The organism is Luteolibacter flavescens (genome assembly GCF_025950085.1).
Classification (GTDB): Bacteria; Verrucomicrobiota; Verrucomicrobiia; order Verrucomicrobiales; family Akkermansiaceae; genus Haloferula; species Haloferula flavescens.
Window position 1 is genome coordinate 401,215 of the sequence record NZ_JAPDDS010000001.1, and the last position, 115,343, is coordinate 516,557.

Here is a 115,343-nt window from a genome sequence, read left to right on the forward strand (position 1 = left end):
AGAAGTGCTCCGGCCTCAGGCAGAAGTCGGCACGCTTGCAGGATTCGTGGGCCAGGCGGATCTGCGCGGCCCGGATGCTTTGGCGAAAGGTATCGATCATGTTCCCGCGGGCCATGAAGTTCAGGTTGCTGTTGAGCGCGATGCCGAGGCGCTTCCACAGGCGGATGTCGGCGGTCTCCTCCGCGCGGCACAGTCCTTCGTCCACGTCTTGGAAAGTCGGGATGGTCGAGACGGCGAGGATGCGATCTACATCGGAGTAGCGTTGCAACGCACCGACAGGGACCGGGTCGATCACACCACCATCGACGCAGCGATGGCCATCAAGCATGACCGGCGCGATGATGCCGGGCATAGCGCAGGAGGCGTGGACTGCATCGGCGATTTTCCCGGAGCGGCGGATGAGGCGCTCCTTGGTGTCGATGTCGAGCGTCACGACCAAGAGCTGTCGCTTCAAGTCTTCAAAGCACACGTCACCGAGGGAACGCTCCAGATGCGCTCGCGCCTTGAGACCGTGGAAAAGTCCCTTCATTGGCGGGAACATCGGGTCCGCGAGCTTCCATAGCTGGCGGCGGTCCTGCATTTCCTCGGCTAGTTCTTCCAGCGCCTTGCCGGAGAAGCCGACCGCCCACAGGGCACCAATATAGGCTCCCATGCTCGACCCTGAGATGGCGTGCACCTCGATGTTGTTTTCCTCCAGCACCTGCAGGACTCCGACATGGGCGAGACCGCGTGCGCCTCCCGAGGAAAGGGCTAGCCCCAGCTTCAGCACCGGCGCATCTTCAAGCGGTCGCTCCCGGCGGGCCGGGCGCGGCTTGCTGCGGAAAAAGCGCAGGATGTTGCCGAGCATGGGTTGGGTTCCTTTCCATCAATCGGACCGGCTTCTTTACCGATCCTCCTAACAGTAGGCCCAATGCAGCAAAGATCAAATGACCTCTGCCCGGTGCTCGAAAATCAAAGCGTGATCTGTGCGCCAAGCTCGACCACGCGACCGGGTGGCAGGCGGAAGTAAGCCGTTGCCGGAGAAGCGTTCCGGGCCATCACGGCGAAGAGCGCGAGACGCAGGCGATCCAGGGCACTCGCATTTTTACCCACACCGTAGGTTTCGCGTCCGAGGACATAGGTCGCCTTGCCAGGATGGAACTTCACTTCCGCCGGCAAGCCGGCCTTGAGGGCGACCGGCACGTCTGGCGTATCGGCGAATCCGAAGCTGAGGTTCACGCGGTGAAGTCCCTCGCCAAGGTCGGTGTGAGCCACCGCGGTCTCCGGGTCGGCGTGAGGTTGATCGAGGGTGTCAACGTGCAGCAGCACGACGCGTTCGTGGAGCACCTGGTTGTGCTTCAAATTGTGAAGCAAGGCGGTCGGCACCGTGTCGCCGCGTCCGCTCATGTAAACGGCAGTGCCGGAGACGCGGTGGATCTGGCCGCGTTTCAAATCTCCCAGCAAGGCATCGATAGGCAAGGCCTCGCGCGACAGTCGCTTGTAGAGACGGGCGCGTCCCCACAGCCACGTCAGCATGAGACCCATCGCCGAGCCGGCGACCACAAGCGGGAGCCAACCGCCGTGGATGACTTTCAGGGTATTCGCGGCGAGGAAGGGTATCTCGAGGATGAGGAACAAGGAAGTCACCGTGGCCGCCTTCGCCGTGGACCAGCCCCATGCGGCACGTGCCGCCGAGTAGAAGAGAATCGAGGTGATCGTCATCGTGAGGACGATGGCGATGCCGTAGGCTCCGGCCAGGGCGGCCGAGCTCTTGAAAGTGATCACCAACACGATGCACGCGACCAGAAGGAAGCGGTTCACGAAGGGCACGTAGACTTGGCCGACGGAGTGCTCGGAAGTGTGGCGGACCTTCACGCGCGGTAGGCATCCGAGCTGGACCGCCTGGGTGGTGAGGGAGAAGGCTCCGGAGATCAGTGCCTGGCTGGCGATGGCCGCGGCGGCCGTGGCCAGGATTGTGAGCGGCAGGCGCAGGTAATCGGGAGCCAGAAGGAAGAAGGGGGCTTCCAGAGCCTTGGGATCATGACTCAGCAGGGCGGCCTGGCCCAAGTAGTTCAGGACCAGTCCGGGGAGCACGACGCTGAACCAACCGACGCGGATCGGCCTGGTGCCGAAGTGCCCGAGGTCCGCGTAGAGAGCCTCGCCACCGGTGACGGCCAGGAAGACCGCAGCGAGCAGGGGGAAGGCATGATGCCACTCGTGAATCAGGAACATGATCCCCGAGGCGGGGCTCAGGGCGCTCAGAACCTCCGGATGCTGGATGATCCCGCGAAGTCCCAGCAGCCCCAATGTGACGAACCAGCACAGCACGACGGGTCCGAAAAGGATGCCGACCTTTCCAGTGCCGTGGCGCTGGATGCTGAACATCAGAATGAGAATGCACACGGCGACGGGCACCACATACTTCGAAAACTCCGGGGAAATGACGGTCAGACCTTCCACCGCGCTGAGCACGGAGATGGACGGGGTGATCATGCCGTCAGCGTAGATCAGCGAGGAGCCGGCGAGTCCGAGCAGCAGCACGGCCTTCGGGTCCTTGCCCCCCAGTCGCCGGGCGGCCGAGCGGATCAGGGCGGAGAGCGCGAGGATCCCGCCTTCGCCCCGGTTATCCAGCCTCAGGATGATCAGGACGTATTTGATCGAGACCACCAGGATCAGCGCCCAGACGATCAGCGAGGCGGCACCGACCAGATTGGTCGGTGTCATCGGGGTCGGATCAATCCCGTGCGATGCAAAGCACTCGCGGAAGGCGTAGAGCGGACTCGTGCCGATGTCGCCGAAGACAATGCCGAGCGCGGCAAGGGTGGCGGCGGGCAGGGCGGGCTGGCGGACGGAGTGACCGTCGGAGGAGCTGTTCATCGTTGCGGAACAGGTCGCCCGCGCCACGCTTCCAATCACCCCGGCCGCTCCGTGACCAGCGAAAACGCGCCAGGGTGGAAACACAGAAAGTGCTTGATTTCCCAATGATCTGAGCATCCCCGGCCACCCGGATTTCTTTCGACGAAAGCGTGCAGAATCCCCGCTGGACGCTGGGGCGTCAGGCCGTTAAACGCGGCCCGTCATGGCCAAGAAACCGGTGGTGCTCATCATTCGCGACGGCTGGGGTGTGAACCCCGGGGGTAAAAAGACGGCGAAAAAGGACGGCAATGCGACGTTGCTCGCCAAGACCCCGTTTCATGACGTGGCGCTGGAGCAATATCCCAAGGGCTTCCTCAGCGCCTCCGGCCTCGATGTGGGCCTGCCCGAGGGCCAGATGGGCAACTCGGAAGTCGGTCACCTGAATCTCGGCGCGGGCCGGATCGTTTATCAGGATCTTACCCGTATTAACAAGGCGATCGAGGAAGGCACGCTGGCCAAGAACAAGACCTTCAAGAAGGCGCTCGCCGCGGCGAAGGGGAAGCGCCTGCATTTCCTCGGCCTGCTTTCAGACGGTGGCGTCCACTCGCATCAGGATCACCTTTGCGCGATGGTCGCCATGGCAAAGGAAGCCGGGGTCGATGACATCTACGTCCACGCTATCACCGATGGCCGCGACACCTCGCCGACCGGCGGTGCCGGGTATCTTTCCAAGGTCGAGGACGAAATCGCGAAGTACGGTGCCCGCATCGCCACCGTGACCGGCCGCTACTACGCGATGGACCGCGACAAGCGCTGGGAGCGCACGAAGCTCGCCTGGGACGCCATCGTCCACGGCATCGGCGAGGCAAAGGACGTGCTCGCCTCCGAGGCGGTCGCCGAGAAATACGGTGACGAGAAGACGGACGAATTCCTGCTGCCGATGGTTTTCGTCACGCCGGGCAAGAAGCTCGTGCGCGACGGGGATGTCGTGCTGTTCTTCAACTTCCGCGCCGACCGCGTCCGCCAGATCTCCGAGGCATTCCTCACCGAGGGCACCTTCAAGCCTTTCAAGGCAGGCCGTCGCCCGAAGGTCAACTACGTGACCCTCACCCAGTACGACGCGAACTATAAGTGCGACGTCATCTTCGGCCCCGACAAGCTCAAGATGGGCCTCGGCGAAGTGGTCGCGAAGGAGAAGAAGACCCAGATGCGCATCGCGGAAACGGAAAAGTATCCGCACGTCACCTACTTCTTCAACGGCGGCATCGAAAAGCCGAACAAGGGCGAGGACCGCTACATCATCCCGTCGCCGAAGGACGTGGCCACCTACGACCTGAAACCGGAGATGAGCGCGAGCAAGGTGACCGGCACCGTGCTGGAGCAACTGAAGAACTACGACCTCGTCATCCTGAACTTCGCCAACCCCGACATGGTCGGCCACACCGGCGTGGTGGAGGCGGCCATCAAGGCCTGCGAAACCATCGACGCCGATGTGCAGGCCATCGTCGATGAGACCCTCAAGCTCGGCGGCAAGCTCCTGCTCACCGCCGACCACGGCAACTGCGAATTCATGATCAACGCGGACGGCTCGCCGAATACCGCGCACACGACGAACCTCGTCCACCTGATCTACGTCGCGGAAGATGCCGACAAATTCGAGGTGAAGGACGGCATCCTCGCCGACGTCGCACCGACACTCCTGGAAATGCTCGGCCTGCCGAAGCCGAAGGAAATGACGGGTGAGTCTCTGCTGGTGAAGAAGTAATCCGCAGCGGCAAACGGCAGCCACGATAGGAGGCCTCGGCGGGGTTAACTGTTCTATTGAACATTTTAAAATTCCCCACTAGGCTTCCTTCATGGCTGCCGCCGTGATCGAGCAATTGCGCAAGCAACTGCGGGAGAAATTCCCGCAGGCTCATGCGGCTTCTCCACTGGTTGGCGGGGAGACTGCGTCCGAGCAGCCTTTCGATCCGGCTTACTTTCCCGAGGGGGCGATCTCGGAGGTCATCGGCTCCGGCCTCGGCCTTTTGGTGACGGGGCTGTTGGGCGAGCCCCGGGAGGTCTCGCCGCTTCCGGATTTCATTCTCGTGGATGGCGGGGATCAATTCGATCCCGCTTCATTCACCCCCGAGGCCTGCTCCCGGCTGGTATGGGTCCGGTGCGGCACTGCCGCGGAAATGCTGAAGGCGACGGACCTGTTGGTCCGGGACGCGAATGTCCCGTTCATCCTGCTGGATACCTGTGGGATCGCCCGCCGGGACTTGAGCGGCATCCCGGCTTCGGCGTGGTGGCGGCTGAAGCTGGCGGCCGCCACGGGAAATTGCAGGCTCGTCGTCATGTCGCCCGTGGCGCAGGTGCCCTGTGCCGCGGTGAGGGTCGCCCTGAATGCACGGCTGGGCTTGGAAGATCTGGAGCTTCCCCGCCGCGAGTTGGTCGCACGGCTGCGGGTGGTGCCGGAGCGGATGAAACGTGTGAAGGGATGACGTGTCATGTTCGCTGCGCTCCATTTCCCCGATCTCACCGTCATGGCGGCATTGCGGGCTTCACCCGGTTCGCACGGCCAGCCCTGCGCGGTGCTGGAGGCGGATGTCGATCCCGGGGCGATCTTGGAAAAGGTCACGCTCGCCTTGCAGGCCGTGAACGACGCGGCCCGGATGACGGGCATTTCCGCAGGCTGGCCGCTCAACCGCGCGCTGGTCCGCTGCCCGGATCTGAAGGTGCTCGCGCCGGATCCGGCGGGGGAGGCGGATCTCTTGCGGCAGTTGGTAGAAGCCGCGGAAGGCATCACTCCCGACATCGAGGTCACGGCAAAGGACACGCTGCTACTGGACCTGTCCCGCACGTCATCCCGGCATGCAGCCCGGCTCGCGGATCTGGAAGTGGCGGATGCGTGGCCGCTCCACGTGCGTGCCGCCACGCCGGATCTGGCACGTCTCGCCGTGCGGCACGAGAGCTGCCATGGCCGCACGGTAACGCCGCGGAAGATCGCCGCGCTGCCGGTGGCGCTCCTGAATTTCCTGCCGGATGGCGCGGCGCTCCTGCCGCTCTTGAAAGACTGGGGACTCGCGACCCTCGGCGATTTCATGCGGCTGCCGAGGCAGGACCTCACCTCCCGGCTAGGCCCGCAGGCCGGCTCGTGGCACGACCTGCTGCATGGGAAAACCTGCCGTCTGCTACGGCTCCATCGGCCGCCGGAAAGCATGGCGCAGTCCATGGACTTCGAGGAGCCGCTGTCCGGCACCGAGCCGCTGGTGTTTGCCTTCAAGCGACTGCTCCATGCCCTCTGCGCGCGGCTGGCCGCGAGGTATGTCGCGGTGAAGGCATTGAAGATCGTCTTTCATCTGGAGCGGGGAGCTTCGTTTGCCCGCGAGATCCGTCTGCCGGAGCCCCGGGTGGAGGAAGGGGAATTGCTCCGGCCGATCCAGGTGCTGCTGGATTCCCTGAAGACCGGCAGCAGCGCAACCGGACTCTCGCTCGATGTGGAAACCACGCTGCCCACCGCCGCGCAGCGCGATTGGTTCATCCGCCAACTCCCTCAGCCGGAGCGCTGGTCGGATACCTTGGCGCAGTTGGAGGCATTGCTGGGTCCAGGCAAGGTCGGCATCCCGGTGCCACCGCTTTCCCATCGACCGGACGATTTCAAGCTCCTCCCGGCGGACGGGCATTCACCGGCAGACCGGGCAGGGTTCTTTCCTGCGAATTCGCTGCCTCTCCGTCGCTTCCGCCCGGTCGCGCCGGTGATGGTGGCCGCCGATGCTCATCCCCGTCAGCCGCGTCCCTTGGCTTTGCTCACGGGGCCGTGCCGCGGACAGATCATGGAAACGCGGGGGCCGTTCCGCCATTCCGGACACTGGTGGGATCCCGGAACCGCGTGGCAGAGGATCGAGTGGGACGTCCGCCTGGCGAATGACCAACTCCTGCGGCTCGCCTTCACGCCGCCGGACCAGTGGGTGATCGATGGACTCTACCAGTGAGCGATGAAGCCATGGCAGATCGCGGATCCAGCACGCTCTCGAAAGGATGAAAGCCAGCCTTCCATTCCATGAGTTCCATGCCCGCTCGGCATTCTCCTTCCTGCGGGGGGCGAGCGATCCGGAGCTTCTCATGGAGCAGGCGGCGCGGGTCGGCCTGAGCACGATCGCCCTCACGGATCACGAGGGATTCTACGGTTCCGCGCGTGCCTATCATGAAGCGGGGAAGCGTGGCATCCGTGCCATTACCGGGGCGACCTTGGAGCTGGATGGCGCGCATGTGCCGGTGATCTGCACCACGCGGAAGGGCTACCGCATTCTCTCCCGTCATCTCACGAACCGTCATTTGAAGGAGATCGTGGAGCACGATGAAATGAATGGCGGCGACTTGGTAGCCCTGACCGGTGACCGCGAAGGGCCGGTGATGCGACACCTGCTCCGCGACGACCGGGACGCTGCACTCCAGGCAGCGCGTGGCCTGGTCCAATTGTTCGGCCAGGGGAATGTGTATGTGGAGCTTCTCCGCCATGGCCTGCGCGACGATGCGAAGCTCAACCGCGCCCTCGTCGATCTGGCGCGCCACCTGCGCCTGCCGCTGCTGGCCAGCAATGCCCCGCTGTATACGATGCGCGAGGACCGGTTGCTCGCAGATGCCTTCACCTGCCTGCGCCATCACACCGCGCTGGATGCCGCGGGCAGGCTGCTGGAGCCAAATGGGGAACGTCACCTGAAGTCGCCCGCCGAGATGGCGAGCCTCTTCGCCGATATCCCGGAAGCCTTGGAAAACACGCGTGAACTCGCGGAGCGAGCCACCTTCACCTTGGAGAAGCTAGGCTACGAATTTCCCTGCCATGAAGACGAGACAGGGCGGCTCATGTCATTGGACGAGCAGACCAAGCGCCTGATCGAAGAATGCGATGACGGTGTGAAGTGGCGCTACGGCAAGATCACTCCGAAGATCAAAGGACAACTGGAGAAGGAAATCACACTGATCGGTCGGCTGCAGCTTTCGGGCTACTTCCTTATCGTGCAGGACATCGTGAGATACGCCCGCAGCCAGAAGATCCTCTGCCAAGGGCGAGGCTCCGCAGCGAACTCGGTCGTCTGCTATGTGCTCGGCATCACCAGTGTCGATGCCGTGGCGAACGATCTTGTCTTCGAGCGCTTCCTCTCGGAAGGTCCCAGCAAGAGCGAATACAAGTCCTGGCCGGACATCGACATCGACTTTCCCTCCGGAGATCAGCGCGAGAAAGTCATCCAGTATGTCTTCCGCAAGTATGGCGCGCGCGGTGCGGCGATGACGGCGAATGTGATCACCTATCGCGGGCGCTCCGCCTTCCGCGAGATGTCAAAAGTCCTGGGATTTCCGCCGTCGATTGCCGACCGGTATTCAGCGCTCGGCAGCACGCCTCATCACTGGGCGGAGTCCGATGACAAGAACCCAAAGACAGCGGCAGAGTTGGAAGCGGAGCGGAAGGAAGCCTTCGAAGCCAGGATGGCCAACCTCTTGCCACCCTCGCATCCGCGGTTGGCGGCCTTGGAAAAACTCTACCATGCCGTACTCGGGCTTCCGAGGCACCTGGGCCAGCACTCCGGCGGCATCGTGATCTGCAACCAGGGTCTCGATGAAGTCGTGCCCATCCAGCCCGCGAGCATGCCGGGCCGCACCATCGTCCAGTGGGACAAGGATGACTGCGAGGATCTCGGCCTCGTGAAGATCGACCTGCTGGGGCTCGGCATGCTGGCTGCGATGGAAGAAATGATCGAGGTCCGCCGGCGGAAGGAACCGGACTTCGATCTGGCAGGCATCGATCTCGATGACCGCCGGGTTTACGACATGCTCCATCGCTCCGATACGGTGGGCACCTTCCAAGTGGAGTCACGCGCGCAGATGGCAACGCTGTCGATCCTGCTGCCGAATAAATTCTACGAGGTCGCAATCCAGGTCGCGATCGTGAGACCGGGGCCGATCGTGGGGAAGCTGTTGCACCCCTATTTAAAAAGGAGGAGGGGTGATGAGAAGCCCGATTGGATCACTCCTGAGTTTGAGCCGATCTTGGATAGGACATTGGGCGTTCCGCTGTTCCAAGAGCAGGTCTTGAAGATGGCCGAGAAGATCGCCGGCTTCACCGGTAATGAGGCGGCGGAACTCCGTCGGGCGATGTCCTTCAACCGCTCGGACAAGCGGATGAGAGAAGTCACCGCAAAACTCAGAGAACGCATGGCCGAGCGGAATGTCGTCGAAGAGGTGCAGGAGAAGGTGATCCACGCCATCGGGAATTTCTCGCTCTACGGCTTTCCGGAAAGCCACGCCCTGTCCTTCGCTTCCATCGCCTACTGGTCGTGCTGGTTCAAGGTTCACGAGCCCGCCGCCTTCTACTCAGGGCTGCTCAACAACCAGCCGATGGGATTTTACTCGGCGCATTCACTCATCCAGGACGCGAAGCATCACGGGATGAGGATACTCCCCGTCTCGTGCCTGCATAGCGCGGTGATGACGGAGGTGGTGGATGATTCGACCATCCGCTTGGGGCTGCATCGCTTGCGCGGTGTTTCAAAAGAGACGCAGGATAAAATCGAGAGGGAGAGACAGCGGGAGCCATTCGATTCCTTGGAGGATTTCCTCAGGCGTGTGGCACCGAATGCCAAGGAGCGGAGGATTCTCGCGAAGTCGGGAGCCTTGAACGATCTCCCGGAACTCGGGCACCGCCGCAAGGCGATGTGGCAGGTCGAGTTGCCGCTTTTCGAGGATCTGTTAGATCCTGTCGGCCGGAAAACCGGGGAGGGGAGCGAGGTGCTGGCTCCCATGAGCATGCCCGAGAGGCTCGCATCGGACCTGGCGATCCAGGGAGCCTCCACCGGCCCGCATCCCATGAAGCTATGGCGGCGGAGCCACACGGAGCTGAAGCTGGCGAATGCTGCGGAACTCCAGACCCTGCCACACGGCATGCCCGTGAGGGTGGGCGGGCTGGTGATCTGCCGTCAGCGTCCGGGCACGGCGAAGGGGCACTGCTTCATCTCCCTGGAAGACGAGACCGGCATCTCGAATCTCTTCGTCAAGAAGGAGACCTTCCAGCGGTTGCGATTGGTCATCGTCAGCGAATCCTTCCTGATGGCAGCCGGGCGGGTGCAGATCTCGGAAGGCGGGCAAAGGACGGTCTATGTCGAAGACGTCCTACCCCTGCCCGGCGCGGAGCCCCACCACGCCGCGGAGTCGCACGACTTCCACTGAAGATGCGTTCTCGCCCGTCAATAATTGCCTCTCCGGTGATTTTTCAAGTGCGGGGGACCCGGGGGCGGATTATCCCGTGCGCATGCTTCTCGGCGTCAATATCGACCACGTGGCCACGCTGCGGCAGGCGCGCTATGCCTTGCTCCCGGACTCGCCGAATGCCGAGCCGTCGCCCTTGCAGGCGGCGCTCGATGCCCGGGAGGGTGGGGCGGACTCGATCACCATCCATGTCCGCGCCGACCGCCGGCACATGCAGGATCGCGATGCCTTCGAGGTCCGCAAGGGCTGCCCGCTGCCGGTGAACCTGGAAATGGGCGTGACCGCCGAGATGACGAAGCTCGCCCTGGATCTCAAGCCGGAGTTCGCGTGCCTGGTGCCCGAGACCCGCGAGGAGGTGACCACGGAGGGCGGCCTCGATGTCGCCGGGCGTCTCACCGAGGTGAAGGCCTGCGTGAAGATCCTTCAGGACCACGGCATCCGCGTGTCGCTCTTCATTGATCCGGATCTCCATCAGATCGAGGCAGCCTCGCAATGCGGTGCGGAGATGATCGAACTGCACACCGGTTGCTTCGCCAATGCTATCGACGCTGAACTGGAGCGCGAGATCAGCCGCCTGATCGAGAGTGCGAAGGCCGGTCACGCCGCGGGCATCCAGGTGAATGCGGGGCACGGCATCAATTACACGAATATCTTCCGCCTCTTCGCGGTGCCTCACCTCACCGAGTTGAATATCGGGCACACCATCGTCTCGCGCGCGATGCGCGTCGGCTTCGCGACGGCCGTGCGGGAAATGAAAGAACTCATGGCGGGATACCCGGAAGCATGAAGCTCTTTGGCATCGGCATCGACGTGGTGGAGGTCGAGCGCATCGAGTCCTCGATGGCGGAATTCGGCGAGCGCTTTGCCATCAAGATTTTCACCGAGGGCGAGCGTGCCTACTGTAGTTCGCAGAAGCGCCCGGCGATCCATTACGCGGCCCGCTTTGCTGCGAAGGAAGCCGTGGCGAAGGCCTTCGGCACCGGCATCGGCAAGGACCTCGGCTGGCTCGACATGGAAATCGTCCGGAAGGACAGCGGTGAACCGGAACTTGTTCTGAGCGGTGTGGGGATGGCCTATGCCAAGCAGAAGGGTATCGCCGAGGTGAAGATCAGCCTGACCCACGCCCAGCACTACGCCGCAGCGAATGCGGTGGCACTCGGCGAGTGAGTGACCGGCCCGCTCAGAGCGCGCGCAGCATTTCCAGGGCTTCGTGGAGCTTCTGCTTCGTGTCCGTGGAGGTGAGGCGCGGGAAGCGGCGGCCTTCCAGCATGATGTAGTCGCCACCGCGCTGGAGCATCAGGCGCTGGCCCTTGATCTCCACGGAGGCCACGCCCTTGCCAGCGGCGACGAGGCGGATGCGTCCGACGGTGATCAGGTTTTCGGCGGGCTCCGGGAGTCGTCCGAAGCGGTCCCGCCAGCGTGATTCCATCTGGTCGAGGTCCTTCTCCACCATGCTCTCCGCGAGCTCGCGGTAGGCGCTCACGCGGAGCTGGGTTTCATCCAGCCAGCCGCTCGGCAGATACGCGGGCAACAGCGGCCCGTCCCCGGATCCGCGGGCAAATTCCGCTTCGGAGAATGCCACGAAGTCGCTGCGGAAGGTCGCTTCCACGCGGGCCTTCGGCGTCTTGCCCTGCAGGCGGTCCACCGATTGGCGGAGGAGTTGGCAGTAGAGATCGAAGCCCACCGCCGCGATGTGGCCGCTTTGCTTCGTGCCTAACAGATTGCCCGCTCCCCGGATCTCGAGGTCGCGCATGGCGATCTTGAAGCCGGAGCCGAGGGCGGTGTATTGCTTGATGGCGTGGATGCGTTTCCGCGCGTCGCCCGCGGTGATGAAGTCTCGCGGCAGCAGGAGGATGGCGTAGGCTTTTTCACCTGCACGGCCCACGCGGCCGCGGAGCTGGTAGAGATCCGCGAGGCCGAAGCGGTCGGCGCGATCGATCAGGATCGTGTTCGCATTCGGGATATCGATGCCGGTCTCGATGATGGTGGTCGCGAGCAGGATGTCGGCTTCGCCGTGGACGAAGTTCCGCATCACCACTTCCAGCTCGTCCTTATCCATCTGGCCGTGGCCGACGAGGATGCGGGCCTCGGGGACGAGTTCCTGGAGCTTCTTCCGCATCATCTCGATGCTCTTCACCCGGTTGTGCAGGAAGAAAACCTGCCCGCCGCGCTTCATTTCCCGCAGGATCGCATCGCGGATGATGCGCTCGTCATACTGCACCACGCTGGTGTGGACGGGCACGCGGTTCGGCGGCGGCGTATCGATGGTGGACATGTCGCGCGCGCCCATCAGCGCCATGTAGAGCGTGCGGGGGATGGGCGTGGCCGACAGCGTCATCACGTCGATGCTGCGGAAGAGTTCCTTGAACTTCTCCTTGTGCTTCACGCCGAAGCGCTGCTCCTCATCGACGATCGCGAGGCCGAGATTCTTGAAATGCACGTCCCCGGAAATGAGGCGGTGCGTGCCGATGACGATGTCCACCGAGCCATCCGAGAGACCTTGGATCGTCTGCCTCACCTGCGCCGGCGTGCGGAAGCGATTCAGTAGGTCAACGCGGATCGGATAGTCGCTCATGCGCTCGCGGAAGGTCCGCCAGTGCTGCTCGGCGAGCACGGTGGTGGGCACCAGCAGCGCCACCTGCATGCCACCGGTAGCTGCCTTGAATGCCGCGCGGATCGCCACCTCGGTCTTGCCGAAGCCGACGTCTCCGCAGATCAGTCGATCCATCGGCTTGGCCGATTCCATGTCGCGCTTCGATTGCTCGATCGCGCGGCGCTGGTCGGGCGTCTCGGTGTAGTGGAAGGAGTTTTCGAATTCCCACATCCACCGCGAGTCGGGCGGGTGAGGGGTGCCGGGCTCGGCCTGCCGCTCCGCCTGGATGCGCAAGAGCTGGGCGGCGTAGTCGAGGATGGATTTCTCGGCGCTCTTGCGGATGTTTTTCCATGCCGCTCCGCCGAGCTTGTTCAGCTCCGGGGTCTTGCCACCGAGGCCGACGTATTTCGCGACGAGGTGTGCCTGATCGATGGGGACGGAAAGCAGGCCGCCATCCTTGTACTCGATGCTGATCTCCTCGCCGCTCTCACCGGGAGCGATGCCGCGGAAGCGCCCGATGCCGTATTCGTAGTGAACGACCAGATCGCCCTCCTCGATGTCATCGAGCGAGGCGCGGGCCGTCAGGATGCGTTTCGTCTCCTGACGGCTGCGCTTGATCGTGCCAGGAGTGCGGTAGCGGCCGAAGAGCTCGCTGGAAGAAAGCACCGCCATCCGCACGGACTGCACGGTGAAGCCCTGGATCAGCTCGCCACGCAGGCGGATGACGTGGGCCACGGCCTCATGTCCTGCCAGCTCCAGGAAGCGGTCTTCCTCGCCCTTGTTAGAGAAAACCATCCCGACCCGCCAGCCGAGCGCGCGCCACTCATCGATCTGGTCGAAGAATCGCTGGCGACGGCTTTGCTCCAGCACGAAGTCTCCCGCCTCGAAGGTGCCGAGCGGGCTGCCGTAGCATGCGATGGAGAAATCTTCCTCGCCGCAGCCTTCCGGGGCACCCGAGATGATCCTCACCCCGGCCTCGACATCGGCATCCTCGAAGGCGATCCGGACGTCGCCCTTTCTAACATAATCCGCGACCGTTGCCTCGAGTTCAGGCTCCGCGAGCAGCAGTTCGGCCTGTGGCAGTTTTCCGATCGAAGCCTGTGTATCGACATCGAACTCCCGCAGGGAATCCACCTCGTCGCCGAAGAATTCGATGCGCAGCGGTCGGCCACCTTGCCATGGGAAAACATCGAGGATGCCGCCGCGGACCGCGAATTGCCCGCGCCCTTGCACGGTGGTCACGCGGTCGTAGCCGTGAGCGGAAAGCTTCGCCGCGAGATCCAGCGGATCCGCCCCGGCACCCTGCTTCACCACGATGCGGCTGCCCGCCAGTTCGGTGGGTGAGGGGGCTCCTTGGGAAAATGCCTCCGCGCCACAGAGAATGACGAAAGCGTCGCGCTGTGATGCCGTATCCAGCACTTCGAGCCGCAGTGCCGCCGACTCGGGATCGGAGAGCTGCCCGCCCTCAAGCTCCACCGGCATCTCGGGAAGGTCCGCCGCATCGATGCCCCACATCTCCAGTTCCGCGGCCAGTCGCTCCCGCTGCCGGGGCGCATCGCAGACCAGCCACAGCCGCTTCTTCCCGGACGTCGTCAGGTGCTTGCAGATGACGGCGGCGAGCCATGCGTGGGCGGCCTCGTCGATGTGGTCGAACACGACGATTCCCTCGCCCGAGACCGCATGGGTCAGGCGCTGCGCGAAATCCGGCTGCTCGATCGCCCGCTGCAGCCAGTCATCCTGGTCGTCCGCCTTGCGGGGCACGCGTTCTCCGTAGCCTGCATTTGCCGCGGGCCAAGCCCGAAACCGCGGATTTTCAACACATGTGTCATTTTCGACACGGAAATCCACGCAAGTGCCATCCGGGGGACATGCTACACCCACGGTGAGGATTGTTTGAAACTCCTGACTATCCATCCATGAGAATCGATATCGTCACCGATACCTTTGCCCCGGACGTGAATGGCGTGGCCATGACCCTTGGTCGGCTTTGCGATGGCCTGCGCCGCCGCGGCCACCTCGTCCATGTCATCCGCACCGGCGAGGGCGGGGGACGCGGCGAAACCATCGCCCCCTCGGTATCACTCCCCGGCTACAAGGAAGTGCGAGTCGGCCTGCCCGGCTCCTTCAAGCTCCGCAAGCGCTGGATGAAGCGCCGCCCGGATGCGATCTACGTGGCAACGGAAAGCCCGCTCGGCATCTCAGCGATCAAGACGGCGAATGCCCTGGAGATCCCGGTGGCCACGGGATTCCACACGAATTTCCACCAATACATGGAGCAGTATCGCCTCGGGGGCCTCCAGCCCGCGGCGATGGCCTATCTCAAGAAAGTCCACAGCCGCGCGAATCTCACCATGGCACCTACCCGCGATGTGGTGGACATGCTACTGCGCGAGGGATTCCAGAATGTCCGCCTGCTCGGCCGCGGCGTGGATACCGAGCTTTTTCATCCTGCCAAGCGCGACGCCGAACTGCGCGCCTCATGGGGCGCACGCGATGGCTCGCCGGTCGCGATCATCGTGGGCCGCGTGGCCGCGGAGAAGAATCTGGCGTTTGCCATGGAGTGCTTCCGGAAGATGCGCGAGCGCATGCCGGACCTCGCCTGCGTGGTCGTGGGCGACGGGCCGATCCGTGAGAAGCTCCAGGCGGAGCACACCTTCGTTCACTTCGCCGGGGTGCAGACCGGCGAGAATCTCGCCCGCCACTATGCCTCGGCGGACATCCTGCTTTTCCCAAGCGAGACGGAGACCTTTGGCAATGTCCTCCTCGAAGGAATGGCAAGCGGACTGGTAACGGTGAGCCATGACTACGCTGCCTCCGGTCGCCACGTGATCCACGGCGGCAATGGCCTCAAGGCACCGAAGGGGGATCGCGAGGCGTACCTGGCCGAGTGCTTCACCGCGCTGGACCGCTGGCGTGACAGTGCCTTCCGCGACGAGGCGCGCGCAACCACCGACAGCCTCGGCTGGGATCAAGTGGTGGAGTCCTTCGAAAATCACCTGCAGGAAGCCTGCGAGGCCCGCGGCCCGGTGACGCTCACGCTGAAGGAAAAGAGCAAGCGCCCCAAGCGGAACTTCCGCACCATCTTCATCTCGGACGTCCACCTCGGCACCGAGGATGCGAAGGTCCACGAGGTGATCGATTTCCTGAAGCACACGCGCTGCGAGAAGCTGGTGCTGAATGGCGATATCATCGACGGCTGGGCCCTCAAGCGCGGTGCGAAGTGGCGCAAGCGCCACAGCCGCTTCATCCGCACGGTGCTGAAGAAGATGGAGAAGGACGACACCGAGGTCATCTACCTGCGCGGCAATCACGATGACATCCTCGACCGCTTCCTTCCGCTTGCCTTTGGCAAGATGCAGTTCGTGAAAGAGCACATCCACGTCGGCGTCGATGCGAAGCGCTACCTCGTGGTCCACGGCGATGGCTTCGACAGCGTCTCGACCAATCACAAGTGGGTCGCAGTGATCGGCGCGGTGGGCTACGACCTGCTGCTGAAGGTGAACCGCGTCTATAACAAGTATCGCGCTTGGCGCGGGAAGGAATACTACTCCGTCAGCAAGGCGATCAAAGCGAAGGTGAAGTCCGCCGTGAGCTTCGTCGGCGAATACGAGCAGCAGCTCCAGGAACTGGCCCGGACGAAGAACTGCGACGGCATCATTTGCGGGCACATCCACACGCCCGAGGACAAGCAGGTCGGCGAGATCCGCTATCTGAATTCCGGAGACTGGGTGGAAAGCCTGACCGCCATCGTGGAGCACCACGACGGACGCCTCGAACTCATCCGCCACGCCGAATTCATGGCCGAGCTTGCCTCGGAAGTCCGGCCCGCCCGCGGGGCAGCCGCCAATGTCATCGAGATGGAGCTTTCGGCCTGAATCCAGCCGCCAGCCGACTGCGTGCTTGTCGCGTCTACGGGTGACCTGTAGCAAACTCCACTGATGGAGTTGTCGCCTGCTACCCGGTTTTCGTTTTACCACCGCCTGCTCCTGGCGGTGGTGTCCGGCGGGCTCTATGCCCTGGCGTATCCGCCGCTCGGGTGGAGGTGGCTGGTGGTGCCGGGATTGGTCGGCTTGCTGGTTGCCCTCCACGATCAGAAGGGATCGCGGGCACGGGTGCTGGGCCTGCTTCACGGCATGATGGTCTTCGCCGTCGGCTTGTCGTGGCTCTATCAGCTCTTTTCCCTTTATGCGATCGTCCTGTGGATCATTCTCGCGGTCTTCACCGCGGCATTTGCGCATTTCCAGGGCCTCGCCACGGCTCGTGGCTTGAAAGGATGGCACCTTGCCGTCTTCACCGCATTCAATTGGGGCGGCTGGGAGTTCATCCGTTCGGAGCTCTTTCCGCTCAAGTTCCCATGGTTCAGCGCGGGCCTGTCCATCGGGCCGAATGCCCTGCTGCCATGGATCGGCGTCTATGGGGTGGGGGTGATCGTCATCCTCGCGGCAGCGCTTCTTTCGCGGAAGCATTGGAAAGGCGCGGCATCCGTGTTCGCACTTCTGCTCGCGGCGTGCTTGCTTCCCTCGCGGCATCAGACACCCGGCGCGGAAGATCCCGCCGCAGTGAAGGTCGGCGGTGTGCAGTTGGAAAACGTCACGATCCATGACTTCATCCCGGCAACGGAATCACTCCCTGGGGACGTACGTTTCGTGGCGTGGCCGGAATACGCGCTGCCCTATGACGTGCAGGCCTACCCGCCGGACTGGAAGCTCCTCCAGCAATTCTGCCGCGACCGCGACATCACCCTGACCCTCGGCACCCAGCGTCGCGAACCGGACGGCGTGACATGGCGGAATATCGCCCTGACCCTCGATCCCGACGGCCCGCGCGGTGAGCACACCAAGGCCCACCCGGTGCATTTCTTCGACGACGGGATCGCCGGGAAATCAGCCATGCCGATCGACACGCGCCATGGCAAGGTCGGCACGCCGGTGTGCTTTGATTGCGATTACGAGGGTGTGACCCGCCGCATGACCGCCGCGGGCGCTGAAATGTTTGTCGTCCCGGTGATGGATGCGAAAGCCTGGACTGCCCGCCAGCATGACCAGCATGCGGAATTGATGCGTATCCGGGCCTGCGAGAATGGCCGGTGGATGTTCATCTGCGCGACTTCCGGGGTCTCCCAGGTCATCGACCCGCATGGCCACATCCACGGACGCCTTGGCGCGATGGAGGAGGGGACCCTCACCGGCACGCTGCGCAGGGAGTCGGGGCTCACCTTCTACACCCGCCTCGGCTGGCTGACCCCGTGGATCGTCCTCGGCATCGCCGCCGTTTCCTGGATTTCGCTGATCTGGACAAAGCGCCGCGGCAAGGTCGCGGAGACTGCACCCGCCTGACCAGAATTCAGCCGGGTGAAGGAAGCTGTCACCCATCCCCATTCCCGCACTGGACGGCCACCGGGCGGGATGTCATGTAGCGGGCATGTCCGACGTGCTCTTGATCCGCCAGGTCCGTGTGGTTTCCGAAGATTCGCCCGCCTTTGTCGAAGCCGACGTGCGGGTGGAAAAGGGGATCATCACCGCCGTGGCGGCAGGACTCCCCGTGCCGGAGGGTGCCAGGGTCATCGAGGGCAAGGGCCGCCTGCTGATGCCGGCGATGTTTGACGCCCACGTGCATTTCCGCGAGCCGGGGTTCGAGGCGAAGGAAGATATCGCCAGCGGCACCGAGGCCGCGATCAATGGCGGCATCACCGGCGTGGTGATGATGCCGAATACCTCGCCCGCCATCGACTCGGCCGCAGTGGTAAAGATGCTCTACGACAAGGCAAAGGCCGTCTCCCGCATCCCGGTCTACACCTCCGGCTGCATCACGAAGGGCCGCCAGGGGAAGGAACTCGCCGCCATCGATGGCATGCGCGCGCTCGGCGTGAAGATGCTCACCGACGACGGCGATGGCGTGGGCGATCCCGCCGTGCTCTACCGCGCCATGCAGTATGCCAGCGAGTTTGGCATGTTTTTCGCCAGCCACTGCGAGGTCCACGAGCTTGCCGGCCCGCGCGCGCTGAATGACGGCCCCATGGCCTACAAGCTCGGCATCAAGGGCAGCCCGGCCTGCGCCGAGGAAATCATGATCGACCGCGATATCCGCCTGGCCCACGCCACCGGAGCGCACATCCACATCCAGCACGTCTCCAGCAAGCTCGGCATGGAGACCATCCGCTGGTGGAAGGAGCGCGGCGACGTGAAGGTCACCGCCGAGGTCGCCCCGCATCACCTGATGTTCCGCGACGAGGACATCGGGAACTACGACACCCACTACAAGATGAACCCGCCGCTGCGCACGGCGGAGGACAATGCGGCCCTGCTCGAGGGGCTGAAGACCGGCGTCTTCGACCTGCTGGCCACGGACCACGCTCCGCACACGCCTTTCGAAAAGGCGCAGGATTTCACCAGCGCGCCGAATGGCATCACCGGCCTGGAAACGGCGCTCGTCTCGATGTTCGACCGCTACATTACCACCGGGGCACTGACTTGGGACGTGCTGGTGAAGCGCTACTCCTCCGAGCCACGACGCCTCATGGGCCTGGAGCCCGTGCCGGTGGCGGAAGGAAAGCCGGCCGATTTCATCCTCTTCGACCCCGAGGGCAGCACGACCTTCTCGGTCGAATTCATGAAGTCGAAGAGCCGCAACACGCCCTTCCTCGACAAGACGCTCAAGGGCAGCATCGATCTCGTCGTGCTCGGCAGCGAGGTCCTGCTGGAGCGCTGACCGGTCCGCAGCGGAGACGGTTTTGTTCAGCGGGACGGGCCGCTGAACGTGATGGCGGTGCCGAATCGCACCACGATGAAAACCGTGGCGACGATGAAGGCATGCGGCCAGCGCAGGTAGCAGAACTGCCGCACCGCCCACGCCGCCAGCCCGAAGCCGACGAGTAGCGCCAGGATTCCCAGGAAGTAGGACGAGAATGCCGTGATGATCGTCACGCCAAAGGCGATCAGGAAGGTGCGGACCAGCGACGTGTCCGCCTCATGACGGGCGATGAGCCACATCGTGAATGACATGACCAGGGCGGAGATGAGGGCTGAGATCATGAAATCGGGAGGGAAGGAGGCGAGGGGAGTCTCCGGTCACTCGCCCTTGCTTGTCGATGCCTCGACGAATGCCTTCAGCAGTCGCGCCTGACGGCCGTCGGTGGGCAGCATCTTTTCCGGGTGCCACTGGACGCCGATGAGGAAGCGCCCGGGATCGGTGGTTTCCGTCGCCTCGATCACGCCGTCCGCCCCGCGGGCCACCACACGCAGGCCCTTGCCCACGGCATCGACCGACTGGTGATGCCAGGAATTCACCTCGAAGGAGGCGTCGCCATAGATCCCGAGGAGCTTCGAGCCCGGCTCCAGCGTCACCTCGTGGGTCGTCCCGCGATGATTGCCGCCTTTCTCGGACGGGATGTCCTGCACCAGCGAACCGCCGTGGAGGACATTGATCCACTGGCTGCCCAGGCAGATGCCGAGCAGGGGCTTCTTGCTCTTCTCGATCCACGCCTTGCCCAGCGCCTTCTCGAAGTGGAAGCGTTTGTCATCCAGCACCTCGACCGTCTCGTGCTGTTCCTCGCCATATTCCGACGGCGGGATATCTGCACCGCCCGGCAACAACAGCCCGTCCAGCTTCCGTAAATAGCCTGCGATCAAAACGGGATCCGCCTCATGATTCGGCAAGATCACCGGAATCCCACCCGCATCCCGCACCGCCTTCACATACGCCTCACCATTCACACTCGCGATCCCGATCAACGGCGCATCCGGGGACAACGGGGGAACTTCCTCGGCACGAACTCCGAGGAAGAAGGGAATTGTAACAAGTAGGGAAAGGCATGCGCTGCGAGTCATGGGGGGAGATCACAATGAATAATCGGGGAGAGATCCAGCGACGAAACCGTAGCAAAGCTGGCGAACCGGCAGCTACTCACTAACTTCGCCTTTATAGGGATCTTCCGAATTTTTCGTTACACTGCCCCAGCGGCTTCGGAATTGAGCATTGAGTTCTTGAAGGATATGCCCGATCCGAGTGCCTACCAAAATATGAGATTTTTCGTGATGTTCGGTAATGATTGCAGCGAGGCGAGGACACCCGTGTTCGTCCGTGGCGAATATAGCCCCGCCACTGGTGCCGTTCATAAGACAGATTTCTCTGCGGTGGCCAGTTTGAGAATCGACAAATCCCTTTCTTCGATTGAACGCCACGAAGAGATGGCTGTTCGTTGAATAAGCTCCCTTCAGGCGGCGACTCTCGCTGACCACAGACGCCTTAACCGAAAGGGTTTCATTTTCAACACCGGGCCCTGACAATCGACCTTTCTTCGCTGGATATCCTTCGACAAAGACCTCTGTTCCTTCTGGATATGTTTCAACATCGTGCAGATCGAGTGGGCTTAGAAATGTGAATGCTCCTTCGACTGAGCTCGCAGATTCTGAATCGAGAATGAACCCTCCGAAGTCGTAAGTGTCTTTTCCTATTTCTCCTTCGCTAGGATTCCGCCAAAACGCGACGCCATTAGGTCTGAACAGCCCACGGCTTCCGGGAATCATGGGAACGTAGAGCTTCGTGAAAAACGCCATCACATGAGCAGCGGTGAGGAGGACATGCTCAAATTGGTCGGCAATCAGAACACCGCTCCCGATCTGGATAGGACGCTTTGAGTCTGGGGGAAGTGCCCATATCGGAACGATGCAGTTGGATCTGAAGGCCATTTGGGTTCCTCGAAACGGGGCGAGTGGGCTGAGATCAGCTCAAGCGAGCAGGAATGTCAAGATTTTTAATTCCGCATTACATACATTGTAACAAGTAATTAATGGGGTTGCTCGGAACGCTCAGACTGCGCGCGGGCTTTGCTGAGTGGTGCCTTTCGAGGGCCCGTCACCGAAGCAGTCCCTCCAGATCTCCACTCGTCCAGTTGGTTGGCGGGTTATCTTCGGTATCGCCGGTGGTGGCGTCAATGAGGGCTCGTTTCTTGTCCTGCATGCGGCGGACGCGTTCCTCGACGGTGTCGCGGGTCATGAGTCGGTAAACAGTCACGGGCCGGGTCTGGCCGATCCGGTGGGCTCGGTCGGTGGCTTGGGCTTCGACGGCCGGGTTCCACCACGGGTCCAGATGGACGACGGTGTCCGCAGCGGTCAGGTTCAGGCCGAAGCCGCCGGCCTTGAGGCTGATCAGGAAGACCGCCGGACCGGCCTCGGACTGGAATGCATCCACCAGCGATTGCCGGTTCCGGGTGCTGCCGTCGAGGCAAAGCACCTTCCCGTAGCCGGATTTCAATCGCTCCTCAATCCTTCGTAAATTCTTGGCGAATTGACTGAATACCAGCGTTTTTCCTGAGTTGTCAGAGCGCTCGCCGAGCAACTCAAGCAAACGATCGATTTTAACAGCGCTTGACTCCTTCCGCCCCGGCAGCTCCAGCAGCCCTGGATCCACGCAAGTCTGCCGCAACCGTAGCAGCAGCGTCAGTAAATGCATACGTCCAGCGCCCTCGCCTTGCTGGTCGCGGATGCGCTCCAGCTCGTCCAAGCCCGACCTCGCGAGGCTCGCATAGAGAGCTGCTTGGTCGTCGGCCAAGGTCAACCACTCGTCGATCTCGATCTTGTCAGGCAGATCCTTGGCGACCTGCTCCTTGGTCCGCCGCAGGACATACGGCGAGATCCGCAGTCGCAGCCGCTCCATCAGCCCCGCGGAAGCCTTAGGGTCGGTCGAGGTGTCGTCGTAGCGCTCCTTAAAATCCTTTCGGTCGCCCAGATAGCCGGGCGCAATGAACCGGAAGATAGCCCAGAGATCCTGGACCCGGTTCTCGATCGGCGTGCCGGTCAGAGCGATTCGTCCGCCAGCCTGAATCTTCGCGAGAGCCTTGCTTGTCTCCGCATCCGGGTTTCGCAGCAGGCTCGCCTCGTCCGCCACCAGCACGCTGTATTCCCTCTGGAGGTGGAACGCCAGATCCCGGACCAAGGTTCCATAACTTGTGACAACAATATCCGCCCCCGGAACCTGCTCGCGCAACCGGTCCCGGCCGGAGCCATGGAATTCGAGGCATTTCAAACCCGGCGCGAACTTCTCGAACTCCGCCCGCCAGTTCCCCAAGAGCGACGTAGGCGCCACCACGAGAGCCGGAGTCTTCGGGGGGCTCTCCAGTCGCTTCAAGTGGTTGATGGAAGCGATTGTTTGCAGAGTCTTCCCTAGTCCCATCTCATCAGCAAGGAGCGCACCTCCAAGGCGTTTCAAGCGATCCGCGAGCCATGAAGATCCGAGTGTTTGATACGGACGCAATTCAGCTCGAATCCCTTCGTTTGAAATTTGATCAATTTCGGAAGATTGATCACTTGTAATTCGCGATTTACTTAGTTTTTCACGTAAATTCTGGAATAGGATTCCAGCCGCCCCGGAAAGCCGGATTTCTTCATCCGGTCGGCCAATTCCCAGCTCTGAAACCAACGGTTGCACCAGTTCCTCGCAGTCACGGCTGAAGACCAGCTCGGCACCGCTCTTCAGGGTGGCCCGGCGCTTCCCGCTGCCCAGCAGGCGCCGCATTTCCGGCCCTGGAATCTTCTGCCCCCCGGTGGTCTGGAACGACAATTCAAACGCCAGCGAAGAACCGAAGTCGGCTTTCTGCTCGATCTCCGGGCGGACGACATGGACCCGCTTGAGCACCTCGGCAAGCCGATCCCCTTCCCTCACCGTCCATCGCTGGCGGAGTCCGGGGAGATCATCGGCGACGAAGGCGAGGATGGCATCGCGTCCCCGCATCTGGAACCGGGCGCGGCGCTGCCCGGGATCGAATCCGGCGACGATCAGCAGGTGTCGGGCGGCTTCCTCCGAGTCGAGTTGGCGGGTCTGCAGGTGACCATCCGGCGCAATGGCGGGCAGGCCGGGCAGATCGTCTCCGGGGTCCGGAAGAGCCCGGGGCGAGAGACCCGGGTAGCGGACGGAGAGCGTGGCATCGAGCGAATCCAGCGATCCATCCAGATCCAGCACGAAGTCCGGTGCGGCGCTGGCGAAGCGCAAGTCGCCGAGCCACCCCAAATGAGGCGCTTCAAACAAGTCGAGCCAAGCATCCAGATCCGCAAGAAATTCGGTGGCGAGAAGCCGGAGTTTTCCCTGGCCAGCCAACGCACCCACCCGCTCCAGCCAACCCGATCGTCCCGAAGCAGCGGGCAACCGGACCGCGGCAGACCGGGTGACGAAGGCGGGACTCGCCCCCCAGCGGACAAGCTTCCGGCGGGTTTCGCTGGGATCGAGTGACAAGAAAACCTGTGAGCCCTCCAGCCGGCTATCGCCAAGGCGGAGAGGCGGACCGGGGTCCGGATCCAGCCGGAAAGGGCCGGGCCGCCCCTCGATCTCGATCCGGGGGTGCCCGGCGATACGGTCGAGCAACGCCGCGGCATCGTCCCCGGCCAAGCGAAGTGCGAGCACTCCACCCTCGGCGGACTGACCCCGATCGGCCAACCAGGCGGTCAGCGCGATGTCCGACGGGGTGACAATATCGCCGCTCGCCGGGACAAGCCGGACCGAGAGCTTGCCCTCCAGCCACTCGGACTCCAGGCGCGGGGAAAGCCGGATTTGCCAGGCGACAGGAGTGATCGGCGCGGCGGGTTTTGCAGGAGTCGTTGCAGGCCCGGATGCTTTCTTAGTGGCGATGGACGATAGGAGGACAGCCACCGCATGCGCGCAGACACCGCCTGTGGCCCGATATTCCGGACAGCCGCACTGCACGCCGACATCGCTCGGCCCGTTGATTTTGACGATGGGACGGAGCGATAACTTGCCCTCCCGCATCGTGCCTTGGATGAGATTTCCATCGGCGGAACGCTTGAGACCGGCGACCAGATTTTGATCGGACATGGTTTTCCCTTCCTTGAACGGCTTCCAGCCGGTCAATCCCCTCACCCAGTCTTCCGTGATTTCCATGTGGCCCGGAGACGTAACAACGGGTTCGGGTTTTGGGCGAGGGAAAAGATAGTATGAGGTGAAATTGAGGGGTGGATATTTTATTTTTCTAATGAGGTGGTTATTTAGTTGCGACGCTCAAGCAATGATACAACCTATAACATAAGCCGCCGCTGTTGGTTTTTATTAAATGTGCGATCACCCGTAAAAGATTTCGATCATTGGGTAATTTTATCGCATTGCCAGCCATCAACCCGATCACTCATATCTATTATTTTTTGGGCGAGGCTTGTTGGTTTGAGTGACCCCTAATTAGGGAAACGTAATGCATGACAGTATTTGCAATGGGATAATTTTAAACAGGATGGCTATACTGGTAATCATGAGGACCGGAAGAGGTCTTCTGATTTGGGGTTATATCCAGATTTATCGGATTGTCGGAATCAAGTTGTTCGAGGCCATTGTCTAATTACCGGGCCACAGGGCCTACTATCCAAGCGGGCCAGTGGCCGCGCGCTCCCAGCGATATTGATCCCAGCGACACCCATTTCTAACCGCTCTTATTCTTTGGGCGATTGTGGGTATGCCTCCGCGGCGAGCTGCACGGAGTCCGAGACGGCCACTTTTTTGAATTGCGCGGGCGGACGGGCGTGCCTCCTTTGCGGCACGCAATGTCGTCGCTGAACATCCCCGAAGTCTGTGGCGTGATGCTGCTGCCCGATTGCACGCTTTTCCCACACGGGGGGCTGCCGCTGCACACCTTCGAGTCCCGCTACCGGATGATGCTGGCGGATGCGCTCCAGGGATCGTGCTTCTTCGCGGTGACGCGTCTTCTTGGAAAAGAGACCGATGACCTCTCGCGCTGCGCCTCGCCGGTCGGAACCATGGGTCTGGTGCGGGCATCGCGGGAACTGGATGACGGCACCTCAAACCTGCTCCTGCACGGGGTGATCCGGGTGAAATTCATGGACTGGCTGGACTCCCCCTACCCGAAGGCGCGGATCATTCCGGTGCCGTCCATTTTCGAGCCGGAGTCGCAGGCTCCCGGTGCCTTGTCCGCTCTGCACGAGGCCGCCGGTCATGTGACGCGCGGACTGCCGACCGAGGTGCGCGAGGCGCTGGTGAACATGACCGACCAGATCGACGATCCTTCGATTCTGGCGGACGTGATGGCGCAGCAATTCCTGCACGACCCGGACGAGCGGCAGGATCTGCTGGAGATGGAGTCCGCAGCCGCGCGCGTGGCGTGGATCTGCCGGAAATTTGAGGCGCTGTCGTGAATGCGTCCCGCAGCGGTGTGGCGAGCGCGGTGACCGCCTTTTTCCTATGGGGCGTGCTGCCGGTATTTTGGAAGGGCCTCGGCTTTCTACCGCCGCTTTCCATCATCGCGCACCGCACCGTGTGGTCGCTGGTACTGCTGGCGATGCTGCTCGGTTGGCGTCGCCAACTCGGCGAGGTTTTCCGCGGCCTATCCACGTGGCGAGGCGCGGGCTGGCATCTGCTCTCGGGCGGACTGCTGGCGTCAAACTGGTTGCTCTATGTGTGGGCCACGCTGAATGGCCGCATTCTGGAGGGCGCGCTCGGGTATTACCTGAATCCCTTCCTAAACATGCTCTTCGGCGCATGGTTCTTCGGCGAACGGCAGAATCGCCGGCAATTGCTCGCGGTGGGGATCGCCGTCGCCGGGGCGGCTTGCCAATTCCTCGCGGTAAAGGGAGTGCCATGGGTGGCGCTCGTGCTGGCCATCACCTTCGCGCTCTACGCCGTCGTGCGAAAGAAAGCTCCGCTCGGAGCGCTGTCCGGACTGGCTGCGGAGACGGCCTTGATGGCGCCCATCGCGGTCGGTTGGCTGGCCTGGCAGGCGTGGAGCGGCGAGGCGTGGTTTGGAGAAGGGAGCACGCAGGCGCTGCTGATCATCGGCACGGGTCTGGCCACGGCCACGCCGCTGCTGTGCTTCGGCCATGCGACGCGGACGATCTCGCTGACCACGCTCGGCATCCTCCAATTCATCGGGCCGACCCTGCAGTTCCTGATCGGCTGGCAGATCTACGGCGAGCCGATGACATCGCTGCGCCTGCTTTCCTTCGCGTTGATCTGGACCGCCGTGGCGATCTACGCGGCCGATGCTTGGCAGACGGGACGAGAGAAGGCGGCGGGCTCCGAGGTTTGATCTTGTCCCGATCTGTTGGAGTCGCTTGCCTCACAGGGTCATGAGTCAGGATACGCAGTGGTTTGTCTCGCAGGAGGACCAGCAGTTAGGCCCCTACACCGGGGATCAGATGCTTTCATTCGCCCAAGGAGGAAATATCACCCGCGAATCCCTCGTCTGGGCAGAGGGCATGGCGGAGTGGCTGCCAGCCGGGCGGATCGACGGGCTTTTCCCCGCCGCCGTGAAAGTCGCAGCCGCTACCGCCAAGCCGGTCCCCGCCGCGCGCGTGGCCACGGCGCAACCGTCCGGGCCCATGCGTGCTGGCGCTACGACTCCGGGCCGTGCCACCCAGCCAGCGGCGCGGTCCGGTCAGGCCACTGCTGCCGCGGCGACCCAGACTGCCCAGGCACAGGGTGGGAATGCGGTCTTCCCGCGTCCGCCGGTGCCACTAGCCTCATTCGGACTGTATGCAGGCACGGTCGCTGCCGCGGTGGTCCTGGCATTGGTCGGCGGTCTCACCATTTTCATGGCGGCCCGGCATCCGGAGTCGATCCAGCCGGACCCGGCGCTCGGGATCATCACGCTCGTTTGCTTCTCTCTGGCCGGCCTGTGCCTGATCGCCGCCCAGGTCTTCGCGCTGATGAACTTGTATCGCGCGTGGTTCTGCCTCTCGCGGGCCGGGGCCACGGTCACGCCGGGCATGGCGGTCGGCCTGCTTTTCGTGCCGCTTTTCAATGTCTACTGGCTCTTCCGTGCCTACTACGGCTTCGCTCAGGAGTGGAACCGCATCACCCATTTCTTCGAAGACACCCGGCGGGGGCCGAAGATGTCCGAGGGCGTCTTCCTCGCCTTCTGCATCTGCTCGCTGATCCTGCCGCCGCTGGCATTCATCCTCGCCTTCCCGGTGATGGCCGGGCTTTGCAACGCGATCAATTTCATCGCCCGCCGCCCGCTCCAGGCACGCGCGCCAATGCGAACCCGCTGACTAAGATGGGCACGAAAAAGGGCGGGGCACCTCAGCGTCCCGCCCTTTTTGAAGATTCGTAGTCGGGAAAATCCTGGATCAGCCGATCTCGGTGCGGCCGGAAAGCTGGGCACCACCTTCCATCGAGAAGTTCTTGGCCTTGATGTCGCCGTCGAGGCGGGACTTGGCCTTCAGCTCGCAGTGCTCGGAGGTGATCTTGCCTTCGATCTTGCCGAAGACCTTCACGTCGCCGGCGGTTACGTTGCCCTTCACGACGGCGTTTTCGCCGATGGTCACGCGGCCCTTCTCGGAGATGATCTCACCCTCGATCTTGCCGTCGATGATCATGTCATTCGAGAAGCGGATGGATCCGGTGATCTCGATGCCGCTGGAAAGGACGTTGGTTGCGTTCGCCATGGGTCCGAAATTCAGCAGAGGGACCGCGGGTTGGCAACCGGATTTCCCGGCTAAATCGTGTGGCGTGCGGCTTCCCATTTTCCCCTCCACCCCCCACCATCCCGCCCCGCCGATGCTGCTTGATCCCGCCCGTGTCTCCGATCCGACCTCGAATGACGAGGTGCTCAGTGCCTTCCTCGACTACCTGATCGAGACGAATGTGGAGCCCTACGATCATCAGGAACAGGCCATCCTGGAGCTCTACGCGGGCAACAATGTCATTCTGAACACGCCGACAGGCTCGGGGAAATCCCTGGTGGCCCTGGCGCTGCACTACAAGGCGATCTGCCAGAACCGGCGCTCGTACTACACGGTGCCGATCAAGGCGCTGGCGAATGAGAAATTCCTCTCGCTGTGCCATCTCTTCGGCCCGGACAAGGTGGGCATGATCACCGGGGATGCGACGGTGAATCCAGGCGCACCGGTCATCTGCTGCACCGCCGAGATCCTGGCAAATCTGGCGCTACGCGAGGGACGGCACGCGCAGGTGGACGATGTGATCATGGACGAGTTCCACTATTACTCGGACTCGTCCCGCGGCTTTGCCTGGCAGGTTCCCCTGCTGACTTTGCCACAGGCACGCTTTCTCCTGATGTCCGCGACGCTCGGGGAGACGGCGTTCTTTGAAGAAGGAATCACGAAGCTGACAGGGACGCCGACGGTGCTGGTGAAGTCCGACCAGAGGCCAGTCCCCTTGGAATTCGACTACAGCGAGACCCCGTTGGAGGAGATGGTCGCAGAGCTGGTGGAGAAAAAGAAGGCACCCGTCTATCTCGTCCACTTCACCCAGCTCGCTTGTGCAGGCACAGCCCAGAGCCTCCTGAGCTGGAACTTCTGCACGAAGGAGGAGAAGCAGCAGATCGCCGAGACGCTGCACGACGCGAACTTCCGCAGCCCCTACGGCAAGGAGGTCTCGAAGCTGCTGCGGCACGGCATCGGCATCCACCACGCGGGGCTGCTGCCGAAATACCGCATTCTTGTGGAGAAGCTGGCTCAGCGCGGGTTGCTGAAGGTGATCTGCGGGACCGATACGCTCGGCGTGGGCGTGAACGTGCCGATCCGCACGGTGCTCTTCACTCAGCTCTTCAAGTACGATGGAAGCAGTACGAAGACGCTGGCGGTCCGCGATTTCAAGCAGATCGCCGGGCGTGCCGGCAGACGTGGATTCGACACCAGCGGCACCGTGGTGTGTCAGGCGCCCGAGCATGTCATCGAGAACCTGCGGTTGGAGCAGAAAGCGGCGAAGAGCGGCAAGAAGAGCTTCGTGAAACGCAAGCCGCCGGAGAAGGGCTTTGTGAACTGGGACGAGAAGAGCTACCGCCGCCTGATCGACGCACCGCCGGAGAAGCTGGTTTCCAGCTTCAATGTCACCCACTCGATGCTCCTCAATGTATTGGGCCGAGAGCACGAGGACGGCTGTGTCGCACTGCGGACGCTCATCAATGACAGCCACGAGCCGCCTTCGAAGAAAAAGGCCCACCGTCGCCGTGCCTTCCAGATTTTCCGCGGCATGGTCGAGGGTCGCATCCTGACCATCATCCCGAAGAACGATCGAAGCGGTCCTGCGAAAGTCCGCCTCAATGTTCAGCTTCAGGAGGACTTCTCCATGAACCAGGCACTCGGGCTGTGGCTGCTGGAAGCGATCCCGTTGCTAGACCGCGAGTCGCCGGACTACCCGCTTGATGTGATCTCGCTGGTCGAGGCCATCTTGGAAAACCCCGACGTCATCCTGCGCCGGCAGGTGGACATGCTGAAGGGCGAACTGATCGCCCGGCTGAAGGATGAAGGCGTGGGCTACGAGGAGCGGATGGAGATGCTCGAGGAAGTCGAGTGGCCGAAGCCCGGGAAGGAATTCATCTACCACACCTACAATGCCTTCGTCGCCGAGAGACCGTGGATGAAGGAGGCAGCCGTCCGGCCGAAGAGCATCGCCCGCGAGATGTTCGAGCACTGGCAGTCCTTTGAGGACTACGTGAAGACCTACGGGCTGGAGAAGAGCGAGGCCGTGCTGCTGCGCCATCTTTCGGAGGTTTACAAGGTGCTCTCGCAGACCGTCCCCCCGATGTCGAAGACCGAGGAACTGGTGGAAGCCGAGGACTACTTCGGCGACCTGCTGCGCACCGTGGACTCGAGCTTGCTCGACGAATGGGAGAAGCTGCGGAACCCGGACTACGTGCCGGAGCTTGAACTTGAGAAGCCTGCCGACGAGCGGAAGACCGTCGCCTTCACACGCAATCGTCCCGCATTCACCCGCGCGGCAAGGAATGCGGTCTTCACGCTGCTGAAGGCATTTGCCGAGGAAAACACGCAGGCCATCCTCGCGCAGATCGAGCCGAATGACGGCGAAGGGACACCCTGGACCGCGGCAAGGATCGAAGGTCTGTTAGATGGCTACTATGCGGATCATGAACGCATTCGGCTCGATCCGGAAGCCCGGGCGACGAAGCACATGCGGATATCCGACGACGAGCCGCGGCGCTGGACCATCGAGCAGACACTGGTTGATCCGGACGAGGCGAACGACTGGGTTCTCAGATTGGTGGTCGATCTGGATCGCAGCGATGCAGAGGAGCGACCGGTGCTCATGCTCACAGCAATGGAGGCCATCGCGTGAAGTATCTTGCCACTGGGAGCGCGGAATTTATTCCGCTGCACAACCCCGGCGAACCTACCTTTCGAGCGGAATAAATTCCGCGCTCCCAGTAGGGGGATCACTCGCCTTTCTCCCTTTCCGCCAATTGCCGGAAGTAGTCCATTCGCTCCTTGATCCGCTTCTCCATCCCGTTCTCGCCGGGATGGTAGTAGACCCGGCCCTCCGGCAGGTAGGCCTGCGGAACGTAGCCCCCCTCGTAGTCGTGGGCGTAGAGGTAGCGCATCTTTTCCTCATCTGTCCCGCTGGCGACGGCGAGCTTCTTGCGAGTCTTTGTCCGCAAGTGCTCGGGCACGGCGAGGGTGCGACCCTTCTCGACATCCGCCATCGCGGCCCCGATCGCGGCGTAGGCGGTGCTCGATTTCGGCGCGGTGGCGAGATAGACGGTGGCATGGGCGAGCGGGATTCGCCCCTCCGGCATGCCGACGAATTCAAAGGCCTGCTGCGCCGCCATCGCCACCCGCAGCGCATTCGAGTCGGCGAGCCCGATGTCCTCGCTGGCGGAGATCACCAGACGCCGCGCGATGAATCGCGGATCCTCCCCCGCGTGCAGCATCTTCGCCAGCCAGTAGAGGGCTGCGTCCGGATCGGAACCGCGGATCGATTTGATGAAGGCGGACGCCGTGTCGTAATGCGCGTCGCCATCGGCATCATAGACGATCGCCTTCCGCTGGATGGACTCCTCGGCAACGGCGAGCGTGAGCCGGATCGAGCCGTCCGTCTCGGGCGGCGTTGTCAGGACGGCGAGTTCCAACGACGTGAGCGCCTTCCGCACGTCACCGTCCGACATCGTTGCGAGATGCTGGAGAGCATCGGCGTCTACCTGAATATCCAGCGCTCCAAATCCACGCTCCTCGTTCGCGAGCGCGCGCTGAAGCACCGGCAGCAGGTCGTCCGTCGAGACCGACTCCAACTGGAAAATCTGGGACCGAGAAACGAGCGGCGAATTGACGTAGAAGTAGGGATTGTGGGTCGTGGCCCCGATGAAGCGCACCGTCCCACGCTCGATGTGCGGCAGCAGCACGTCCTGCTGGGCCTTGTTGAAGCGGTGGATCTCGTCAATGAATAGGATCGTCGTCTCGCCCCGAAGATCGCGCCAGGTGCGGGCCTGATCGATCTTCGCGCGGATCTCGGCCACATTCGACTCCACGCCATTCAGCGCCTCGAAACGCGATCCGGTGCTGCGGGCGATCACGCTTGCAAGCGTGGTCTTCCCTGTTCCCGGTGGCCCGTAGAAGATCAGCGATGCGAAGCGGTCCGCCTCGATGGCGCGGCGCAGCAGCTTCCCCTCGCCCAGGATGTGCTTTTGCCCCGCGATCTCGTCGAGCGTCCTCGGCCGCATGCGGGAAGCAAGCGGCTCACCGCTGACATCGCCATCCGGGCGCGGAGCACCGGAGGCTGAGACGTCGAAGAGATCGGGCACGCGGCTAGTTTAGATCCTGCGGTGAGCCGGACAAGCGGAAGCTCGGGAGGACTCACGGCTCCCCCATTTTCAGGACTGCTTCCAACGTCGTGATGGACGGGCTGGATCGCTGGCGCTCGCCGAGCGTCCAATCGACCGCGTGGCAAGTGTTCCCAGCGCTCCCGGCTTTGCCGAAGATCAGGCGACCTTGCCGGTCGTTGCGACCTTTGCCCAGTCGGCGGCGTCGAGGCAGCAGGGGTCGGCGGCGACCCAGTGGCCGGGTTCCAGTTCACGGAGCGAGAGGTCGGCACCGACGGTCTCCGGATAACGCGGATGCTTGATGCGATGACCGAAGGCGCTGCCTTTCGGCGGATCGATCGGCGAGGGCACATCCCCTTCGAGAAGAATACGGTTCTTCTCAAGGGTGGGATCCGGCTCGGGGATGGCGGAGAGCAGCGCCTTGGTATAGGCGTGCTTGGGCCGCTGGTAGATGACCTCGGCATCCGCCATTTCAACGATCTTGCCGAGATACATGACGGCCACGCGGTCGGAGATGTGTTTAACGACGGCGAGGTCGTGGGCGATGAAGAGGTAGGACAGGCCTAGGTCCTTTTGGAGCTCCAACAGCAGGTTCAGCACCTGCGATTGGACGGAAACGTCGAGTGCTGACACGGGCTCGTCGCAGACGATGAGCTTCGGCTTCAGGGCGATGGCGCGGGCGATGCCGATGCGCTGGCGCTGGCCGCCGGAGAACTCAAAGGGATAGCGATCCGCCGATGCGGACGGCAGGCCCACGCGCTCCAGCAGCTCGTCCACGCGCTTCCATCGGTCCGCCCTGGAGCCGTGACCGTGGATGATGAGAGGCTCCTCCAGGATCTCCCGCACGCTGTGGCGGGCATTGAGCGACTCGACCGGGTCTTGGAAAATCATCTGCAGGTCGCTGCGGATGGGCCGCATGGCACCGCGGCCGAGGCCGGTGATGTCGCGACCGTCGAAGTGGATGCTGCCATGGTTCGCGTCATTCAGGCGGACGATCGCCTTGCCGAGCGTGGACTTGCCGCAACCGGACTCGCCGACCAGGCCGAGCGTTTCACCGGGAGCGATGTCAAAGGAGACACCGTCCACGGCACGGACTGCCCCGATCTGGCGCATGAGCAGACCTCCCGTCACCGGGAAGTGCACCTTGAGATCGCGAACGGAAAGGATCGGGGTCATGCGTCGGTCGAGGCGTAGCAGATCGGACAGGCCTCGACCCAGTGTCCGGGCGAGACTTCGATGAAGGGCGGGCGTTCGCGCAGGGTCACGCCCTGGCGATCCATGCGCTGGCAGAAGCGGCAGCCGGGTACGAAGTCCCGCAGCGACGCGACCATGCCCGGGATGACGGGCAGGATGGATTTCCGCGGTGTCTCCATCCGCGGGATCGAGGCGAGCAGTCCGCGCGTGTAGGCGTGAAGCGGGCGGGCGAAAAGCTGCTTCACCGGGGCTCGCTCCACCACCCGGCCACCATACATCACCACCACCTCGTCACACGTCTCGGCGATGACGCCGAGGTCGTGAGTTATGAGCACCACGGACATGCCCATCTCGGCCTGGAGGCGCTTCATCAGATCGAGGATCTGCGCCTGCACGGTCACGTCGAGGGCGGTGGTCGGCTCGTCCGCGATGATCAGGTCTGGCTTCAGCGCGAGCGCCATGGCGATGACCACACGCTGGCGCATGCCGCCGGAAAGCTGGTGCGGGTAGTCCCCCGCCCTCAGCTCGGGCGCGGGAATTTTCACGAGGCGCAGCATCTCGATGGCGCGCTCCCATGCTTCCTTCTTGCTGACTTTCTTGTGGATCAGGAAACACTCGGCGAGTTGCTTGCCGATGCGGTGCACCGGATTCAGCGCCGTCATCGGCTCCTGGAAGATCACGCCGATCTCGTTCCCGCGGACCTTGCGGATTTCCTCCGGCTTCAGGCGGGTGAGGTCGCGGCCCTTGAAGAGCACCTCGCCCTGCAGGATCTTGCCTGCAGGCTGCGGGAGCAGGCGCACGAGCGACATGGCAGTGACGCTTTTGCCGCAGCCGGACTCGCCCACGATGCCCAGCGTCTTGCCGCGGGCGATGTCGAATGAAACGTGGTCAACGGCGCGGATCAGGCCGCCATCGGTATCGAAGGCGGTGATCAGATCGCGGACCTGGAGCAGGGGTTCGGACATGGTCACTCGGTATCGCCGCGCGACGAGCGGTATTGATCGTAAACGTTGTTCTGTTCCGGGAAGGTCCGGCCTTCCTTCATCGCCTTCAGCGTGTCCTTCTTGATGTCGTCATCCACCCAGAGGACGTGATTCATCTCCGGGTCATTGCCGAGGCGGACATTGAAGCCCTCCGGCCAGCGGATCCAGCGCCAGTAGCCCACGCGGTAGAAGGGGCTCTGGAAGGCAGGGACCCATACGGCGCGGTCGTGCAGGATTTCCTCCAGCTTGTAGCTGGTGTCGCGGATGATCTCCAGGCTGCGGGCAGCGCGGTTTGCCTCGAGCAGTTTGTCCACTTCCGGGTCGGCGAAGACGGTGATGTTGTTCGTCATCGGGCGCGGCTTGTTCGTGCCGGGCTCATAGGCGTCCTTCGAGTGGAAGCCCTGATAGTAGTCCGGGATGGGCGGCTGGCTCTGCCACCCGGCGAAGGCGATCTCGTGCTCCTTCTTTGTCACCTTCTGGAAGGAGGCGACCGGGTCCATGCCGTCGAGCTTGTATTCCACGCCGGAACGGCGTGCCTCTTCCTTGATGCGGAGGAGAATGGGGTCCCAGATCGGGTGCTTCGGGTAGGTAATGGTGAAGGACAGGCGCTTGCCCTCCGCATTTTTCAAGATGCCGTCGCTGTCGCGCTCGGTGAAGCCGGCCTTCGCGAAGTGCTCGCGCGCCTTCTCCACCGAGAAAGGCCGCGTCCGCAGCGTCGGGTGGGAAAACTCGCCGTAGCCCGCATTCAGCAGGTGGAGGCGCTCGGCATCTCCCCGCCTATCAAGCTCTATCACCTTATCCCAGTTCGTTGCGTGCTGGAGGCCAATGCGCACGTCCAGATTCCGCAGCGATTGCTGGTGGATATTGAAATACAGGCCGCGGGATACGGCGGGGTACTGGTTGTAGAAGGTCGCCTTTTCGATGTAGCCGTTGAAGACTTGAGGGACCTCGGTCTTCTCATACCACTTCAGCGAGTCCGCCAGCAGATAGACGTCGATGTCCCCGCGCAGGAACATCTGGAAGATCTTCTCGTCGTCGCGGATCTGGAGGTACTCGATGCGGTCGGGATTGAAACGATGCTTGTAGTACTTCTTGTCCCGGGCCCACCAGTCCTGCACGCGGGTCAGCGCGATCGAGCGGCCCTTCAGGATGTCTTCAGAGCGGATGCGGTAGGCGCCGGTGGTCGGGCGCGGGCGCCAGTTGTAGCGGGACTCGAAGTCCGGGCCGAATTCCTTGTAGAAGTCCTCCTGGAAGGGAATCAGCCCGGCGAAGCCCTCGGCCATCGGCTTCGGTGTGGCGAGGCGGATGCAGACGTAGTCGTCCCCGTAGGTGGCGATGCCCCAGTACTGCTCGCCGTAGTAGGCGCGGTAGAAGGCCTCCGTGAGATAGGGAGAGAGGTAGATGTAGAAGGACATCAGCCAGTCGCCAGCCTTCACCTCCTTGCCGTCCGACCAGCGGGCGTCATCGTCGATGTGGAAATAAACGGTCTGCCCGTCCGCCGCCACCGCCCACTTGTCCGCGAGCGCCGGGATCGGCTTGCCCGTGCCGGGGTGGAAAAGGGTGAGCGCCATCTCCACGTCGTCCCAGTGGAAGCTGCGGAAGGAATTGTTCCCCTCGCGCCCGAGAGGACGGATGGTCGGCGGGTAGGAGCCGCCGGGGATGAAGGAATGGACGGTGCCGCCCTTCTTTGCGTCCGGTGAGCCCAGCTCGGGCTCCTCCATATTGGTCGTCCAGGTCAGGTCCTTCGGCAGGTCGGACTCGGTGAGAATCTCGAAGAACTTCGGCCGGTCCAGTCGCCGCTGCAGCGTCTCGGACTCCGCCAGCTTCTCGGTGCGGGCGGTCTCGTCGAGTTCACCGGCGAGATCCTTTTCCAGCGCCGCCTTCCGCGTGGTCAGCGTCTCCAGCACCTGGTCATTGTAGCGCTGGTAGAATTTCGTCCGCTCCTCCGAATTGTCGTAGGCGGGGAATGTCCTGCCCTGCCCGCTGCCCGGGACGGGCAACAAGCCGATGGCTGCGACCAGGATGGTAAGTGCGCGCCTCATTGGTAGGTGGTGAATTTCTTGGGATCGAATGCCTCGCGGATCGCCTCGCCGATGAAGGTGATGACCAGCAGCACGGAGACCATCACGGTGAAGACTGAGGCCACGATCCACGGTGAAGAGAGATTTTGCGTGCCGTTTTCCAGCACCCGGCCCCAGCTAGGATAGGAGTCCGGCAGGCCGAAGCCGAGGAAGTCCATCGCCGTGAGCGAGGTGGTCAGGCCCGCGACGCTGAAGGGCAGGAGGGTAACGATGGTGGAGATCGCGTTTGGCAGGATGTGGCGGAAGATCACCCGCGAGGTGCCCGCGCCCTGGACCCGTGCAGCCGCCACGTAGTCGCGCGCCTTTTCCCGGAAGGTGGAGGTGCGCAGGTAGGTGGCGACGGTAATCCAAGAGAAGATGCAGTAGATCAGCAGGATATTCATCAGCACCACGTTCTCGCGGCCCAGGTTCACCGTGATAATGATGACCACCAGCAGGAAGGGCACGTTGCTAAGGACCTCGATGAGGCGTTGCATCAACAGGTCGAACCACCCGCCGAAGTATCCCATGACGCAGCCGAGCGTGATGCCGATGCCATAGGTGAGCACCAGATAGAAAATGGACGACTTGAAGATGACCTGCAGGCCGCCGTAGAGCTGGGCTGCGATGTCCCAGCCCTTCGAGTCCGTGCCGAGGAAATGCCGCTCCTTCAACGATGGAGGCGCGGGCGGGTAGAGCAGCTCTACCCAGCCGGTGGTGGTGGCGGCGAGCACGTCTTCCGGGGCCTTCGACTCGACCAGTTCGCCCGCCTTCCACGTTTGGCGTCCGGCGAATTCGCCCTTGGTATCGTAGATCGAGGTGAGGCCGTCTCGCTTGCCCTTGCGGAAGCGTGCGGCGAGACGCTGGACGTCGGGATTGTCCTCGCTGAATTGGACGGCCTGACCGTTGAACGGCTCCTTCTCCCCCGGCCGGTGGATGATGCCTTCATTCGAGACGAGCGGGCGCTTCAGCACCTCGTCGGAGTCGAAGGTGGGGTCCCACGGGATGGGCGGCATGATCACCCGATCGCCGTTCTTCTCCGCGGCGAAGCGCTCCTTCAAGCGGCGGTAGTTCACCTCCTGGTCCTGCGTGCCGCCGAAGTCGTTTTCGTAATAGATCTTTTGCTGGAAGGCGGGGAAGATCCACTGGTCGCCGTGCTTCACGGCCAGCGCGCGCTTGCCCACCAGGAGCTGGTCCAGCATCGCCACCAGCAGGAGCAGCAGGAGCATTCGAAAGGCGAGCCAACCGCGACCGATCGAACGAAAGCGCGTGAACTTGCGAACCGTCAGAGGGTTCCACTGGAATTTCCCGCCGGTCGCGAGCAACACCAGTCCGGCCACGCCCATCACAACGCAGAAGCCGTAGCCCACCATGTTGCCCTGAGCCTCCAGCCGCTGGCGCTGGGAAAAGCCATACCACTCCTTCACGGTCGCCGCGTCCTGAATCTGCTGCGGCGTGGCGTCGAAGGAGAAGAACCAGCGGAGCGATGGCAGGGACAACTCCTTCCAGTGCCCCCATGCCGCGATGGCGGCCACCAGGAGCAGGATCAATCCGACTTTGCGGGGAAAGGTCATATCACTTGTAGCTCACCCGCGGATCCACCAAGGCCACGCAGAGGTCGGAGAGGATGTTGCCGATCAGCATCAGCAGCGCGGAGAAGAACAGGACCCCCATGATCAAGGGCTGGTCGCGCTCGAAGATCGCATTGAACTGCAGGAGGCCGAAGCCGTTGATGTCGAAGATCCGCTCGATGAGCATCGACCCCGCCACCAGCAGCGAGATGTTGTTTCCGAAGGTGGTCGCGATCGGGATGATGGAATTGCGGAAGGCGTGCTTGAAGACGGCTCGAGGGAAAGACACGCCCTTCGCCGCGGCAGTGCGGACGTAGTCGGCGGCGAGATTGTCCATGAGATTGTTCTTCATCATCATGGTCATGAAGGCGAAGCTGCCGATGAGGTAGCAGATCAGCGGCATGACCGTGTGGTGTGCCAGATCCTTCACCTTGCCCATGGCGGATAGCGTCTCGAAGTCATCCCCCGTGAGGCCCCGCAGCGGAAACCAGCCGAGTTTCGCACCGAGGAAGACGACCATCAGCGAGCCCAGCGCATAGCCCGGGATGGCGTAGCCCGCGAAGACAGCCGCCGAAGTGGCATTGTCCATGAAGCTGCGGTGCTTGATCGCCTTCACGATGCCCAGCGGCAGGCAGACCCCGTAGATGACAATCATGCTCAGCACGCCGAAATAGACGGATACCGGCATGCGCTCCAAGATCATCGACCACACGCTGTCCTGGTACTTCTTGGAGTTCCCCAGGCTGCCCTGCAGCAGGCCGTCCCGCTCCGGCATGAAGAGCACCGCGCGCGGCTCGGGCATCTTGGTGAGTTCCACGCCCTTGATCCACTTCGCCCAGCGGGCCGCCTGCTCCTGCGGTGAACGCAGGCGCACGTCCCACGCGGAAAGGTCCACGCCTTCCGGTCCGGAAAGCTTGCCATCCCGCGTGACGGTCACGATGTGGACGGTTCCGGGGAGGATCATTTCCACCGTGTTCTGGTCCGGCTTGAATTCCGCGCCGGCCTTCATCATGTCCCGCGGCATCACGCCCAGCCACTCGAGGTAGGCGCGGGAGACGCTCTTGTCCTCGTCCTCCTTTTCCTCCTCCTCGATGACCTGCGACATCGTCAGCGAGAAGGAAGCCTCGGCACGCGAGCGCTTTTCACCGCCCACGAGCTGGGCCAAGCGTTGCTCCACCGGACCGCCAGGCGCGAGCTTGATGGTGGAGAAGACCAGCGCCGTGATCCCGAGCAAGGTGAGCGGGATCAGAAGAATGCGGCGAAGGAAATAGGCTTTCAAATGACGGCGATACTAACGGTTTCGGTGGTTCTAGCGATCCTCCCCTCCCTTGCAAGTCCCCGGGAACACAAAGCCCCCTCTTTGACAGAAACTCTCACGAAATCCGCAAAACCGGACAAACCCGGTGAACTATTGCAAATTTTCCCTGCAATCCCGGCCCGCTAACCGCTAGACACACGCCCGACTCATGAGACGACTCTCCTTTTTCCTGCTCCCTGCCCTGCTATGCCTCACCGGCTGCCAGGAAGAAACCCAGGTCGAAAAGGCAAACCGGGAGGGCATCCTGATCATCGGCAACGCGAACGAGCCGAAGGGCCTGGACTCGCAGATCGTGACCGGCGTGCTGGAGAGCAATATTATGCGCGCGCTCTTCGAGGGTCTGGTCTCCGACCACCCCACCGAGGACGCGACCGCCATGCCCGCGGGAGCGGAAGTGCTGGAGCCGGACGCCACCGCCACCGTGTGGACCGCCAAGCTCCGCCAGAACGCGAAATGGTCGGACGGCACCCCGGTCACCGCCCACGACTACGCCTTCGCCTACCAGCGCATCCTGGAGCCGGAATTCGCCGCGAAGTATGCGGAGATGCTTTACTTCCTGAAAAATGCGGACCGCTTCAACCAAAGCAAAAAGGGAGAGATCCTATTCGTGGTAAATCAGGATCCGGTCGTTCCCTCGGATCTCGTCGCGAAGATCAATTTCGGAGGCGACTCTAAAGTAGATCTGGAGCCGCTGGGCGAAGAACCGCAATGGGAGACACTGGCTGACGACTCCCAACGATCCCTTTTCCTGAAGCACAAGGGGCTGGACAAGTTTTCCAAGGAACAACTGGAATGGATCTCCCAAGACTTGGAGCGATTCGAGTGGCCAGCAGAGGCAGTCGATGGAATGGCCAAGCATATCGTTGAAAGGCTGATCCAGATTTCAGGGACGCACCTGTGGGAAATGTCGAAAGTCGGAGTGGAAGTGATCGATGACTTCACCCTCAAGCTCACGCTTCGCGGTCCCACACCTTATTTCCAGCAGATCCTCAAGCACTACACCTGGAATCCCGTGCCGCGTCACGTGGTGTTGAAGCACGGCACCATGACCCAGAAGGGCAATCCGTGGTCGAAGCTCGGCAACATCGTCTCCAACGGCCCCTACCAGCTCAAGTCGTGGCGTCGTACCGACCATCTCGAGGTGGAGCGCAACCCCCACTACTGGAATGCTTCCCAGGTCACCCTGAACGGCGTCCGCTTCCTGCCGATCAACAACTCCTACACGGAGGCCCGCATGTTCCGCGACGGGCAGATGCACATCACCTACACCGCGCCGCCGGAGATCGTGGACCTGATGCAGAAGGAAAACCCGAAGGTGCTGCGCCAGGAGCCCTACGTCGGCACCATCTTCATCCGCTGCAATACCAAGCGCGAGGTGCTGAAGGACGTGCGCGTCCGCCGCGCGCTGAACCTCTCCTTCAACCAGCAGGAGATCTGCGACAAGATCATGCGCGGCTACAAGCCCGCCTACGGGATGACCCCGCCGATGGCCGGGTATGACACCCCGCACGCCGTCGCTTACAATCCGGAGGAGGCCCGCAGGCTGCTCGCCGAGGCCGGCTACCCCGGCGGCAAGGGATTCCCCCGCCTCAAGTATCTCCTGGCCAGCCGCGAGACCTCCGCGACCGTCGCCCAGGCCATCCAGGCCATGTGGCGCAAGGAACTCGGCATCGAGATCGAGATCGAAAACAAGGAGTGGACCGCCTACCTCGCCGCGATGCAGGACTTCAACTACGATCTCGCCTTCTCCGGCTGGATCGGCGACTACCTCGACCCTCTCACCTTCCTCGAAATGTGGACGGACGGGAACGGCAACAACCTGACCGGCTGGTCCAATCCGAAATTCGAGGACTTCCTCAAGCAGTCCCACCAGGAGGCGGACGCCGCCAAACGCTACGCTCTCCTGCGTGAAGCGGAGTCGGTGATGACCGCCGAGGCCCCCACCCTGCTTCTCGCGTGGTATGCGCGGAACTACCTGATGGATCCCGCCGTCGAAGGATGGCACCCGCTCCTGCTAGACAACCACCCCTACGACGTCCTCCGCTTGCGCACCACGAAGTGACCCGCCGCCATGGCCCGTATCATCCTTAGCCGACTGTTCCAGGGACTGCTCACGCTGTTCGTCCTGGTCACCATCACCTTCTTCCTGGTGCGCATGATGCCAGGCAGCCCCTACACCGACGAAAAGGCGCTGCCCGCTCACATCCTGGAGCAACTCAAGATCCAGATGGGTCTCGATAAGCCCCTGCCCGTGCAGTATGGGATCTACTTCAAGAACCTGATCTTCCAACAGGAACTCGGCCCTCTGATCCGCAAGGACGGCGTCTATGTCGGCGAGATCATCGCCGAGTCCTTCCCGGTGTCCGCCTTGCTGGGCGTGTTCTCCATCGGCATCGCGCTCATCATCGGCATCCCCGCCGGCATCATCGCCGCGGTGAAGAAGAATGGCCCGCTCGACTACGCCTGCCTCGCCGCCGCGATGACCGGCATCTGCTTGCCCAGCTTCGTCATCGGGCCGCTTCTGGCGGTCTTCGCCGGCCTCGGGCTGAAGTCGCTCAATGTCGCAGGCTGGAATTCGCCTGCCGACTGGATCCTGCCCGCCGTGACCCTCGGCATGGTGAATGCCGCCTACCTCGCGCGACTCACCCGCGGTGGCATGCTTGACGTGCTGAATCAGGACTACATCCGCACCGCGAAGGCCAAGGGCGTGCCCGGCTTCCAGATCGTGGTGAAGCATGCCCTGCGCGGCGGCCTCATCCCTGCCGTGGCCTACGTCGGCCCGGCCTTCGCCGGGATGATCTCCGGATCATTCGTCATCGAGACCATCTTCCAGGTGCCCGGCATGGGCCAGCACTTCGTGAATGCCACCACGGACCGCGAGTACTTCCTGATCCAGGGCCTCGTCCTCTTCTACGGCTTCCTCATCGTCGGCGCGAACCTCCTCTCCGACCTCGCCCAGATCGCTCTCAACCCGCGCCTCCGCGCCGCCGCCTGATCCAGTCCATGTCGTCCGATCCCGTCGAAAAAGGAAGCTCCCTCTGGCAAGACGCCTGGCATCGCCTGGCGCGGAACAAGGCCGCGATGATCAGCCTGTGGTTCCTCGTGGTGATGCTTCTGCTCTGCTTCATCGGGCCTTTGATGCCCTTCGTCAAAAGCCCCACCGCCATCGATCTCGAACTGATGGGCGCCGATCCTGACGGTGTCCACTGGTTCGGCACCGACCAGCTTGGCCGTGATCTCTTCGCCCGCGTCCTCTATGGCGGGCAGGTCTCGCTGCTCGTCGGCGTGGTCGCCACCGCCGTCGCCGTATGCATCGGCCTCGTCTATGGCGCGATATCCGGCTACCTCGGCGGCAAGATCGACGACTTCATGATGCGGGTCGTCGATATCCTCTTCGCCCTGCCCTTCCTGGTGCTAGTGATCCTCTTCTCGCTGGTGGTGAAGGAGCCCTCGGACAACTTCACCGAGTGGGTCATCAAGACCACCGGCTGGAACCGTGACCGCATCGCACCGATCACCACGCTCATCCCGCTTTTCATCGCCATCGGCTCGATCGGCTGGCTGACCATCGCCCGCATCGTCCGCGCGCAGGTGATGACCTTCAAGCACCAGGAATTCGTGGAAGCAGCCCGCTCGCTCGGCCTCGGCCACGCGCGCATCCTCTTCCGCCACATCCTGCCAAACGTGATCGGGCCGATCATCGTTTACACCACCCTCGCCGTCCCGGGCATCATGCTCTTGGAAAGCGTGCTGTCTTTCCTCGGCCTCGGCGTCCAGCCGCCGAACAGCTCCTGGGGTATCCTCATCAAGGAAGGCTCGGACCGCATGGAGACGAACAAGTGGCTGCTCGTTTTCCCGGCACTTTTCTTCTCCAGCACGCTCTTCGCGCTGAACTTCCTCGGGGACGGCCTGCGCGACGCGCTGGATCCCCGCTCGTCCAAGGACTAGGCGGCAACACTCACGGTTGGCGGGGAAGAATTTCCTCGCCAAGCCCGCGTCTTAAGGTGTTCATTTGATCATGGATCTACGGATCACTGATCTCCCCCTCGACCAGCGCCCTCGCGAGAAGCTGGCCCACTTCGGGCCGAATGCCCTGGATAACGCCGAGCTGCTGGCGATCTTCCTGCGAACCGGCGTGAAGGGCCGCAGCGCCATCCAGATCGGCCGCGACCTGCTGGAGTATTACGGATCAATCGGCGCGCTCGGCAGCGCCGGCATCAAGGAACTCTCCCGCCAGACCGGTCTTGGCCTGGCGAAGGCGTGCCAGCTTGTTGCCGCCTTCGAAATGGGAGCCCGGGCCGCGCGCGAGCAGATCTCCCAGCAGCCGCTCGACACCCCGGAAGTCATTTACAAGGCCTTCGCGCCCCGGCTCGCCTGGATACGCCATGAGCAACTTCTCGTTGCGCTGGTGGACACCCGCCTGCGGCACGATGGGACGGTGGAAGTCAGCACGGGCACGCTCACCGAGACCGCAGCCCACCCTCGCGAGATCCTGCGCCCGGTCATCACCCGCGGGGCCTACGGCTTCGTGCTCGTCCACAATCACCCGTCGGGCGACCCGACACCGAGTGCGGCCGATGACCGCTTCACCCGCCGTCTGGTCGAGGCCGCGGAGCTGCTTCAGCTCAAGTTCCTCGACCACATCATCATCGGCAGGCCGGATGGCGGGCGGCGGCCTTATTTCTCCTTCCGGGAAGCGGGAGTCATCACCGCGATGTGACCGTGATCATCTCCGGCCCGGGAAAGCACGGGCCGGAGCAATGCAAAAAGGCAGCCCGCAGGCTGCCTTTGCTGAACTGGGAAATCCCCGTGGTGGAGATTACTTCACGCCCTGCTTCGAGAGGCGGGTACCCTTGGTGGCACCTTGGCGGGCCTTGAACTTCGGGTTGCTCTTGCAGATGACGTAGAGGGTGCCCTTGCGCTTCACGACCTGGCAGTCGGCATGGCGGCGCTTGGCGGAAGAGAGCGAGGAAAGAACTTTCATGGGAAAATCGCGCGGTTCGGTTCGGTGCGGGCCGCGGAATCTAGGGACAGAAGGAGGCATGTAAAGCCGATTCTCGTGCAAAAGTGCCCATACCTTTTACTTTTCTTAACAATTGTCCGTCGCCCCCGATTTCCGGCCCTTGCCGGGCCACCGTATCGTCCACGCGAGGATTCCACTTTCCCGCCCCAAGTCGAGCGGCTAACAAGGCCGCCCCATGAGCGATCTCGCCGCCCGCATCCCCGAAGACATCAAGACCGCCATGAAGGCAAAGGACGCCGTGTCCCTGAACACGCTGCGCGCGCTCAAAACGGCGATGAGCAATGCCTCCATCGAGAAGGGCCACCTCACCGCGACCCTCGACGACACCGAGATCAGCGCGCTGATCCGCAAGCAGATCAAGCAGCGCCAGGACTCCATCGAGCAATTCACCAAGGCAGGCCGCGAAGAACTGGCCGCCAGCGAGAAGGCGGAAATCGCCGTGCTGGAGAAGTATCTGCCCGCCGCCATGACTACGGAGGAAATCGTCGCGCTGGTGGAGGCCGCCGTCGCCGAGAGCGGTGCGACTTCCAAGGCCGACATGGGCAAGGTGATGAAGTTCGCCCAGGAAAAGGCCGCGGGCCGCGCCGACGGGAAGACACTCTCGCAGGAAGTCGCCAAACGCCTTTCCTGATTTCACCCATGGCCTGCGCCGCCGTCATCGTGGCCTCCGGCACCAGCCGGAGGATGGGCTTCGACAAGCTTGCCGCGGAACTCCACGGCAAGCCGGTGCTGGTCCACACGGTCGCGGCATTCATGCGGGCGGGCAGCATTTCCCGGGTGATCGTCGTCTGCCCGGAAGATCGCTTCGAGCTGCTGGCTGGCGAGGATTTTCCCAAGCCGCTGGCGCGTGTGGACGGTGGTGATCACCGCCATGAGTCCGTGGCAAATGGCCTCGCCCTGCTCGGTGATGAGGAGACCCTCGTCGCGGTGCACGATGGCGCGCGCCCCCTGGTTCAGCCCGAGGCGATCGACCAATGCATTGAGGCCGCCCGCATCCACGGGGCCGCCGCACTCGCCCACGCGGTTGCGGACACCCTGAAGAAAGCCGACACCGAAGGCTTCTCCCGCGAGCCGGTGGATCGCACCAATCTCTGGGCCATGGAGACGCCGCAGGCATTCCAGACCGCCCTGCTCCGCGAGGCCTATACTGCCGTCCTTGAGCGTCAGATCATCCCCACCGACGAGGTCTCCGTGATGGAAGCCATGGGTATTCCAACGAAGCTGGTCACCTCCCCTTTCCCGAACCCGAAGATCACGGTGCCCGCCGATATCGTGCTGGCCACCGCCCTGATGCGATGAGCCGAGCGCGCTACGAGATGGTGGAGATGCCCGGCGGATTCCGCCTGGCCGTGGCCACTTTGCCGGATTCGGAGTGCGCCGCGCTCTCCCTGCACGTGCCCGCAGGCAGCCGGGACGATCCGGCGGGGAAAGCGGGTCTCGCGCACTTCGTGGAGCACATGGTTTTCAAGGGCACCGCACGCCGCGACGCGCGCGCGATCAGCTTGGAGACCGAAGACGTGGGTGCCTCGCTGAATGCATTCACCACGGAGGACGAGGTGACCTACGAGGCACGCGGCGAGGCCGAGACGCTGCCGCTGCTGGCAGACATCCTCTCCGACATGGTCTGGAACGCGGCCTTCCCGGAGGCGGAGATCAAGCTGGAGCGCGAGGTTATCGGCGAGGAAATCGTGATGTATCGCGAGAGCCCGTCCGACCACATCGGCGATCTCATTTCCGCGGCCCTCTGGTCCCCTCACCCGCTCGGCGAGTCGATCGCCGGGACGGAGAAAAGCATCGCGAAGATCAACCGGAAGGCCCTCGCGGAGTTCCGTGACCGCCATCATTTCCGCCGGGACGTGGTCATCGCGGTCGCCGGTCCCTTCAGCGTGGAGGAAGCGCGCAGGCACCTGCTGCCGCATCTCCCCGAGTCGCGTGCGCTGCCGGAGGGAATCGTGCTCGATCCCTCGCTGCTCCCGGCCCCGCGCCACCTGCGGGAGACGCGGGATACCGAGCAACTCCAACTCGCGCTCGGCTTCCGCACGCTGGGCCGCCGCGATCCGCGCCGACATGCGCTGCGCCTGCTGGGGATGATCCTCGGCGAAAGTGCCAGTTCGCGGCTTTTCCAGGAGCTCCGCGAAAAGCGCGGCCTCTGCTACCAGATCTCCTGCGACGTGAATCTCTTCGACGAGGCTGGATCGCTGGAGGTCCACGCCGGCCTCGCCCCCGACTCGCGCGAGGAATCGCTCGAGTGCATCTTCCGCGAAATCGAGGACCTGCGCACGAACGGCCCGCGCGCCGATGAACTCGCCCGCGCCAAACGCCTCGCCGTGAGCCAGACGAAGATGGCCATGGAAAGCACCGCCGCCCATGCCTCGTGGATCGGCGATTGCCTGCTGCAGTATGACCGACTCGTCACGCCGGAGGAAGTGCGCGCCGAGTGGGACAAGGTCACCGCTGCCGAGGTGCGTGACATTGCCGCGGAGATGCTCGATGTCTCCCGCCACGCGCTCGCGGAGATCCTGCCGGAGTGATCCGGCTGGTGGCTGCGAACAAGCTGCCGGGTTGCGTCCCGCGCGAGTGCCGCTAGTTTGGCCAATCATGCGCCTCACTCTCATCGCCGCCACGGCCATCACCGTCACCACCCTCGCATTCGTCACCTTGTCTCCCGCCGAGGCGAAGCCCAGGGTGGAAACGGTGGCGACCGGCTTCGAGCGCCCGCTCTGGGTCGGCGCTCCGTCGCACGTGAAGGACCGTCTGTGGGTGATCGAGCAGGTCGGGCGCATCTGGGTCATCGACGCGAAGACCGGCGAAAAGCAGAAGGAGCCGTTCCTCGACATCTCTTCGCAGGTGCGCCGGAAGGGCAACGAGGAGGGCCTGCTGGGGCTGGCATTCGCCGCGGACTTCCAGAAGAGCGGCCGCTTCTACCTGAACTTCACGGACCGCGACCAGAATACCCGCATCGTGAGGATGACCTCCAAGGGCCCGGACTTCAACACCGCCGATCCGAATTCCATGGAGATCCTGATGTCCTACAAGCAGGACTTCGAGAACCACAACGGCGGCTGGATCGGCTTCGGCCCGGACGGCATGCTCTACATCGGCAATGGCGACGGCGGCTCGGCCAACGACCCAAAGCAACGCGCCCAGGCCATGGACACCTACCTCGGCAAGATGCTGCGCATCGATGTCTCGCCGGACGAAGGCTACACCGTGCCGAAGGACAATCCCTTCGTCGGCAAGGACGGGGTGAAGCCGGAGATCTGGGCGCTGGGCCTGCGGAATCCCTGGCGCTGCTCCTTTGACCGCGAGACTGGCGACTTCTGGATCGCAGACGTGGGGCAGAATAAATGGGAGGAGATCAACTTCCTCGCGAAAGGCAAAGGCGCGGGCGGGAACTTCGGGTGGCGTCTCCGCGAGGGCGACCAGGAGACACCACAGAATGGCGTCGGCGGCCGGGCGCCGAAGGGCGCGATCGAGCCCGTTTACGTCTATGAACACGGCGCAGGTCCAAAGGACGGACTCTCCGTGACGGGCGGCTATGTGTATCGCGGGCCGATCAAGGAACTGCAGGGCCGCTACTTCTTCGGCGACTACAACAACCGCCGCGTCTGGTCCTACGTTCCGAAGAACGGCCGCCCGACCAAGTTCGAGGACCACACAGATGACTTCCAGCCCGAGAAGGGCAAGCTGGGCCTGATCTCGTCATTCGGCGAAGACTCCGAGGGGAATCTCTACATCGTCGATCACGGCGGGGCGATCCTGCGAGTGGTGGACAAGTGAAGCAGCCCGTGGCGTCCGGGAGATCGTTTCTCCCAGACTTCCGTTGATCTAGCCGCCGCCCAAGGCACGATACAAATTCACCGAAGCTTGGAACTCCCGCATGCGGATCTCGATCTTCTCCAGATCCGCTTCCAGTGCTGACTGCCGCGCGGTCAGCACCTCCAGATACTCACCCCGTCCCGAGTGGAAGAGTTCTCCGGCGGTCGCTGCGGAGGAATTCAGCAACTCGCTTTCCTCTGCCTTTGCCTGCTTCATCTTGTCGAGCCACCGCAAGTTTGCCATCTGGTGGTGGGCCTCCACGTAGCCATCCAGCAGCGCCTGGTGATAGCCGTGCAGCGCTTCCAACTGTGCCGCATTCGCTTCGGCATACTCCGCCTTCAATGCCCCGCGATTGATCAGAGGTGCCACGATGCCTCCTCCGATCGAACTCGCCGTTGATCTGGAGTCGATCAGCTTGCTCGCGCGGAAAGCTTGCAAGCCTAGCATCCCGTCGATCGTCACCGTGGGATAGAAAGCCGTCTTTGCCGCATGTGCGTCCGCCTTTGCCGCCTCGAGTTCATGGGCGGCAGCCATCACATCGGGCCGGTTTTCCACGCGGTCTGATGACACCTGCCACGCGACCCGCGGCAACTTTGCATCCTCGATCGCCACTTTGCTGCGCTTCACCGTTCCAGGTCCTTCACCACACAGCAGCCGCAGGATTCCCTCCTGCTCCACCATCATCCTCGAGGTCTCCAGCTTCCTCGCTTCGATATTCTTCAGTTGCGCTTCGAACTGCTGCACCGCCAGCACGGTCACCTTGCCGGCCTCCAGTTGCGCCCTTGCCGACGCCACCGCCTCCTCCTGCAACTTCGCGGTTCGGGCCAGGACTGCATGAGTGGAGTCGAGAGCCTTCAGCTCGTAGTAGGCACCGGCCACCTCCGCCACCAGCGTGGACCTCACCAAGCGCTCCGCCTCCTGGCTCGCCAGCAGACGATGCAGCGCCGCACCTTTCTCGCTGCGGATCTTTCCCCACAGATCCAGCTCCCACGCGGCCTGGAATCCGGCGTTCCAATTCTTCCCCGTGTCGGAGTAGTCATCGTCAATGAGTCGGCCGGACCTGCTCTTCACGACGCCACCCGCCGCCTCCACGGTCGGCAGCGCCGCTCCAGCAGCAGCCCTGGCGCGCGCCTTCGCGGCATCAATCCTGGCCATCGCCGATTTCAGCTCCGTGTTGTTTGATAGCGCAGTGCCGATCAGTGCCCTCAGCTCGCTGTCCTCAATGAAGGTCCGCCATTGATCGCGCGGAGCCTCCACCCCTCTCAGCGATGTCTCGCTGCGGTCCAAGGTGATCTCGCCGCGGGGACTGTTCACACAGCTTCCAAGCAATAGAACCGCGGGCACCCATCCGATGATTGAAGTCGGTCTCATGATTCAGAATTCTTCCGAAAGCGGCGTCTCCTCCGGTTGATGGAACTTTCGCGAAAGGCTCGAGAAGATCACATAAAGCCCGGGCACCATGATCAGCCCGAAGAACGTCCCGAAGAGCATGCCGCCCACCGCCGTCGATCCGATCGTCCGGTTCCCTACCGCTCCCACACCGCTCGCCAGCATCAGGGGAATCACGCCCGCGACGAATGCCATCGAGGTCATCAGGATCGGTCGCAGCCGCTGACCCGCTCCTTCCACGGCCGCATCCAAGGCGCTCCGGCCTTCCCTCTGCCTCATGATCGCATACTCCACGATCAGGATGCCGTTCTTCCCTAACAGGCCGACCAGCATTACCATGGCGATCTGGGCGTAGATGTTGTTCTCCAAGCCTGCCAGGTGCAGGAAAAGGAATCCACCGAAAAGCCCCGCGGGCAATGACAGGAGCACCGGCATCGGCAACAGGAAGCTCTCGTACTGCGCGGACAGTAGCAGATAGACAAAGATCAGGCTGATCCCCAGGATCACCGCGGTCTGGTTTCCCGCAGCCACCTGGTCGTAGGTGATGCCAGCCCACTCGATCCCGTATCCGCGCGGCAGCTTCTCACGCGCTGTCTCCTCAATCGCGCGGATCGCTTCCCCGCTGCTGTAGCCCGCCGCGGGCTCGCCATTCAGCTCCGCGGAGTTGAAGAGATTGTAACGGGTGATCTGGTCCACGCCCATGCTCTTCTCCAGCGTGATGAAGGTGGAGAGCTCGACCATCTCGTCGCGATCATTCTTCACCGTCAGCTTCAGCAGTTCGTCCGGGTTCTCGCGGTATTCCGGCAGTGCCTGCACCATCACCTTGTACATCATCCCGAAGCGGATGAAATTCGTCGCATACTCGCTGCCCAGCATCGTCTGCAGCATGCTCATCGCGTTCGAGACGGTTACCCCCATCTTCGCCGCCTTGTCGTGGTCCACCCGCAGGACATACTCCAGGAAGCTGACATCGAAGATTGTGAATGCGCTGTCGATCTCGGGCCGCGCTTTCAGATCCTCCAAGAATTGCTGCACCACCGGTTCCATCGCCTTGAGGTCTCCCTTGCCGGTCTTGTCCAGCAGCCTCATTTCGAAGCCGCTCGCATTCCCGTATCCCGGCACCACCGGCGGGGGGAACATCTCGATGCTCGCGTCCTTGATGTGCGCGATCCGCCGCCCCACCTCCTCGATCACTTCCCTCACGCTCTCCTTCCGGTTCCCCCAGTCCTGCAGGTTGACGAGGCAGGTTCCATAGGTCGCCCCGGTTCCGTCCGACAGGATGTTCGTGCCGGCCAGCGTCGAGATCGACTTGATCGCGGGGATATCCCTACAGCTTCTCTCGATCTCATCCACCACCGCCTTCGTCCGCTCCAGCGTCGCACCAGAGGGCGTGGTCGCGCTGATGTAAAAGGTTCCCTGATCCTCATTCGGGATGAACCCGGTCGGCAGCCTTCCACCCATGAGCGCCATCCCGCCGCAGAGCAACAACAGCAGCCCAAACGTCACCACCCGTCTCGGTGCCACCCACGAAATCAGGCGCCGGTATCTGCCGGAGAGCCGATCATACCCGCCATTGAATCCCCGGAAGAACCACCCCATGGGTCCCCGGTCTGGCTTCGCCGCGCCGTGTCCGGGCTTCAGGAAAACCGAGCACAGGGCCGGCGTCAGCGTCAGTGCCACCACCCCCGAAAGGACGATTGCGACTGCCATCGTCAGCGAGAACTCCCGGAAAAATACCCCTGCCGGACCGGAAAGAAACGCCACCGGCACGAACACCGCCGCCATCACCATCGTGATCGCGATGATCGCCCCGCTGATCTCCTTCATCGCCATCTCCGTCGCGACCCGCGGCGATGCGATCCCCTCGTGCATCTTTGCATGCACCGCCTCCACCACTACGATCGCATCGTCCACCACGATCCCGATCGCCAGCACCAATGCGAAGAGAGTGATCAGATTCAGCGAGAACCCGAGGAAGTGAACGAAGAGGAAGGCCCCGATCAGTGAGACGGGCACTGCAAGCACCGGGATCAGCGTGGATCTCCAGTCCTGGAGGAAAATGAATGTCACCAACGAAACCAGCAGGAATGCCTCCACCAGCGTCTTCACCACCGCGTGCACCGAGGCATCCAGGAAGCGCGAGACATCGTAGCTCACCTCGTAATCCATCCCGTCCAGGAATGACTCCGCCTTGATCTCGTCCATCCGCTCTTTCACCCGCGCGATCACTTCACGCGCATTCGACCCCGGCAGTTGCTTCAGCAGGATCGCCGCGGAGGGACGACCGTTGTACTTCGCCTCGACATCGAAGTAGCTGGTGCCGAATTCCACATCCGCCACGTCCCGGATCTTGAGTATCTCCCCATCGTCCCCGACGCGGAGCGGGATCGCACCGAACTCTTCCTCGCTCTGGAACTTCCCGGTGTAGCGCACCACATACTGCAGGCTCGGATTCCTCTTGTCCGCGCTCTCGCCGATCTTGCCCGGTGCCGCCTCCACGTTCTGCTCCTGCAATGCCCCGATCACCTCGTCCGCGGACACACCGTAGGCCAGCATCTTGTCCGGCTTCAGCCAGACCCGCATCGCATACTCCTTCGCACCGAGGATGTCAGCGAAGCCGACACCCTTCACCCTCATCAGCTCCGCCAGCACATGGATATCGGCGAAGTTGTAGATGAATTTCTCATCCACCTCCGGGTCCGTGCTGCTGATGTTGATGTACATCAGCATGGCATTCTCCTCCTTCGAGATCTGCACGCCATTTCTGACCACCTCCTCCGGCAGCTCGCCCATCACCGCGGATACCCGGTTCTGCACGTTCACCGCCGCCATGTCCGCGTCCGTGCCGGTCTCGAAGAAAACCTGCACGTTTCCCACCCCGTCGTTCCCCACGTCGGCGGCGATGTATTTCATGCCGGGCACCCCGTTGATCGCCCTCTCCAGCGGCAGGATCGCCGACCGCATCACCACCTCCGCGTTTGCCCCCGTATACTCCACCGAGACGCTCACCTTGGGCGGCGCGATATTCGGGAATTGCGACATGGGAAGCCGCTTCAGCGCGATCAGACCCACCAGCACCAGCAGGATGGAAATGACGATCGACAGGATCGGACGTCGGATGAATTGCGTGGTCATCAGATTGAAAAATACAGCATCGAATATCCACCCGGGCGCATCGGCGCCCCGGCAGACGGCATCGTTCGGGAATGCCTGTTAGAACGCCTCGACCCGGCCCGGCTCCCGGACTTCCGCCATGGCCGCATCTCCTTCCCGCACCAGTTGGATTCCCTCGAAGACCACCCGGTCTCCCGTTCCCAAGCCGCCCCGGATCACGAAACAGTTCCCCTGTCTGAACGACGGCTCCACCGGTCTCAGCCTCACGATCCCGTCTTCACCCAGCACGTAAACGCAAAGCTTGTGCTGGATCTCGAAGGTCGATTTCTGAGGGATCACGAGGGCATCAGGCACCATCGCCGTGAGGGTGATCCGACAGGTGCCCCCGTGCTTCAAGATCCCTTCCGGATTCTCAAATGCCACGCGGTAGGAAACACTCCCCGTCCCAGCAGCCACCACCGGATCGCTCGCATCGATTCTACCCTTCAGAGGATACTCGCTGCCATCCGCCAGGATCAATTTCGCGGCACCATCTTGGAAGAGGCCAGGGGTCCGCGACATCTCCAGTGCGTCCCACTCGCTGGCGTGAAAGTAGGCGTGCATCACCCCGTCCCCGCAGAATGCCGTGAGATCATCTCCCTCATCCACGCGGCTGCCCGCCTTGTTAGGAATCCGGCCGATCACTCCGTCCGCCGGTGCCGAGACCTTGGCGTAGTCCAGTCCGAGCTTCCCCGCTGCCACCGCAGCTTCGGACTCCGCCACCCGGGCCAGCACGGCGGCATGCTTCGCTTCGGCAAGATCCAGCTCCGCTTTCGAAACGATGCCCTTCGCGTGCAGCGAACGCGTGTTTTCCACCTCGAGTTCCTCCACCTTTGCTTCCGCAATGTTCCCTTTCAGCTCCGCCTCGCTTTTCGCCAGTTCCGCCGCCAGCACACGGCTGCCCACGGTGAAGAGGTGCTGACCCGCGGTGACCCGCGCCCCTTCCTCGACCAGCACTTCCTCGACCAAGCCAGTCACCCGCGACTTCAGCTCGATGAATCCCGCGCCTCTCAAGCTGGCCACGAAACTCTGCTCATGGGCGACTTCCTCGATCCACGGCGACACGACCGGAACCGTCGGGATATCCCCGTGTCGCACCGTATCCTCAGCCCCGGCCTTGCGGCAGGAGTTCAGGATCGGACACAGCGCCATCGCCGCCACCGGCCACAGCCACTTCCAAGTACGACGGGGAATGAGGATCACTTGCATGCCGCGGACCTTCTCAAACTCCCCGGCAACCGTCATGTCAGGCTGGTGCTGCTTCCCATGTAGGACCCCGCCTGACACCACGTGCCTAACAGAATCTAGCAGCCTCCCATTTTTCTCTATCAAGGAGCGAGCTCACCCCGGGCCTCCGCTCTCCTTCCACCTCATCGCCTCACGCAGCAGTTCCGTGTGATTTGCCAGCGCCAGCTTCTCCTTCACCCTCGCGCAATACACCTGCACCGTCTTGATGCTGATCTTGAGCGAATCCCCGATCTCACGTGTCGATCTCCCGTCCCCTAGCATCTGGAAGACCAGCAGCTCCCGGTCGCTCAGCAGCCCGATATTCCCTGCCGGCCTTCCGCCCGCCAGCTTCTCGGTCAGCAGATCCGTCATCTCCTCGCTCAGATAGATCTTTCCCGCGATCACCCGCCGGATCGCCTCGATGATGTAGCGGGTGGAGTCCCGCTTGCTCACATACCCGCGCGCGCCAGCCCGCAGCGCCCGCTCCGCATACGTCCGCTCGTCATGCATGCTGAGCACCAGCGACCATGTCCCCGGTGACGACTTCCGGATATCCTTCACCAGCTCCAGTCCCGACCCGTCCACCAGGGTGATGTCCACGATCGCCACCGTCGGCTTCAGCCCGATGATCGCCTCCAGCGCCGCGGGAGCCGTGTCGGCTTCACCACACACGATCAGGTCCTCCTGCTGATTGATCAGATTCGTCAGCCACTCCCTGACCAGAGGATGGTCATCCACGAGAAAAATCCGGTGCCGCTCGTTCATGAAATCTCAGCCTTCGGTGGAACCATCACCATTACCCGATAGACGCCGCCCTTCTCGCCAGCCTCCAGCTCCGCGCCGATCATCGACGCCCGGTAGCGCATGATGTGAAGGCCGATCCCTCCGCCAGCATCCGTCGCCGGTCGAGCCTTACCATCTGGTTTCCCGCATTCATTCCGGATCTCCATTCCCACACCTCCGCCATCCGTCTTCTCCAGTCGCACGGAAATTTCCACCCCGTCACCATGCGACACCGCATTTCTCACCGCCTCCTGGCAGATGCGGAAGAGCTGCGTCGTCACTGCAGGCTCCAGCCCGGGCAACTGCACCGGGGTCTCCAGCGCGCACATCACGCCCCGTTCCTCGGTCTGCCTCACCAGCTCCCGGAGGCCGGTCATCAGTCCGTCGCCATCCAGTTCCACCGGGGCCAATCCACGCGCCAGCTTCCGGGAAAGATCGATCCCGTCCCCGATCATCGCCACCAGATGATCCGCGTCCTTCGCCAATCCATTGCCTTGGCCCGACAGCGAGCCCGACAGCACCTGGGCCGCGAACGCCGTTCCCGTCAGGTGCTGGCACAGGCTGTCGTGCAACTCGTGCCCGATCCGCTGCTGCTCCCGCTCGCTGACCTCCAGCAAGGACTGCTCCAGTACCTTCCGCGTCTCGATTTCCTCCTGCAGATCCGCCGTTCTCTCCCTCACCCTTACCTCGAGCTTCTGCTGGATGGATCGCAGCTTCATCACCACCACCATCGTACACAGGTAGAAGGAAAGGAAGATCCCCATGTTCCACCACGGCACCAGCGCACTGCTGTAACGCGCCCCGCTGGCCAGATCCCCGATGAGCGAAAACACCACGCTCACGATCGAAAGCACCAGCCCGAAGGCCCACCCGTAATGCCAGGTCGCGATCAGAACCGCGCTCAAATAGAATACCGTGAACGACAGCTCGAAGCCCGTCCAGTAGTCGGCCAAGGTCACTCCGACGAAAATCCCCACCGCGAGACAGGCCCAAAACCAGCGGCGATCTCGGGAGGGATTCAGCGGATCGGACATGATTCAAGCCACGTCCTCCGGGGACGCAGCGGGAATATGCGCGGACGACTCATGAACACAAGGTCCCACCTCCGGGACTGCCCCAAATCTATCCCGAACGCCGAAAATCTCCAGCATCAGCCACCCAACGTCTCAAATCACCCGCTTTCGACCCGCCGGAAAAGCAAACTTCCGCCAAAAATCCCAATTTTCGACCAATACATCTTCCTCAATCGGCAAATTTGCCCGTAAAATCGCAATTTTCGCATTGCCAGCACCCCGTATCCGCATATTCTCCGAACCCCAACCCGATTTGCCATGAGCAAGGAGAAACTAGACGGCGCACAGGCCCTGATCAAAACGCTCGATGACCTCGGCATCGAATACATCTTTGGCTACTCCGGCGGAGCAGCGATCCCGATCTTCGACGCGCTCGAGACGGTCAAGACGAAGATGAAGTTCATCCTCGTCCGCCACGAGCAAGGTGCCGTTCACATGGCCGACGGTTATGCCCGCGCCACCGGCAAGCCCGCCTGCGTGCTCGTCACCTCCGGCCCCGGTGCCGGCAACACCGTGACCGGCCTGATGACCGCGATGATGGACTCCGTCCCGATGATCGTGCTCTCCGGCCAGACCGTCACCTGGATGCTGGGCAAGGACGCTTTCCAAGAAGCGGACATCTTCGGCATCACGATGCCGGTGGTGAAGCACAACTACCTGGTGAAGGAGACGAACTCCCTCCCCCGGATCGCCCGCGAGGCCTACCACATCGCCACCACTGGTCGCCCCGGCCCGGTGCTGATCGACATCCCGAAGGACATCTCTTCCGGTGCATTCACCGGCGCGATGAATCCGCCCTTCAACCTGCCAGGCTACGATGTCAGCGGATCCTTCAAGATCGACCGCGAAAAGGTGAAGGAAGCCGCCGCGCTGATCGCAAAAGCGAAGCGCCCGGTGATCCTCGCCGGTCAGGGCACGATGATCGCCCGTGCCGACAAGGAGCTGCGCCACCTCGCCGAGACGCTGAATGCCCCCGTGACCAGCACGCTGCTGGGCAAGGGCGTCTTCCCGGAGACCCACCCGCTTTCGCTCGGTATGCTCGGCATGCACGGCACCGCCTATGCGAACAAGGCGATGATCGAGTGCGACCTGCTGATCAACATCGGCTCGCGCTTCGACGACCGCATCATCGGCAATCCCGCGAAGTTCTGCAAGGACGCCAAGATCATCCACATCGACATCGATCCGGCCGAGGCCAACAAGATGATCCAGCCCGACGTGATGATCGTGGGCGACGCGAAAGCCGTGCTCTCCGAGATCAACGAGAAGGTCGGCAAGCAGGACAACTCCGAGTGGCTCGCCAAGCTCGACGGCTACAAGAAGAAGTATCCCCTCACCTACAAGAAGCAGGGAGGCCTGCGCATGCAGCAGGTGATCGACGAGCTCTATGAACTCACCGAAGGCAAGGCCATCGTCTCCACCGACGTGGGCCAGCACCAGATGTGGGCCGCTCAGTTTTACAAGAACAGCGAGAGCTTCCACTGGCTGTCCTCCGGCGGTGCCGGCACCATGGGCTTCGGCTTCCCGGCGGCGATCGGCGCGCAGCTCGCGCATCCTGAAAAGACCGTCATCTCCATCTCCGGCGACGGCGGCTTCCAGATGACCCTCTTCGAACTTTCGACCGCGGCCATCCACAAGCTGCCGATCAAGATCGTGGTGCTGAACAACCACTACCTCGGCATGGTGCGCCAGTGGCAGGAGCTCTTCTTCGAAAACCGCGAGAGCGGCGTGGACCTCGTGGGCAACCCCGACTTCTGCAAGCTCGCCGCGGCCTACGGCATCCCGAGCGTCTTCATCAAGCGCCCGGCCGATGTGACCAAGCAGCTTGAGAAGGCCCTCGCCTACAACGACGGCCCCATCCTCATCCACGCCGAGTGCGTGAAGACCGACAACGTCTTCCCGATGATCCCGGCCGGTGCCGCGCTCGAGGACATGATCACCGAGCCGCCGAAGACCCAGATGGCGAAGCCAGTGGGGTCCACGTGATCCACGCTCTCCCGATCCGGCTGCATGGCTCCATGTCCTGCAGCCGGATCCTCGTGATCGATCCATACGACCACTGCCATGCTCATCTGGAAAGGACTCGGCATCCTGATCGTTCCCTTGCTCGGGCTCAGCCTGATCGCGGGCCTCGTCATCGGTGGCTTCGCATTTGACAATCCCGCGGCAGGACTCGCTCCGGGTCTCATCATCGCGGCATTGCTGAATTGGGTGCTGTGGAAAGTGGCCAGCCCGAAGCCCCTGCCAGCAGGCGGGCCACCACCCCTGCGTCCGCCGCGCCGAGACAGCCTCTTCTTCATCCCGGCACGGGTCTGGACCTGGATCTTCGTGATCCTGGTGCTGCCAGCATTCCTCTTCGTCCGCTCCGCGGAGAATCACGAAAAGGAGTTGGCGAAGATTCCGGGCTACACGGCCTTCAAGGAGGCGGACAAGATGATCGCCAGTGCCGGTGATGGGCCGACAGCCCATGGCAATACGCCAAAAGCGACCGAGACTGCGGCTGGCTTCGCCCGCGCCTTCAAGGCGATGCGCGAGGTGGCCTTCACCGAGGGAAGCAAGAGCCCGCTCCTGACGAAGGGCGAGTTCCTCACCTACTGCCATCACGGAAGAGATACCGTCGTCATCCTGTGCCACGTCCCTGACTTCCGCAAATACGCGGACGACACGCGCGGAAGCCTCGAAGACATCGCATGGACCCTTGCCAGACATCAGGCCGCCGGTCTCGCGGACGGAGGAAATCCACGCCTTATCGTCGGCCTCCGCGGCGCCACCACCTATGGCGATCTGCTCCACGGCTCCGCCAAGGATGAAGAGCCGGCGCGCGCCAACTACTACGACCAGAAGACCATTCTCTACACCCCTTTCGCTGACGCGACCTCCGGGCCCGCCCCGGTAACCCAATCCGCACCTTCGCCATGAACCAATCCATCGTCACCACAGAAGAGCCCGGCACCGGATTCATCCCGCGCCGCGGAGCCGTCCACACGCTGTCCATCCTCGTGAACAACGAGCCGGGCGTGCTGATGCGCATCTGCCAGGTCTTCTCCCGCCGTGGCTTCAATATCGACTCGCTCGTCGTTTCCGAAGGCCGCAACGCGAACTTCTCTCGCATGACCATCGGCATCAGCGGCGATCCGGAAGGTCTCGACCAGATCATCAAGCAGGTCTCCAAGCTCATCGACGTGATCCACTGCTTCGAGCACACATCGGCGGACTCGGTGACCAAGGAGATGATCCTCATCAAGATCAAGTGCTCCCCGGCGGATCGCTCGCAGGCGCTCCAGATCACCGAGCACTTCGGCGGCAAGACCGTGGATCTCACCCCGACCTCCATGGTCGTCATGATCACCGGCGACAGCCCGAAGGTGGACGCAGCCGTCGGCATGTTCTCGCAATTCGAGATCATCGAGACCGTGCGCACCGGCAAGGTGGTCATGGCCCGCGGCGAGCAGGCGACCTGATTCTCCCGCCGCTACACGGCCGGAGATTTCCCATTTCCCCGAAGCCTCTCGCCTCACGGTGAGGGGCTTTTTTCATGGATGCGCGACTAAGCCCATCCCCTCGCCCGCGCGTCGGCCATCGGGATCGGCTTGGCGTCACAGACCTCTTGCCAGCCGGGGAAGTTCCACTTGTTAGGAAAGCCGCGGCACTGCTCGGGCTTCACCGCGTGGATCCGGCAGCCGCCTTCCTCCAGCATGATGCACTCGTGGTTCTCCCTCTCGATCAGGGATAGACCGTTGCGATTCGTGCGCAGGCGCGTGTAGCGGTCGAGGAAGTCATCCTCGCTCATCCCGAGGTGGCTGGAGATCGGGCCGATCTCGTCTTCCTCGATGCGCACGTCGCCCGGCCACTTGCAGCAGGCGGTGCAGCGCTGGCAGACGTAGAAGTGATCGGGATCGAGCAACACGTCCCGGTTGCCCGGGCTGCCATTCGATGGCGGGCGGGTCGGCACGGTCATCGAGCCACGTAGTTGTGCTGGTAGGCGCGCTTGTAGTGATAGTCCACGCGGCTGAGGAACCAGCGCCACTTCGTTCCGGGGCGGCCATTATCTAGCAGGAAGTGCGGGCAATTCTTGTTCGGCGGGGTCTTCCCGCGCCGCGGCCAGTGGTAGTGGGGCACCACGCGGCTGAGCGGGATGCCCTGCTCGCGCATCAGCTTCGCGGTGAGCTTGGCCGTGCGCTCGATGGTCACGCTGCGGTTGCTGCCGCGGTGTTCGCACATCTCGATGCCGATCGAAAGGCGGTTGCCAGGACCGTCGAAGTCCGCGTGCTCCCCTTGCTCGGAGACGGGCATGTGCTGGATGGCCACCTTGTCATCCACGGTGAAGTGCCAGATCATGTAGCCGATGCGGTTCCCGCCCTTGCGCTTCGGCGAGCGCAGCGCACCGCGCTTGAGCGCGAGCGAGTGCCGCGATGCATCTGCGGAGTAGTTCTGCGTGGAGTGGATCGTGATGTAGCGCGGCTTCATCGGCCTCACCACCTTCCGCCCATGGGTGCCGCGGGCGACCATGTCCACCTTCAGGTTGATCTCCCTAGCCAAGCCGGACGCGGAAACGCTGCTCGCCGGTGCGGACACCGGAGTCCGCGGGGCCGATCCCGGCGCTGGGATGCCAAATGATCCGACGATCTCATCGCTGCCATTCAGCGGCTCAACCTGGCTGCAATGGAAGCACACCGCCGACAGGGCCAGCATCGCCACGACAAACGGATATTTCATGGCAAGGCATTAGCACGGACTCCATGCGCCGGAAAGCCCGAAGAATCAGGCTATCCAAAGCAATTCGCGCAATCGCCTCACTCCGGACGCCACTCTCCCAGCCAGTGAAGCACCGGCTTCTCCCCCTCGAAGCCGATGGGAAGCCACACGTAGCGGGAGTCGGGCAGGTTGTCCTTGTTCCAGCGATCCGCCATGAAGATCAGCTTGTCCGACTTCCCTCCTACCGGCAGCACGTAGGTCCCTTGGGACTGGAAGGTGATGTCCGCCTTGTCTCCCTGGCAGGGATTTCCCAGTTCCTTCCACGGACCCCAGATCGAGTCAGCCACCGCGGAGCGCGCGGCATTCGGCGCCCATGCGGTGCAACCGGAAGCGATGAGGTAATATCTGCCGCCACGCTTGAAGACCGCCGGGGCTTCCATCTCCCGGCCCGGGAAGACGCGCACATACTTGCCCGTCGTCTTCAGGTAATCGTCAGTGAGCTCCGAAATGTGGAGCGTCGCATTGTCCTCGGATGCGGCGAAGAGGTAGCCCTTGCCATCGTCATCCACGAAGACGGTGAGATCGCGCGCCATCTGACCGCGCTCGAGATCGCGGGCGAGCGCCGCTTTCGGGTCCTTCTTGTCCGCCTCGGTCACGTTCACCGGCCACACTCCCTTGTTGGGCCGGAAGCTGCCGAGATACTTAAAGGGCCCGGTCGGCGTGTCCGATACCGCCACACCACAAGCCGCCGCGGCGTAGTCCAAGGTGTCCGCGTGGAACCACATCACGAATTTCTTCGTCTTCGCATTGTAGATCACCTTAGGCCGTTCGAGGACCTTGCCCGGGTGCAGGTCACTTGCGGGATCGTCCTTCACCGGAGGCAGCACGTTGCCCTCCTTCTTCCAATTCATCAGGTCGGTGGAAGAGTAGCAGGAGACGCCGGTGACATCGACACGCGTGCCGCCCCAGGACTTGTTCACCTCCGGCAAGTAGGTCTCTCCCTGCTTCATCTCGCCATACCAGTAGTAGGTGCCCTCATGGAAAAGGACGCCGCCACCGTGGGCATTGATCATCTCGCCGTCCGTATCCTGCCACACCTCCCCGGATCGGATGGAAGTCATCGGCTCCGCGGCATGCAAGGAGGCAACGAGCGCAGCGAGCGTCAGCAAACGCCGACCAATCGAAAAAAGACCAAGGAGAGGATTCATTGATTAATTAAACTGGGAAGCAACATTCCCCGCTCCATCCCTGACGTCGATCTTGCACCGCCCGCATCCCACAAATGTGGGATGCAATTCTCACCATGTGACCCAGTTTGCGTAGTTCGCACTCGTCAAAGTCCCCGTCGAGATAACCTGCGCGGATTCTCCCGCAGGGATCGACAAGGTGGTGGCGTCATCAATCCTCTGGAAGGCAGTCCCATTCGAACTGGTCGCCAGGGTGATCCTTCCGGATGTCTTGTTGAGGATCACATACTGCCGTCCCGCAGGTGCCAGATCATTACCTGAAAAGGAGAGCGGAAGCGTGATCGTCCATCCTCCGGTGCCGGTGCAGATGATCGTGTGATCCGTCGCGCCCAGGGTGAATCCACCTGTTCTGGTTTGCACGGATACTGCCAGGCCAGCAGTGGTGACACCGCCATATCGCCGGGTGGAGTCACCGAGCATCGATGCCGGGACACCGCCCGGCATGGTGGTCACTCCCGGCCTGAGGGTGGCCCCGTAGAATTGCTGGGTTACATTTTCCCCACCGGGGCCCGACCAAGTGAAGAAGTGCCCGATCGAACTCCCGGTGCTGCGGAATCCGATGCCTTCGGACTCATCGTTACCAAGCGTGGCGCGGAACTGGTTCGCCTTGATGTTCCCCATCGATGGCACGTTGCCATCATTGTAATTGTAAACCGCCAGCGCCGGCGCGGCCTGATAGAGCCGTGTCGCGGAGAGAAGCATGTCACCGACGCGAATCGCGGTGGCCCCGAAATAGCGACCCAGATTGGTCTGCTCGATGACCGCATTGGAATTGAAAAGCTTCCCGGTGGCACTGAGATGGACTCCGTCCTCAATGACGACCACGGGGACGCCGCCATAGGTGCCATTCGCGCCGGTCACCGTGAAACGCAGGACCGTGGGGCTGATCGCCGTCATCATCCATCGACCGTTGGGATTCGTGCCGGTGCTCCCGCTGATCCCCGAGATCGTCGCATTCCTCGACTCCCCCACCGCGATCTGATGAGCGCTGGCGAAGGTGACGGACACCACGTTTCCGCTGCGGGAGATACCTGTCACCTGTGGCGACCACGACGCATACAATCCGGCGCTTACGGCCTCCTCATAGCTGGGGAAAAGGCTGTAGGAATCGAAGAATCCTTCCCCCTTCCGCAAGGCCCAGGCGCGCGCCACCTCGGCCCCGTCTTTCACGCGGGCATCCGTCCTGTTGCCGATGCCCAGTGCATTGAAAAGCGGATCGATGATCTCGTCGGGAGCATCGGACAATGCCGGATCCACGGGATGGGCTCCCACGACCAGCCAATCGATCAGCCCATTGGCCACGCGGCTCCATGTCCTCAGATTGTTGATCGGACCGCCATCCACCCATGAAGCAGTCCCCTTCGGATATGCGCCTGCAATCGATGTGAACCGGTGATCGGCGAAGGTGCTCATCACCAGGTCCGCCGAATAGCCCTTGATCATCTCCTGCCAGATCGCTTGCGACACACTCGCCGTCTGGCCGATGTCCTGGCCATTGAGCGAGAAATTCATGATCCGCAGCCCGGGTCCCTGATGGCTCATGCCCAGCCAGCCATTGACCACTCCCCCGCTCGCCACGAGGCGCAGCCTGTAGTCCGGGCGAAAGGCGGGCAGCGCCAAATTGCTGATCTGCACTGTCGTGATCGCGGACGTGTTGATGGGCACACCCAGATTCGTCCAGTCCGTGGTCGCGCCGTGGCGGTATTGGATCTGCGCCATGCCCGTGCCGGGGAAGAGAGTGACGTGCGCGGTATCTGCCGGGCCATCCTTGCCGGTCTGCAAATAACCGCACGTCATGTTTCCCCCGCTGGTGATGGCCCAATATTTGCCATCCGGTGATCTGATGTAGTCGTCTCCGACCATGGTGACCCCGCTGTCGCCGCCGTCGGTCACCTGTCCGCAGCGATAGGATCCGCGGGGAATGGTAAGCTTCTCAAGTCCGTTGAAGAGGCCGAGATTGAAGCTATCACCGATCATGATGACATCCGTCTGGAGATTCCCATCGGCGAGTTGGATCAGATTACGCAGGCCCCGCAGCGAGGCATTGTCATTGCGGCTCTGGAGATCCAGCGCATCGCGCAGCGCACCCGCCTGAGACGGGTCCATCGCCAGCAGCGCCGCCAAGGCATTCTCCGCGGTCACGCTGGCGTCGCTGCCCGGCAGACCGACGGGTGCCGTATTCGCCGGGTTGCCATCGTCACGCAGACGGAAGAATGCGCTCGGCAGGCTACGGGTCCGGGCAAGCACGGAGACCTGGCCGCCGGTACCCTTCACCGAGTAGCCCTCATTGTCCCAAGTCGCCATGTCGGCGCTGATCTGGATCTGGTAGTATTTGCCCACCTCGGAAGGAAAGACCAGCTCCACGGCACCGTGGATCCCCGGGGTGAAACCAAGCACCTGACCGACCGAAATCGGGTCAGCCTTGGCCATTCCCAAGGACGCGAGAAGACATAGCGACAAGCGCCAGAGTGAAGTGATCATCTTCATCATGGTGAGCAGGCGGGGAGCAGAGGAAATGACCGGGCTGATATCGAGGACAAATCCCACTTTCATCCCACCCCTCCTTGCTTGAAACACCAGTCCATCTCCGACACGTCACCGACGTTTCAGCCCGCAAAATGCACGTCCTCGAAGGAGTGCTCCCGCCGGGAATCGAACCCAGATCTAGAGTTTAGGAAACCCTTGTTCTATCCGTTGAACTACGGGAGCAACTTCTTACCTGCGAGCGATCGGCCGGATTCCTGACGACCACCCGCTTGGAGTTTGACCGCCAGGCTTTGACCACCTGTCGGACGCGATCGGGAAACCGGCTTCTGTTAGGAGGTGTCCTTGGCGGCGGGAGATTGATGGCCCGCGAGGCCCGGTGCAAGGCAAACCAACGATGCCGGTGTCAGTCCATTCGAGGCGCGGTTCACGGGCGCTTCCGCCACCAGCAGGCACGCCACATGGAGCGGCGGACTTGCTTGCGGGTGACCTTCACCTTTGCTCCACCGGCGGGGAAGGTGGGGTCGGCCTTGAGCAGGGTAACGGTATCTTCCCCGATCAGCGCGGGAAGCACGGAGGCGGCCCGGACGCGCCATTGGTTCAGCCTTGTGCCGTAGCGGCGGCCGGATTCCAGCCAGACGGCAGCGTGGTCCAGCCACTCGTTGCGCAGCCTGGCCATTTCCTCGCGATCTCCGGGATCCGCAGCAGGCAGATAGCAGCGGCCATTGGCGAGGTCTTCGGGAAGATCGCGGAGGATGTTCACGAGCTGCAGTCCCATGCCGTAGCGCACGCCTAGATCGCGGAGATCATCGGGATCGGAGTTTGAAAAATCGCAGCCCATCGTGAGCAAGCCGATGCGTGTCCAAAAGGCACCCACGCAGCCCGCGACGCGGTAGCAATAATCCTCCAGCTCGGCTTCGCTTTTCAGCGCCACCGGGCGCTCGCGGCTGGCTTCTTCAAAGCGAATCAGGTCGAGACGCTGCCCGCTGACGATGGTGGCCAGCACTTCCCGCACGGCATCCGCCTGCAGGCGGTCGAGCTCCGAGAGAGCCGCGAAGCAATCGTCGAGTCGCTCCAGCAGGACCTGCTCGCCCGGGTGCGTCTGCTTCTCGGCAAACGACCGCAGCTTCCGGTCCCGCCAGGCCGTGCCCTTCCCTTCCAGCTCGGCAGCGAAGCCATCGAGCAGGTCAAGCCGTTCGTCCACCGGGACGTCCGCCGTATCGGCCAGCGTGTCACTGGCTCGCGCGAGCAGGTACCCGGTGGAGGTCGCCGGGCGCATCGGCTGCGGGAGCAATCTCAAGCTCAGGTAAAAGGAGCGCGAGACGCTTTGTAAAACGTGACGGTCGAGTCGGGACACCGCGCCGAGAGAGCCCGCACCGGAGCTGGCCATCAAGCGCGAAGTGGGCACTTTTTGTCCGATTTCACCCCTCTCGCTTCCGAGATCACTCACAGCTCCTTGAGCCGTTGCTGGCACCACGCCAGGCCTTCTTCGTACTCTTCATTCTGCGGACGCTCGCGATTGAGCTGGGTCCACACGGCGACGGCCTCGCCGAAGGCTGCCTGCGCGAGTTCCGGCTTGTCGGCCAATTGCGCGGCATGCCCGAGATCCCCGAGGATGTAGCCAAAGGAACGCCGGACCTGCTCGGCACGCAGCACGCCGGAGTCGTCGCTCGCGAGGAGCTTCCGCACGATGTCCGCCGCACGGGTTTCCAGCTCGATCTCTTGGGCCCGGGCGCCATCGGCCCCGACCATACGACCCTTTTGCCAGAGCAGCCAGGCGAGACGATACTTCGCTGTAGGGTCTGATGACTCGCTCACCGCGATTTGCTCCACGAGGAGAATTCCGTCGTCGAGATGCTTCCGCGCCGCCTTCGTTTCGCCGCGGTCCCGCAGAATCCCCGCCATCAGACCATACTGCCCGGCGAGCATCGAGCGGGTCTCGGACCGGTCCGGTTGCTGCGCCATCAGCTCTTCCAGAAGCTTCACCGCGGCACCCGACATCGAGCTGGCCGAGCCCATGTCGCCGGAGAGGTAGGCTGCCTCTGCCATGCCGCCGTAGCAGCCGGCGAGTTCTTGCCGGAGATCCAGATTCCCGGGTTCCTTTTTGAGCAAGTCCAGCAGCTCTTCCGATGCCTGCGCGCGGACCTCACGAGCACTGCCCATCTCGCCGATGGCATCGAGGATGGTGGCCGAGTCCAGGAAACAACTCGCGAGCTCCGATCTCAGCACCGTGGCGTCCGGCCGCTGCTCGGACAACTTGGACAGCGACTGGGTGGCGCGGTGGAGTTGGTTCAGCGCGGCGTCGTCCTTTCCTTCCGCGGCAAGCAACTTCGACTCGTGGAAATCCAGCACGGCGAGCAATTGCTGCACGCGGTCCGCATCAACCGAGGCCTGCGGCACCGCTTCCAGAGACTGGCGGGCGGTCACAAAAGCCGCGTCGGCCTCGGGATCATTGCGGTCTTGCAAAAGCAGTGCGAGCAGCAGTCGGTCAGTGGCCAGGCGCAGATCCAGATCCGGTCCCGCAGGCAGGTCGGAGGATGAGGCGAGCGCTTCCTTCAGCCGCTCGGCAGCCACCTTCGGATCTCCCCTGCCAAGCGACACCTCGGCGAGTTGGAGGCGGACACGCGCACGCTCCTCCTTCAGCGATTCCACACCTTCGGTCCGGCTGATGAATTCCTCGAAATAGCTTTCGAGCCGCTTCAGGCGGTGCTCCCGGCCATCGAGCGGTGGCAGCTTCCGTTGCCCCTTCTCCATCGCCCAGGTGAAGAGGTGGTCGCCGGTCGCGCGTGACGCTTCGAGCCGGGCTAGCCAAAGGTCCTTCTGGTATTGCAGTTCCTTGCGCTCGCGATCCAGCACGCCATCGGAGTCGGATCGCATCGTCTCCGCGACCTTCCGCTCGGATTCGAGGCGGGCGATGTCATTGCGGCGTCCCCTTTCCTCGGCGTCTAGCTCCTTCGTCTTGATGGTCCACATCAGGGAGAAGACCAGCGCGACACCGGCCATCACTCCGCCAACGACATGGGCGCGCCAAGCACTGCGGCGGGCACGGCGATGCTGGTCGAGCAGCGATTCCCTCAGTTGCTCCTCGGAGATCGCCTTCTCATCCGCCTCGAACAAACGCAGCACCGCTCCCGCATTCGCAGGCCGCAGAGCGGGATTGAACGAGAGACAACGCTCGATGTGCTCTCTGTAGGCGCTCTCCAAGGGATTGGCAGGAGCATCCGGCCACGTGATCTCCGGCTTGCCCTCGATCATCTTGGCGATGCTCTTGAGATTCGCGGCAATGCCCTCTCGGCGGGTGACGCCAGGTGCAGGTGCCACCTCGTCAAAGGTCTCCGTGCATCGCGGGAAAGCCCCGGTGATCAACCGGTAGGCGAGCACCCCAAAGGCGAAGACATCCCAGCGGTAGCCCTTTTCCCGCACATAGCCGGAGGGATCGCGGAGCTGTTCCGGCGGCTGATAGAGGATCGCGTCGGTGTATTCGAGCGTCTGGACGCCCGGCATGTTTCCGAGGGCCCAATCGGTGAGCACCACCTTCCCGTCATCGTCGAAGAAGACATTGCCGGGCTTCAGGTTGCCGTGCGCCACTTGGCGATCGTGCATTGCAGCCAGCGCGCGCAGGATCTCCAGCACCACCGGCCAGGAATCATCACCGGGGAAACGGGCAAGACGATGCTGCAAGGATCGCGGCACCGACTCGCCATCCACATCATCGGCGAGGAAGCGGGTGATCCTCAGCAGTTGCTTGCCATGGTAGTCGGCACCCAGTTCTTCCAGCACCCCGGACGGCCAACCGCCCTCCTCGAAGCGTCGGGCGGTTTCCTCCAGGAGGGCCGGGTTCACCGCAGACGGGTTGAGGATCTTCACCGCAAGCTCCCGTCCGCTCTCGTCGCGGGCGCGAAACATCCGCCCACAAGCCCCGGTTCCCGCGGGACCCACGACCTGCAAGCGATTCACGTCCGGAGATGGCATGACGAGATCATGCAAGATCCGGACGCCTTCGCCAATCCCTCAATTCGTTCGTGTGCAAGCGCGGGAAAAGCCTGGGATGAAGCAAATCTAAATCGTCAGCCCGTAAACGGATCTCCCTCAACTTGCAGTTCGAAGTTCATCCGCTCGTGGAGAATGCGGCCAACCTCGATTCCATGCGGTGATGAGCGATAGACGATGTAATGATGCTCCACCCGGAAGAACCGGCACCCCTGCATCAAATCGTCGCGCGCCTTGCTGCCTCTCGCGAGCGGGGTCCGGGCCAAGGATTCCAATGCCAAGGTCATAGCCTTGCGATAGCGATCGAACTGCTCTTCACCCCAGTTTGCCAAGGTGTATTCAAGGATACCCTCCAGATCCGCGACCGCCAGAGGAGAAAGGAAGTATGCCGCCACGGGAAATCAATGCTTTGAAGCCTTCTTCAAAACCTTCGCCGCGATCTCGTCGACGGAAGGCGAGGATTTCCTGGCGTCTTTAAAGCTGTCGAATCCCTTCGCCACCTCTTCCTGCAGCCTTGAATACTTGAACTCAAGCAACTCCCGGTAATCCGCATCTGAAGTAACCACGACGGAGGGACGACCATGGCGCGTGATCGAAACCGGCTCTTGAAGAGCCAACTCGATCACCTCTCCGAATTTCTGCTTCGCGTCGTTTGAGGTAAAAGTGTTCATGCAATTTCGTCCATTTCATCCAAAATGGACGAAATTGCCGTAATGTCAACGCTACACCACTTCCTGCAAAAAGGACATCAGCAACCCTCAGCCGACTGCTGCCATCACCCAAATGGGAAAAGCTCCGCTGAAAATGATCAGGACGAGCACAAGAAGGATAATCCAGATCCACACTGGGCTCCGACCCCGGATATGGGGCGTCTGAACGACAATATCCGCATAGGCAGGGGAGAGCACCATCCTGCCCTTCGTGCAGAAGATCAGGTAGAGGATGCAGATGCCGATCAGCGTGCCGATGGGAGCATAGACAAAGCTGATTGCCGCTATGACCGCAGCCGGGATCTTCGACCACGGCCTCAGTCTCCGAAGTCCTATGCCTGCAGTAAAACAAATGATGGCGAGTGTCACAAACGCACCGGCAAGCGGCCAATACGTTGATGCATTTTCCCGAGCTGCGAGCGTTTCATTTCCGGCAAGCAGGACAACCAAGAAGAAGACGTTCATCAAGGCACCGATCAGGTAAAGATAACCTACCGCCCTGATCGAAGCCTCATGCTTGATGTGAGCGACACGGATTACCTCCAAGCCAGCCGACGGCACTGCCAGTGCTGAGATATCCTCGACGACCGGAGCCTGATACGGATTGTCGGACACGCGAGCAATCCTCCCCATCACACCGGGAAATGCCAAGACGCATCTCCCGGTGTTCAGGGAAGGCGTGTTGCCTCATAAAAACGGACACCGACGGTCGGGCTTCCCGGTGCGCGAACTGACCCCATTGCCTCACAATTGAGGACACCATGGCGCAAGCCATGGAAATGAGCCAATCCACGACCCGCGAATACACCGAAAAGATGCGCGGCCGCTATGCCCGCATGACCGGCAAGACGGCCCGCAGCCGCTTGCTCGACGAGTATGTGGTCGTGACCGGATTCGAGCGGAAATACGCCATCAAGGTCCTTGGCGGGAGCCGGCGCGTGTCCGGGACGAACCGTCGCCGCGGAGCGCCGAAGCGCTACGACGGGGAGGTTGTCGGACGGTTGCGGGAGCTCTGGCTGGTGATGGAGCAGCCCTGCGGCAAGCGGATGAAGGACATGCTGCCCTTGTGGCTCGGCCACTGCGCGGACAAGCCCGGCCTCAAAAAACGACTGCTGTCGATGGGTGCGGCGACCATCGACCGGTGCCTTGCCGCGTCAAAGGTCGCCGGGCCGAAGAAACGCCTGCCACCGCGCAGCGACGCGGCGATCAAGGCGCTGGTGGAGATCCGCGCCGGGAGCTGGGAGGTCGGCGAGGCGGGCTGGACGGAGGTCGACACCGTGGCGCACTGCGGCGGGGACATGGGCGGGAGCTTCATCTGGAGCCTCACGAGCGTGGAAATCCTCAGCGGCTGGACGGAGGTGCGGGCGATCTGGAACCGTGGCCAGCACGCGACCTTGGAGGGAATGAAAGCCATCGAGGCGGCCCAACCGTTCGATCTGAAGGGCGTGGACAGCGATAACGGCGGGGAGTTTCTCAACCACCACCTGCACGGCTGGCTGAAGGGCCGGGGGATCAAGCAGACCCGGTCCCGCCCGTATCGGAAGAACGACCAGGCGCACGTCGAGCAGAAGAACCACACCCACGTGCGACAATTGCTCGGTCACGATCGCCTGGGGCACGAGGAACTGGTGGATCCGCTCAACGAACTGCTGTCGCTGTGGTGCCTGTGGAAGAATCTCTACAGCGTGACGATGGAGCAGGTGAGCAAGAGGCGCGAAGGCAGCAAGGAGATCCGCCGCCACGCGAAGAAGAGCCGGACCCCGGCGGAGCGTCTGGTATCGTGCGGCAAGATCGCTCTGGAAAGGAAGATCTGGTTGGCCGCGCAGCGGAGGATGAACAATCCGTTTGAAATGAAAGCCGGGATCGAGCGGATGTTGGCGGCGATCTGGGAGTTGAAGGAGCGTCTGGATGGGGAGGAAGACGGGTGCTTCCCCTTGCGGGTGCCGGGGTTCCTGCGCTACGCTCCGTCACCCCTTGCCCCCGCAAGGGGAAGCACCCTGAACCAAGCCGCCACGGTGTCCGCTTAATGAGGCAATGGGCCCGCACAGAACCGACCGCTTCGGTGTCCTGATTCAATGAGGCAACAGGGAAGGTCGATACGGTGACCTATCAAGGCTTCACCAGTTCCGGCGCAGGGCGCTTCTTCGGCTCGGGCTCCTTGCCCTTCTTCGTGCCGAGCCAGGCGACGATGTCGCGCAGTTCGGAGGCACTGAGAAGTCCGCCCATCGGAGGCATGGCGGAGACCGGCGGGGTCATGCTCTCGATGTCGCTGCGGAGGACGCGGAGGACCTTGCCATTGCTGTCGATGTCCACGTGTACCTTCTCATCGGCAAGCAGCAGGCCGGCCACCGACTTGCCGCCCTTCAGGGTGACACTCGATATGCCGAATCCAATGGCCACCTTCGCGCCCGGATTCACCATGGACTCCAGCAGGAACTTCGCATCGCCCCGCTTGCCCACGGCTTCGAGGTTCGGACCGGCATCGCCGCCGCCATGACCGCCACCCGCGGCGTGGCAGCGCATGCACTGACCGGCTGGCTGCGATTCGAAGAGCTGCTCGCCCTTCTTCGCATCACCGCCCTGCAGGGAGCCGAGGTATGGCGCGAGCGGATCGGTGGACGCGGCGATGGCGGCCTTGTAGCCATCCAACGCGGTCTTCACGGCCGGCTCGGTGCGCTTCACCGCGGCATCGAGCAGCTCCAGTGTCGAAGGCGTGGCACCGGACTTTTCCTTCAGCTTTTCCAAGGCAGCCACGAACAGCGACTCGGTACCCGGCGCGGAGAGATCCCCCGCTGCCTTCCATGCTTCCTGCTGGCGATGCGCGCTGCGGTGCGAGGTGGCCGCCTTCAACGACTCCAGCGCGGCGGCAGGATCGGAAGCGATGAGCCTCTTGATGGCCCCGATCGCGAGGTCGTCATTCTGACCCTTGGCGAGTTCGCCGAGGAGTTGATCAAAGCCCGCGGGCTTGCGGGAAGCATACAGCTCCAGCGCCTCGGAACGCGCCGTGCCAGGCAGGCGCTGGTTCATGACCAGGCCACGGATCGTGGCGTCATCCACCGAGGAAAGATCGAGCTTGTACTTCGACACCAGCGCGAGCGCGGGCTCGGCCAGCTTGCCTTGGAGCTGCAGTAGCTTGGCGAGATCCGGCGTGAGAACCTTGCTGACCAGCGCGGCATCGCGCTCCGGCAGCGGGGCCATGTGGCCGAGCGACTGGTCCACCGGATGCGGCTTGCTCCAGAGGCCGACCAGACGGAGGGCTTCGGCGCGGGCTGCTTCCGGGGCCTTCTCATCCAGCACCACGGCTACCACGCGCTGGAGATTTTTCTCATCACCCAGACGCAGGGCGCTGTGGAGCACGCGGCGCCAGTCCATGACGGTGAGCCAAGCTGGCGGCGCATCGAGCAAGTCCGCCACCGATGGACGGGCATCCTCGATGCCCACATCATGGATTGCCTGAAGCGCCTCGTGCGAGACCTTCGGATCTCCATCGCGCAGGAATGCGGCGACCGCCGGGTCCTTCAGGCGACGCAGGGCGACCACGGCAGCGACGCGGACGCGGACCGACTCGTGTTGATTGAGCGCGGCAAGCTGGCGGGCATTGCAGAGCTTCGAGAGCGCGAAGGCCCCGGCGTGACGCAGGACCGGATCCTCCGTCTGGGCCAGCAATTCATAGATCTGGGAAAGCGTTCCAGTCTGGCCGAGGCGACCGGCTGCGATGGTCGCAAACGAGCGCACACGCGGCGATTCGTCGGCGATGAGCGCCATCAGCGGGAGATTCGCACCATTCAGGCCGGACTCGCCGAGCACCTTGATGACCTGCGCGCGGATCTCCGCGTCCTTGTCGGACAGCAGCGGCACGAGTTCGGCGCGTGCCTTGTCGCGCTGCCCTTGGTCCGGGACTTTTCCGAAGCCATCCCCTGCCCCGACCACGAGCGCGGCGGAACCACGGCGGGCGACGATGCCGAGTCCCCAGATGCCGTGCAGGCGGGTCAGGCGATCTTTCCCGGACTTCGCGGCATTTGCGAGCACGTCGAAGCCTCCATCCTTACGCGTCAGCTCGATCTGCGCGCGCAGGCGGATGCGCATATCCGGATGGGTCAGCATCTTCTCCAGTGCTGGCACCGGACGCTTGTCAAAGCCGGCCTCAATGAGTTCTGCGGCATGCTCGGCATCATCAGCGAGGAAGGGCTTCTCGGCAGCCAGCGAATAGACGCGACCGTTTTCATGCGACTGCCAGCCGGTGATGAAGTCGGTCACGACCACCTTGCCATCCCAGGAATACTCCACGTCGGTAACGGCTGCTCCCCAGTTGAACTGGCGGGAGTCCGCCAGCTTCATGTTCGCGCCGGAGGGCTCCAGCTTGAAGGACCAGATACCGGAATTCGCAGCACCGCCGCGATAGTCGCAGATGAGGAAGCGGCCGACCTCTTCCTCCAGGAAGCCAGCGCCCGGGTGATAGGTCAGGCCGGATGGGCCGGAGGTGAGATTTGCCACCGGAGGCAGGATGTAGGCGGGCTGCTTGTCATTCGGCGGCGCCCACATCAGCTCTTCCATCCAGCGGTTCGGCGGACGATCTTCCATGCCGATCTGGCGGTGGAAGCTGTGCAGCGCCTGGTGCTCCATGGTCCACCCGGAGTCGGCACCATCCACGATGTAGACGATGCGCGCCTGGTCGCCCTGGTCGGAGTTGTTGTCCACCGAGATGCCATTGCCATACTCGTCGAAGGCGATCTCCTTCGGATTCCGCAGGCCGGTGTGGATGACTTCGAAATTCGAGCCATCGGGGTCGAAGCGGAAGACGCAGCCTTGGTCGGGATACTCGTAGTGCTTGCCCTCCCGTGTGGTCAGATTCATCCCGCGGTCGCCGAGCGTGCCGTAGATGCGGCCATCGGGTCCGAGGGCGAAGCCATTCAGGTCGTGGCCGGAGAATGAGATGCGAACGCCGAAGCCCTCGAAGAGCTTCTGCCGCTCGTCCGGCTTGTCGATCTTGCCATCGCCGTCCTTGTCCCGCAGCGCCCAGATATCCGGGATACAGGCCATGTAAACGGTGCCATCGAGCTCGAAGACACCGGCAGCCGGGCCATCGAGCAGATCATTGAAGCCGTCCGCGAAAAGGTTGCCAGTGGCCGACTTGCCGTCCGCGCCGGGCGTGGAGAGCACGCGAATGCGATCGGACTTCTCGGTGAGGAACTTGATCGAGGTCTTCTCTTCCTTGTCCTTCCACTTCTCGTGCAGCTTGCGGCGATCCTCGGTGGTGCGGGCGGAGATGTCGTCCAGATACCAGTAGAGGTGATCGCGATTGTCCGGCACGCCATGGCGGAAGCGCGTGGTCTCGGTCACGTAGATCTCTCCCTTCTCGCCGAAGGCCAGTGCCGTTGGGGAAGTGACGCCGCCATTCTTGTAGTCCGCCACGATAGCGGCCTTGCTGCCCTCCGGGATGGTCATGCCGGGAATCACATTGGTGGCGATCAGGCCCACCGCGTGCGCCTTGCCGTTCTTCGTGGTCGGCGGGAACTTGTAGTTCGCATAGTCCGTCATGACGAACTGGTCCGCGGCAATGATGCCCCACTGGCCGCTCTCGTCGTCGATGAGGCGGATGCGGGCGGTCTTGCCCTTGAATTCGGTCACGTCCCAGACAGCGGTCTTGCACTGCAGGGTGTTCTCGCCGGTGGCCTCGCGGACCACCTTGCCATCGATGAGGAGCTGCACGGCGGTCTTGCCCGGGTGCTTGCCGCCGGCGACGAGGAAGCAGATGTAATTTTCTGCAATCCGGATCTCAGGCGAAGTCAAGGTGCCCTTCGCAACATCGCCACCGTGGGCGGAGCAGGCCAGCGAATCCTGGGAGTAGCCGCTCAGCTCGGCCGTGAGTCCGTCCATCTTGCCGGGGACCGGAGCGAGGCCGAATGCCGTGCCCTCCGTTTTCCAGTCGCCATAGCCGTCGCCCTCAAAGGCTTGGAGCACTTTCGTGGCCGCCATCGAGGAGCCGGTCGCAAACAGCAGGGTGGAAGCCCAAAGGAAACGCGCTTTCATCGCTGGCGACGCTAACGACGGGCGACGGCTTGGCAATGGCTCAGAAGAGTGAGGACAAAGTCTGTCTGACATCCCGGGCGGGGACGATGGCGGGAGACCGCATCTTTCAGGATTCCTCAAGAGAAGGCGATGCTGACAAAGTGCAGGCCGGATCACGAATGGCCGCGCTCGAGAATCCCGGTTTCAGCTCCTTCAGCGGGCGAACTCAGCCGCATCCTCCACCCTTTTCGCCGAGCTTCACAGCGGAGTTCCCAAATTCGGACACCATTGTGAATAACTTGGTGAATGTTGGGAATTTCGCCTGAAACTCCTTAACGCAAAAAGCAAGCCGCACACCAAGCCACCTGTTTTAATCATCTCCGCCTAAAAATGCTAATTCGTGACGAAGCGGCGGGTTTCGACCTCTTGTTCACGACGGCAAAACAGGCCGAATGCGATCAGACGCCACACAACCAACTGATCTACAGATGATTGAAAAGTTACAAATCCGTTACCAACGGATTACCCACAAGTTATTCACAATTTCCCGTCTCCGGGAGACCGGCGTGACAAGCGGGCGCTAACGCATCGTGCATTCCACCCTCCGGGCTGCCAAAACCGCGGGATTTCCAGCGCCCGCGATTGTGAACAACTTGGGAATTTCTCCACAACCGACCGTCAGCCGCGTCTGGACAACGAGGTGCCGCCTCCACCCATGCCTTGGCTTCCGCCACCACCTGTCCCGAGAAGGAAGCGCAGTACACCGCCGATGATCTTGAAAACGATCACAACGGCAGCGACTACCACACCCACGGTCAAGGCTATCGCCAAGGCCACGATGCCGAGCAGCACCCACAACGGCCACCAGCGGCGGTCGAGCTTGATCACGCGGCCACGCATCGCCTGCCACGGGTCATCGCGGCGGGTCGGCTCGGGTTCACGCTGCGGAGGCGGCGGCTGCTTGCCGTCGATCTCCAGCACCTCGGCTTCAATGGTGTCAGGCACGGACGCCAGTTTCGCCGGTATCAGCGCCGGGGCAATTCGAAGTTTGGGCCTTCGTTGGAACCGGCGCGGAGAGAAGTTCCAAGGAAAGACGTCGGCAAAGGGCCGCTGAGGCTATCCCGCCGCGACCTCAGATCTCCTCCATCGCATGAATGCTGATGGAGTGCTCCTGGCAAAGGCGGAAGACGGAATCCCGTTCCAGCAGGAGCGTCTTGTTCGCCTCGATGGTGATCGCTCCCACTCCTGAGCTGGCGCAGGTCTCGATGGTCTGCGGGCCGACGACGGGGACATCGAAGCGGAAGTCCTGATTCGGCTTCGAGACCTTCACCAGCATCACGTCCTTGCCTCGGCCGAGTTCGCCGCCGCGCTTGATGCAGGCATTCGTGCCTTCGAAGGCCTCGACCGCGAGGACGGTGCCGTGGCGGACCACGACCGTCTGGCCGATGTCCAGCCGGCTGGTTTCCTTCGCGATCTTGAAGCCAAAGGAGGCATCCTCCAGTTGCCGCTTTTTCATCACCGGGCCGCAGACGTGGCCGGTGCCGGGCAGGTGGTCCTCCAGGAAGGTTGTCGCCGGCAGCAGGTGGATATGGTCCTTCTGCAACTCATCGGCAATGCCGCCGAAAAGCGACTCGGCATTCCGCTCCTTCAGCCGTGCGAGCAGCATCAGCGTGCGCAGGTCAGGCCGCAGGTCGAAGAGGTTCTTCGGCGCGATCTGGCCGACCATGATCGCTTCCGTCGCTTTCTGGGACTTGAAGAATTTGATCAGCTTGCCGAGTTGCCCGACCTTGAACCAGCCGGAGGCATCGACCAGATCGAGAAACTCCGGCTTTGTCTCGCCTTCAAAAGCGGCAGCCACGAGCCGGATATCCGGGCACTTCGCGCGTGCGGCGCGGACGAAAGTTTCCGGGTAAACTCCATTACCCGCAATGATACCGATAGTCCGTGTCTCCGCCATACCTCATGTAAAGTCCCGGAGAACACCCGTAGCGGCTGTGGGACTCGAACCCACACTCGTTAGAACTCGATTTTGAGTCGAGCGCGTCTACCAATTCCGCCAAGCCGCCCTTCGGTGTGGGGGCGAGGTAAGCGTGCCCGCCGCCCCGGCGCAAGCGGCAATTGCGGCGGTCAGGTCAGGCCGCGGAGGCCGTCTTTCGCGTCACCGAGTTCGTCGGCTTTGACCCCGGCGGTCTCGAGCATGTTGATCCAGAGCCCGCAGAGCGGGGTGCCGGGATCGTAGGTGACGTGCTTGCCCGTTTTCAGGCCGGCCTTGCCGCCACCCGCGATGACGATGGGGACGTTCTTCGGGTCGTGGGCATTGCCATCGCGGATCGGCGAGCCAAAGGCGACCATCGAGCGGTCGAGCAGGTTGCCCTCCCCTTCCTTGATCTCCTTCATGCGGTCCAGCATGTAGCCGTATTGCTCCACGTGCCAGCGGTTGATCTTCTCATACTGGTCCAGCTTCGTGCCGTCGTTGCTGTGGTGGGAGAGGTCGTGGTGGCCGCCATTGACGCCTTCCAGGAAGGAGAAGTTCCGGCCGGTGACGTCATTGCCGAACATGAAGGACGAGACGCGCGTCGAGTCCGACCAGAAGGCGAGCACCATGAGGTCCATCATGATGCGGCAGTGTTCACCATGGTCAAAGCGGGCCATAGAGTTCAGCTCCTCCTCGCGGCTGGCCTTGCCCATGGCCTTCGAGATCCGCTTGTCGAGCTCGTCCATCTTTTTGAGAAGCTCGGGCGCGAGGTTTTCACCGGCACCGAGGGCGGCCGCTTCCGCCTCAATGCGGCGCTCCACTTCCCGGACTGATTCGAGATACTGGTCCAGCTTCGCCTTGTCGGACGAGCCGAGCTTCGACTGCAGGCGCTTCGCATCCTGGCTGACGAGATCGAGCACCGACTTGTCATCTGCGGCCTGCTTCTCCCCGCCCTTCGAGCGGGTGCGGAAGAGCCGGTCAAAGGCGACCCGTGGATTGATCTCGCAGGGCAGCGGGACGGTCGAGGTCTTCCACGAGATGTGCGATGCGTAGAGACGGGTGTAATTGACGTTTGTATCGATGCCCGTAGCGACCGGCTCGGTGCCGAGTTCCAGCGAGGGCAGCTTGGTGTTTCTCCCGAGTTGCTGGGCGGCGATCTGGTCCATCGAGATCCCGCCCGCGGCGATGTCGGAGCCGGTGGTCTTCGTGATGGTGGTTCCGGTGAGCCAGCCACCTGTCTTCACGTAGTGTCCGTCTCCGGTGAAGGATGCCTTGTTTTGCAATCCGGTCAGAACGAGCAATTCCTCGCGGTGCTTTTCCAGCGGCGAAAGGATGGGCGAGAGCTTGAACTTCGAGCCGTCTCCCTCCGGCGTCCACCGGTCCGGCCGCACCCCATTCGGCATGTAAAGCAGCGCAATGCGGATCGGCAGCGATCCCGAAGTGCCCGCCGCCATCAGGGGACGCATCGCATCGAGGAATGGCAAGGCGAGCGTGGCGCCCGCACCACGCAGGAAGCTGCGGCGAGGCATGAGCCATTTCTGGGATTGGAGATTGGCCATGATATCAGAGGGTATGATCCGGTGGACGCAGGACGAGATCTCTCATCCCTGCCCGGCGGCGGTAGTGAAATATGAATTGATACAGGATCGAGGCACCAAGGCTCACACACAAGAATGCGTCGAGGAGAAGAGCGAGCCAATCGATCTCAAGAAAGGGTCCGATCTTCCAATCCTTCGAGTAGATCCAGTAAGCCCACAGTCCGGTTAAGAGCACGCTTCCGACGATGGTCTTCCTCAACAGTAAGATCCCGCAGACGATCATGACTATGGGCAGGAGCAGCAAATCCCAAGCTGGTATCTTGAACCCGAGAACCAGAGGTAAGGCACCCGTCGTCAATCCTAGCAATAGGGTGAGGAAGCCCGGCCAGAAGAACTCGGGATACTCCAACGGCTCTCCGAATTTCTTGAGGAAAGCCTTCATCGCTTCGCGCTGCGGTTTTGGAATGGATGGGACTCGATCACGGAAAAGATCAGCGTTTGCATCTTCAGGTCGTCCTTGCGGAGCTTGGCGACGAGGTCGGTCACGACCGGTTCATCGTAATACTCCAGCGGACGTCCCAAGGCGTAGGCTAGCATCTTGCGGCTGAGATTGCGGAGGAAAAGTTCATCCGAGGAGAGAAGCAGTTGCTTCAGCTCGTTCGGCGTCGAAAAGGAGATATCGCCCGGCATCGTCGCCTTCGAGTCGATCGGGTTTCCATTCGCGTCGACGGTGCGCCAGCGGCCGATCGCGTCGAAGTTCTCCAGTCCGAATCCGAGCGGATCGATCTTCTCATGGCATCCGGCGCAGGAGGCCTTCGTGCGGTGGACTTCCAGTGTCTCGCGGAATGACAGGCCTTCGGTGGACTTGTCATCGCCCGGCAGCACGCCGGCATCCGGAGGAGGTGGAGGGGGTGGCGTGCCCAGGATGGTGTCGAGGATCCATTTACCACGCTTCACGGGACTCGTGCGCAGTGGCATCGAGGTCGTGGTCAGGATGGATGCCTGCCCGATCACCCCTCCCCGATTCGGGTCGGTCAGGGCGACGCGTTGGAAGTCGGGGCCCAATACGCCCGTGATGCCATAGTGCCCGGCCAGCTCCGCATTCACGAAGGCATAGTCGGCATTCAGGATCTCGCGTGCCGGACGGTTCTCCCGGATCAGGTGATTGAAGAACTCCACCGACTCGCGATACATCGCGACACGCAGGCTCTGGGTGAAGGTGGGAAAGCGCTCCGGATCCGGCGCGGCGACCTCGCGCAATTCTTCAAAGCCGAGCCACTGGCCGGCGAAGTGCCGGGAAAGCGTCTCCGCGCGCTTGTCTGCCAGCATCCGCGCCGCCTCCGCGCGAAGCACCGCAGGATCGGAGAACTTGCCCTCGTCCGCCAGTTTCAGGAGCCGCTTGTCCGGCATCGAGGCCCACAGGAAATACGACAGGCGGGTGGCGAGTTCGAAGTCGTCGATCTTCCACTCCGGCTTGTCGGACTGGTCCGCCTCAAAGCGGAAGAGGAAGGATGGATGAATGAGCAGCGCCTGAAGCGAGGGTCGCAGCGCTTCCTCATAGCCGTCTCCTGTGGAGATCTTCTTCTCGAAATTCGCCAGCAGCGGCGCGAGGTCTTCATCGGTGACGCGGCGGCGAAATGCGAGCGACGCGTGCGTGAGCAGGACGGTCCGCGCTGCATCCGCAGGGGCGGTCTTGTCACCGGGCCTCGCCACCATGATGCGGTCGAGGTGCTTCGGGTCGTCATAGATCGCGGCGACGACCTTCTTGGCGGCGACGAGATACTTTTCCATCAGCGCCGGCTGCACGAACATCGAGTCGCCTACATTGTCGAAGCCCTCGCCTCCCGCTCCATCGGCCGGGAAGTCCTTCCCCGGCTGGAAGTCGATGCCGAAGAGATCGCGGATGGTGTAGTTGTATTCGTTGCGATTGAGACGCCGGATCGTGGTGCGGCCAGGATTCCGCGGGAAGCCGCCAGTCTCCAGTTGCTTCAGCACACCGCGGATCTCGTCCACCAGCAGCTTCCGCTCCTCATCGGTCGGTAGCACGTCCTCGTCATCCGGCGGCATGTCCCCGGACTCGACCTGCTCAGCGATGGTTTCCAGGAACCGATGATTCCGGAATGCGGCGTCCGTCGAGATTAGGTGATGGGTCTCGATCCCGCCCTTCTGCCTCTTCTCGCCGTGGCAATCGAAGCAATACTTTGCGAGCAGCGGCGTCACCTTGTCCCCGAACTCGTCGGCGAATGCCGGAGAGCAGAGGGCAAAAAGCAAGGCGATGGGACGACGAAAGAGCATGAGGCAGTCCGACAACGTGGCCCATTCCTTCCGGCTTTCAAAAAAGCATCAGCTCGAGCTCGTCTTCACCAGCAGTCCCTTCTCCCGGGCCGTGCGCAGCACCGCGGCAAATGCCCATCCGGACAGGCCGAGATAGACGGCATTCAGCCCCAGCGCGATGAGGAATTGCCGCATGTCGAAGCCACCATGCTCGATCGCCCCGCGCATGCCCTCGAAGACGTGGGCGGGCGGAAAAGCCGAAGCGATGGCCTGCATCCAGCCGGGCAAGACGCTCATGGGGTAGAAGACACAGGCGAAGGGCTGGATCATGAATGGCAATGCCCATGCCAGCGACTCAGCCCCGTGGCCCCAGCGCAGGATGAGCGCGATGGACAGAATCCCGAGCGCCCAGCCGAAGATCATGAGATTCGCATAGTAGGCGATCAGCCCGATCTTGAACTGGAGCAGATTGAAGGAATACGCGACCGAGGCGACCACGATCAGCACGATGGCGGTGATGGCGACACGCAGCAGCCCCACGCCGAAGGTCGCAGCGATGTAGTCGGTCATCCTCACCGGCGCGGCGAAGATATTGAGGAGGTTCCGCGTCCACACGTCCTCCAGGAAGGAAATCGACACGCCCTGCTGCGCGCGGAAAAGCGCGTCCCACAAGATGATGCCACCGATGAGGAAGGTGATGTAGTTCGGGAAGGCCTTTCCACCTTCGCCCGCCGCTTGTCCCCCGCCCCCGGCCTGCTGTAGGTACATCGTGACGAAGCCCCACACCAACAACTGCACCAGCGGCCAGAAGAACAGCTCGAAGGCCCGCATCGGGTTCTTCGCATACAGGAGCACGTAGCGGGTCAGCAGGGCTCGGATGACGGACGGGCGGAACATCGGATCGGACGCAAAGTATCTGCACCGGGATCATATTGGGCGAGTGTTATCAGCAGAAGGACGCGATTGGATGCGGCACCGTTTTCATCTGTTTGGCATCAGCCGGGAAATTCCTCGCGACCCTTCGAACTCCCGGCTAGATCCCGGCGCAATCCTTCCTGATTGAATGAATCTCCCGAGAAGTCTCCGGCCTGCGTTGCTGTGTGGTGCATTCGCCCTGTCGCTCGTCTCTGCCGACCGAGCCTCCGCGGCAACGCTCCCGCCCGGATTCGAGGAGGTGGAAGTGGCGGGCGGGCTGAATCCCACGACGATGACCTTCGCTCCGGACAGGCGGCTTTTCCTCTGCGAGAAGCACGGGCTGCTGCGGGTGATCGATGGTCGGAAGATGCTGCCCGAGCCTACCCTCGACATCTCGGCCAAGGTGGATGCCTGGAATGAACGCGGGCTGCTGAGCGTTTGCTTCGATCCGGACTTCGCGCGCAACGGCTGGATCTACGTTTACTACACCCACAACCGCGAGCCCGGAAAGAAGGACCGCACCAACAGCAACAACCGCGTGAGCCGCTTCACGATGAAGGGCAATGTCGCCGATGCGCGGAGCGAGAAGGTGCTGCTGGAACTCAATGATCTCTCCAAGATCGGCTGGCACAACGGCGGCGGGCTCGCCTTTGGCAAGGACGGCAAGCTCTACGTCAGCACTGGCGAAAACTCCAAAGACTCGAATGCACAGGACGGCAGCAACCTGCTCGGCAAGCTCCTGCGGATCAACAAGGACGGCAGTATCCCCACGGACAATCCCCACTACAGGGATTTCAAGGGACAGAATCGGGCCATCGTCGCGCTCGGGCTGCGGAATCCATTCAGCATCGCCGTCCAGCGCACGACCGGCCTGCTCTATCTCAGCGAGGTCGGTGCGAACTACGAACAGATCGAAGGCTACGACAGTAGCATCCCGCCCGTGCCGGTGAACTACGGTTGGCCGGGCATCGACGGCCCGCCGAGGAACCAGAAGCAGCCGGAAAATTACCGGGCTCCTGTATATCCCTACGACCATGGCCGGGGTGAGGGACTGGCACTTTGCTCGGGTGATTTTTACAATCCTGCCAAACCGGGCGATGGTGCGTTCCCCGGAGAATACACGGGGCGCTTCTTCTTCAGCGACTACAAGGGCTGGATCAAATTCATCGACCCCGCGAAACCGGAAGTCCGCCATGATTTCGCTAGCGGCATCAATCGTCCCATCGACGTTGAGACCGCGCCGGATGGATCTCTCTGGTACATCGCGAGGGCCGGAATTCCCGGTGGATCTGACGAAGCGAACAGTGCGAGCACGAATGGCTCGCTCTGGCGCATCCACTGGGCAGGCGGCGGCCAGCCTGCCAAACTCGCCGTGATCCAACAGCCGACTGGAGCCAATGTCGGAGCGCCGATCGGTGACGTGAAGATCGCGATCCAGGACTCCACCGGCAAGACCGTGGATACGGCGAGCAACACGATCACGCTGACTCTCGATGGCAGCCCACCCGGAGCCACGCTTTCCGGCACCACGAGTGTGTCGGCGGTGAATGGAGTCGCCATGTTTTCCTCGCTGGCAATCGGCAAGCCTGGCCGCGGCTATGTCTTGCGCGCCAGCGGTGACGGTCTGGCATCAGCGAGCAGCAATGCCTTCGACATCACCGACCAGCTCGCACCTCCGTCTATCGTTCCGGGCGGTGGCAGCTTCACCGGACCGGTGTGGCTGCGCGTCTCGAATCCCGTGCCGGGCTCGGGCGCGACGATTCATTTCACGACGGACGGGAAGGAACCGGACGCCAATTCCCCCGCCTACACCGAGCCATTCAAGGTCGATGCCGACACGACGGTGAAAGCCATCGTCCGGCGTGGCGGCCTGACCGATAGCGCTGTCGCAACAGCTTCCATCAAGATCTCCGGCGATGTCCCATATGGCCTCGATGTGCGGCCACCGGTCAGCGGATTGAAGCTTCCTGCCACCGCTGAAGGCGAGATGCCTAAGACACTTTCGGCGACCGGGATTTTCACCGACAGGAATCTGACGCCAAAGGCGGGTGTGGTGCCCTACTCGTTGAATACACCCGCATGGGCGGATGGCGCAGAGGCGCGGCATTGGGTGATCCTGCCGGAGTCGGGGAGGATCGGATTTTCGCCCACCGGAGAATACAAGTGGCCCGGCGGAACGATCTTCGTGCAACACTTCGAGCTCATCACGGATCACACCGCGAACGAGCGCCGACGCATCGAGACCCGCGTGCTGGTGCTGGATGCCACCGGCAGCTTCGGCTACGGCGTGAACTACAAGTGGAGAGCGGACCACAGCGATGCGGACCTCGTCGATGCCGCCGGCCAAGAAGAAGTGCTGAAGATCACCGATGCCTCCGGAAAGTCCCGCGACCAAACGTGGACTTATCCCGGCAGCGGCCTGTGCTTTATGTGCCACACGCCGAATGCCGGCTTCGTGCTCGGACCGAAGACCCGCCAGCTCAACGGCAGCCACAGCTACGCCGCCGGTCGCACTGATAACCAGCTTCGCACTTGGAGCTACCTGCAGATGTTCACGGAGGCGCTGGATGAGAGCGCGATCGCAGGCCATCCACGCACCTGCCGCATCGATGACAAGACAGCATCGCTGGAGGATCGAGTGCGTTCTTACATCGATGCGAACTGCGCACACTGCCATCGCCCGAATGGCAGCGGAGCGCTCTGGGATGCCCGGTTTGACACGCCTCTCGCAAGTCAGGGCCTGCTGCATGGCGAGGTGCGGAACACCTTCGGAATCGATGGAGGCAAAGTCGTCGTCCCCGGAGATCCCGCGAAGTCATTGCTCCACCGCCGCATGGCCGCCACCACGCCGACCGAGCAGATGCCTCCGGTGACCCGCAACGTCCCGGATCAGGCGGCGCTGGATGCCATCGCCGAGTGGATCCGCGCACTGGATTCGAAATGAAGAAGGCCAGAATGCGAGTGTCATTGCCCCTTCTGGTTCGGGTAAGCCGGGCGGGGAGTTTGACAAGGGCCGGGATTTCCCGTGCGTAGTGGGGCATCCATGAGAGCCGCCTGTTTCTCGGTCCTGCCACTGGTCGTCCCGCTGATCGCGGCACCGGAGAGCTATCCTTGTCAGAATGGTCTCGTCCGCACTCTCGTCGCCCGCGAGCCCATGTTCACCAATCCCGTCTCCGTGGCAGTGGACACGGACGGCACGATCTACGTGACCGAAACCACACGGCGGAAGCAGGCGGACCTGGATATCCGCGAGGTGATGTGGTGGGTCACCGACGACCTATCCCACACGTCGGTCGAAGAGAAGCGGGACTTCTTCCGGAAGAACATCACCTCCGAGCGCTTCAGGAATCACCCGTCGTTGAAGGACCACGATGGAAACGGTCGGATCGATTGGCGGGACCTGACCGTTCATACGGAGAAGATCCATCGCCTGGTCGATACCGATGGGGATGGCATGGCAGATCGGCACACGCTATTCGCCGAGGGCTTCAATACCGAGGTCACGGGAATCGCCGCCGGGGTCTTCGCGCACCGCGGCGATGTCTATGCCACCATCGCGCCCGATGTATGGAAGCTCCGCGACACGGACGGCGACGGGAAAGCCGACGAACGCCAGTCCATCGCCCATGGCTTCGGCGTCCACATCAACTACGCCGGGCACGACATGCACGGGCTGACGCTCGGCCCGGATGGCAAGCTTTACTGGACCATCGGCGACAAGGGTCTAAACGTGGAAAGCGGCGGCAAACGCTGGGCCTATCCGCACGAGGGCGCCGTCCTGCGCTGCAATCCCGATGGCAGCGATTTCGAGGTATTTGCCCACGGTTTACGAAACGTGCAGGAGATCGCCTTCGATGAGTACGGCTACCTCTTCGGCGTCGATAATGACTCCGACCAAAAGGGCGAAAAGGAGCGCCTCGTTTACATCCCCGAGCGCTCGGATCACGGATGGCGCTGCTACTACCAGTATCGTAGTGGGAAATACAATCCATGGATGGACGAGCACATCGCCTTCCCCGACGGCGAAGGCAGGCCCGCATCGATCATCCCGCCGCTGGCGCTCTACCTCGATGGCCCCAGCGGTTTCGCTTACAATCCCGGCACCGCGTTGAATGAACGCTATCGCGGTCACTTCTTTCTCACGCAGTTTCCTGCGGGGAAGATCAATGCCTTCCAACTCGAAGCCGACGGTGCGTCGTTCAAGATGAAGGGCGACCACCTGATGGCGAGCGGTACGGCCTTCACCGGCTGCAATTTCGGCCCGGATGGCGCTCTCTACGTTGCCGACTGGCAAGGCGGCTACCCGCTGAAAGAAAAGGGAGCCGTCTGGAAAATCGATGATCCAAAGGAAGCAGGCAGTGCAATGAGAAAGGAAGTCGCGGCCATGCTGAAGGAAGGGCCATCCAACACCCCGGATGAAGCGTTGGCTATCAGGCTTGGCCATGCCGACCAGCGCGTGCGTCTGGACGCACAGTGGGAACTCGCGACGCGCAAGAAGTGGCAAATCTTGAAGGAGGTCGCGGCTTCGAAAAACGCACCTCAACTCGCCCGCATCCACGCCTTGTGGGGCCTGTCCCAAGGAGAGCAATTTGATGAGAAGCTGTTCTCCACACTGGCAGAAGATCAGGATCCTGAGCTTCGCGCGCAGGCGGCGAAGTGGGCGGGCGAGACCACGCAATCCCTCCCCTCCTCATTTACGGCACTGCTCGCGGACGATTCCGCGCGTGTCCGGTTTCAGGCAGCGATGGCGGTCGGAAAGTCAGGGGACAAGGCACATCTCGATCCGGTGATCGCCATGCTCGAGGCGAATGACAACAAGGACCCGTTCCTCCGTCACGCCGGCGCATTCGCCCTCAAGAGAAGCATCACGTCTGAATCCATCGCAACGGCGAGTGATCACCAGTCGCCCGCGGTGAGGCTTGCGGTCGTGGTCGCCGCCCGCGCGGCACTCTCCGACACATTCAGCGGCATTGATTTCAAGAAGCCGGACGAGGTCATGCATCAGGAAGCAAAAGCCGTGATCATGGCCGGATCCACAGTGCTTAATCACCTGCTCGAAGATACTGACTCCGCGGTGGTGTCGGAGGCGGCTTGGGCCCTGTACGACGTGCGCCCTCCGGCTGGATACTGTATTAATCTTGCGAAGCTGCTGGAGAAAAAACCTGCCGCCAGCGAACCGACTCTCCGCCGTTCCATCGCCGCCAACCGCCGCTCGGGAAGCCTGTTGCCGCTGGCCACGTTCGCGATGGACCCAGCCCAACCGGAGGCCCTTCGCATCGCTGCGCTGGAGGCACTGGCCAGTGCAAAGTCGGCTGAACCGCTCGACCTCGTCGATGGCCGCCATGCGCCTCTCGATCCACTCGACGTCTCTCCTGAACTCGCGTCGAAGCTCGCGAAAATCCTCTCGCCCCTCGCCGCCGAAGCGCGGCTTTCCTCCGCGGCAAATTCCGCGCTTGAAGCTCTCGGCGTGAAGCGGGATGCCGCCAGCCTGACCAAACGCGCACTCGATTCTTCGCTCGCCGCCGATCTCCGTATCGCGGCGCTTCGCCAATTGAAGGAAAGCGGTGACGCGAAGTGGTCCGACACCGCACTCGCCTTGTTGACGCAGGACTCCCCTGCCCTGCGGTCGGCTGCCGCAGGCCTGTTAGAGAAACAACACACCAAAGAGCTCGCCGGTTATCTGGAATCGAAAGGCCTCGGATCGACTGACACGTCCGAACGCCAGGCGGCGGTTCGCCTGTTAAGAACGAATAAGTCCGAAGCAACCCGCCGTCTCCTTGATGAAGAAGTGGCCCGCTTCACCCGCGGAGAATTCGACCCTTCAGCCCTGCTCGAACTGGATGAGGCCTATCGGGTTCATCACACCGAGGACCCCGACTTCATCCTGCGTTCGCTCGCCGAGCGCGGACCTCTCGGCAAGTGGAGCTACGCCCTTGCCGGGGGAAATACCGCGGCGGGTAAGAAGGTCTTCGAAGAAAACCTGAGCGCCAATTGCACCGCCTGCCACCGCATCGGCGAGCAGGGATCAAACGTCGGTCCGCCGCTCACGAAAATCGGAGAGAAGGACCGCAGCTACCTCCTCGAATCACTCGTCCATCCGCAGGCAAAGGTTGCCTCCGGCTACGGCATGATGAGCGCCACGAAGAAAGATGGCACCACGGTCGCGGGCGCTTTCGTCGAGGACAAGGACGGCAAGCTCGTCCTCGCCCAGGCCGACGGCACGAAGCTCGAGATCACCCTCGCTGACATCGCCGCGAAGACCGATCCGATCAGCACGATGCCACCCATGGACGCCATCCTCAAGCCGACGGAACTGCGCGACCTCGTCGAGTTCCTCGCCTCGCTCAAGTGAGCCGCTCAGCCCTGCGGCTCGCCATTTGGGAAGATCGCCTGGATCGAGGTCTCGACGTGATCATCGATCCATGAATCCAGCGCCGCCTTCATCGGTTCCAGCACCTCCGGGCGCCCGCTCGCGATGTCGCTGCGGCAGTCGGGATCCGAGTCCAGGTGGAAGAGCCCGTAGTGACGGTCGCCAGCCTTGGTTGGCGTCGCGACCACCTTCCAGTGGCGGGTGCGCAGGCAGCGTTGCTTTGAGGTGATCACTGCCTGCTCCCACTCGGGCTTCAGGACGAAGTGGTAGTTGTAGTCGCGGTCGATGGTCGTCATCTCGTCCATCGGCGAGATGTCCGGTCGCTCGACGCCGGGAACGCGGAAGAGGATGTAGGGAAAGCTGGTCTCGCCGTAGAAGGGCAGATCCTTCGGCTGCTCCGTGCCATCCACCCATCCGGCGAGGCTCTTGCCTTCCCACGAGGCCGGCTTCTCAATCCCGAGGAAGTCGAGCAGCGTCGGCGCGAGATCGATGGTGCGGACTTGTTCCGGCAGCGATTTCCCGGAGATGCCCGGCCCCGTGATCGCGAGCGGGATATGCGAGCAGTGGTCGGCACCGTTGAAGCCGAGCCCGTGGGTCAGTGTCACACCCGGCTCATACAGATCGTCCCCGTGGTCCGCGCACATCACCACGATGGTATTGTCCGCCAACCCTTCCTTCTCCAGCGCCGCCATGATGCGGCCGAAGCAATCGTCGAACTCCCGTGTACAGCCATCGTAGAGCCCGCGGATCTGGCGGACCTCGGCCTCGGAGAGCGCCTTCAGCTTGTCCTCCATGTTCGTCCCGCTGACGAATTCATTGATGTCGAAGGCCACGTAATCCTTGTTCGCGCCCCGGTAGGCAGGGTCAGTGAACATCTGCTTGTACTTCGTGGCGGCGCGATACGGCAGGTGGTTGCAGGAGTAGAAGACGTGCCAGAAGAAGGGCCTGCCCGTGGTCGCCTGCTTCGCCAGCTTGTCCTCCACCCGCTGCGTCACCACCTCCGGCGTCACGAATTGTGCGAAGGAGCCGAGCTGCGGGAAGAGCTTGTAGCCGACCGGATTGTCAAAATAGACCGGCACCACGAAGTGCGCGAGCAGCACGGCCTGGCTGACGTAGATGCGGAAGTTGTCGAAGCTGGACACCGAGATGTCGCGGAAGCCGAGAGGGATCTGGTTGTAGTAGTTCGCGCACCAGTCGCCGATGGCCACCGTGTCGTAGCCACGCTCGGAGAGCACGTCCGCCATCGTATCGATCTTCGCCTGCGTCGCCTCGATCTGCTCGCGCTGCGGGAACATGTGGCGCACGCCATGGGTGTGCGGCCAGGTGGAGGAAAACATGCTGATCGATGACTCCATCGTGGAGCCGATCGGCGAGTAGGCACGCTCGAAGCGCACGGCATCCTTCGCCCACTTGTCGATGTGCGGCGAGACGCCCTCTGCCGCCGGGCCGTCCTTCCGCGCGGGACGATAGCCGGAGTAGCCGATACGGTCGCCACGCAGCGAGTCGGACGCGATGATGATCACATTCGGCGGCTGCTTCCCCTGGATCTGGACCTTCTGTACCGGCGAGGCATCGCGGTTCAGAAACAGCACCGCCACCACGAGAACCGCCACCACGGCCACGATGCCACCACGGACCCGCGGTCCGAAACGCCGCAGCCACCAGATGGCAACGACCCACAGAGCCACCCACGGCAGGACGCCGAAGAGCGCGCCATTCACCCATGGCCGCCACGACTCCGGCGGCAGCTCCAGCAAGCGGTGATACCAGTGGCCGAACTGGTCATCATTCATGAAATACGGCCTCGCGTGCATCAATCGCACCACGAAGTAGCCATGGATCGCCAACGTGACGATCAGCGCAGGGAGAGCCACGGAACCCCGCCGCGAGGACGGGAAACGCTTCCGGAAAACAGCCACCACCGGCAGCACCAGGAAAACGGCGGCGAGCCAGAGCAGGAGATACCCCACCAGCACCCAGAGATTTTGTCCGATGAGATAGCTCAGGTGCTCGCTCTGCGCGACCTTGCTGAATTCGCTGTCCATCCCGCCCGTGGTATTCGCCAGTCGTTTCAGCGAGGCCACATACTGATAGGCGAGGAAGAGGCCCGTGCCTCCCACCGTGCCGGCGATCCAGCGCTGCCATCTCTCCGGGCCGGGTTGTTTTGTCGATTCCGTCACGCGAAGGGGACGCTTGCAGGGCGAGGCACCGGGATCAAGGGCGGTCCGCGGGAGCCTCCGTCACACGCTTCCCGTCCCCGGAGCGGGGATTCCCCGGATGCCGCCGAAAAGCGCAAATGCCGTTCGACGGCCCGCCCTGTCATGGCTTATGAAGCGGGCCGCCCACACCCGATGCCTGCCCGGATTCTCATTTGCACTGCCGCCTTCGGAGAAGGTCACAACAGCGCCGCCCGCAATCTGGCGCTGGCGCTGGAGGAAGCGGGTGCCGAGGCGCGGGTCACCGATCCCTGCCTGCTCGGCGCGCCGGTCAGCACCCGCTGGCTGTGCAATGGCTACCGCTTCATCACCACCCGCTTCCCCGGCATCTGGTACCGGGTCTACCTGCGGACGGCCGACGTGGATTTCTCGAAGCAGCGCATGCCCTTGATGCGCAAGCCGGAACGCAAGCTCGGCGAACTCGTGGAAACGTGGAAGCCGGACGCGATCGTCGCCACCTACCCTCTCTACCCGTATTTCTTGGAGCGCCTGCTGGAGGGGCACCCGAATCCGCCGAAGATCTTCACCGTCGTCACCGACTCCATCGAGATCAATGCCGCGTGGCTGAAATGCCCCACCGCGGAGTGGCTGGTCTCGGACGCGCACACCCGCGACACGATGATCCGCGGGGGCCTGCCGGCCGAGCGGGTGATCGACACCGGCTTCCCGGTGAATCCCGCCTTCTCCCGGCTCACGCCGGTGGCGGCGGATGATGCCTGCGAGCCCTTCCGCGTGCTGTTTTTCACCACTTCGCGGCGGCTCCAGGTCCGGCGCTTCGCAAAGGCGGTGCTGGAAGCGTCGCCCCGCACGGAGGTCACCATCGTGCTGGGCAAGAACGTCCGCCACCTCTGGAAAAAGGCGAAGGAAGTCCGCGATGCCTTCCCCGGCCGTGTGAAGATCAAGGGCTGGACCCGCAAGGTGCCCCAGCTTCTCAACAGCCACCACGTCGTCATCGGCAAGGCCGGCGGTGCCACGGTCCACGAGGCCATCGCCGCCCGATGCCCGATGCTGGTGCACCATCTGGTGCCCGGCCAAGAGGAAGGAAACCTGCGCCTGCTGGAGTCCATCGGCTCCGGACGACTCGCGGATTCCCCGGAATCCATGCGCGCCGCCGTCACCGACCTCCTCGCCGACAATGCCGCCCTGTGGCGGGCGATGAAGCGCCGCCTGTCCGTCCACGGCCGGAATGCCGGTGCCATCGCCTCGGCGACGCATGTGCTCACGCGACTGGCACGATAGCACATCCCCCATTCCCCCTGCTCCATGACCTTCCTCTTCGACATCGGCAAAGTGATCCTCGATTTCCATTTCGAGCCCTCGCTTGCCAAGCTACTGCCGCCGGGCACTGAAAACGGTCCCGAGCGCTTGTCCGTTTTGCTGGAGAAGAAAGACGATTTCGAAGGCGGGCGCATTTCCTTGGCCGAGTATGTCCCTTGGGCCATCGAGCGGCTTGGTTCGGCAGTGAGCGACGAAGACTTCGTCCATGCCTGGCGGAACATCTTCACGCCGAATCTGGCAATGTGGCGGGTGATCGAAAGCCTCGCTGCGGGCGGCCACCGGCTGATCCTGTTTTCGAATACGAACGGCATCCACTGCCCGTGGATCTTCGAGAACTACGAGATCTTCCGGCACTTCCCGGAGGCGGTGCTCTCCTACGAGGCCGGATCGATCAAGCCGGAGCCGGAGATCTATCACCACGCGATCGCCACCTACGGGCTCAAGCCCCAGGAGACTCGCTACATCGACGACCTCCCCGCAAACATCGAGACCGGCAGGACGCTCGGATTCCGGTCGTGGCAGTATGATCTGAATGACCACGCCGCCTTCGAGCGATGGCTCGCGGCGGAGATGATGCACGGCTGAGGCGCAGTCCCGGCCCCGCGGGCGGACTTTGACAAAAATCGACTCGGGACTTGCGTCGCGAAATTAGCCTAGGCTAATTTTTTCCGCGATGACTAATTCATTCACACGGACGCTGTCCCTGATCGCCATCTCAACCCCTCTCGCCGCAGTGGAACTCCGACCGCTCAGCACGGATCGGCCCGACACCACGGAGAGCCCCTACACGGTCGATGCGGGACACTTCCAATTCGAAATGGAGGTCGCGGCCTGGACCCGCGAAGGCTCCGCCGACAGCGTTTCACTCGGCGAGCTGAACGCGAAATTCGGCCTGAACACCTCGACCGACCTGCAGGTGGTGATTTCCTATTTCACCCATGAAGACAGTGGCGCAGAAGGCTTCGGCGACATCCAAGTCCGCCTGAAACACAATCTTTGGGGCAATGATGAAGGCTCCACCGCCTTGGCCGTGATGCCCTATCTGAAGCTGCCTACCGCGAACAGCGACCTCGGAAATGGCAAGCTGGAAGGCGGCATCATCGTTCCCTTCGCCTTCGACGGCCCGGGCGAATGGGGCTGCGCCGTCATGACCCAGCTCGATATCGCCGAGGACTCGGACGGCAGCGGCTATCACGCGGTCTCCGTCAATTCCGTCACCGCCAGCCACGCGATCACCGAGAATGCGGCCGTTTTCTTCGAACTGGTCGGAATTTTCAGCGCGGACTCCGACGATCACACCGAGGCGTATTTCAATACCGGCTGCACCTACGCGCTGGACGCGACCACCCAGCTCGACGGCGGCGTGAGACTCGGCCTCACCGATGCTTCGGCGGACGTGACCCCTTTCCTCGGCCTGAGCAAAAAGTTTTAATCTCAAATTTAGCCTAAACTAAGATTCTACGTTGCGATGAACCTCAACCGACTCCAAGATCCCGCCGTGTCCAATGGCATCCTGAAGCGCCGCGCCGTGCTCGCCCTCGCGATGGGGGCGGCCCTTTTCGCCGGCTGCAGTTCCCCGAAGTCGTCCGACTCGACCGGCAAGAAGAAGGTCGTCACCAGCTTCACCATCATCGCCGACATGGCCCGCGAGGTCGCCGGCGATGCCGCGGAGGTGGAATCCATCACGAAACCCGGATCCGAGATCCACGGCTACGAGCCGACTCCGAAGGACATCGTAAAGGCCCAGACCGCTGACCTCGTGCTGTGGAATGGCATGAATCTCGAGCTGTGGTTCGAGAAGTTCTTCGAGAACGTGAAGGACGTGCCAAGCGCCGTGGTCACCGAGGGCATCGAGCCCATGGGTATCAGCGAGGGCCCCTACACCGGGAAGCCGAATCCGCATGCATGGATGTCCCCGGCCAATGCTGTAATTTACGTGGAAAACATCCGCAAGGCATTGGTGCAGATGGACCCCGCCAACGAGGCGATCTATAACACGAACGCCGCTGCCTATGTGGAGAAGATCAAGGCCTTGGACGAACCGGTGCGCCAAAAGCTCGCCAGCATTCCGGAGGAGCAGCGCTGGCTGGTCAGCAGCGAGGGAGCATTCTCCTACCTCTGCGCGAATTACGGGCTGAAGCAGCTCTACCTCTGGCCGATCAATGCCGACGCGCAGGGCACCCCGCAGCAGGTGCAGAAGGTCATCGACAGCGTCCGCGAGAACAAGATCCCGGTGATCTTCTCCGAGAGCACCGTCAGCGACAAGCCCGCCCGGCAGGTCAGCAAGGAAACCGGCGCGCGCTACGGCGGCGTGCTCTATGTCGACTCGCTGACCGATGAGTCCGGGCCCGCGCCCAGCTACCTGAAGCTGCTGGAAGCGAATTCCGAGACCATCGTGAAGGGCTTCCAGCAATGATCTCACCGTGGCAGCGGCTTCCAGCCGCAAGCCCCACCAATCCCCGACCATGACTCCCCTCACCCTCGACGTGGAATCCGTGTCCGTGGCCTATTCCAATGGCCACCGGGCGCTCCATGATGCGACCTTTCACCTGAAGGGCGGCACCATCTGCGCCCTGGTGGGGGTCAATGGCAGCGGGAAATCAACGCTGTTCAAGAGCATCATGGGCTTCGTCCATCCGGATTGTGGCGCGGTCCGGATCAATGGCCGGCCGGTGCGCGTCGCCCTACGGGAAAATCTGGTCGCCTACGTCCCGCAGGCCGAGGAGGTCGATTGGCAATTCCCCGTGAATGTCACCGACGTGACGATGATGGGGCGCTATGGCTCGATGAATTTCCTCCGCATCCCTCGAGCCACCGACAAGGCCGCGGTGGAGGAAAGCCTGAAGCGGGTCTCCATGTGGGACTTCCGCGAACGGCAGATCGGCGAGCTCAGCGGAGGGCAAAAGAAGCGCGTCTTCCTCGCCCGCGCGCTTGCGCAGGGAGCGCGCATCATCCTGCTGGATGAGCCCTTCACCGGCGTGGATGTGAAGACCGAGGAGGCGATCATCGCGCTGCTCCGAGAACTGCGGGAAGCCGGGTGCATCATTCTCGTCTCCACCCACAATCTCGGCAGCGTGCCGGAATTCTGCGACCAGGTCGTGCTCATCAATCGCACCGTGCTCGCCTACGGGGATACGCATGACGTCTTCACCGAGCAGAACCTGACCAAGGCGTTCGGAGGGGTGCTCCGGCAATTCCACTTCGAGGAATCCACCATCCAGGACCACGACGGCCGCGCCGTCCGCGTCCTCTCCGACGACGAGCGCCCGCTGGTCTTTGGCAAGGACGGCCACCTCGAATACAAGGACCGCGAAGGCCGCGAACACATCGTCAAGCAGCGCGAGGAGGAAGAGGGATGATCTCCGATCTCCTCATACCCCTTCAGTATGACTACATGCTGCGTGCGATCTGGGTCAGCACCTTGATTGGCGGGGTTTGCGGTTTCCTGTCGTCCTTCGTCACGATGAAGGGTTGGTCGCTGATGGGTGACGCGCTTTCGCACGCGGTGGTCCCGGGGGTGGCGCTGGCCTATCTCTTCGGCCTGCCTTTCGCGCTCGGGGCATTCGTGGCGGGGCTGCTGGCGGCGGGCACCATGGCTTTCGTGAAAACCCAGAGCCGCCTCCGCGAGGACGCGACGATGGGCATCGTCTTCACCACCTACTTCGCCCTCGGTCTGCTGCTCATCTCCATTTTCCCCGCGGGGGTGGACCGCAAGACAATCATCTTTGGCAATATCCTGGGGATCTCCGACTCGGATATCCTTCAGGTGGTCGCGATCAGCGTCGTGGCGCTCGTGGTGCTGGGGCTGAAGTGGCGCGACCTGATGCTCTTCTGCTTCGATCCGAATCAGGCGCGCACGCTCGGGCTGCCGGTGCGGCGATTGCACCTGCTGCTGCTGGCCCTGCTCTCGGCCGTTACCGTCGCCGCGCTACAGGCGGTCGGCGCGGTGCTGGTGGTGGCCATGCTCATCACGCCCGGTGCCACGGCCTTCCTCCTCACGGACCGCTTCGGGAGGATGCTCTGGATCTCGTCCCTTTTGGGTGCCGTCACCTCGATGACCGGCGCCTACTCGAGCTACTACGTCAATGGCTCCACCGGCGGGTGCATCGTCACCCTCCAGACGCTGGTTTTCCTCGTCGCCTTCATCTTTGCCCCGAAACACGGCATGCTCGCGGCCAAGCGCCGCGCCCGCCAAACCGCCCAACTCGATGGACCTGTTTGAGCCACTTCGCTACCCCTTCATGCAGGACGCGCTGCTGGTCGGCTGCGTCATCGCGGCGATGTGCGCGGTGCTCTCGTGCTTTCTCATCCTGAAAGGCTGGTCGCTCATGGGCGACGCCATTTCACACGCAGTGCTGCCCGGCATCGTCATCGCCTACCTCGCCGGACTGCCGCTGGCGCTCGGCGCATTCGCCTCCGGCCTGACGTGCGCGATCGGCACCGGCTTCATCAAGCAACACAGCCGGATCAAGGAGGACACCGTGATGGGCGTCGTCTTCACCGGCATGTTTGCCTTCGGACTGGTGCTCTTCAGCCGCACCCACTCGGACCTCCATCTCGACCACATCCTTTTCGGCAACATCCTCGGCATCGCCCGCGAGCAGAGGATCGAAAGCTACCTGCTCGGCGGCGGCATCCTCGCCATCGTCGCGCTGCTGCGGAGGGATTTCCTGCTGATCTGCTTCGATCCCGCGCAGGCGCGCGTGCTCGGCATCCGGGAGAGATTCCTGAATTACCTCCTGCTTTCCCTTCTCTCGCTGGCCATCGTCGTCGCGCTCAAGGCTGTCGGCATCATCCTGGTGGTGGCAATGCTGATCGCGCCCGGCTGCATCGCGCACCTGTGGACCGACCGTTTCGACCGGATGCTGATGATCGCCACGGCTTCCGCCGTCGGGTCCACCGTCACGGGCATCTTCATCAGCTTCCATATCGAAGGCTCTACCGGAGCATGCATCGTCCTGACCCAGGCACTCGTTTTCACCGCGTCACTCCTGTTTGCGCCGAAATACGGGATCTACGGCGTGGCGCGTCGGAGGGGCGGGGCCTGAAACACCCCCGTCATCCCCTCTCATTCCGCTTGCCGGGGCGAGTCGTGGTGAAGAATCTCCCGGCGATGCAAACCGCTGCCTATTTCAAAGACCTGTTCGGCCTCGAGGGACAAACCGCCGTCGTCATCGGGGGCACCGGAGAGCTTTGCGGCTGCATGGCACAGGGTCTCGCCCGCGCCGGCGCGGAGGTCGTGCTGGTCGGCCGCATCCGCGAAAAGGCCGAGCGGAACCTCACCGAGATCGAGGACTTCGGCGGCAAGGGCTACTTCATGCCCGCCGACGTCACCTCCCGCGATTCCCTGCAGGAGCTGGTGCAGCACGTCGTCGAGCGCTCCGGCAAGGTGGACATCCTGATCAACGGAGCGGGCATCAATTCCCCCACCCCTTTCCTCGACATCCAGGAGGAGGAATTCCAGCGGATCATGGACACGAATGTCACGGCGGTCTTCCGCGCGTGCCAGGTCTTCGGGAAATACTTCATCGACGAAGGCATCGCCGCCTCGATCATCAATCTCGGCTCGATGTCCGCGCTGGTGCCGCTTTCCCGCGTCTTCACCTACTCCGCCAGCAAGGCGGCGGTGCACAATCTCTCCAAGAACCTCGCCCGCGAGTGGGCCGAGTATTCCATCCGCGTGAACACGCTGGTCCCCGGATTCTTCCCCGCGGAGCAAAACCGCAAGGTGCTGGATGAGAGCCGCGTGCTCGACATCCTCCGCCAGACGCCGATGAGCCGCTTCGGCTCGCCGGACGACCTGATTGGCGCAACGCTCCTCCTCGCCTCGAACAAGGCTGGCGGTTTCATCACCGGCACGGAAATGGTCGTGGACGGCGGATTCAATGCGATGAAGATCTGACCCGCAGCCGGAATCGTGGCGGGAGTAGGGCAAATCCCCGACAACCGCTACAATTCCGGGCGATCCCGGCCCGCCGTGCCGCTTGCACCCCGACGCTTCCGGGTGTATGGCGTGCGCCCCGGCAGCAACCCGGCTCCTTACCTTCCCTTCAAATGATCAAGTGGATCCTTCAGAAAATCGTCGGCTCGAAGAACCAGCGCGAATTGCGCCGGATCCGCCCGACCGTCGAGCGCATCAAGGAAATCGAGGAAGCCCTGCAGCGGGAGCCCGAGGAAAAGCTGCGTGAAATGACCACCATGTGGCAGGACCATCTGTCCCGCTACCACAGCCTGAAAGTGGCCACCAAGCCGCAGCTCCAGCGCATGGATGCCGAGGGATTGGCCGAGGCCGCCGCTTACATGAACGGCCGCCTGACGCTGCTGCGGGAAGATTTCCCGAACCTCTCGACCAAGGTCGAAGCCACCGCCGAATCGATCGAGGCCGCCAAGACCGCCTTCCACGAGGTCGAGAGCAACTTCATCAAGCTCCGCGCCGCCTACCTGGAGAAGATCCTGCCCGAGGCCTACGCCGTTGTGAAAAACGGCGCACGCCGAATGTGTGGCAGCACCATCACGGTCCGCGACCAGCCGCTGAAGTGGGAAATGGTCCACTTCGATACCCAGCTCGTCGGTGGCATCGCCCTGCACCGCGGGATGATCGCGGAAATGATGACGGGTGAAGGCAAGACCCTCGTCGCCACGCTGCCTGTCTACCTCAACGCGCTGACCGGCCTCGGCGTCCACGTCATCACGGTCAATGACTACCTCGCCGGTCGTGACTCGGACTGGATGGGATCCCTCTTCAAGTATCTCGGCCTCACCGTCGGATGCATCCAGAACCAGATGCCCCCGTGGGAGCGTCGCGAGCACTACGGCTGCGACATCACCTACGGAACGAATTCGGAATTCGGCTTCGACTACCTGCGCGACAATGGCATGGCGTCCACCAAGGACGAGCAGGTCCAGCACGGCCACTACTTCGCGATCATCGACGAAGTGGACTCGATCCTCATCGACGAGGCCCGGACGCCGCTCATCATCTCCGGCCCGTCCTCTGTCTCCAGCCACCAGTTCGACAAGTACAAGCCGCTGGTCGAACAGATTGTGAAGGCCCAGATCGTCCTCTGTAACGAGCTGATGGCAGAGGCCAAGAAGGCTCACGAAGCCGGTGACCTCGAGACCGCCGGGCGCGCGCTCTTCAAGGTGAAGCTCGGCCAGCCGCGCAACCGCCAGCTCATGCGCATGATGCAGGAGCCGGACCTGCGCCGCCTGATCGAGAAGACCGAGCTGTCCTTCTACCAGGACGCCCAGAAGAAGGAACTCTTCGCCGTCAAGGAAGAGCTCTACTTCACCATCGACGAGAAAAGCCACGACTCCGACCTCATGGAGAAGGGCCGCCAGTTCCTTTCCCCGGATGATCCGGAGGCATTCGTGCTCCCCGACATCGGCACTCTCTTCGCCGACATCGATACAAATACGTCCCTCACCGACGACGAGCGTGCCGCCCGGAAAGAAGCGGCCCAGCAGAAGCTGGATTCGCAGGCGGAGAAGATGCACAACATCTCCCAGCTCGTGAAGGCCTACTGCGTCTATGAAAAGGACGTCCAATACGTGGTCGAGGAAGGCAAGGTCGTCATCGTCGATGAAAACACCGGTCGCAAGATGGCCGGCCGCCGCTGGTCGGATGGCCTGCACCAGGCCGTCGAGGCCAAGGAAGGCGTTGCCATCGAGAAGGAGACGCAGACCTTCGCCACCATCACGATCCAGAACTACTTCCGCCTCTATGAGAAGCTGGCGGGCATGACGGGCACCGCGGAAACGGAAGCCGCCGAGTTCTCCGACATCTACAAGCTCGACGTGCTGCCCATCCCGGCCAACCGGCCGAACCGCCGCAAGGACGAGAACGACCAGGTCTTCAAGACCCGCCGCGAGAAGTACAACGCGGTGATCAAGAAGATCGAGGACGCCCATGCCAAGGGCCAGCCGGTCCTTGTCGGCACGGCATCCGTCGATGCTTCCGAGACGGTCTCGCGCATGCTGAAGCGCAGCAAGATCCCGCACACGGTGCTGAACGCCAAGTTCCACATGCAGGAGGCGGAGATCGTCGCCAATGCCGGCCAGCGCGGCGCGGTGACCATCTCGACCAACATGGCGGGCCGCGGCACCGACATCAAGCTGGGCGAAGGCGTCTCCGAGCTGGGCGGCCTCTTCGTCATGGGCACGGAGCGCTACGAGTCCCGCCGTGTGGACCGCCAGCTCCGCGGTCGCTGCGCTCGTCAGGGTGACCCGGGCCTGAGCCAGTTCTTCATCTCCTTCGAAGACGATCTCATGCGGAACTTCGCCGCGGCCGACCGCATGACCTCCATGATGGAGCGCTTCGGCATGCAGGAAGGCGAGGCACTGGAGCACTCCTGGCTGAACAAGTCGGTGGAGACCGCCCAGAAGCGCGTCGAGCAGCGCAACTACACATGGCGCAAGCGCGTCCTTGAATTCGACGACGTGATGAACAAGCAGCGCGAGGTCGTTTACGGCTATCGCAATGAAGTGCTCACCACCGAGGAACCCCGTGACCTGGTCAACGAGATCATCGAGAAGGTCATCCCGCAGAAGGTCGAGAGCTTCCTCGCCGACCGCGACGAGGCGAATCCGGACTACAACGAGCTGCTGCATTGGGTGAACTCCACCCTGCCGATCCCCTTCACCGCCGCCGATCTCGTGTCTGTCGGCAAGACTGCCGAAGAGATTTCGGAGATGCTGATTTCCCGCGTGAAGGAAGCCTACGCCCATCGTGTGGACGGTCTTCCTCCGGAAATCCTCGAGCAAGAGGAGCGCCGCATGATGCTCGCCGCGATCGACCGCCAGTGGCAGGCGCACCTTTACAACATGGATGCGCTGCGCGAGGGCGTTCACCTCCGCGCCCAGGGCCAGAAGGACCCGCTGGTCGAGTACAAGGTGGAAGCCTACGAACTCTTCTCGCAGCTCATGGCGAGCATCGAGCTGGAGGCGCTGCAGAATCTCTTCCGCTCCGCCGGAAACCTCGAAGGCATCCTCCGCCAGCTCCACGGCATCCCGCAGCAGCTTCAAGGCGGCGAGGAGCCCGGCTCCCGCAGCACCGCGCTCTTCCAGGAAAGCGACTCCGGCGAGATCAAGATCAACCTGCCGAAGCGCCGCCCGCCGAGCTTCAACATCGGCGACACCTCCAGCGAATCCACGAACCGCAATGCCCCCTGCCCCTGTGGCTCAGGCAAGAAGTTCAAGCAGTGCTGCGGCAAGGAGGCCTGAGACCTGCAAACAAAGATCCAAAGAAGGCCGGAGCGGAAACGCCCCGGCCTTTTCTTTTCCTAGGAGCGCGTGGCCACTGGCCCGTTCCGACAGAAGAGCAATTAGCCAGTGGATCAGAATCTCCCCGCTGCCATCTGCTCGACCGGGCGGAATGGCTTCTCGTGGGTCAGCATGTCGGCCACGACGCGACCGGAGACAGGGCCGAGGCTCAGCCCCATCATCGCATGCCCGGTAGCGACGATCAGATTTGGGAATCGCGGCGCTGGCCCGAGGTAAGGCAGCCCGTCCGGCGATACCGGGCGCAGGCCCGCCCACGGCTTCACCCCCTCGAAATTCCGCTCCGAGAATTTCGGGAAGTAGCCGTTCACCGATTTCACGATGCCGCGCACCCGGGCGGGATCGACGGTCAGGTCCAGCCCTCCGACTTCCATCGTCCCGGCGAAGCGCAGGCTGCCGCCCATCGGGGTGATCGCCACCTTGGCCTCGACGAAAATCGAGCAGCACTCCGGCAGTTCCGGTGGCTCCGGCAGGGTGAGCGAGTAGCCCTTCCCTGCCTGCAGCGGCAGCTTGAGGCCGGTCTGCCGCAGCAATTCAGCGCTCCACGATCCACAGGCGAGCACGAATTGATCTCCCGTGAAACGCTGCCCGCCGCCGCTCAGCGCGACCACCTTGCCATCGCGTGACTCGATGGTGTCGATCTCCACGCCGCTACGGATCTCACCGCCCAGCGCGAGCACGCGCCGCCGCATGGCTGACATGAAGCGGGCCGGATCGAGATGGCAGTCCTGCGGGAAATGCACCGAGCCGGTCACGTCCATCGTGATCCCCGGATCGAGCTTCGCGGTGGCGGCGGCATTCAGCACCTCGGCCTGGATGCCGATTTCACGGGCGGCGACAGCCACGGCGGATTCCTCGTCGAGGCCCTTGGCGGTCTTACAAAGCATCAGCATGCCTCGCTTCACGAGGCCGAAGTCGTCTTCCTCGGAAAGCTCTGCGAAAAGGCGGCGGCTTTCCAGGTTCAGATCGCGGAGCAATTTGCGAGATTCTTCCACGTGTCGCTCGTTCGAGTGGCGGTAGAAGAGCCACGCCCAGCGGACCAGCGCGGGATCGAGCCGGGGCCGGATGTAGAAAGGGCTCTCGGCATTGAACATCCAGCGCAAGCCCTTGGAAATCATGCCGGGGGCGGCCAGCGGGATGAAGTGGCTCGGCACAATCATGCCGGCATTCCCCATCGAGCAATTGTCCCCGCCCGCAGCTTCACGCTCGATGACGGTGACCGGCAGGCCTCGTTTCAGCGCATAGTACGCGGAGCAAAGTCCGATCACACCACCGCCGAGAACGACCACCCGCTTTTTGTCATGCGTCACATTCCAAAAATAGCGCGCCCGTCTTGCCTGAGTCTTGAGGAAACGCTCGCGAAATCCTCCACGGGCGGGGCGCTGGACAGCCACCCGAAGCGCGTACATGATTCGCGCGAAACATGATCAGAGCCGCCGTAGCCCTCGCCCTCTCCGTCGCCGCGGCTGATGCCCAGGCGCCGCGGGTCGCCGTGGTGAAGGTCCACGAGGTCCTGATGAATCTCGACAGCACCCTCTTGGCAAACGAGCAGACCAATGCCCGGAAGGCCGAGATCAATCGGGACAGCCGTCTGGCAACCTACAACGAGCTCTACGCCGACCTCCAACTGCGGAGGAAGGCGCTCGAGGAGAGTGCCGGAAAGATCGATCCGGAGGCACGGAAGCGCCTGATGCGCGAATACACCGTGAAACTCCAGGAAGCGAAATCCGTATGGGATGACTTCGAGAGCTTCCGTTCCGAGCGGATGCGCGAAATCGACGGCGAGATGGTCGCCGGAATGAAACAGCGACTTGCCCAGATCCGTGAAGCTGCCAACAAACTAGCCAAGGAAGAAGGATACGACTGGGTGCTGGACACGTCCGGCAACTCGAACACCGGCGTGCCTCTCATCCTCTACGCGAAGAACCAGAACGACCTGACGGACCGGGTGCTTGCCATCCTCGCCTCCGAACCACCGGCACCAACACCAGCGCCCAATCCACCGGCAGCCCAATAATACAACGCCCCTTTCCCCATGGAATTCATCAATAACCTGTACAAGGAGCATCCGCTCGTCTTCGGCCTTCTCATTGGCCTCATCGTCGCCCTCGCTGCCGTCTTCTTCACCTGGAAGTCCGGTTTCACCGCCCGCAGGGTGCTCGGACGGGACATCCGGAAGCTCGAGAACGAGCTGCGGGAACTCCAGAGCCACCTCAACACCCAGCTCAAGATCAACGCGCAGGGCAACGACACCCTGCAGCGCGAGCTGGAAGAGCTGCGCCGCCAGAATGAAAACCTGCGCGTGAGTCTCGCCTCGCTCCAGGCGAAGCCGGGCAAGGCGGAACTCCGCCACGCCCAGATCACCGAGAATGCCGTGCGCCTGATGCGCGAGCAGGCACCGGGCTTCGCTCCTGCTTGGGAGAAGGCTCTCCGCCAGGCAGAGGGCGAGGTGGAAGCCAGCGAGAGCGGTCTGAAAAAACTGGTTCGCCGTGTCATTCCCGGCATCGGCATGGCCGGCCATCCCACCGCTGCCGGCACCGGCGAACAAGAGGCCTGAGCGTCCGCTGTTCAGCGAGTTGACAGGAAAACAAGCATTCCGTGCCGCTCCGGGCGCGGAATCCGCTTGTCGGATGAAAAGTGCGAAATATGTCCTTCCGGGCAGTTGCCATCGGAAGCCAGAATTGTTGTCTCTGAGTCAGCTCGTCATAACCCCTCCCTTAACAGCGGACTGAAATGCCTCACAGTTCTGATCAAGATATCCTCAACGTCCTGGATGCTGCCGGCCCGCAATGGGCCGAGCTGCAAGCATGGCGGGTGACCCAGATAGAGTCATCTGCCAACGGTGCAATCACCGTTCACGGCCCGGCATTCATCTACCGCTGGGAATACGGGCTGGGCCCGGTAAAAGTGTCGTTTTGGACGCAGCAGGAAGGCCGCATCGCCAGCGGCCCGGGCCATCTGCTCGCGATCGAACCGGGCCTCGGCACCATCCGGCTGAAACTGCCAGGGCGCGAGCCCATGGTCATCGGAGCCGTCGAGCCCGCGATCTACCAACAGATCGGCGAGCTCACCTCGGAGGCTCAGTCCGCCATGCAGGGCCAAGGGGGCGAACGCTGGTCGCGCGACCTTATCATCGTGTCCGCCGCGATGAAGCTCGCCGCCCTCACCCGTGAGGCAGCGGCCTCTGCAAGCGCCCCGGACCGGGGTGCCCGTCGCTCCCCGCGGAAGGACCAACTGGTCACCCAGCTCCACGAATGGCTGCGGCCGAACTTGGAGAAATCCGTGAAGCTCGGCGACGCCGCGAAGCGCTTCGACAAGAGCCCGCGCCAACTCATCCGCATCCTCAAGGAAACGACCGGAGCAGGATTCGCCGAGCACCTCACGATGCACCGCCTGACGCTCGCACGCGCGCTCCTGATGCGCAGCGGCCAGTCGGTCATGGAGGTGGCCCGCGCGTCCGGCTTCAACAGCCGCGAGCAATTCATCCGCTCCTTCAACAAGGCCTTCGGTTGGACTCCGCTCCAGTTTCGCAAGGCTTGGAACCAGGCCGCTCTCAGTGATGCGGAGCTGGTCCAGCTCTGCCAGGTCTCCGAGCGGACGGAGGTCGAGTGGCTGCCGACCGGCAGCGTCGCCTCCAGCCCGGACGAGGATCACGAGGGAGAGCCGCACACCGTGGTGGTGGCGAATGCCCTGCACGACATCGTCGAGCTCTTCTGGGTCACCCCGCAGGGCAAGCGCGCGCGCATCGACGTGCTTGAGCGTGGCGGCATGGTCTTCGTGAACCGCGATACCGGCGGAAGTTGCTGGATCGTCCGCGTGCCGGTCTCCGGCAAGGAGCGCTACTTCCGCACTCCCGATGACCACGCATTGGCCGTGGTCACCGCGGAGCTGATGGCTTGAGAAGACGAGATCGTCCGGTCTCAGGGCTCTTCCGCCCTTTGACCGGCTTCCTCGATCCTCTCGCCCACGCGCTGCAGGAATTCGCCGGTCTTTTCCGCGGCGGTATTGATTCCCGCCTCGGTTTTTTCACGGGCCACCTTGATCCCGTGCTCAGTGTGTTCACCAGCGGTCTGGAGACCTTCGCCCGTCTTCTGAAGGGCATGGTCGAGGTGCTGGCCCGGGGTCTTCCCGGCTGGGTCGATGACCTCCACCCCATTTTCATCAATGATGACCGGGGCTGCATCTGCCGGGAGTGGGTCCACGATCACCACTTCGTCCTTCACTTCGACCGCTTTGGGCGCGGTTGCAGAGGACTCATCCTTGCACGACGGCAGGACCAGCAGAAGCGGCAGGGCGTAAAAAATCGGTTTCATGGCTCAGGGAAAATGACACGCATCCGGTGCCTTGGCCAGCGATGCTTCCGTCAGTCCAACGGGGTGACCGTCACATCGCGGAACTCGATTTTCATCTTCACTCCGGGGTGCACTTGGAAGCCGATCGGGCCGGACTCCTTGGCCGTGTCGGACACGTATTCGATGACCTGCTTTCCATTCAGCATGACTGTGTAGGTATTGCCCTTGGTGACCACCTTCATCCGATTCCACTCGCCTTCTTTCAGCACCTCCTTCACCCCGCTGGCCTCCTGCGGATAGCCGCGCTTGCTGCCGATGTAGGGGGACCCGGTCATGTCACGCTTCAGCGAGCGGGACACGCCGATCTGAATCTGCTCGTTCTCGTGGCGGAGAAAAATTCCGGAATCGATGTCTCCGGAGTAGCGAAACTCCAGCTCCACGGTGAAGTCCTTGTAGGTCTTCTCCGACCAGAGCACCGAGTTCTGCTTCTTGTCGTCGCTCTCGCCGGTCAGGACACCGTCGGCGATGCTCCAGTAGGATGCTCCCTGGGTCTTCCATCCGTCGAGATTCCCGCTGCTGAAGAGCTTTTCCGGTTCACCGGAGGCGATGCCCGTCAGCAGCAGGATGGCAGAGAGAAAATGGGATTTCATGTTCCGCATACGTCGGCGGAAGCATGGTCTTTCCCATTCTTTGCATTCAATTCCCCCGACGGCGCTGGAGGAAGAGGTCGATGCCGTCCACCAGCGCGATCCACGAAGCCTCGATGATGTTTTCCGATACGCCGACGGTCCCCCAGTTTTCCGTGCCATCCGAGGAAACGATGAGCACGCGGGTCTTCGCGGCCGTGGCATCGTGACCATCGATGATGCGGACCTTGTAGTCCACCAGCGACACATTCGCGATCTCCGGGTAGAAAGGGGCCAAGGCCTCGCGCAAGGCCTTGTCTAGCGCGTTCACCACACCGTGGCCTTCGGCGACCGTGTATTTCGGCACCTCGCCGACATAGAGCTTCACGGTGGCCTCGCAGACCGGCTCGTGGCCGTCGCGATACTGGCGGAAGCTGGTGTGGAATTCCTTCAGATCGAAGGGCTTCTCATAGCGCCCCAGTTCGCGGCGGATCAGGAGATCCAGCGATCCGCCGGCCGCTTCGAAGGCATAGCCCTCGTTCTCTAGCTCCTTCACCCGCTGGAGCACCGCCTTTGCCTCGGCCGAACCCTTGTCGAGCGGGATGCCCATTTGCTCGGCCTTGATCAGGATGTTCGATTGGCCGCTGAGTTCGGAGACGAGGATGTTTTGCTCGTTGCCCACGGCCTGCGGCTCGATGTGCTCGTAGCTGCGGGCGAGTTTCTGGACCGCATTCACGTGCATGCCGCCCTTGTGGGCGAAGGCCGTGCGCCCGACGAATGCCGCGCGGGCGAAGTGCGGGTTGTTCGAGACATCGTCCACGAAGTACGACAGTTCCCGGAGTTTCGTGAGATCCGGCACCACCTGCAGATCCATCTTGAGCTGGAGGATGGGGATCACCGAGGTGAGGTTGCAGTTTCCGGTGCGCTCCCCGTAGCCATTGATCGTGCCCTGCACCTGCACGGCACCGCCCTTCACGGCGGCGATGGCATTGGCCACCGCGAGTTCACAGTCATTGTGGGTATGAATACCCACCGGGACCTGGGGAATGCGGGCACGCACGATCTGGCAGATCTCCATCACCTCCTCGGGCAATGTGCCGCCATTCGTGTCGCAGAGGACGAGGCAGTCGGCACCGCCTTCAGCCGCGGCCTGCAGCGATCCCAAGGCGTGTCCGGGGGAGTCCTTGTAGCCGTCGAAAAAGTGTTCCGCATCATACACGACCTCGCGGCCGTGCTGCTTCAGGTAGGCCACGGTGTCGCGGATCATCGCGCGGTTTTCCTCCGGCGTGGTGCGCAGCACCTCGGTGACCTGCATCTCCCAGCTCTTGCCAAAGATCGTGACGACCGGGGTCTCGGCATCCAGCAGGAGCTTCACCTGCGGGTCCTGCTCGACCGGGATGCCGGCGCGCCGTGTGGACCCGAATGCCGCGAGCTTCGCGTGGCTCAGCTTCAGCTTCTTCGCCTCTTGGAAAAACTCGACGTCCTTCGGGTTCGAGCCCGGCCAACCGCCTTCAATGTAGTCGATGCCGAATGCGTCGAGGCGCTCGGAAATTCGCAGCTTGTCGAGCAGCGAGAGCTGGAAACCCTCGCCCTGCGTGCCGTCGCGCAGGGTGGTATCATAGAGGCGGACCGGCTTGTCGGAAAGGACACTCATGAGTGCGGGGCGCGGAAGCTACGGCCCGGCGCGAATGCGGGCAACAAGCAATCGGGACAGCAGATCCGGAACCGACTCAGAATCGGGAGCCCGCCAGAAATGCGAAGGCACCGAGGCCGAACCAGCCGACCCAGCGGAAAACCAGCGCCCGCTGCCTGCCATCCAGCCAACCGCTGGAGCTACCGGCATCATCCGAGAGTTCGTCCGCGAACCAAATCGCGGCGAGCGGGAAAATCAGGGCCGCTGCCGATTTCGGCGCACTTCCATTCGGGCCGATCAGAAAAGCGAGGGCGATAATGCCCGCAAAGACCGCGGACGCCGCACGGTGGATACGGCGGTGCTTGAGCACGAAATAGTCCGCCTCTTCGAAGTCCATGGCTGCCCTGATGAACCCAAAAAAACAGCGCCCGTCGAGGCTGTCTCGACGGGCGCCGGTGGAAATCACAAGGCTATCAGGCGCGGATGCCTGCAAGCTCGAGGAACTTCTCGAGCGTCATCGACACCTGGATCTGCGGGGAAGTCTGGGTGACGTGGATGGCCGAGGCATTCGTCGGGATGCTGCTGAACTGGAGTTCCAGCTTCGAGATCGAGTCCGGGATCTGGGTCTCGATTTCACCGGTGAGGAGGTTCTGGCTGATTTTCACCGGGAAGCCCTTGCCGTGCAAAACCTTGTAAAAGGCGGCCTCGTCGATCTTGGAAGCAGCAGGAGCGGCTGCCTTCGGAGCAGAGGCGGCGCGTGGTGCCTTTGCCACGGCTCCGACGCGGCCTTGATCGGCTTCACCCGAGGCCGGGCAGGTGCCGTAGGACGAGAGATACTTGCCGGAAATCCAGAGCGGAGAAGAACCGGCGCGGCGATAGCGCGGCGTATCGACCAATGTCCACTTGCACTTCGACTTCTCCAAGTCGGCATACACGGCTGCTTCGGTCGCTTCGAGACCATTGGCTTGGCGGAGTTCGAGGATTTTGGCGAGCGTTTCGGACGGGATCGTATCCATAGAGTCCGGCGAAAGTGAGCGAGCGAACGGACACGCGCAAGGACGGTTTACTGCTTCCTTATCCAGATAGTCCGTGCCATATTCTGGTCATGCTCCGCAAATTGGTGGCTGTTTCCCTCCTTTCCATGACTGTCGCGCGGGCCGGTGAGTCCCCCGCTATCCCCGCCCGCCGTGTGGTATTGGTCCACGGTATTTTCCAGAATGACTGGCGGTGTTTTGGCTTCCTGCGGAATGACTTGGAGAAGCTCGGCGTGGAATGTCTGGTGCCGTCGCTGAAGCCCGCCGACGGTCGGGACGGTCTGCCGGTGATGGCCGAGCAATTGAAGAAAGAAATTAATCAACGCTTTGGAAACGAACGCGTCGTGGTGATCGGCTTCAGCATGGGCGGCCTCATCAGCCGTTATTACCTGCAGGAGCTCGGCGGGGCACAGCGCTGCGATGGCTTTTTCTCCATCTCCACCCCGCACCACGGCACGAAGATGGCACACCTTTTCTACGGCGAGGGAGCACGCCAGATGCGTCCCGGTAGCGAATTTCTCACCCGGCTGGCCGCCACCGAGGACCGCTTGGGCAAGATGCCGGTGGTCTCCTACCGCACTCCGGCGGATCTCGTGATCCTGCCGACGACCAGTTCCGAGTGGGATCGCGCGGAGAATCTCTGCATCCCCTGCCCGCTCCACCCCATGATGACCTATTCGCCAAGGGTCCGCCGGGACATCGTATCAAGACTCTCACCTCCGCGATGACGTGGTCCGCGAAAGCGTAATGGTGAACGGGGGAAAATCGGACATGATGACTCACGTAAGCGACGCCGATCCCCCGAAGGCCTAACTTGCAACCGTCTCCCCCCAAGACGGCATCCCCCCGACAGGAAATACCCCCCGGATAAAAATAGGTCCCCAGACCGACCCGCTGATTGCCTCTCTCCCCAGAATTGGCACAGCGGGCTCTTTGTTTATCCTTATTTTGAGCCGCCCTACGCGATTCTGCTGACTGTCCGCAAAGCCGCGACCCCGGACTTATGATGACGGGCGCTTTCCTCCACTACGGATCAACTGCACCAGCCGCACGAGATCGTCTTCCGATATATCCACAAACGAGTCGAGCTGACGAAGGGCTGTAACAATATCCTCATGGGAAGGTGCCTTTTCCTCGGGCACCGGCATGGCCCTGCGGTTCCATGCCGCGGGATAGCGGCGCCAGCCAAAGAAGGCATTGAAGGCAACCGCGGTGCCTATCATCACCAGACAATTCGCGAATACCGGGCAATAGACGAAGTGGAAGCCCAGATCCCGCACTGCCGGGCCACCCAATACGGCGGTGAGGGCGGTGGCGCCGCCGGGAGGATGGATGCACTTGAGCTGATGCATCACCGCGATGGAGAGCGCCACGGCACACGCGCCTGCCCACTCGGTCGGGCCGATCCATTTCGCACAGGCCACGCCGATGGTCGCAGCGAGGCAATGTCCGCCCAGCACGGGCCATGGCTGCGAAAGCTGGCCGTGCGGCACCGCAAACAACAGGACGGCGCTCGCCCCCATCGAGGCGACCAGGCCGACATTGTAAGGCAAGTGCATTCCGTCGCGGCTGATCACCATCAGCAGCAGGATGGCAAGCAAGCCTCCCACGGCGGAGATCAACTTCTCGCGCTTGCTGACCACATTCAGCTCGATGCCAAGCCAGTTCATCGGAGACCTCATACGTAAAATCCTGCCGGTGCCAATCCGACTCCGCACTTGCTTGTATCGTATTACGATATAAATCAAGCACCGGATGCAAAACCACCCGGCCAAGCTCTCCGATGCGGACTATGCCCGCTTGGGGGACTTTCGTTACGCTCTGCGTTGCTTCCTGGAATTCAGCGAAGCCGCTGCCGCAGGTGAGGGACTGACGCCCCAACAGCACCAGGCCCTGCTGGTGATCCGCTCGAGTCCCGGCGCGGTCGCCTCGGTGGGCAGACTCTCCGAACGACTGCGGGTCCGGCACAATACGGCGGTCGAGCTGGCGCAGCGTCTGGAAAGCGCCGACCTGATCACCCGGCAGACCTCTCCGGACGACGGACGCTCGGTCTTGCTACGCCTTTCCGCCACGGGCGAAGCAAAGCTCGAGGTGCTCACCCATGTCCATCGCGCCGAGCTCAAACAACTCAGTCCGGAGATCGTGGCCCTGCTCCACAGTCTGGAACCTGCGGATACGTGATGAAATCATCTGCTGAATCCCTGCGTCTGCCGCTGCTCGCGATCGTCGTCGGGGTGATCGTAGCTGTCGCAGGCATCGGCCTGCTGAAGCTCATCTGGCTGATCACGAACCTCTGCTTTCACGGCAGAGCCAGTGCCCACGAGGCCGTGCCGGACTTCACGACATTCGGCGCGTGGGCTATCCTGGTGCCTGCGGCAGGCGGCCTTTTCATCGGCTGGATCGCCCGCTTCGTATGCCCGGAAGTCCGCGGACACGGCATCCCCGAGGCGATGCAGGGCGTGATGACGGGACAGAGCCGTATCCCCCTGAAGGTCGCCCTGCTCAAGCCGCTCTCGACCGCGGTCTCCATCGGCACGGGAGGGCCTTTCGGTGCCGAGGGCCCGATCATCGCCACCGGCGGAGCAGTGGGTTCCTTGCTCGGACAGGCGATCCCTTGCAGCACCTCGGAGCGGAAGATCCTGCTGGCAGCCGGTGCCACGGCGGGGATGGCGGCGGTCTTTGGCACGCCGCTGGCCGCGGTGCTGCTTTCGCTGGAGTTGCTCCTCTTTGAATTCCGCAGCCGCAGCCTCATCCCGGTGGCACTTGCCGCGGGAGCAGCCATGGCAGTGCGTGCTTGCTTTGGGGAGCCGTTCCCCATGCTCCCGCTGGCATCCGGCGAGCCCCCCGGCCCGATGCTCAGCATCGCCTCCGTGGCGGTCGGGATCGCGGCCGGCATCGCAGCGGTGCTGCTCACCCATGCCCTGCACGGCATCGAGCACCTTTACGAAAAGCTCCCGATCCCGTGGATGTGGTGGCCGGCACTCGGAGGCCTTGCGGTCGGGGTCATCGGGTGGGTGGATCCCCGCACATTGGGGCCGGGCTACGAGAACCTCCGCTCGTTGCTCTCCGGCGAGATGGCGCTTTCCGCCATCGCCGCACTGGCCCTCTTCAAATTCCTCTCGTGGACCCTCTGCCTCGGCAGCGGCACCGCTGGTGGGACGCTGGCGCCGGTGATGACGCTCGGCGGCGTGACCGGAGCCTTGGTCGCGCATGGCCTGCACCTGATCCCCGGGGTTGAAACAGTGCCCATCGGCATGGCGGCACTGGTCGGGATGGCTGCGATCTTTGCAGGCGTCTCCCGTGCCTTTCTTGCGTCGGTCGCTTTCGGCTTCGAAGCCACTCACTCAACTTCGTCCTTCGGCCCGTTGCTCATCGGCTGCGCTCTGGCCGTGCTGGTCTCGCGGATCGCGATGCGGGAGACGATGATGACCGAGAAGCTCGCCCGCAGGGGAGTCCGGGTCCCCGCGGACTACGAGCCGGACGCCCTGCTTGGCATCTCCGTGGCGGACGTGATGCTGCGCGAGCCCCTGACCATCTCCCCCACCACTTCCGTGACAGATCTGGCCGCCCGGATGATCGGCAAGGAAGACCGCTGGAATGCCGCCCGGCTGATCCCCATCACGGATGAAAGCGGGCACCTACTCGGGATCATCAGCCGCGCCGATGTCCTTGCCGCCGTACAAGCTGCGCCGGATGCCAGTGTCCTTGATGCAGGAATCGAGAGCCCGGTGGTGATCCATCCGGATGAATCCCTCGCCGAAGCCGCAGACCGGATGATCCTCCATGGAGTCGGCCGCTTGCCCGTGGTGGAGCGGGGAGACACCCCTAGACTCGTGGGTCTGGTCAGCCGCCGGGAGGTATTGCTCGCACGCAAGCATCGGCTGGATGCCGAGCGGCGCTGACCTTGAAGCGCCTGCCTGTTGTATCGACTTCCGATAGGCCACTGTTAGAACATCATATCTCTTTCCGACATATGACTACGATTGACACACGCCCGGGCTCCGTGGTCTCTCGCGCATGCCTTTGTTGGAAGCCGACGGCTTGGGTAAGCGCTACGGATCGAGGCACGTCCTGAGGGACGTGAGTCTGTCGTTCGCGCCCGGGGAGATCGTCGCCACGCTGGGGGTGAACGGCGCGGGCAAGACCACCCTGCTCGGCTGCCTGGCGGGAATGCTGGGCTGGGATCGCGGGGAAGTCCGCCTCGGCGGGGAGAAGCTCGATCGCAACCGCCTCGACCACCGGCAGCGCATGATGTTCCTGCCCGGAGAAGGCTTTCACTTCGGAGGCGCGGACACGATCCGGAATGCGGCGATCTTCTCTGAACTCTGGCGCGGCATCGAGGCGGCCCCACCGATCGACATGGAGGAGTGGCTGGAGCGCCTCGGCCTGCTGGAGGTGGCTTTTTCCTCCGTCGATACCCTTTCCCGCGGTCAACGCTACAAGGCGGTGCTGCTGGCACTGCATTGCGCTGATCCTGAGATCTGGTTGATCGACGAGCCCTTCGCCGCCGGCATGGATGCGCGCGGCATGGAAGCCTTCCGCCTGCTTGTGCGGGCTGCCGCGGCACGGGGACGGTGCATCATCTATACGACCCAGTTCCCCGAGCTGGCCGCACGCTTTGCCGACCGCATCGTGGTGGTGGGAAGCGGCGGTATCCGCCTCGATGAACCCACATCGGAAGCCGACCCGGAGGAACTGATCCGCAAACTGGGCAACGAACTCGGCATCCACGGCGCGCACCAATGATCTCCCGGCCATCATGGGAAAGGCCACTGCGCCAGAGGCTTCGCAAGTGGCGGAAGTGCAGCGTCAGCCTGCGCTGGCTGCGCGACCACGCCGGCGTGCTGCTGTTCTTCTTCGCACTGAGTTGGGTGCTCGCCCATGGCTGCGAGGTGGTCTTCGGTGAGTCCGGAGGGGCCACCGGTGTCAGCGCGGTGAGCGGGCTGATCGGTGCACTGCTGTCCGCATCCGTCCGGTCCCGATGGGAGGCGCACGGCTGGCTGGTGGATTGGACTCCGGCCACTCCGATCATAGCGTGGAAGCTGAGGACGCGCGAGCATCTGCCGTCTGTCGTCGCCATCGTTTTTCTCTCCCTGTTCATGTCGTGTTCGACGGTGGGCTTCGGGATTGAGGCGACCGCGCCGACCGCTCTCGCAGCGTCGGTGCTGTCGATGGCCTGCGGATTCCTCCTCGCCGGAGGGCGGGTTTCCTCCGCGGTGCTTTTCGCCGCATTCGTCCTCACGATTGCGTTCACCCTGTTGTCGGGATGGTTCGGGATCATCCAGGGCGGACATGTCCCTGCGATTGGCCAAGGGAGTCGGGCTGCTCTGGCTGCCGGTCTTTCCATGGGCATTCACTACGCATTGCTCGCCGGCCCCTGCGATCCATTGGGCCGTGCTGACTTCGTCGATGGTGATTTCGTTGTTCGAGTGGAAGTCGGCGTGGGGCCGGCGCGGCGCATCTTCTGACGCGGTAGAGCACCCGGGAGCGCATTCCCATCCCGGCATCCTCCCTTGGAACGACGAGCATGCGAGCGAAGAGGAAGCCCCGGAATTCCCCGATGAGGAGCAGCGGAAGGACATCCGCCAGCAGGTCGCTCACGCGTGGTTCGGCATGGCGGGCTTCCTACCGGGTGGACCCATGCAGAAGTTCGATAGCCTGCTATGGCGCTGGCTGACCCCGCGCGAACGCTTTCTCTCCTGCCTCGGCAGCGAGCAGGCTGCTGCCTGGTTTCCCCGCACATGGAAGGCCGCCACACTGCTTGCCGTCATGGTGACGCTGGCGCTGCTGATGCCATGGCTTGAAGAGCGATTGCCGACAGGAGACCCGGCATTCTGGATGCTGTCGACATTCGTCGCCTTGACCGTTTTTGTGGTCCACTCCGGATGGCCAGGTCGCGATTCCGGTTTTCAGCCGTGGCTGGAGCAGATGCACACGGCAGATCTCGGACACTTCCCGGCGTTCGCCGTGCTTCCGGTGACTGCCGGTGAGTGGATGCGCGCCGCGATGAAGGAGTGGACCCTGCGCAGCGCGTGGTTCGCGCTACTTTGGACGATCGCGATCCTCTGCGGTGCGAAAGGACTCTCACCCGAGGTGTCGTCTTCCTGGCTCATGGCATATGCCTCAGTACCTTGGCTCGTCCTCGCAACGTGGTTCCCTCTCTCCATGGTCCACCGAATGATCAGCGCGGTATCTGGTGCTGCATTCCGTAGCCATGGCATCACCCGGGTGCTGCCTGCACTGGTCGCGGGGCTGATGAGCTTGATTGCCGGTGGCGCGACTGTCTTTGCCATCGGAAAGGAGATGCCGCTCGTGGCCTTCACGACCATCGCGGTCGCGGCTCTCTCGGGCACCTTCAGCCTCTGGCAAACCCGTCGCCGCTGCAGTGGAATGAGGCTCGACATCAAGCCGAGGATGCCTGCCTGACGTCGCAAAAAAATGCCCCGCGAAGCCTGGGACTTCGTGGGGTTGATCAAACTTGAATGATGTTGCTTCTTACGGCTTGGCCGCGGTCTTGGGAGCCTTCTTTCCGGTTAGTTCCTTGTAGGCGGCCTTGGCCATTTCGCCTGCGCCTTCCAAGTTCGGATGCACGCGGTCGGGCAGGAGTTCCGGCTTGTCATCCAGCGCCTTGTGCATGTCGATGATGCCGAGGTCCATCTCCTTCGCCATCTTGTCGATGCGTTTGATCCACTCCTTGTTGTTCTTCTCGTTGATGCCGAAGTTCCCCGGCTCCGGCACCGGGCACGGGCGGCAGACGTAGATGCGCGGCTTGCTTTCCAGCGTTTGGAACGACTTCACGAGTTCCGTGTAGTCGGCGGTGAATTCCGCCTCGTGCTTCCAGTTCTGCGGCTTCGTGTCATTCGTGCCGAGCATGATGATCACTACGTCCGGCGAAAAGCCGAGGGCATCCTTGTAGGCCTTTTCATTCCAGTAAGGGAAGTCGCCTTTCTTCAGAAGCGTGCGGCCGCTCACACCGTAGTTCCCCAC

Annotated in this window: 90 protein-coding genes and 2 tRNA genes (2 of these 92 only partly in view); 45 read left to right on the forward strand and 47 right to left on the reverse strand. The window is 62.7% G+C overall.

Going from position 1 to position 115,343, the window contains the following annotated elements:
- Both OKA04_RS01720 and OKA04_RS01725 read right to left on the reverse strand, forming a co-directional pair.
- A protein-coding gene (locus OKA04_RS01720; RefSeq protein ID WP_264499389.1) for a patatin-like phospholipase family protein crosses the window boundary here: on the reverse strand, positions 1 to 847 show its 5' portion. The gene continues 161 nt to the left of window position 1, outside the view; 847 of the gene's 1,008 nt are visible here — the first part of the coding sequence; its start codon is at positions 845 to 847; the stop codon falls past the left edge of the window.
- A 104-nt stretch (positions 848 to 951) separates the two neighbouring features.
- Positions 952 to 2,856, reverse strand: a complete 1,905-nt coding sequence (locus tag OKA04_RS01725; protein ID WP_264499390.1) for a potassium transporter Kup — start codon at positions 2,854 to 2,856, stop codon at positions 952 to 954.
- Positions 2,857 to 3,058: 202 nt separating this feature from the next.
- On the opposite strand from OKA04_RS01725, the gene gpmI reads away from it, so the two are divergent.
- The 6 genes from gpmI to acpS all read left to right on the forward strand — a co-directional run bounded on the left by gpmI (position 3,059) and on the right by acpS (position 11,244).
- Entirely contained in the window at positions 3,059 to 4,600 is a 1,542-nt protein-coding gene (gene gpmI, locus OKA04_RS01730) for a 2,3-bisphosphoglycerate-independent phosphoglycerate mutase (RefSeq protein WP_264499391.1), read from the forward strand.
- Positions 4,601 to 4,691: 91 nt separating this feature from the next.
- Entirely contained in the window at positions 4,692 to 5,318 is a 627-nt protein-coding gene (locus OKA04_RS01735) for a hypothetical protein (RefSeq protein ID WP_264499392.1), read from the forward strand.
- A 6-nt stretch (positions 5,319 to 5,324) separates the two neighbouring features.
- Positions 5,325 to 6,809 carry a DNA polymerase Y family protein gene (locus OKA04_RS01740; protein ID WP_264499393.1) on the forward strand — a complete coding sequence of 495 codons (1,485 nt, stop codon included), beginning with the start codon at positions 5,325 to 5,327 and terminating at the stop codon, positions 6,807 to 6,809.
- 46 nt (positions 6,810 to 6,855) lie between these two features.
- Positions 6,856 to 10,038 (forward strand): DNA polymerase III subunit alpha, encoded by a 3,183-nt coding sequence (locus OKA04_RS01745; RefSeq protein ID WP_264499394.1) that lies wholly within the window; start codon positions 6,856 to 6,858, stop codon positions 10,036 to 10,038.
- A gap of 82 nt (positions 10,039 to 10,120) precedes the next feature.
- Positions 10,121 to 10,864, forward strand: coding sequence for a pyridoxine 5'-phosphate synthase (locus OKA04_RS01750; RefSeq protein WP_264499395.1), 744 nt, complete (start codon positions 10,121 to 10,123; stop codon positions 10,862 to 10,864).
- On the forward strand, positions 10,861 to 11,244 hold the full coding sequence (gene acpS / locus OKA04_RS01755; RefSeq protein WP_264499396.1) for a holo-ACP synthase: 384 nt from the start codon (positions 10,861 to 10,863) through the stop codon (positions 11,242 to 11,244). The genes OKA04_RS01750 and acpS overlap by 4 nt, the downstream gene beginning before the upstream one ends.
- 13 nt (positions 11,245 to 11,257) lie before the next feature.
- Here the strand turns inward: acpS and mfd are convergent, their stop codons facing one another.
- A complete protein-coding gene (mfd, locus tag OKA04_RS01760; RefSeq protein WP_264499397.1) occupies positions 11,258 to 14,431 on the reverse strand; it encodes a transcription-repair coupling factor in 3,174 nt (1,057 codons plus the stop codon).
- Between the two features lie 155 nt (positions 14,432 to 14,586).
- Here mfd and OKA04_RS01765 point away from each other — a divergent pair, with 155 nt between their 5' ends.
- The 3 genes from OKA04_RS01765 to OKA04_RS01775 all read left to right on the forward strand — a co-directional run bounded on the left by OKA04_RS01765 (position 14,587) and on the right by OKA04_RS01775 (position 19,378).
- Positions 14,587 to 16,545, forward strand: coding sequence for a glycosyltransferase (locus tag OKA04_RS01765; RefSeq protein ID WP_264499398.1), 1,959 nt, complete (start codon positions 14,587 to 14,589; stop codon positions 16,543 to 16,545).
- A gap of 63 nt (positions 16,546 to 16,608) precedes the next feature.
- On the forward strand, positions 16,609 to 18,006 hold the full coding sequence (locus OKA04_RS01770; RefSeq protein WP_264499399.1) for an apolipoprotein N-acyltransferase: 1,398 nt from the start codon (positions 16,609 to 16,611) through the stop codon (positions 18,004 to 18,006).
- Positions 18,007 to 18,091: 85 nt separating this feature from the next.
- Positions 18,092 to 19,378, forward strand: coding sequence for a dihydroorotase (locus OKA04_RS01775; protein ID WP_264499400.1), 1,287 nt, complete (start codon positions 18,092 to 18,094; stop codon positions 19,376 to 19,378).
- A gap of 26 nt (positions 19,379 to 19,404) precedes the next feature.
- Here the strand turns inward: OKA04_RS01775 and OKA04_RS01780 are convergent, their stop codons facing one another.
- The 4 genes from OKA04_RS01780 to OKA04_RS01795 form a co-directional block, all read right to left on the reverse strand.
- The gene (locus OKA04_RS01780; RefSeq protein WP_264499401.1) at positions 19,405 to 19,701 is read right to left on the reverse strand and encodes a hypothetical protein; all 297 of its coding nucleotides are present in this window, start codon (positions 19,699 to 19,701) and stop codon (positions 19,405 to 19,407) included.
- Positions 19,702 to 19,737: 36 nt separating this feature from the next.
- The gene (locus tag OKA04_RS01785) at positions 19,738 to 20,496 is read right to left on the reverse strand and encodes a gamma-glutamyl-gamma-aminobutyrate hydrolase family protein (protein WP_264499402.1); all 759 of its coding nucleotides are present in this window, start codon (positions 20,494 to 20,496) and stop codon (positions 19,738 to 19,740) included.
- A 72-nt stretch (positions 20,497 to 20,568) separates the two neighbouring features.
- Positions 20,569 to 21,357: a trypsin-like serine peptidase gene (locus OKA04_RS01790; RefSeq protein WP_264499403.1), complete on the reverse strand. Its 789-nt coding sequence runs from the start codon at positions 21,355 to 21,357 to the stop codon at positions 20,569 to 20,571.
- A gap of 166 nt (positions 21,358 to 21,523) precedes the next feature.
- Positions 21,524 to 24,559 (reverse strand): DEAD/DEAH box helicase, encoded by a 3,036-nt coding sequence (locus OKA04_RS01795; RefSeq protein WP_264499404.1) that lies wholly within the window; start codon positions 24,557 to 24,559, stop codon positions 21,524 to 21,526.
- Between the two features lie 650 nt (positions 24,560 to 25,209).
- Between OKA04_RS01795 and OKA04_RS01800 the strand changes: the two genes are divergently transcribed.
- Genes OKA04_RS01800 through OKA04_RS01810 form a run of 3 tightly spaced genes read left to right on the forward strand, consistent with a single transcriptional unit; the run spans position 25,210 to position 27,672 of the window.
- Positions 25,210 to 25,818 (forward strand): LON peptidase substrate-binding domain-containing protein, encoded by a 609-nt coding sequence (locus OKA04_RS01800; protein WP_264499405.1) that lies wholly within the window; start codon positions 25,210 to 25,212, stop codon positions 25,816 to 25,818.
- Positions 25,815 to 26,708, forward strand: coding sequence for an EamA family transporter RarD (rarD, locus tag OKA04_RS01805; protein WP_264499406.1), 894 nt, complete (start codon positions 25,815 to 25,817; stop codon positions 26,706 to 26,708). The genes OKA04_RS01800 and rarD overlap by 4 nt, the downstream gene beginning before the upstream one ends.
- 40 nt (positions 26,709 to 26,748) lie before the next feature.
- Entirely contained in the window at positions 26,749 to 27,672 is a 924-nt protein-coding gene (locus OKA04_RS01810) for a DUF4339 domain-containing protein (protein ID WP_264499407.1), read from the forward strand.
- A gap of 78 nt (positions 27,673 to 27,750) precedes the next feature.
- Here the strand turns inward: OKA04_RS01810 and OKA04_RS01815 are convergent, their stop codons facing one another.
- Complete coding sequence (locus tag OKA04_RS01815) at positions 27,751 to 28,068, reverse strand: bactofilin family protein (protein WP_264499408.1); 318 nt, start codon at positions 28,066 to 28,068, stop codon at positions 27,751 to 27,753.
- Positions 28,069 to 28,180: 112 nt separating this feature from the next.
- On the opposite strand from OKA04_RS01815, the gene OKA04_RS01820 reads away from it, so the two are divergent.
- Complete coding sequence (locus OKA04_RS01820) at positions 28,181 to 30,721, forward strand: DEAD/DEAH box helicase (RefSeq protein ID WP_264499409.1); 2,541 nt, start codon at positions 28,181 to 28,183, stop codon at positions 30,719 to 30,721.
- 97 nt (positions 30,722 to 30,818) lie between these two features.
- Here the strand turns inward: OKA04_RS01820 and OKA04_RS01825 are convergent, their stop codons facing one another.
- The 6 genes from OKA04_RS01825 to OKA04_RS01850 all read right to left on the reverse strand — a co-directional run bounded on the left by OKA04_RS01825 (position 30,819) and on the right by OKA04_RS01850 (position 39,285).
- Positions 30,819 to 32,180, reverse strand: coding sequence for a replication-associated recombination protein A (locus tag OKA04_RS01825; protein WP_264499410.1), 1,362 nt, complete (start codon positions 32,178 to 32,180; stop codon positions 30,819 to 30,821).
- A gap of 177 nt (positions 32,181 to 32,357) precedes the next feature.
- Entirely contained in the window at positions 32,358 to 33,374 is a 1,017-nt protein-coding gene (locus OKA04_RS01830; protein ID WP_264499411.1) for an ABC transporter ATP-binding protein, read from the reverse strand.
- On the reverse strand, positions 33,371 to 34,357 hold the full coding sequence (locus tag OKA04_RS01835) for an ABC transporter ATP-binding protein (RefSeq protein ID WP_264499412.1): 987 nt from the start codon (positions 34,355 to 34,357) through the stop codon (positions 33,371 to 33,373). The genes OKA04_RS01830 and OKA04_RS01835 overlap by 4 nt, the downstream gene beginning before the upstream one ends.
- Before the next feature lie 2 nt (positions 34,358 to 34,359).
- The gene (locus OKA04_RS01840; RefSeq protein ID WP_264499413.1) at positions 34,360 to 36,417 is read right to left on the reverse strand and encodes an extracellular solute-binding protein; all 2,058 of its coding nucleotides are present in this window, start codon (positions 36,415 to 36,417) and stop codon (positions 34,360 to 34,362) included.
- Positions 36,414 to 38,009, reverse strand: a complete 1,596-nt coding sequence (locus OKA04_RS01845; protein ID WP_264499414.1) for an ABC transporter permease subunit — start codon at positions 38,007 to 38,009, stop codon at positions 36,414 to 36,416. Before OKA04_RS01845 ends, OKA04_RS01840 begins: the two co-directional genes overlap by 4 nt.
- 1 nt (position 38,010) lies before the next feature.
- Positions 38,011 to 39,285, reverse strand: coding sequence for an ABC transporter permease subunit (locus OKA04_RS01850; RefSeq protein WP_264499415.1), 1,275 nt, complete (start codon positions 39,283 to 39,285; stop codon positions 38,011 to 38,013).
- A 187-nt stretch (positions 39,286 to 39,472) separates the two neighbouring features.
- On the opposite strand from OKA04_RS01850, the gene OKA04_RS01855 reads away from it, so the two are divergent.
- From OKA04_RS01855 to radC, 4 genes are all read left to right on the forward strand, one after another.
- Positions 39,473 to 41,386 (forward strand): peptide ABC transporter substrate-binding protein, encoded by a 1,914-nt coding sequence (locus OKA04_RS01855; RefSeq protein WP_264499416.1) that lies wholly within the window; start codon positions 39,473 to 39,475, stop codon positions 41,384 to 41,386.
- Between the two features lie 9 nt (positions 41,387 to 41,395).
- Entirely contained in the window at positions 41,396 to 42,319 is a 924-nt protein-coding gene (locus tag OKA04_RS01860) for an ABC transporter permease (RefSeq protein ID WP_264499417.1), read from the forward strand.
- Between the two features lie 8 nt (positions 42,320 to 42,327).
- Positions 42,328 to 43,272, forward strand: coding sequence for an ABC transporter permease (locus tag OKA04_RS01865; RefSeq protein WP_264499418.1), 945 nt, complete (start codon positions 42,328 to 42,330; stop codon positions 43,270 to 43,272).
- A 70-nt stretch (positions 43,273 to 43,342) separates the two neighbouring features.
- Entirely contained in the window at positions 43,343 to 44,044 is a 702-nt protein-coding gene (radC, locus tag OKA04_RS01870) for a RadC family protein (RefSeq protein ID WP_264499419.1), read from the forward strand.
- 99 nt (positions 44,045 to 44,143) lie between these two features.
- On the opposite strand, the gene ykgO is transcribed toward radC, so the two are convergent.
- Positions 44,144 to 44,308: a type B 50S ribosomal protein L36 gene (ykgO, locus tag OKA04_RS01875; RefSeq protein WP_264485342.1), complete on the reverse strand. Its 165-nt coding sequence runs from the start codon at positions 44,306 to 44,308 to the stop codon at positions 44,144 to 44,146.
- A gap of 214 nt (positions 44,309 to 44,522) precedes the next feature.
- On the opposite strand from ykgO, the gene OKA04_RS01880 reads away from it, so the two are divergent.
- The 4 genes from OKA04_RS01880 to OKA04_RS01895 all read left to right on the forward strand — a co-directional run bounded on the left by OKA04_RS01880 (position 44,523) and on the right by OKA04_RS01895 (position 48,127).
- Entirely contained in the window at positions 44,523 to 44,978 is a 456-nt protein-coding gene (locus tag OKA04_RS01880) for a GatB/YqeY domain-containing protein (protein ID WP_264499420.1), read from the forward strand.
- Positions 44,979 to 44,986: 8 nt separating this feature from the next.
- Positions 44,987 to 45,646 carry a 2-C-methyl-D-erythritol 4-phosphate cytidylyltransferase gene (gene ispD / locus OKA04_RS01885; protein WP_264499421.1) on the forward strand — a complete coding sequence of 220 codons (660 nt, stop codon included), beginning with the start codon at positions 44,987 to 44,989 and terminating at the stop codon, positions 45,644 to 45,646.
- Positions 45,643 to 46,878, forward strand: coding sequence for a M16 family metallopeptidase (locus tag OKA04_RS01890; protein ID WP_264499422.1), 1,236 nt, complete (start codon positions 45,643 to 45,645; stop codon positions 46,876 to 46,878). The genes ispD and OKA04_RS01890 overlap by 4 nt, the downstream gene beginning before the upstream one ends.
- 67 nt (positions 46,879 to 46,945) lie before the next feature.
- On the forward strand, positions 46,946 to 48,127 hold the full coding sequence (locus OKA04_RS01895; protein WP_264499423.1) for a PQQ-dependent sugar dehydrogenase: 1,182 nt from the start codon (positions 46,946 to 46,948) through the stop codon (positions 48,125 to 48,127).
- Between the two features lie 48 nt (positions 48,128 to 48,175).
- On the opposite strand, the gene OKA04_RS01900 is transcribed toward OKA04_RS01895, so the two are convergent.
- The 5 genes from OKA04_RS01900 to OKA04_RS01920 form a co-directional block, all read right to left on the reverse strand.
- Positions 48,176 to 49,537 carry an efflux transporter outer membrane subunit gene (locus OKA04_RS01900; protein WP_264499424.1) on the reverse strand — a complete coding sequence of 454 codons (1,362 nt, stop codon included), beginning with the start codon at positions 49,535 to 49,537 and terminating at the stop codon, positions 48,176 to 48,178.
- A gap of 3 nt (positions 49,538 to 49,540) precedes the next feature.
- Complete coding sequence (locus OKA04_RS01905; protein ID WP_264499425.1) at positions 49,541 to 52,690, reverse strand: efflux RND transporter permease subunit; 3,150 nt, start codon at positions 52,688 to 52,690, stop codon at positions 49,541 to 49,543.
- Positions 52,691 to 52,768: 78 nt separating this feature from the next.
- Positions 52,769 to 53,953 (reverse strand): efflux RND transporter periplasmic adaptor subunit, encoded by a 1,185-nt coding sequence (locus tag OKA04_RS01910; RefSeq protein ID WP_264499426.1) that lies wholly within the window; start codon positions 53,951 to 53,953, stop codon positions 52,769 to 52,771.
- Between the two features lie 96 nt (positions 53,954 to 54,049).
- The gene (locus OKA04_RS01915; protein WP_264499427.1) at positions 54,050 to 54,673 is read right to left on the reverse strand and encodes a response regulator transcription factor; all 624 of its coding nucleotides are present in this window, start codon (positions 54,671 to 54,673) and stop codon (positions 54,050 to 54,052) included.
- Between the two features lie 23 nt (positions 54,674 to 54,696).
- Positions 54,697 to 55,752 carry an ATP-binding protein gene (locus OKA04_RS01920; RefSeq protein WP_264499428.1) on the reverse strand — a complete coding sequence of 352 codons (1,056 nt, stop codon included), beginning with the start codon at positions 55,750 to 55,752 and terminating at the stop codon, positions 54,697 to 54,699.
- A gap of 297 nt (positions 55,753 to 56,049) precedes the next feature.
- On the opposite strand from OKA04_RS01920, the gene ilvB reads away from it, so the two are divergent.
- The 3 genes from ilvB to ilvN all read left to right on the forward strand — a co-directional run bounded on the left by ilvB (position 56,050) and on the right by ilvN (position 59,252).
- The gene (gene ilvB / locus OKA04_RS01925) at positions 56,050 to 57,777 is read left to right on the forward strand and encodes a biosynthetic-type acetolactate synthase large subunit (RefSeq protein WP_264499429.1); all 1,728 of its coding nucleotides are present in this window, start codon (positions 56,050 to 56,052) and stop codon (positions 57,775 to 57,777) included.
- Between the two features lie 78 nt (positions 57,778 to 57,855).
- Positions 57,856 to 58,710, forward strand: coding sequence for a hypothetical protein (locus OKA04_RS01930; protein ID WP_264499430.1), 855 nt, complete (start codon positions 57,856 to 57,858; stop codon positions 58,708 to 58,710).
- Entirely contained in the window at positions 58,707 to 59,252 is a 546-nt protein-coding gene (gene ilvN / locus OKA04_RS01935) for an acetolactate synthase small subunit (protein ID WP_264499431.1), read from the forward strand. Before OKA04_RS01930 ends, ilvN begins: the two co-directional genes overlap by 4 nt.
- Before the next feature lie 86 nt (positions 59,253 to 59,338).
- On the opposite strand, the gene OKA04_RS01940 is transcribed toward ilvN, so the two are convergent.
- The 10 genes from OKA04_RS01940 to OKA04_RS01985 form a co-directional block, all read right to left on the reverse strand.
- Positions 59,339 to 59,749, reverse strand: a complete 411-nt coding sequence (locus OKA04_RS01940) for a YkgJ family cysteine cluster protein (RefSeq protein ID WP_264499432.1) — start codon at positions 59,747 to 59,749, stop codon at positions 59,339 to 59,341.
- Positions 59,746 to 60,507: a peptidoglycan recognition protein family protein gene (locus OKA04_RS01945; protein ID WP_264499433.1), complete on the reverse strand. Its 762-nt coding sequence runs from the start codon at positions 60,505 to 60,507 to the stop codon at positions 59,746 to 59,748. Before OKA04_RS01945 ends, OKA04_RS01940 begins: the two co-directional genes overlap by 4 nt.
- Before the next feature lie 77 nt (positions 60,508 to 60,584).
- A complete protein-coding gene (locus OKA04_RS01950) occupies positions 60,585 to 61,694 on the reverse strand; it encodes a glycoside hydrolase family 43 protein (protein WP_425503645.1) in 1,110 nt (369 codons plus the stop codon).
- A 90-nt stretch (positions 61,695 to 61,784) separates the two neighbouring features.
- Complete coding sequence (locus OKA04_RS01955; RefSeq protein WP_264499435.1) at positions 61,785 to 64,286, reverse strand: hypothetical protein; 2,502 nt, start codon at positions 64,284 to 64,286, stop codon at positions 61,785 to 61,787.
- A gap of 84 nt (positions 64,287 to 64,370) precedes the next feature.
- Positions 64,371 to 64,442 (reverse strand) — tRNA-Arg (locus OKA04_RS01960).
- Between the two features lie 202 nt (positions 64,443 to 64,644).
- Positions 64,645 to 65,607: a phytoene/squalene synthase family protein gene (locus OKA04_RS01965; RefSeq protein ID WP_264499436.1), complete on the reverse strand. Its 963-nt coding sequence runs from the start codon at positions 65,605 to 65,607 to the stop codon at positions 64,645 to 64,647.
- A gap of 56 nt (positions 65,608 to 65,663) precedes the next feature.
- Complete coding sequence (locus tag OKA04_RS01970) at positions 65,664 to 68,189, reverse strand: protein kinase domain-containing protein (protein WP_264499437.1); 2,526 nt, start codon at positions 68,187 to 68,189, stop codon at positions 65,664 to 65,666.
- Between the two features lie 95 nt (positions 68,190 to 68,284).
- The gene (locus OKA04_RS01975; RefSeq protein ID WP_264499438.1) at positions 68,285 to 68,602 is read right to left on the reverse strand and encodes a type II toxin-antitoxin system RelE/ParE family toxin; all 318 of its coding nucleotides are present in this window, start codon (positions 68,600 to 68,602) and stop codon (positions 68,285 to 68,287) included.
- A gap of 6 nt (positions 68,603 to 68,608) precedes the next feature.
- Entirely contained in the window at positions 68,609 to 68,878 is a 270-nt protein-coding gene (locus OKA04_RS01980) for a type II toxin-antitoxin system Phd/YefM family antitoxin (RefSeq protein WP_264499439.1), read from the reverse strand.
- A gap of 87 nt (positions 68,879 to 68,965) precedes the next feature.
- Positions 68,966 to 69,532 carry a hypothetical protein gene (locus tag OKA04_RS01985; protein ID WP_264499440.1) on the reverse strand — a complete coding sequence of 189 codons (567 nt, stop codon included), beginning with the start codon at positions 69,530 to 69,532 and terminating at the stop codon, positions 68,966 to 68,968.
- Between the two features lie 164 nt (positions 69,533 to 69,696).
- Between OKA04_RS01985 and OKA04_RS01990 the strand changes: the two genes are divergently transcribed.
- The gene (locus OKA04_RS01990; RefSeq protein ID WP_264499441.1) at positions 69,697 to 70,944 is read left to right on the forward strand and encodes an integrase catalytic domain-containing protein; all 1,248 of its coding nucleotides are present in this window, start codon (positions 69,697 to 69,699) and stop codon (positions 70,942 to 70,944) included.
- A gap of 82 nt (positions 70,945 to 71,026) precedes the next feature.
- Here OKA04_RS01990 and OKA04_RS01995 read toward each other — a convergent pair whose 3' ends face one another.
- From OKA04_RS01995 to OKA04_RS02030, 8 genes are all read right to left on the reverse strand, one after another.
- Positions 71,027 to 74,947 (reverse strand): DUF7133 domain-containing protein, encoded by a 3,921-nt coding sequence (locus OKA04_RS01995; RefSeq protein WP_264499442.1) that lies wholly within the window; start codon positions 74,945 to 74,947, stop codon positions 71,027 to 71,029.
- 657 nt (positions 74,948 to 75,604) lie between these two features.
- Complete coding sequence (locus tag OKA04_RS02000; protein WP_264499443.1) at positions 75,605 to 75,931, reverse strand: hypothetical protein; 327 nt, start codon at positions 75,929 to 75,931, stop codon at positions 75,605 to 75,607.
- A 127-nt stretch (positions 75,932 to 76,058) separates the two neighbouring features.
- A complete protein-coding gene (locus OKA04_RS02005) occupies positions 76,059 to 76,883 on the reverse strand; it encodes an LpxI family protein (protein ID WP_264499444.1) in 825 nt (274 codons plus the stop codon).
- A 29-nt stretch (positions 76,884 to 76,912) separates the two neighbouring features.
- A tRNA-Leu gene (locus OKA04_RS02010) sits at positions 76,913 to 76,992 on the reverse strand.
- Between the two features lie 61 nt (positions 76,993 to 77,053).
- On the reverse strand, positions 77,054 to 78,430 hold the full coding sequence (locus OKA04_RS02015; protein ID WP_264499445.1) for a DUF1552 domain-containing protein: 1,377 nt from the start codon (positions 78,428 to 78,430) through the stop codon (positions 77,054 to 77,056).
- A gap of 34 nt (positions 78,431 to 78,464) precedes the next feature.
- Entirely contained in the window at positions 78,465 to 78,881 is a 417-nt protein-coding gene (locus tag OKA04_RS02020) for a hypothetical protein (RefSeq protein WP_264499446.1), read from the reverse strand.
- Positions 78,878 to 80,734 (reverse strand): DUF1592 domain-containing protein, encoded by a 1,857-nt coding sequence (locus tag OKA04_RS02025; protein ID WP_264499447.1) that lies wholly within the window; start codon positions 80,732 to 80,734, stop codon positions 78,878 to 78,880. The genes OKA04_RS02020 and OKA04_RS02025 overlap by 4 nt, the downstream gene beginning before the upstream one ends.
- A 48-nt stretch (positions 80,735 to 80,782) precedes the next feature.
- Positions 80,783 to 81,610, reverse strand: a complete 828-nt coding sequence (locus OKA04_RS02030; protein ID WP_264499448.1) for an ABC transporter permease — start codon at positions 81,608 to 81,610, stop codon at positions 80,783 to 80,785.
- A gap of 166 nt (positions 81,611 to 81,776) precedes the next feature.
- Here OKA04_RS02030 and OKA04_RS02035 point away from each other — a divergent pair, with 166 nt between their 5' ends.
- The gene (locus OKA04_RS02035) at positions 81,777 to 84,572 is read left to right on the forward strand and encodes a PQQ-dependent sugar dehydrogenase (RefSeq protein ID WP_264499449.1); all 2,796 of its coding nucleotides are present in this window, start codon (positions 81,777 to 81,779) and stop codon (positions 84,570 to 84,572) included.
- Between the two features lie 99 nt (positions 84,573 to 84,671).
- Complete coding sequence (locus OKA04_RS02040) at positions 84,672 to 87,980, forward strand: PVC-type heme-binding CxxCH protein (RefSeq protein ID WP_264499450.1); 3,309 nt, start codon at positions 84,672 to 84,674, stop codon at positions 87,978 to 87,980.
- A gap of 5 nt (positions 87,981 to 87,985) precedes the next feature.
- Here the strand turns inward: OKA04_RS02040 and OKA04_RS02045 are convergent, their stop codons facing one another.
- Positions 87,986 to 90,178, reverse strand: a complete 2,193-nt coding sequence (locus tag OKA04_RS02045) for a sulfatase-like hydrolase/transferase (RefSeq protein WP_264499451.1) — start codon at positions 90,176 to 90,178, stop codon at positions 87,986 to 87,988.
- 171 nt (positions 90,179 to 90,349) lie between these two features.
- Between OKA04_RS02045 and OKA04_RS02050 the strand changes: the two genes are divergently transcribed.
- The 9 genes from OKA04_RS02050 (at position 90,350) to secA (ending at position 100,714) form a co-directional block, all read left to right on the forward strand.
- Complete coding sequence (locus OKA04_RS02050) at positions 90,350 to 91,453, forward strand: MGDG synthase family glycosyltransferase (protein WP_264499452.1); 1,104 nt, start codon at positions 90,350 to 90,352, stop codon at positions 91,451 to 91,453.
- 24 nt (positions 91,454 to 91,477) lie between these two features.
- Positions 91,478 to 92,077: an HAD family hydrolase gene (locus tag OKA04_RS02055; RefSeq protein WP_264499453.1), complete on the forward strand. Its 600-nt coding sequence runs from the start codon at positions 91,478 to 91,480 to the stop codon at positions 92,075 to 92,077.
- Between the two features lie 88 nt (positions 92,078 to 92,165).
- Positions 92,166 to 92,924: a transporter gene (locus tag OKA04_RS02060; RefSeq protein WP_264499454.1), complete on the forward strand. Its 759-nt coding sequence runs from the start codon at positions 92,166 to 92,168 to the stop codon at positions 92,922 to 92,924.
- 111 nt (positions 92,925 to 93,035) lie between these two features.
- On the forward strand, positions 93,036 to 93,908 hold the full coding sequence (locus OKA04_RS02065; protein ID WP_264499749.1) for a metal ABC transporter substrate-binding protein: 873 nt from the start codon (positions 93,036 to 93,038) through the stop codon (positions 93,906 to 93,908).
- A 49-nt stretch (positions 93,909 to 93,957) separates the two neighbouring features.
- Entirely contained in the window at positions 93,958 to 94,851 is an 894-nt protein-coding gene (locus tag OKA04_RS02070; protein ID WP_264499455.1) for an ATP-binding cassette domain-containing protein, read from the forward strand.
- Complete coding sequence (locus OKA04_RS02075) at positions 94,848 to 95,714, forward strand: metal ABC transporter permease (RefSeq protein WP_264499456.1); 867 nt, start codon at positions 94,848 to 94,850, stop codon at positions 95,712 to 95,714. The genes OKA04_RS02070 and OKA04_RS02075 overlap by 4 nt, the downstream gene beginning before the upstream one ends.
- Complete coding sequence (locus OKA04_RS02080; RefSeq protein ID WP_264499457.1) at positions 95,701 to 96,540, forward strand: metal ABC transporter permease; 840 nt, start codon at positions 95,701 to 95,703, stop codon at positions 96,538 to 96,540. Before OKA04_RS02075 ends, OKA04_RS02080 begins: the two co-directional genes overlap by 14 nt.
- Positions 96,541 to 96,605: 65 nt before the next feature.
- Complete coding sequence (locus tag OKA04_RS02085) at positions 96,606 to 97,394, forward strand: SDR family oxidoreductase (protein WP_264499458.1); 789 nt, start codon at positions 96,606 to 96,608, stop codon at positions 97,392 to 97,394.
- Positions 97,395 to 97,546: 152 nt separating this feature from the next.
- Positions 97,547 to 100,714, forward strand: coding sequence for a preprotein translocase subunit SecA (gene secA / locus OKA04_RS02090; protein ID WP_264499459.1), 3,168 nt, complete (start codon positions 97,547 to 97,549; stop codon positions 100,712 to 100,714).
- A gap of 113 nt (positions 100,715 to 100,827) precedes the next feature.
- On the opposite strand, the gene OKA04_RS02095 is transcribed toward secA, so the two are convergent.
- Entirely contained in the window at positions 100,828 to 102,081 is a 1,254-nt protein-coding gene (locus OKA04_RS02095; protein ID WP_264499460.1) for an NAD(P)/FAD-dependent oxidoreductase, read from the reverse strand.
- A gap of 113 nt (positions 102,082 to 102,194) precedes the next feature.
- Here OKA04_RS02095 and OKA04_RS02100 point away from each other — a divergent pair, with 113 nt between their 5' ends.
- From OKA04_RS02100 to OKA04_RS02110, 3 genes are all read left to right on the forward strand, one after another.
- Positions 102,195 to 102,788 (forward strand): OmpH/Skp family outer membrane protein, encoded by a 594-nt coding sequence (locus OKA04_RS02100; RefSeq protein ID WP_264499461.1) that lies wholly within the window; start codon positions 102,195 to 102,197, stop codon positions 102,786 to 102,788.
- Positions 102,789 to 102,806: 18 nt separating this feature from the next.
- Positions 102,807 to 103,328, forward strand: a complete 522-nt coding sequence (locus OKA04_RS02105) for a hypothetical protein (RefSeq protein ID WP_264499462.1) — start codon at positions 102,807 to 102,809, stop codon at positions 103,326 to 103,328.
- A 176-nt stretch (positions 103,329 to 103,504) separates the two neighbouring features.
- A complete protein-coding gene (locus OKA04_RS02110) occupies positions 103,505 to 104,671 on the forward strand; it encodes a helix-turn-helix transcriptional regulator (RefSeq protein WP_264499463.1) in 1,167 nt (388 codons plus the stop codon).
- Positions 104,672 to 104,691: 20 nt separating this feature from the next.
- Here OKA04_RS02110 and OKA04_RS02115 read toward each other — a convergent pair whose 3' ends face one another.
- The 5 genes from OKA04_RS02115 to OKA04_RS02135 form a co-directional block, all read right to left on the reverse strand.
- A complete protein-coding gene (locus OKA04_RS02115; protein WP_264499464.1) occupies positions 104,692 to 105,084 on the reverse strand; it encodes a hypothetical protein in 393 nt (130 codons plus the stop codon).
- A gap of 50 nt (positions 105,085 to 105,134) precedes the next feature.
- Positions 105,135 to 105,713, reverse strand: a complete 579-nt coding sequence (locus OKA04_RS02120; RefSeq protein WP_264499465.1) for a 3-keto-disaccharide hydrolase — start codon at positions 105,711 to 105,713, stop codon at positions 105,135 to 105,137.
- A gap of 46 nt (positions 105,714 to 105,759) precedes the next feature.
- Positions 105,760 to 107,343 (reverse strand): citramalate synthase, encoded by a 1,584-nt coding sequence (gene cimA / locus OKA04_RS02125; RefSeq protein ID WP_264499466.1) that lies wholly within the window; start codon positions 107,341 to 107,343, stop codon positions 105,760 to 105,762.
- Positions 107,344 to 107,419: 76 nt separating this feature from the next.
- Entirely contained in the window at positions 107,420 to 107,815 is a 396-nt protein-coding gene (locus tag OKA04_RS02130) for a hypothetical protein (RefSeq protein WP_264499467.1), read from the reverse strand.
- The gene (locus tag OKA04_RS02135) at positions 107,796 to 108,338 is read right to left on the reverse strand and encodes a hypothetical protein (protein ID WP_264499468.1); all 543 of its coding nucleotides are present in this window, start codon (positions 108,336 to 108,338) and stop codon (positions 107,796 to 107,798) included. The genes OKA04_RS02130 and OKA04_RS02135 overlap by 20 nt, the downstream gene beginning before the upstream one ends.
- 89 nt (positions 108,339 to 108,427) lie before the next feature.
- On the opposite strand from OKA04_RS02135, the gene OKA04_RS02140 reads away from it, so the two are divergent.
- A complete protein-coding gene (locus tag OKA04_RS02140; protein ID WP_264499469.1) occupies positions 108,428 to 109,084 on the forward strand; it encodes an esterase/lipase family protein in 657 nt (218 codons plus the stop codon).
- Between the two features lie 273 nt (positions 109,085 to 109,357).
- Here the strand turns inward: OKA04_RS02140 and OKA04_RS02145 are convergent, their stop codons facing one another.
- Entirely contained in the window at positions 109,358 to 110,026 is a 669-nt protein-coding gene (locus OKA04_RS02145) for an HPP family protein (protein WP_264499470.1), read from the reverse strand.
- Positions 110,027 to 110,111: 85 nt separating this feature from the next.
- Between OKA04_RS02145 and OKA04_RS02150 the strand changes: the two genes are divergently transcribed.
- The 5 genes from OKA04_RS02150 to OKA04_RS02170 all read left to right on the forward strand — a co-directional run bounded on the left by OKA04_RS02150 (position 110,112) and on the right by OKA04_RS02170 (position 114,782).
- Positions 110,112 to 110,537, forward strand: a complete 426-nt coding sequence (locus OKA04_RS02150) for a MarR family winged helix-turn-helix transcriptional regulator (protein ID WP_264499471.1) — start codon at positions 110,112 to 110,114, stop codon at positions 110,535 to 110,537.
- Entirely contained in the window at positions 110,537 to 112,258 is a 1,722-nt protein-coding gene (locus tag OKA04_RS02155) for a chloride channel protein (protein WP_264499472.1), read from the forward strand. Before OKA04_RS02150 ends, OKA04_RS02155 begins: the two co-directional genes overlap by 1 nt.
- 115 nt (positions 112,259 to 112,373) lie before the next feature.
- Positions 112,374 to 113,102, forward strand: a complete 729-nt coding sequence (locus OKA04_RS02160; RefSeq protein ID WP_264499473.1) for an ATP-binding cassette domain-containing protein — start codon at positions 112,374 to 112,376, stop codon at positions 113,100 to 113,102.
- Entirely contained in the window at positions 113,099 to 113,824 is a 726-nt protein-coding gene (locus OKA04_RS02165; RefSeq protein WP_264499474.1) for a hypothetical protein, read from the forward strand. The genes OKA04_RS02160 and OKA04_RS02165 overlap by 4 nt, the downstream gene beginning before the upstream one ends.
- Positions 113,751 to 114,782 carry a hypothetical protein gene (locus OKA04_RS02170; RefSeq protein WP_264499475.1) on the forward strand — a complete coding sequence of 344 codons (1,032 nt, stop codon included), beginning with the start codon at positions 113,751 to 113,753 and terminating at the stop codon, positions 114,780 to 114,782. The genes OKA04_RS02165 and OKA04_RS02170 overlap by 74 nt, the downstream gene beginning before the upstream one ends.
- Before the next feature lie 69 nt (positions 114,783 to 114,851).
- Here OKA04_RS02170 and OKA04_RS02175 read toward each other — a convergent pair whose 3' ends face one another.
- On the reverse strand, positions 114,852 to 115,343 hold the 3' portion of the coding sequence (locus OKA04_RS02175) for a GDSL-type esterase/lipase family protein (protein WP_264499476.1). It continues 210 nt past the right edge of the window; 492 of the gene's 702 nt are visible here — the last part of the coding sequence; its start codon lies off the right edge, out of view — the gene reads right to left on this strand; its stop codon occupies positions 114,852 to 114,854.

Bases quoted from the DNA above. Each gene is read 5' to 3' on its own strand.
- OKA04_RS01725 (WP_264499390.1), bottom strand. From the start codon at position 2,856: ATGAACAGCTCCTCCGACGGTCACTCCGTCCGCCAGCCCGCCCTGCCC.
- gpmI (WP_264499391.1), top strand. From the start codon at position 3,059: ATGGCCAAGAAACCGGTGGTGCTCATCATTCGCGACGGCTGGGGTGTG.
- OKA04_RS01735 (WP_264499392.1), top strand. From the start codon at position 4,692: ATGGCTGCCGCCGTGATCGAGCAATTGCGCAAGCAACTGCGGGAGAAA.
- OKA04_RS01740 (WP_264499393.1), top strand. From the start codon at position 5,325: ATGTTCGCTGCGCTCCATTTCCCCGATCTCACCGTCATGGCGGCATTG.
- OKA04_RS01745 (WP_264499394.1), top strand. From the start codon at position 6,856: ATGAAAGCCAGCCTTCCATTCCATGAGTTCCATGCCCGCTCGGCATTC.
- OKA04_RS01750 (WP_264499395.1), top strand. From the start codon at position 10,121: ATGCTTCTCGGCGTCAATATCGACCACGTGGCCACGCTGCGGCAGGCG.
- acpS (WP_264499396.1), top strand. From the start codon at position 10,861: ATGAAGCTCTTTGGCATCGGCATCGACGTGGTGGAGGTCGAGCGCATC.
- OKA04_RS01765 (WP_264499398.1), top strand. From the start codon at position 14,587: ATGAGAATCGATATCGTCACCGATACCTTTGCCCCGGACGTGAATGGC.
- OKA04_RS01770 (WP_264499399.1), top strand. From the start codon at position 16,609: ATGGAGTTGTCGCCTGCTACCCGGTTTTCGTTTTACCACCGCCTGCTC.
- OKA04_RS01775 (WP_264499400.1), top strand. From the start codon at position 18,092: ATGTCCGACGTGCTCTTGATCCGCCAGGTCCGTGTGGTTTCCGAAGAT.
- OKA04_RS01780 (WP_264499401.1), bottom strand. From the start codon at position 19,701: ATGATCTCAGCCCTCATCTCCGCCCTGGTCATGTCATTCACGATGTGG.
- OKA04_RS01785 (WP_264499402.1), bottom strand. From the start codon at position 20,496: ATGACTCGCAGCGCATGCCTTTCCCTACTTGTTACAATTCCCTTCTTC.
- OKA04_RS01790 (WP_264499403.1), bottom strand. From the start codon at position 21,357: ATGGCCTTCAGATCCAACTGCATCGTTCCGATATGGGCACTTCCCCCA.
- OKA04_RS01795 (WP_264499404.1), bottom strand. From the start codon at position 24,559: ATGGAAATCACGGAAGACTGGGTGAGGGGATTGACCGGCTGGAAGCCG.
- OKA04_RS01800 (WP_264499405.1), top strand. From the start codon at position 25,210: ATGTCGTCGCTGAACATCCCCGAAGTCTGTGGCGTGATGCTGCTGCCC.
- OKA04_RS01810 (WP_264499407.1), top strand. From the start codon at position 26,749: ATGAGTCAGGATACGCAGTGGTTTGTCTCGCAGGAGGACCAGCAGTTA.
- OKA04_RS01815 (WP_264499408.1), bottom strand. From the start codon at position 28,068: ATGGCGAACGCAACCAACGTCCTTTCCAGCGGCATCGAGATCACCGGA.
- OKA04_RS01820 (WP_264499409.1), top strand. From the start codon at position 28,181: ATGCTGCTTGATCCCGCCCGTGTCTCCGATCCGACCTCGAATGACGAG.
- OKA04_RS01830 (WP_264499411.1), bottom strand. From the start codon at position 33,374: ATGACCCCGATCCTTTCCGTTCGCGATCTCAAGGTGCACTTCCCGGTG.
- OKA04_RS01835 (WP_264499412.1), bottom strand. From the start codon at position 34,357: ATGTCCGAACCCCTGCTCCAGGTCCGCGATCTGATCACCGCCTTCGAT.
- OKA04_RS01840 (WP_264499413.1), bottom strand. From the start codon at position 36,417: ATGAGGCGCGCACTTACCATCCTGGTCGCAGCCATCGGCTTGTTGCCC.
- OKA04_RS01845 (WP_264499414.1), bottom strand. From the start codon at position 38,009: ATGACCTTTCCCCGCAAAGTCGGATTGATCCTGCTCCTGGTGGCCGCC.
- OKA04_RS01855 (WP_264499416.1), top strand. From the start codon at position 39,473: ATGAGACGACTCTCCTTTTTCCTGCTCCCTGCCCTGCTATGCCTCACC.
- OKA04_RS01860 (WP_264499417.1), top strand. From the start codon at position 41,396: ATGGCCCGTATCATCCTTAGCCGACTGTTCCAGGGACTGCTCACGCTG.
- OKA04_RS01865 (WP_264499418.1), top strand. From the start codon at position 42,328: ATGTCGTCCGATCCCGTCGAAAAAGGAAGCTCCCTCTGGCAAGACGCC.
- radC (WP_264499419.1), top strand. From the start codon at position 43,343: ATGGATCTACGGATCACTGATCTCCCCCTCGACCAGCGCCCTCGCGAG.
- ykgO (WP_264485342.1), bottom strand. From the start codon at position 44,308: ATGAAAGTTCTTTCCTCGCTCTCTTCCGCCAAGCGCCGCCATGCCGAC.
- OKA04_RS01880 (WP_264499420.1), top strand. From the start codon at position 44,523: ATGAGCGATCTCGCCGCCCGCATCCCCGAAGACATCAAGACCGCCATG.
- ispD (WP_264499421.1), top strand. From the start codon at position 44,987: ATGGCCTGCGCCGCCGTCATCGTGGCCTCCGGCACCAGCCGGAGGATG.
- OKA04_RS01890 (WP_264499422.1), top strand. From the start codon at position 45,643: ATGAGCCGAGCGCGCTACGAGATGGTGGAGATGCCCGGCGGATTCCGC.
- OKA04_RS01895 (WP_264499423.1), top strand. From the start codon at position 46,946: ATGCGCCTCACTCTCATCGCCGCCACGGCCATCACCGTCACCACCCTC.
- OKA04_RS01900 (WP_264499424.1), bottom strand. From the start codon at position 49,537: ATGAGACCGACTTCAATCATCGGATGGGTGCCCGCGGTTCTATTGCTT.
- OKA04_RS01905 (WP_264499425.1), bottom strand. From the start codon at position 52,690: ATGACCACGCAATTCATCCGACGTCCGATCCTGTCGATCGTCATTTCC.
- OKA04_RS01910 (WP_264499426.1), bottom strand. From the start codon at position 53,953: ATGACGGTTGCCGGGGAGTTTGAGAAGGTCCGCGGCATGCAAGTGATC.
- OKA04_RS01920 (WP_264499428.1), bottom strand. From the start codon at position 55,752: ATGTCCGATCCGCTGAATCCCTCCCGAGATCGCCGCTGGTTTTGGGCC.
- ilvB (WP_264499429.1), top strand. From the start codon at position 56,050: ATGAGCAAGGAGAAACTAGACGGCGCACAGGCCCTGATCAAAACGCTC.
- OKA04_RS01930 (WP_264499430.1), top strand. From the start codon at position 57,856: ATGCTCATCTGGAAAGGACTCGGCATCCTGATCGTTCCCTTGCTCGGG.
- ilvN (WP_264499431.1), top strand. From the start codon at position 58,707: ATGAACCAATCCATCGTCACCACAGAAGAGCCCGGCACCGGATTCATC.
- OKA04_RS01940 (WP_264499432.1), bottom strand. From the start codon at position 59,749: ATGACCGTGCCGACCCGCCCGCCATCGAATGGCAGCCCGGGCAACCGG.
- OKA04_RS01945 (WP_264499433.1), bottom strand. From the start codon at position 60,507: ATGAAATATCCGTTTGTCGTGGCGATGCTGGCCCTGTCGGCGGTGTGC.
- OKA04_RS01950 (WP_425503645.1), bottom strand. From the start codon at position 61,694: ATGAATCCTCTCCTTGGTCTTTTTTCGATTGGTCGGCGTTTGCTGACG.
- OKA04_RS01955 (WP_264499435.1), bottom strand. From the start codon at position 64,286: ATGAAAGTGGGATTTGTCCTCGATATCAGCCCGGTCATTTCCTCTGCT.
- OKA04_RS01965 (WP_264499436.1), bottom strand. From the start codon at position 65,607: ATGGCCAGCTCCGGTGCGGGCTCTCTCGGCGCGGTGTCCCGACTCGAC.
- OKA04_RS01970 (WP_264499437.1), bottom strand. From the start codon at position 68,189: ATGCCATCTCCGGACGTGAATCGCTTGCAGGTCGTGGGTCCCGCGGGA.
- OKA04_RS01980 (WP_264499439.1), bottom strand. From the start codon at position 68,878: ATGAACACTTTTACCTCAAACGACGCGAAGCAGAAATTCGGAGAGGTG.
- OKA04_RS01990 (WP_264499441.1), top strand. From the start codon at position 69,697: ATGAGCCAATCCACGACCCGCGAATACACCGAAAAGATGCGCGGCCGC.
- OKA04_RS01995 (WP_264499442.1), bottom strand. From the start codon at position 74,947: ATGAAAGCGCGTTTCCTTTGGGCTTCCACCCTGCTGTTTGCGACCGGC.
- OKA04_RS02005 (WP_264499444.1), bottom strand. From the start codon at position 76,883: ATGGCGGAGACACGGACTATCGGTATCATTGCGGGTAATGGAGTTTAC.
- OKA04_RS02015 (WP_264499445.1), bottom strand. From the start codon at position 78,430: ATGCCTCGCCGCAGCTTCCTGCGTGGTGCGGGCGCCACGCTCGCCTTG.
- OKA04_RS02020 (WP_264499446.1), bottom strand. From the start codon at position 78,881: ATGAAGGCTTTCCTCAAGAAATTCGGAGAGCCGTTGGAGTATCCCGAG.
- OKA04_RS02025 (WP_264499447.1), bottom strand. From the start codon at position 80,734: ATGCTCTTTCGTCGTCCCATCGCCTTGCTTTTTGCCCTCTGCTCTCCG.
- OKA04_RS02030 (WP_264499448.1), bottom strand. From the start codon at position 81,610: ATGTTCCGCCCGTCCGTCATCCGAGCCCTGCTGACCCGCTACGTGCTC.
- OKA04_RS02035 (WP_264499449.1), top strand. From the start codon at position 81,777: ATGAATCTCCCGAGAAGTCTCCGGCCTGCGTTGCTGTGTGGTGCATTC.
- OKA04_RS02040 (WP_264499450.1), top strand. From the start codon at position 84,672: ATGAGAGCCGCCTGTTTCTCGGTCCTGCCACTGGTCGTCCCGCTGATC.
- OKA04_RS02050 (WP_264499452.1), top strand. From the start codon at position 90,350: ATGCCTGCCCGGATTCTCATTTGCACTGCCGCCTTCGGAGAAGGTCAC.
- OKA04_RS02055 (WP_264499453.1), top strand. From the start codon at position 91,478: ATGACCTTCCTCTTCGACATCGGCAAAGTGATCCTCGATTTCCATTTC.
- OKA04_RS02060 (WP_264499454.1), top strand. From the start codon at position 92,166: ATGACTAATTCATTCACACGGACGCTGTCCCTGATCGCCATCTCAACC.
- OKA04_RS02065 (WP_264499749.1), top strand. From the start codon at position 93,036: ATGGGGGCGGCCCTTTTCGCCGGCTGCAGTTCCCCGAAGTCGTCCGAC.
- OKA04_RS02070 (WP_264499455.1), top strand. From the start codon at position 93,958: ATGACTCCCCTCACCCTCGACGTGGAATCCGTGTCCGTGGCCTATTCC.
- OKA04_RS02075 (WP_264499456.1), top strand. From the start codon at position 94,848: ATGATCTCCGATCTCCTCATACCCCTTCAGTATGACTACATGCTGCGT.
- OKA04_RS02080 (WP_264499457.1), top strand. From the start codon at position 95,701: ATGGACCTGTTTGAGCCACTTCGCTACCCCTTCATGCAGGACGCGCTG.
- OKA04_RS02085 (WP_264499458.1), top strand. From the start codon at position 96,606: ATGCAAACCGCTGCCTATTTCAAAGACCTGTTCGGCCTCGAGGGACAA.
- secA (WP_264499459.1), top strand. From the start codon at position 97,547: ATGATCAAGTGGATCCTTCAGAAAATCGTCGGCTCGAAGAACCAGCGC.
- OKA04_RS02100 (WP_264499461.1), top strand. From the start codon at position 102,195: ATGATCAGAGCCGCCGTAGCCCTCGCCCTCTCCGTCGCCGCGGCTGAT.
- OKA04_RS02105 (WP_264499462.1), top strand. From the start codon at position 102,807: ATGGAATTCATCAATAACCTGTACAAGGAGCATCCGCTCGTCTTCGGC.
- OKA04_RS02110 (WP_264499463.1), top strand. From the start codon at position 103,505: ATGCCTCACAGTTCTGATCAAGATATCCTCAACGTCCTGGATGCTGCC.
- OKA04_RS02115 (WP_264499464.1), bottom strand. From the start codon at position 105,084: ATGAAACCGATTTTTTACGCCCTGCCGCTTCTGCTGGTCCTGCCGTCG.
- OKA04_RS02120 (WP_264499465.1), bottom strand. From the start codon at position 105,713: ATGAAATCCCATTTTCTCTCTGCCATCCTGCTGCTGACGGGCATCGCC.
- cimA (WP_264499466.1), bottom strand. From the start codon at position 107,343: ATGAGTGTCCTTTCCGACAAGCCGGTCCGCCTCTATGATACCACCCTG.
- OKA04_RS02135 (WP_264499468.1), bottom strand. From the start codon at position 108,338: ATGGATACGATCCCGTCCGAAACGCTCGCCAAAATCCTCGAACTCCGC.
- OKA04_RS02140 (WP_264499469.1), top strand. From the start codon at position 108,428: ATGCTCCGCAAATTGGTGGCTGTTTCCCTCCTTTCCATGACTGTCGCG.
- OKA04_RS02145 (WP_264499470.1), bottom strand. From the start codon at position 110,026: ATGAACTGGCTTGGCATCGAGCTGAATGTGGTCAGCAAGCGCGAGAAG.
- OKA04_RS02150 (WP_264499471.1), top strand. From the start codon at position 110,112: ATGCAAAACCACCCGGCCAAGCTCTCCGATGCGGACTATGCCCGCTTG.
- OKA04_RS02155 (WP_264499472.1), top strand. From the start codon at position 110,537: ATGAAATCATCTGCTGAATCCCTGCGTCTGCCGCTGCTCGCGATCGTC.
- OKA04_RS02160 (WP_264499473.1), top strand. From the start codon at position 112,374: ATGCCTTTGTTGGAAGCCGACGGCTTGGGTAAGCGCTACGGATCGAGG.
- OKA04_RS02165 (WP_264499474.1), top strand. From the start codon at position 113,099: ATGATCTCCCGGCCATCATGGGAAAGGCCACTGCGCCAGAGGCTTCGC.